At 65.9% G+C, this 115343-nt stretch carries 106 protein-coding genes (1 of these 106 only partly in view); 42 read left to right on the forward strand and 64 right to left on the reverse strand.

The window, feature by feature from the left end:
• Window positions 1-634 carry the 3' portion of an undecaprenyl-diphosphate phosphatase gene (locus Q9R31_RS06465; RefSeq protein WP_311261916.1) on the forward strand. Its footprint begins 200 nt before the window's first position, so the window shows 634 of its 834 coding nt (coding positions 201-834); its start codon lies off the left edge, out of view; the stop codon is at window positions 632-634.
• A 15-nt stretch (window positions 635-649) separates the two neighbouring features.
• Window positions 650-1927 carry a cysteine--1-D-myo-inosityl 2-amino-2-deoxy-alpha-D-glucopyranoside ligase gene (mshC, locus tag Q9R31_RS06470; RefSeq protein ID WP_311261917.1) on the forward strand — a complete coding sequence of 426 codons (1278 nt, stop codon included), beginning with the start codon at window positions 650-652 and terminating at the stop codon, window positions 1925-1927.
• Window positions 1928-1943: 16 nt separating this feature from the next.
• Here mshC and Q9R31_RS06475 read toward each other — a convergent pair whose 3' ends face one another.
• A complete protein-coding gene (locus Q9R31_RS06475; protein ID WP_311261918.1) occupies window positions 1944-2849 on the reverse strand; it encodes a PAC2 family protein in 906 nt (301 codons plus the stop codon).
• A gap of 150 nt (window positions 2850-2999) precedes the next feature.
• On the opposite strand from Q9R31_RS06475, the gene Q9R31_RS06480 reads away from it, so the two are divergent.
• From Q9R31_RS06480 to Q9R31_RS06565, 18 genes are all read left to right on the forward strand, one after another.
• Window positions 3000-3731 (forward strand): HAD family phosphatase, encoded by a 732-nt coding sequence (locus tag Q9R31_RS06480; RefSeq protein WP_311261919.1) that lies wholly within the window; start codon window positions 3000-3002, stop codon window positions 3729-3731.
• Complete coding sequence (locus Q9R31_RS06485) at window positions 3724-4926, forward strand: site-2 protease family protein (RefSeq protein WP_311261920.1); 1203 nt, start codon at window positions 3724-3726, stop codon at window positions 4924-4926. Before Q9R31_RS06480 ends, Q9R31_RS06485 begins: the two co-directional genes overlap by 8 nt.
• A 95-nt stretch (window positions 4927-5021) precedes the next feature.
• The gene (locus Q9R31_RS06490; protein WP_311261921.1) at window positions 5022-6086 is read left to right on the forward strand and encodes a tRNA (adenine-N1)-methyltransferase; all 1065 of its coding nucleotides are present in this window, start codon (window positions 5022-5024) and stop codon (window positions 6084-6086) included.
• Between the two features lie 83 nt (window positions 6087-6169).
• Window positions 6170-7921 carry a proteasome ATPase gene (gene arc / locus Q9R31_RS06495; RefSeq protein WP_311261922.1) on the forward strand — a complete coding sequence of 584 codons (1752 nt, stop codon included), beginning with the start codon at window positions 6170-6172 and terminating at the stop codon, window positions 7919-7921.
• Entirely contained in the window at window positions 7918-9591 is a 1674-nt protein-coding gene (gene dop, locus Q9R31_RS06500; RefSeq protein WP_311261923.1) for a depupylase/deamidase Dop, read from the forward strand. The genes arc and dop overlap by 4 nt, the downstream gene beginning before the upstream one ends.
• Window positions 9592-9675: 84 nt before the next feature.
• Window positions 9676-9879, forward strand: coding sequence for a ubiquitin-like protein Pup (locus Q9R31_RS06505; protein ID WP_306900750.1), 204 nt, complete (start codon window positions 9676-9678; stop codon window positions 9877-9879).
• An 80-nt stretch (window positions 9880-9959) separates the two neighbouring features.
• Window positions 9960-10781, forward strand: a complete 822-nt coding sequence (prcB, locus tag Q9R31_RS06510; RefSeq protein WP_311261924.1) for a proteasome subunit beta — start codon at window positions 9960-9962, stop codon at window positions 10779-10781.
• A 1-nt stretch (window position 10782) separates the two neighbouring features.
• Window positions 10783-11493 (forward strand): proteasome subunit alpha, encoded by a 711-nt coding sequence (gene prcA, locus Q9R31_RS06515; RefSeq protein ID WP_311261925.1) that lies wholly within the window; start codon window positions 10783-10785, stop codon window positions 11491-11493.
• 9 nt (window positions 11494-11502) lie between these two features.
• Window positions 11503-12867: a Pup--protein ligase gene (pafA, locus tag Q9R31_RS06520; RefSeq protein WP_311261926.1), complete on the forward strand. Its 1365-nt coding sequence runs from the start codon at window positions 11503-11505 to the stop codon at window positions 12865-12867.
• A gap of 115 nt (window positions 12868-12982) precedes the next feature.
• A complete protein-coding gene (locus tag Q9R31_RS06525; RefSeq protein WP_311261927.1) occupies window positions 12983-13951 on the forward strand; it encodes an FKBP-type peptidyl-prolyl cis-trans isomerase in 969 nt (322 codons plus the stop codon).
• 63 nt (window positions 13952-14014) lie between these two features.
• A complete protein-coding gene (locus Q9R31_RS06530) occupies window positions 14015-14410 on the forward strand; it encodes an FKBP-type peptidyl-prolyl cis-trans isomerase (RefSeq protein ID WP_311261928.1) in 396 nt (131 codons plus the stop codon).
• Window positions 14411-14503: 93 nt separating this feature from the next.
• A complete protein-coding gene (locus tag Q9R31_RS06535; RefSeq protein ID WP_311261929.1) occupies window positions 14504-16489 on the forward strand; it encodes a WYL domain-containing protein in 1986 nt (661 codons plus the stop codon).
• A gap of 10 nt (window positions 16490-16499) precedes the next feature.
• Window positions 16500-16847 carry a hypothetical protein gene (locus tag Q9R31_RS06540; RefSeq protein ID WP_311261930.1) on the forward strand — a complete coding sequence of 116 codons (348 nt, stop codon included), beginning with the start codon at window positions 16500-16502 and terminating at the stop codon, window positions 16845-16847.
• 32 nt (window positions 16848-16879) lie between these two features.
• Window positions 16880-17152 carry a Sec-independent protein translocase subunit TatA gene (gene tatA / locus Q9R31_RS06545; RefSeq protein WP_056333928.1) on the forward strand — a complete coding sequence of 91 codons (273 nt, stop codon included), beginning with the start codon at window positions 16880-16882 and terminating at the stop codon, window positions 17150-17152.
• A gap of 48 nt (window positions 17153-17200) precedes the next feature.
• Window positions 17201-17995, forward strand: a complete 795-nt coding sequence (gene tatC / locus Q9R31_RS06550) for a twin-arginine translocase subunit TatC (RefSeq protein ID WP_311261931.1) — start codon at window positions 17201-17203, stop codon at window positions 17993-17995.
• A 20-nt stretch (window positions 17996-18015) separates the two neighbouring features.
• A complete protein-coding gene (locus Q9R31_RS06555; RefSeq protein WP_311261932.1) occupies window positions 18016-20940 on the forward strand; it encodes a DEAD/DEAH box helicase in 2925 nt (974 codons plus the stop codon).
• A gap of 57 nt (window positions 20941-20997) precedes the next feature.
• Window positions 20998-22665: an amidohydrolase family protein gene (locus Q9R31_RS06560; protein ID WP_311261933.1), complete on the forward strand. Its 1668-nt coding sequence runs from the start codon at window positions 20998-21000 to the stop codon at window positions 22663-22665.
• A 95-nt stretch (window positions 22666-22760) separates the two neighbouring features.
• Window positions 22761-23504 (forward strand): polyprenol monophosphomannose synthase, encoded by a 744-nt coding sequence (locus Q9R31_RS06565; RefSeq protein ID WP_311261934.1) that lies wholly within the window; start codon window positions 22761-22763, stop codon window positions 23502-23504.
• A gap of 95 nt (window positions 23505-23599) precedes the next feature.
• Here the strand turns inward: Q9R31_RS06565 and Q9R31_RS06570 are convergent, their stop codons facing one another.
• The 5 genes from Q9R31_RS06570 to Q9R31_RS06590 all read right to left on the reverse strand — a co-directional run bounded on the left by Q9R31_RS06570 (window position 23600) and on the right by Q9R31_RS06590 (window position 27394).
• Window positions 23600-23947 (reverse strand): RNA polymerase-binding protein RbpA, encoded by a 348-nt coding sequence (locus Q9R31_RS06570; RefSeq protein ID WP_026266052.1) that lies wholly within the window; start codon window positions 23945-23947, stop codon window positions 23600-23602.
• 242 nt (window positions 23948-24189) lie between these two features.
• Entirely contained in the window at window positions 24190-25137 is a 948-nt protein-coding gene (locus tag Q9R31_RS06575; protein ID WP_311261935.1) for an SPFH domain-containing protein, read from the reverse strand.
• Window positions 25138-25159: 22 nt separating this feature from the next.
• Window positions 25160-25633 carry an NfeD family protein gene (locus Q9R31_RS06580; RefSeq protein ID WP_311261936.1) on the reverse strand — a complete coding sequence of 158 codons (474 nt, stop codon included), beginning with the start codon at window positions 25631-25633 and terminating at the stop codon, window positions 25160-25162.
• Between the two features lie 128 nt (window positions 25634-25761).
• The gene (locus Q9R31_RS06585; protein ID WP_311261937.1) at window positions 25762-26643 is read right to left on the reverse strand and encodes a putative RNA methyltransferase; all 882 of its coding nucleotides are present in this window, start codon (window positions 26641-26643) and stop codon (window positions 25762-25764) included.
• A 70-nt stretch (window positions 26644-26713) separates the two neighbouring features.
• Window positions 26714-27394 carry a peptide deformylase gene (locus Q9R31_RS06590; protein WP_311261938.1) on the reverse strand — a complete coding sequence of 227 codons (681 nt, stop codon included), beginning with the start codon at window positions 27392-27394 and terminating at the stop codon, window positions 26714-26716.
• A gap of 52 nt (window positions 27395-27446) precedes the next feature.
• Here Q9R31_RS06590 and Q9R31_RS06595 point away from each other — a divergent pair, with 52 nt between their 5' ends.
• Entirely contained in the window at window positions 27447-27860 is a 414-nt protein-coding gene (locus Q9R31_RS06595; protein WP_311261939.1) for a nuclear transport factor 2 family protein, read from the forward strand.
• 11 nt (window positions 27861-27871) lie between these two features.
• Here Q9R31_RS06595 and Q9R31_RS06600 read toward each other — a convergent pair whose 3' ends face one another.
• From Q9R31_RS06600 to Q9R31_RS06610, 3 genes are read right to left on the reverse strand one after another with little or no spacing between them, the layout of a single operon-like run.
• Window positions 27872-29035: an NAD(P)/FAD-dependent oxidoreductase gene (locus Q9R31_RS06600; protein WP_311261940.1), complete on the reverse strand. Its 1164-nt coding sequence runs from the start codon at window positions 29033-29035 to the stop codon at window positions 27872-27874.
• 1 nt (window position 29036) lies between these two features.
• On the reverse strand, window positions 29037-29729 hold the full coding sequence (locus Q9R31_RS06605; protein ID WP_311261941.1) for a class I SAM-dependent methyltransferase: 693 nt from the start codon (window positions 29727-29729) through the stop codon (window positions 29037-29039).
• A gap of 14 nt (window positions 29730-29743) precedes the next feature.
• Entirely contained in the window at window positions 29744-30982 is a 1239-nt protein-coding gene (locus Q9R31_RS06610; protein WP_311261942.1) for a type III polyketide synthase, read from the reverse strand.
• A 429-nt stretch (window positions 30983-31411) separates the two neighbouring features.
• On the opposite strand from Q9R31_RS06610, the gene Q9R31_RS06615 reads away from it, so the two are divergent.
• Together Q9R31_RS06615 and Q9R31_RS06620 are read left to right on the forward strand one after the other, a co-directional pair.
• Window positions 31412-31813 (forward strand): DUF3054 domain-containing protein, encoded by a 402-nt coding sequence (locus Q9R31_RS06615; RefSeq protein ID WP_311261943.1) that lies wholly within the window; start codon window positions 31412-31414, stop codon window positions 31811-31813.
• 118 nt (window positions 31814-31931) lie between these two features.
• Complete coding sequence (locus Q9R31_RS06620; RefSeq protein WP_043456257.1) at window positions 31932-32213, forward strand: Lrp/AsnC family transcriptional regulator; 282 nt, start codon at window positions 31932-31934, stop codon at window positions 32211-32213.
• A 15-nt stretch (window positions 32214-32228) separates the two neighbouring features.
• Here Q9R31_RS06620 and trpD read toward each other — a convergent pair whose 3' ends face one another.
• On the reverse strand, window positions 32229-33284 hold the full coding sequence (gene trpD / locus Q9R31_RS06625) for an anthranilate phosphoribosyltransferase (protein WP_311261944.1): 1056 nt from the start codon (window positions 33282-33284) through the stop codon (window positions 32229-32231).
• Between the two features lie 112 nt (window positions 33285-33396).
• Here trpD and Q9R31_RS06630 point away from each other — a divergent pair, with 112 nt between their 5' ends.
• The 4 genes from Q9R31_RS06630 (at window position 33397) to Q9R31_RS06645 (ending at window position 37763) form a co-directional block, all read left to right on the forward strand.
• Window positions 33397-34071, forward strand: a complete 675-nt coding sequence (locus Q9R31_RS06630; RefSeq protein ID WP_223991571.1) for a heme-copper oxidase subunit III — start codon at window positions 33397-33399, stop codon at window positions 34069-34071.
• Window positions 34072-34157: 86 nt separating this feature from the next.
• The gene (locus Q9R31_RS06635; RefSeq protein ID WP_311261945.1) at window positions 34158-34946 is read left to right on the forward strand and encodes a cytochrome c; all 789 of its coding nucleotides are present in this window, start codon (window positions 34158-34160) and stop codon (window positions 34944-34946) included.
• Window positions 34947-35044: 98 nt separating this feature from the next.
• A complete protein-coding gene (locus tag Q9R31_RS06640) occupies window positions 35045-36115 on the forward strand; it encodes a ubiquinol-cytochrome c reductase iron-sulfur subunit (RefSeq protein ID WP_026266047.1) in 1071 nt (356 codons plus the stop codon).
• Complete coding sequence (locus tag Q9R31_RS06645) at window positions 36093-37763, forward strand: ubiquinol-cytochrome c reductase cytochrome b subunit (RefSeq protein ID WP_311261946.1); 1671 nt, start codon at window positions 36093-36095, stop codon at window positions 37761-37763. The genes Q9R31_RS06640 and Q9R31_RS06645 overlap by 23 nt, the downstream gene beginning before the upstream one ends.
• A gap of 138 nt (window positions 37764-37901) precedes the next feature.
• Here Q9R31_RS06645 and Q9R31_RS06650 read toward each other — a convergent pair whose 3' ends face one another.
• A complete protein-coding gene (locus Q9R31_RS06650; protein WP_311261947.1) occupies window positions 37902-38672 on the reverse strand; it encodes a GntR family transcriptional regulator in 771 nt (256 codons plus the stop codon).
• Window positions 38673-38832: 160 nt separating this feature from the next.
• Here Q9R31_RS06650 and Q9R31_RS06655 point away from each other — a divergent pair, with 160 nt between their 5' ends.
• Window positions 38833-39126: an HPr family phosphocarrier protein gene (locus tag Q9R31_RS06655; protein WP_311262196.1), complete on the forward strand. Its 294-nt coding sequence runs from the start codon at window positions 38833-38835 to the stop codon at window positions 39124-39126.
• A 76-nt stretch (window positions 39127-39202) separates the two neighbouring features.
• Here the strand turns inward: Q9R31_RS06655 and Q9R31_RS06660 are convergent, their stop codons facing one another.
• From Q9R31_RS06660 to Q9R31_RS06680, 5 genes are all read right to left on the reverse strand, one after another.
• On the reverse strand, window positions 39203-39604 hold the full coding sequence (locus Q9R31_RS06660; RefSeq protein WP_311261948.1) for a cytochrome c oxidase subunit 4: 402 nt from the start codon (window positions 39602-39604) through the stop codon (window positions 39203-39205).
• Window positions 39601-41325, reverse strand: coding sequence for a cytochrome c oxidase subunit I (ctaD, locus tag Q9R31_RS06665; protein WP_311261949.1), 1725 nt, complete (start codon window positions 41323-41325; stop codon window positions 39601-39603). Before ctaD ends, Q9R31_RS06660 begins: the two co-directional genes overlap by 4 nt.
• 10 nt (window positions 41326-41335) lie before the next feature.
• Window positions 41336-42208 carry a cytochrome c oxidase subunit II gene (coxB, locus tag Q9R31_RS06670; protein ID WP_311261950.1) on the reverse strand — a complete coding sequence of 291 codons (873 nt, stop codon included), beginning with the start codon at window positions 42206-42208 and terminating at the stop codon, window positions 41336-41338.
• 185 nt (window positions 42209-42393) lie between these two features.
• Window positions 42394-42783: an iron-sulfur cluster assembly accessory protein gene (locus Q9R31_RS06675; RefSeq protein WP_056336786.1), complete on the reverse strand. Its 390-nt coding sequence runs from the start codon at window positions 42781-42783 to the stop codon at window positions 42394-42396.
• Window positions 42784-42969: 186 nt separating this feature from the next.
• Complete coding sequence (locus Q9R31_RS06680; RefSeq protein WP_311261951.1) at window positions 42970-44424, reverse strand: dipeptidase; 1455 nt, start codon at window positions 44422-44424, stop codon at window positions 42970-42972.
• A gap of 92 nt (window positions 44425-44516) precedes the next feature.
• Between Q9R31_RS06680 and Q9R31_RS06685 the strand changes: the two genes are divergently transcribed.
• Window positions 44517-45119, forward strand: a complete 603-nt coding sequence (locus Q9R31_RS06685; protein ID WP_311261952.1) for a DUF3043 domain-containing protein — start codon at window positions 44517-44519, stop codon at window positions 45117-45119.
• A 69-nt stretch (window positions 45120-45188) separates the two neighbouring features.
• Here the strand turns inward: Q9R31_RS06685 and Q9R31_RS06690 are convergent, their stop codons facing one another.
• Complete coding sequence (locus tag Q9R31_RS06690; RefSeq protein ID WP_311261953.1) at window positions 45189-46259, reverse strand: quinone-dependent dihydroorotate dehydrogenase; 1071 nt, start codon at window positions 46257-46259, stop codon at window positions 45189-45191.
• A gap of 94 nt (window positions 46260-46353) precedes the next feature.
• On the opposite strand from Q9R31_RS06690, the gene Q9R31_RS06695 reads away from it, so the two are divergent.
• On the forward strand, window positions 46354-47313 hold the full coding sequence (locus Q9R31_RS06695) for an alpha/beta hydrolase (protein ID WP_311261954.1): 960 nt from the start codon (window positions 46354-46356) through the stop codon (window positions 47311-47313).
• 2 nt (window positions 47314-47315) lie between these two features.
• On the opposite strand, the gene Q9R31_RS06700 is transcribed toward Q9R31_RS06695, so the two are convergent.
• The 3 genes from Q9R31_RS06700 to leuA all read right to left on the reverse strand — a co-directional run bounded on the left by Q9R31_RS06700 (window position 47316) and on the right by leuA (window position 50746).
• A complete protein-coding gene (locus Q9R31_RS06700) occupies window positions 47316-48167 on the reverse strand; it encodes an isoprenyl transferase (RefSeq protein WP_311261955.1) in 852 nt (283 codons plus the stop codon).
• Window positions 48168-48169: 2 nt separating this feature from the next.
• Window positions 48170-48922, reverse strand: coding sequence for a DNA repair protein RecO (recO, locus tag Q9R31_RS06705; protein WP_311261956.1), 753 nt, complete (start codon window positions 48920-48922; stop codon window positions 48170-48172).
• A gap of 84 nt (window positions 48923-49006) precedes the next feature.
• On the reverse strand, window positions 49007-50746 hold the full coding sequence (leuA, locus tag Q9R31_RS06710; protein WP_311261957.1) for a 2-isopropylmalate synthase: 1740 nt from the start codon (window positions 50744-50746) through the stop codon (window positions 49007-49009).
• A gap of 253 nt (window positions 50747-50999) precedes the next feature.
• On the opposite strand from leuA, the gene Q9R31_RS06715 reads away from it, so the two are divergent.
• Entirely contained in the window at window positions 51000-52952 is a 1953-nt protein-coding gene (locus Q9R31_RS06715; protein WP_311261958.1) for a M13-type metalloendopeptidase, read from the forward strand.
• Between the two features lie 73 nt (window positions 52953-53025).
• On the opposite strand, the gene Q9R31_RS06720 is transcribed toward Q9R31_RS06715, so the two are convergent.
• The 5 genes from Q9R31_RS06720 to Q9R31_RS06740 form a co-directional block, all read right to left on the reverse strand.
• Entirely contained in the window at window positions 53026-54615 is a 1590-nt protein-coding gene (locus tag Q9R31_RS06720) for an LCP family protein (RefSeq protein ID WP_311261959.1), read from the reverse strand.
• Between the two features lie 98 nt (window positions 54616-54713).
• Window positions 54714-55673, reverse strand: coding sequence for a GTPase Era (gene era, locus Q9R31_RS06725; RefSeq protein WP_311261960.1), 960 nt, complete (start codon window positions 55671-55673; stop codon window positions 54714-54716).
• Window positions 55657-56988, reverse strand: a complete 1332-nt coding sequence (locus Q9R31_RS06730; RefSeq protein ID WP_311261961.1) for a hemolysin family protein — start codon at window positions 56986-56988, stop codon at window positions 55657-55659. The genes era and Q9R31_RS06730 overlap by 17 nt, the downstream gene beginning before the upstream one ends.
• Window positions 56985-57458, reverse strand: coding sequence for an rRNA maturation RNase YbeY (gene ybeY, locus Q9R31_RS06735; RefSeq protein ID WP_311261962.1), 474 nt, complete (start codon window positions 57456-57458; stop codon window positions 56985-56987). The genes Q9R31_RS06730 and ybeY overlap by 4 nt, the downstream gene beginning before the upstream one ends.
• A complete protein-coding gene (locus Q9R31_RS06740) occupies window positions 57455-58543 on the reverse strand; it encodes a PhoH family protein (protein ID WP_311262197.1) in 1089 nt (362 codons plus the stop codon). The genes ybeY and Q9R31_RS06740 overlap by 4 nt, the downstream gene beginning before the upstream one ends.
• 407 nt (window positions 58544-58950) lie before the next feature.
• Here Q9R31_RS06740 and Q9R31_RS06745 point away from each other — a divergent pair, with 407 nt between their 5' ends.
• Window positions 58951-59868 carry a GerMN domain-containing protein gene (locus tag Q9R31_RS06745; RefSeq protein WP_311261963.1) on the forward strand — a complete coding sequence of 306 codons (918 nt, stop codon included), beginning with the start codon at window positions 58951-58953 and terminating at the stop codon, window positions 59866-59868.
• On the opposite strand, the gene Q9R31_RS06750 is transcribed toward Q9R31_RS06745, so the two are convergent.
• From Q9R31_RS06750 to hrcA, 3 genes are all read right to left on the reverse strand, one after another.
• Window positions 59861-60634, reverse strand: coding sequence for a 16S rRNA (uracil(1498)-N(3))-methyltransferase (locus Q9R31_RS06750; RefSeq protein ID WP_311261964.1), 774 nt, complete (start codon window positions 60632-60634; stop codon window positions 59861-59863). The genes Q9R31_RS06745 and Q9R31_RS06750 overlap by 8 nt on opposite strands.
• 2 nt (window positions 60635-60636) lie before the next feature.
• Complete coding sequence (gene dnaJ, locus Q9R31_RS06755; RefSeq protein WP_311261965.1) at window positions 60637-61764, reverse strand: molecular chaperone DnaJ; 1128 nt, start codon at window positions 61762-61764, stop codon at window positions 60637-60639.
• Between the two features lie 87 nt (window positions 61765-61851).
• A complete protein-coding gene (gene hrcA / locus Q9R31_RS06760) occupies window positions 61852-62865 on the reverse strand; it encodes a heat-inducible transcriptional repressor HrcA (protein WP_311261966.1) in 1014 nt (337 codons plus the stop codon).
• A 172-nt stretch (window positions 62866-63037) separates the two neighbouring features.
• On the opposite strand from hrcA, the gene Q9R31_RS06765 reads away from it, so the two are divergent.
• On the forward strand, window positions 63038-63889 hold the full coding sequence (locus tag Q9R31_RS06765) for a DUF3097 domain-containing protein (RefSeq protein ID WP_311261967.1): 852 nt from the start codon (window positions 63038-63040) through the stop codon (window positions 63887-63889).
• Window positions 63890-64025: 136 nt separating this feature from the next.
• Window positions 64026-64436 carry a DUF4870 domain-containing protein gene (locus Q9R31_RS06770; protein WP_056336732.1) on the forward strand — a complete coding sequence of 137 codons (411 nt, stop codon included), beginning with the start codon at window positions 64026-64028 and terminating at the stop codon, window positions 64434-64436.
• On the opposite strand, the gene hemW is transcribed toward Q9R31_RS06770, so the two are convergent.
• Complete coding sequence (gene hemW, locus Q9R31_RS06775; protein ID WP_311261968.1) at window positions 64437-65666, reverse strand: radical SAM family heme chaperone HemW; 1230 nt, start codon at window positions 65664-65666, stop codon at window positions 64437-64439.
• Window positions 65667-65691: 25 nt separating this feature from the next.
• Window positions 65692-67548: a translation elongation factor 4 gene (gene lepA / locus Q9R31_RS06780; protein ID WP_311261969.1), complete on the reverse strand. Its 1857-nt coding sequence runs from the start codon at window positions 67546-67548 to the stop codon at window positions 65692-65694.
• Between the two features lie 173 nt (window positions 67549-67721).
• On the opposite strand from lepA, the gene Q9R31_RS06785 reads away from it, so the two are divergent.
• Together Q9R31_RS06785 and rpsT are read left to right on the forward strand one after the other, a co-directional pair.
• Entirely contained in the window at window positions 67722-68273 is a 552-nt protein-coding gene (locus Q9R31_RS06785; RefSeq protein WP_311261970.1) for a type II toxin-antitoxin system PemK/MazF family toxin, read from the forward strand.
• A gap of 169 nt (window positions 68274-68442) precedes the next feature.
• The gene (gene rpsT / locus Q9R31_RS06790; RefSeq protein ID WP_043454339.1) at window positions 68443-68703 is read left to right on the forward strand and encodes a 30S ribosomal protein S20; all 261 of its coding nucleotides are present in this window, start codon (window positions 68443-68445) and stop codon (window positions 68701-68703) included.
• Window positions 68704-68811: 108 nt separating this feature from the next.
• Here the strand turns inward: rpsT and holA are convergent, their stop codons facing one another.
• The 5 genes from holA to leuS form a co-directional block, all read right to left on the reverse strand.
• A complete protein-coding gene (holA, locus tag Q9R31_RS06795) occupies window positions 68812-69828 on the reverse strand; it encodes a DNA polymerase III subunit delta (protein WP_311261971.1) in 1017 nt (338 codons plus the stop codon).
• Window positions 69762-71594, reverse strand: coding sequence for a ComEC/Rec2 family competence protein (locus tag Q9R31_RS06800; protein WP_311261972.1), 1833 nt, complete (start codon window positions 71592-71594; stop codon window positions 69762-69764). Before Q9R31_RS06800 ends, holA begins: the two co-directional genes overlap by 67 nt.
• Window positions 71595-71890: 296 nt before the next feature.
• Window positions 71891-72823, reverse strand: a complete 933-nt coding sequence (locus Q9R31_RS06805; protein ID WP_311261973.1) for a helix-hairpin-helix domain-containing protein — start codon at window positions 72821-72823, stop codon at window positions 71891-71893.
• A 48-nt stretch (window positions 72824-72871) separates the two neighbouring features.
• Window positions 72872-73873: a DegV family protein gene (locus Q9R31_RS06810; RefSeq protein WP_311261974.1), complete on the reverse strand. Its 1002-nt coding sequence runs from the start codon at window positions 73871-73873 to the stop codon at window positions 72872-72874.
• Window positions 73874-73959: 86 nt separating this feature from the next.
• Window positions 73960-76485: a leucine--tRNA ligase gene (leuS, locus tag Q9R31_RS06815; RefSeq protein WP_311261975.1), complete on the reverse strand. Its 2526-nt coding sequence runs from the start codon at window positions 76483-76485 to the stop codon at window positions 73960-73962.
• A 287-nt stretch (window positions 76486-76772) separates the two neighbouring features.
• Here leuS and Q9R31_RS06820 point away from each other — a divergent pair, with 287 nt between their 5' ends.
• Window positions 76773-78320, forward strand: coding sequence for an FAD-dependent oxidoreductase (locus tag Q9R31_RS06820; RefSeq protein WP_311261976.1), 1548 nt, complete (start codon window positions 76773-76775; stop codon window positions 78318-78320).
• 52 nt (window positions 78321-78372) lie between these two features.
• Here the strand turns inward: Q9R31_RS06820 and glpK are convergent, their stop codons facing one another.
• From glpK to Q9R31_RS06835, 3 genes are all read right to left on the reverse strand, one after another.
• Window positions 78373-79887: a glycerol kinase GlpK gene (gene glpK / locus Q9R31_RS06825; RefSeq protein ID WP_311261977.1), complete on the reverse strand. Its 1515-nt coding sequence runs from the start codon at window positions 79885-79887 to the stop codon at window positions 78373-78375.
• Window positions 79888-79928: 41 nt separating this feature from the next.
• Window positions 79929-80678: an MIP/aquaporin family protein gene (locus tag Q9R31_RS06830; protein WP_311261978.1), complete on the reverse strand. Its 750-nt coding sequence runs from the start codon at window positions 80676-80678 to the stop codon at window positions 79929-79931.
• Between the two features lie 93 nt (window positions 80679-80771).
• Window positions 80772-82610: a glycerol-3-phosphate dehydrogenase/oxidase gene (locus Q9R31_RS06835; protein WP_311261979.1), complete on the reverse strand. Its 1839-nt coding sequence runs from the start codon at window positions 82608-82610 to the stop codon at window positions 80772-80774.
• Between the two features lie 124 nt (window positions 82611-82734).
• Between Q9R31_RS06835 and Q9R31_RS06840 the strand changes: the two genes are divergently transcribed.
• The 4 genes from Q9R31_RS06840 to Q9R31_RS06855 are packed head-to-tail and all read left to right on the forward strand — an operon-like array spanning window position 82735 to window position 86600.
• Window positions 82735-83700, forward strand: coding sequence for a sugar-binding domain-containing protein (locus tag Q9R31_RS06840; protein ID WP_311261980.1), 966 nt, complete (start codon window positions 82735-82737; stop codon window positions 83698-83700).
• A gap of 19 nt (window positions 83701-83719) precedes the next feature.
• Window positions 83720-84589 (forward strand): aldo/keto reductase, encoded by an 870-nt coding sequence (locus tag Q9R31_RS06845; protein WP_311261981.1) that lies wholly within the window; start codon window positions 83720-83722, stop codon window positions 84587-84589.
• Window positions 84590-84597: 8 nt separating this feature from the next.
• A complete protein-coding gene (locus Q9R31_RS06850; protein WP_311261982.1) occupies window positions 84598-85527 on the forward strand; it encodes an alpha/beta hydrolase in 930 nt (309 codons plus the stop codon).
• Complete coding sequence (locus tag Q9R31_RS06855) at window positions 85524-86600, forward strand: glycosyltransferase family 1 protein (RefSeq protein WP_311261983.1); 1077 nt, start codon at window positions 85524-85526, stop codon at window positions 86598-86600. Before Q9R31_RS06850 ends, Q9R31_RS06855 begins: the two co-directional genes overlap by 4 nt.
• A 43-nt stretch (window positions 86601-86643) precedes the next feature.
• On the opposite strand, the gene Q9R31_RS06860 is transcribed toward Q9R31_RS06855, so the two are convergent.
• The 13 genes from Q9R31_RS06860 to pyrR all read right to left on the reverse strand — a co-directional run bounded on the left by Q9R31_RS06860 (window position 86644) and on the right by pyrR (window position 101704).
• Window positions 86644-88728, reverse strand: a complete 2085-nt coding sequence (locus Q9R31_RS06860; RefSeq protein WP_311261984.1) for a primosomal protein N' — start codon at window positions 88726-88728, stop codon at window positions 86644-86646.
• Window positions 88729-88836: 108 nt separating this feature from the next.
• Window positions 88837-90072 (reverse strand): methionine adenosyltransferase, encoded by a 1236-nt coding sequence (metK, locus tag Q9R31_RS06865; RefSeq protein WP_311261985.1) that lies wholly within the window; start codon window positions 90070-90072, stop codon window positions 88837-88839.
• A 77-nt stretch (window positions 90073-90149) separates the two neighbouring features.
• A complete protein-coding gene (coaBC, locus tag Q9R31_RS06870) occupies window positions 90150-91388 on the reverse strand; it encodes a bifunctional phosphopantothenoylcysteine decarboxylase/phosphopantothenate--cysteine ligase CoaBC (protein ID WP_311261986.1) in 1239 nt (412 codons plus the stop codon).
• Window positions 91389-91426: 38 nt separating this feature from the next.
• Window positions 91427-91687, reverse strand: coding sequence for a DNA-directed RNA polymerase subunit omega (gene rpoZ, locus Q9R31_RS06875; RefSeq protein WP_026264487.1), 261 nt, complete (start codon window positions 91685-91687; stop codon window positions 91427-91429).
• Between the two features lie 15 nt (window positions 91688-91702).
• The gene (gene gmk, locus Q9R31_RS06880) at window positions 91703-92296 is read right to left on the reverse strand and encodes a guanylate kinase (RefSeq protein ID WP_311261987.1); all 594 of its coding nucleotides are present in this window, start codon (window positions 92294-92296) and stop codon (window positions 91703-91705) included.
• 45 nt (window positions 92297-92341) lie between these two features.
• A complete protein-coding gene (mihF, locus tag Q9R31_RS06885; RefSeq protein ID WP_311261988.1) occupies window positions 92342-92659 on the reverse strand; it encodes an integration host factor, actinobacterial type in 318 nt (105 codons plus the stop codon).
• Window positions 92660-92769: 110 nt separating this feature from the next.
• Window positions 92770-93648, reverse strand: coding sequence for an orotidine-5'-phosphate decarboxylase (gene pyrF / locus Q9R31_RS06890; protein WP_311261989.1), 879 nt, complete (start codon window positions 93646-93648; stop codon window positions 92770-92772).
• Complete coding sequence (carB, locus tag Q9R31_RS06895; protein ID WP_311261990.1) at window positions 93641-96955, reverse strand: carbamoyl-phosphate synthase large subunit; 3315 nt, start codon at window positions 96953-96955, stop codon at window positions 93641-93643. Before carB ends, pyrF begins: the two co-directional genes overlap by 8 nt.
• A complete protein-coding gene (carA, locus tag Q9R31_RS06900; protein WP_397428211.1) occupies window positions 96955-98256 on the reverse strand; it encodes a glutamine-hydrolyzing carbamoyl-phosphate synthase small subunit in 1302 nt (433 codons plus the stop codon). The genes carB and carA overlap by 1 nt, the downstream gene beginning before the upstream one ends.
• Window positions 98237-98755 carry a hypothetical protein gene (locus Q9R31_RS06905; RefSeq protein WP_311261992.1) on the reverse strand — a complete coding sequence of 173 codons (519 nt, stop codon included), beginning with the start codon at window positions 98753-98755 and terminating at the stop codon, window positions 98237-98239. Before Q9R31_RS06905 ends, carA begins: the two co-directional genes overlap by 20 nt.
• Window positions 98755-100095 carry a dihydroorotase gene (locus Q9R31_RS06910; protein ID WP_311261993.1) on the reverse strand — a complete coding sequence of 447 codons (1341 nt, stop codon included), beginning with the start codon at window positions 100093-100095 and terminating at the stop codon, window positions 98755-98757. The genes Q9R31_RS06905 and Q9R31_RS06910 overlap by 1 nt, the downstream gene beginning before the upstream one ends.
• Window positions 100095-101120, reverse strand: a complete 1026-nt coding sequence (locus tag Q9R31_RS06915) for an aspartate carbamoyltransferase catalytic subunit (protein ID WP_311261994.1) — start codon at window positions 101118-101120, stop codon at window positions 100095-100097. The genes Q9R31_RS06910 and Q9R31_RS06915 overlap by 1 nt, the downstream gene beginning before the upstream one ends.
• Window positions 101117-101704: a bifunctional pyr operon transcriptional regulator/uracil phosphoribosyltransferase PyrR gene (gene pyrR / locus Q9R31_RS06920; protein WP_311261995.1), complete on the reverse strand. Its 588-nt coding sequence runs from the start codon at window positions 101702-101704 to the stop codon at window positions 101117-101119. The genes Q9R31_RS06915 and pyrR overlap by 4 nt, the downstream gene beginning before the upstream one ends.
• Before the next feature lie 177 nt (window positions 101705-101881).
• Here pyrR and Q9R31_RS06925 point away from each other — a divergent pair, with 177 nt between their 5' ends.
• A complete protein-coding gene (locus tag Q9R31_RS06925) occupies window positions 101882-103159 on the forward strand; it encodes a PrsW family intramembrane metalloprotease (protein WP_311261996.1) in 1278 nt (425 codons plus the stop codon).
• 93 nt (window positions 103160-103252) lie between these two features.
• Here the strand turns inward: Q9R31_RS06925 and nusB are convergent, their stop codons facing one another.
• From nusB to rpsD, 13 genes are all read right to left on the reverse strand, one after another.
• Complete coding sequence (gene nusB, locus Q9R31_RS06930) at window positions 103253-103663, reverse strand: transcription antitermination factor NusB (protein WP_018769312.1); 411 nt, start codon at window positions 103661-103663, stop codon at window positions 103253-103255.
• Window positions 103663-104226: an elongation factor P gene (gene efp / locus Q9R31_RS06935; RefSeq protein WP_018769313.1), complete on the reverse strand. Its 564-nt coding sequence runs from the start codon at window positions 104224-104226 to the stop codon at window positions 103663-103665. Before efp ends, nusB begins: the two co-directional genes overlap by 1 nt.
• A gap of 168 nt (window positions 104227-104394) precedes the next feature.
• On the reverse strand, window positions 104395-104913 hold the full coding sequence (locus tag Q9R31_RS06940; RefSeq protein WP_311261997.1) for a tetratricopeptide repeat protein: 519 nt from the start codon (window positions 104911-104913) through the stop codon (window positions 104395-104397).
• Window positions 104913-106004, reverse strand: a complete 1092-nt coding sequence (aroB, locus tag Q9R31_RS06945; RefSeq protein ID WP_311261998.1) for a 3-dehydroquinate synthase — start codon at window positions 106002-106004, stop codon at window positions 104913-104915. The genes Q9R31_RS06940 and aroB overlap by 1 nt, the downstream gene beginning before the upstream one ends.
• Window positions 106001-106570: a shikimate kinase gene (locus Q9R31_RS06950; protein WP_311261999.1), complete on the reverse strand. Its 570-nt coding sequence runs from the start codon at window positions 106568-106570 to the stop codon at window positions 106001-106003. The genes aroB and Q9R31_RS06950 overlap by 4 nt, the downstream gene beginning before the upstream one ends.
• Window positions 106570-107769, reverse strand: coding sequence for a chorismate synthase (aroC, locus tag Q9R31_RS06955; RefSeq protein ID WP_311262198.1), 1200 nt, complete (start codon window positions 107767-107769; stop codon window positions 106570-106572). The genes Q9R31_RS06950 and aroC overlap by 1 nt, the downstream gene beginning before the upstream one ends.
• A gap of 23 nt (window positions 107770-107792) precedes the next feature.
• Complete coding sequence (locus Q9R31_RS06960) at window positions 107793-108653, reverse strand: shikimate dehydrogenase (protein WP_311262000.1); 861 nt, start codon at window positions 108651-108653, stop codon at window positions 107793-107795.
• Window positions 108650-110413 (reverse strand): endolytic transglycosylase MltG, encoded by a 1764-nt coding sequence (gene mltG / locus Q9R31_RS06965; protein ID WP_311262001.1) that lies wholly within the window; start codon window positions 110411-110413, stop codon window positions 108650-108652. Before mltG ends, Q9R31_RS06960 begins: the two co-directional genes overlap by 4 nt.
• Window positions 110410-111009, reverse strand: a complete 600-nt coding sequence (gene ruvX, locus Q9R31_RS06970; RefSeq protein ID WP_311262002.1) for a Holliday junction resolvase RuvX — start codon at window positions 111007-111009, stop codon at window positions 110410-110412. Before ruvX ends, mltG begins: the two co-directional genes overlap by 4 nt.
• A 7-nt stretch (window positions 111010-111016) precedes the next feature.
• Window positions 111017-113695, reverse strand: a complete 2679-nt coding sequence (gene alaS, locus Q9R31_RS06975) for an alanine--tRNA ligase (protein ID WP_311262003.1) — start codon at window positions 113693-113695, stop codon at window positions 111017-111019.
• 126 nt (window positions 113696-113821) lie between these two features.
• The gene (locus tag Q9R31_RS06980; RefSeq protein WP_311262004.1) at window positions 113822-114052 is read right to left on the reverse strand and encodes a DUF6167 family protein; all 231 of its coding nucleotides are present in this window, start codon (window positions 114050-114052) and stop codon (window positions 113822-113824) included.
• Window positions 114053-114069: 17 nt separating this feature from the next.
• Entirely contained in the window at window positions 114070-114444 is a 375-nt protein-coding gene (locus tag Q9R31_RS06985; RefSeq protein WP_056336614.1) for a DUF948 domain-containing protein, read from the reverse strand.
• Between the two features lie 146 nt (window positions 114445-114590).
• Complete coding sequence (gene rpsD / locus Q9R31_RS06990; RefSeq protein ID WP_050054931.1) at window positions 114591-115217, reverse strand: 30S ribosomal protein S4; 627 nt, start codon at window positions 115215-115217, stop codon at window positions 114591-114593.
• Window positions 115218-115343: the final 126 nt, after the last annotated feature.

The raw sequence follows: 115343 nt of genomic DNA on the forward strand, positions 1-115343 counted from the left end.
CGTCAAAGCGTGGGCTGGGTCCCTCAGCGGCAAGGTGCCGCGGCAGGATCCTGACGCCCGCATGGGCTGGCTGGTCATCCTGGGCAGCCTGCCCATCATCGTGCTGGGCCTGCTCTTCCAGGACCAGATCGAATCCGTGCTCCGCAGCATGTGGATCGTGGCCACCATGCTGATCGTCTTCGGGCTCTTCCTTGCCGTGGCCGACGCCGTGGGGGCCCAAAAACGGGACCTGGCCCACCTGACCTACAAACACGGCGTCCTCTACGGATTGGCGCAGGCCCTGGCCCTGATTCCCGGCGTCTCCCGCTCCGGCGGAACCATTACGGCGGGCCTGCTGATGGGCTACACGCGTGAAGCGGCGGCACGGTATTCATTCCTGCTGGCCATCCCCGCGGTCTTCGGCAGCGGGCTCTACCAGCTCTACAAGGTGGTGACCAAGGAGGGCATCTCCGGCCCGTTCGGCCTGCCGGAAACCGCCCTCGCCACCGTGATCGCACTGGTGGTGGGCTATGTCATCATCGGCTGGTTCCTGAAGTTCGTGTCCACGCGCAGCTACCGGCTCTTTGTCTGGTACCGGATCTTCCTGGGACTGGCCCTGTACTTGCTGCTCGGTTTCGGCGTCATCAGCGCCTAGGACTAGGCTTGGCTTGTGAAATCCTGGACTTCCCGCCCCGTTCCTGCCCTGCCCGGAAACATGCCCGCCATCCGGCTGTTCGATACCACGGCAGGCCGAGAAGTGGCGCTGGAACGGGAAGACCGGCCGTCCATGTACGTCTGCGGCATAACGCCTTACGATGCAACCCATATGGGCCACGCCGCCAGTTATGTGGCCTTTGACCTGCTGAACCGCGCCTGGCGCGACGCCGGCAGCGAGGTCTCCTATGTCCAGAACGTGACGGACGTGGATGACCCCCTGCTGGAGCGCGCCACGGCCACCGGCGTCGACTGGCGCGACCTCGCCGCAGAGCAGGTGGAGCTCTTCCAGACAGACATGGAGGCGCTGAACGTCCTTGCGCCGGACCACTATGTTGGTGCGGTCGAATCCATCGGCCTGATCGTGCCCGAAGTGGAGAAACTGGTCAGCCTGGGCCTGGCCTACCAGGTTCCCGGCATCAACGGGGAACCGGACGGGGATGTCTATTACGACGTCGAAGCAGCGGGCAAGCAGTCAACGGCGCCGGACGCCTGGGCCCTGGGATGCATTTCCCACCTGGGGGAAAGCGCCATGCTGGAGCTTTTCGCCGAGCGCGGCGGGGATCCGGGCCGCGCCGGGAAGCGGCAGGCCCTTGATCCGCTGCTGTGGCGGGTGGAACGGCAGGGCGAGCCCAGCTGGCCCGGCGGAAGCCTGGGCGCGGGCAGGCCCGGCTGGCACATCGAATGCACCGTCATCGCCCAGAAGTACCTGCCGTCCCCCTTCACGGTGCAGGGTGGCGGTTCGGACCTGGTCTTCCCGCACCACGAGATGGGCGCCGGCCATGCCTACTCTTTGGCCGGAGTGCCGCTTGCCCGGCACTACGCGCACGCAGGCATGGTGGGGCTCGACGGGGAGAAGATGAGCAAGTCCAAGGGCAACCTGGTGCTGGTCTCCAAGCTTCGCGCCGCCGGTGAAGACCCGGCAGCCATCCGCCTGGCAATCCTTGCCCACCACTACCGGTCCGACTGGTCCTGGACGGACGAAGGCTTCGCCGCTGCTAAGGCAGACCTGGCAGCCTGGCGAAAGGCCCTCGATCATGCTCCCGAGGGTTCGGGCCGCGCGCTGCTGGCCGATATGCGGGAGGCGCTGGCAGCGGACCTCAACGCGCCGGCAGCAGTTGCCGCCGTGTCGCGCTGGGCACGGTCCGCGAACGACGGCGGTGCTGCCGCCAGCCCCGCCGACCGCGCCCTGGTTAAGGACGCGGTAGACGCCCTCCTGGGCATCCGGCTCTAAGGCAGGCTTCCGCTCGTCAGGGCCGGTCCTGGCCCCGCCGCTTCAGGTAGCGCTCAAATTCACGGGCAATGGACTCGCCGCTGGCCTCAGGCAGGTCGGCGGTGTCCTTGGCTTCCTCCAGCTGCCGCACGTAGGCGGCGATTTCGGGGTCCTCGGTGGCCAACTCGTCCACGCCGCGCTCCCAGGCGTCCGCCTCCTCCGCCAGCTCGTGGGTGTCCAGGGGCACCTGCAGCAGCTCCTCGATGCGGTGCAGGAGGGCAAGCTGGGCCTTGGGGGAGGGAGCCTGTGCCACGTAGTGCGGCACCGCGGCCCACAACGATACGGTTGGGATGCCGGCCAGCAGTGCCACCTCGGACAGGACCCCCACGATGCCCACGGGGCCTTCGTACTGCGACGCTTCAAGGTTCATGCGTTCCCGCAGCTGCGCATCATCGGACGACGTGCTCACCGGAATCGGGCGGCTGTGCGGAACATCGGCCAGCAATGCACCCACCAACACCACATAATCCACGTTGAGCGCCTCAGCATGAACCAGCAGCTCCGCGGTGTAGGCGCGCCATTTATAGGACGGTTCAGTCCCCTGAACAAAGATGACGTCCACGTTGGAGTTGGGCGCGCTGGCTTTGTAGATACGGGTCGAAGGCCACTTGATCTTGCGTTCACCTGCAGAGTTCCTGCGGACCGTGGGGCGCGTGAACTGGAAGTCGTAATACTCATCGGCATCAATGGAGGCCACTTTCTTGCCGCCCCACAACTTGTTCAGGTACCGCAGCGAATCGCTGGCCGCTTCTCCGGCGTCGTTCCACCCTTCAAAGGCGGCGAGCATTACGGTTACGCGCTGTCCATCAGCCACCGGCTGCAGGAACCGTTCCCGCTCGGGTCCGGCACCTTGTTCGGCGGTGTCTCCCTCGAAGCTATTCATTTCTTCACCCTACGTCCAAGGTGCACGCTCGCGCATGGAATGAAGCGCCGCAAATCACCGGTAACGGGTGCAAAAGGCACCCGGGTTGCGTCATATTCGCCAAGGGCGTAGCCCACAGCCTCTGTCCACCACGCCCCGTAGACTGGCGACATGCGATTTCCTGCCGCCGGTTCCCCGCTCAAAGCCGTCCTTTGGGACATGGACGGGACCATCGTGGACACCGAGCCATACTGGATTGCCGCTGAGCGGGCACTGGTAGAGGCCCATGGCGGCACCTGGAGCCACGACCAGGCGATGCAACTGGTGGGCCAGTCACTGACGTTTTCCGCGGGCCTGCTCCAGCAGGCCGGGGTCATGCTCGAAATCCGCGAGATCATCGATTACCTGACGGCCCGGGTCATCAGCAGCGTCCAGCAGCAGGTGCCGTGGCGCCCGGGCGCCCGTGAACTCCTCGAGGAACTCCACCTGGCGGGCGTGCGCTGCGCCCTGGTCACGATGTCCGAGGGACCGCTGGCCCGCGAAGTGGTGGCCAGCCTTCCCCGGCCCTACTTCGAAGTCGTGGTCACCGGCGACACCGTCACCCGGGGCAAGCCGCACCCCGAGGCCTACCTGACCGCCGTCGAGCTGCTGCAGGAAGGCGATCCTGACCTCGGGATCCATCACTGCGTTGCCCTCGAGGACTCCGTCCCGGGTGTTGCCGCGGCCGTAGCCTCCGGCGTCACCACCGTGGCCGTCCCCCACATCGTTCCACTGCCCGACGACGCCAGCTACGCACTCTGGGACTCCCTGGCCGGCCGCAGCCTGATTGAGCTTGAAGCCCTGCTCCTGGGGGTGGAGGCAACGGGGCCGGCCGCCGGCGCCGCCGGTGACTCCCGTGGCTGAACCGGACACCCAACCGGCCACCGGCCCGGGAACCCCTCCGGGCACAGCGGGACGCCGTGAAGGCATCCCGCTGGGACGCATTGCCGGCGTCCCCGTCGTACTCGCGTACTCGTGGTTCGTGATCGCGGCCTTCACCGTTATCGCCTACGGGCCCGTATTGGCGCAAAACAACCCCATGCTGGGCGTCAGTGCCTATCTCGTGGCCTTCGCCTACGCTGTCCTGCTCCTGATCTCTGTGCTGGTCCACGAACTCGCCCACGCCCTCACCGCCAAAATCTACGGGTGGCCCACGCAAAAGATCGTCCTCAACCTTTGGGGCGGGCACACGCAGTTCGAGAGCTTCACGGCTTCCCCCGGCCGGTCCGTCCTGGTGGCGCTGGCCGGACCGGCAGCCAATTTCGTGCTCGCCGGCGGAGCCTGGCTGCTCCTGGGCACCAACAGCCTGGGAAGTGTCGCCGAGATCCTGACGAACATCTTTATGTGGGCCAACTTCCTCATCGCTGTGTTCAACGTCCTTCCGGGCCTGCCGCTGGACGGGGGACGGCTTGTCGAGTCCATTGTGTGGAAGGCCACCGGCAGCCAGGCGAAAGGAACCGTGGCCGCCGGCTGGGGCGGGCGCGTCATTGTCGTGGCAATCGCTTACTGGTTCCTCCTTCGCCCATACCTCGCCGGCGACCAGCCGGACTTCAGCCTCCTCATGATCACCATCCTTGTGGGCGGCTTCCTGTGGATGGGCGCCTCGGCGTCCATCCAGCAAGGCACGCTGCGGGCACGGCTGCCGCTGGTCAGCGCAGCCGGATTGTCGACGCCGGCCGTGGGGATACCTGCCACCGGCACCGTCCGCGATGCCCTCCGCCTGGCAGCAGCCGGAACGAAGTCCCTGGTGGTCTGCGGACCCGACGGCCGGCCGCAGGCAGTGGTGGACCCCGGTGCACTCGCCTCGGTGCCCGGTGCGGCCGCGGATACAACCCCGGTCACCGCCATCTCGTTTCCCCTGGCTGCCGGCGCCTACATTCCCGAGTGGTCCAAAGGGCAGGAACTGATCCAGTTTCTTTCGCAGCTCGAAGGACGTCACTATGCCGTGGTGGACCACAACGGCGCAGTCACTGGGTTGCTGACCCAGGACGTGGTCCTCGCGGCCATCACCGGGAAGGGCCGGCGCAACGATAAGCGCCCGCAGGGCCAGAACCGGTAGAGTTACCTGCCGGTCGTGCATTGCCGCCGTAAAGCCAGAATTATCCGTAGGGACTTTGGCGGCGGTACAAGAGGTTTACAGGAGCGAGGAACATCATGAGCAGCGAAACTGCCGTCAACGACGCCAAGGGAGCAGCGCAAGCCGATGCTGCCGCCAGCGGCTCGCAGCCGGTGGGAGCTGCCCGTCGCCGCGGCCCCTTCCGCGAAGGCGAGCGTGTCCAGCTCACCGACGAACGCGGCCGCATGAATACCATCACGCTTGAACGCGGTGGTGCTTTCCATACCCACCGCGGCTTCCTGAACCACGACGAAATCATTGGCAAGGTGGACGGCTCCGTCGTGGTCAACAACGTTGGCCAGCAGTACCAGACCCTGCGCCCGCTGCTCTCCGACTTCGTGCTGTCCATGCCTCGCGGTGCCGCCGTCGTCTATCCCAAGGACGCGGGCCAGATCGTGACCATGGCCGATATCTTCCCTGGCGCACGCGTGGTGGAGGCCGGCGTCGGCTCCGGTGCCCTGTCCATCTCCCTGCTCCGGGCCGTCGGGGACAACGGCTACCTGCACTCCTTCGAGCGGCGGGAAGAGTTTGCGGACATCGCCCGTGGCAACGTGGAGACCATCTTCGGCGGCCCGCATCCTGCCTGGCAGATTTCCCTCGGCGACTTCCAGGAGGAAGTGGTCAAGGCCGAAGAGCCCGGCTCCGTGGACCGCGTGGTGCTGGACATGCTGGCGCCCTGGGAGTGCCTCGACGCCGTCGCAACCGTTCTTGCCCCGGGCGGCGTCTGGATCAACTACGTGGCCACTGTCACCCAGCTGTCCCGTACAGCGGAGGCCATCCGCGCCGACGGCCGCTTCACCGAACCTGACGCCTGGGAATCGCTGGTCCGCGGCTGGCACCTGGAGGGGCTGGCGGTCCGGCCGGACCACCGCATGGTGGCCCATACCGGATTCCTGCTTGTCACCCGTCGGCTTGCCGACGGGGTCACGGGCATCTCGGTCAAGCGCCGGCCGTCCAAGACCGAATTCAATGAAGAGGACGTCAATGCCTGGACTCCCGGTGCTGTGGGGGAGCGGGCAGTGTCTGATAAGAAGCTGCGGCGTGCAGCCCGCGACGCCATCGCAGGGACGAACGTGGTGGACACGCCCGAGGTTACGAACTAGTCCACATTTCGGGAGTCTCCATCCCTACCCGGCATCTTGGGACTAATGTCTTTAAGAGAAGCGCAGGAAGGGGCTGATACATCATGGAGACACCAAACCAGGACTCCGGACGTACACCGGCAGAGCAGTCTGCCGCCAACGACCTCTCGGTTGCTGACCGCCAGGTCAACATACTTCGGGACAAGCTCAGGCACATCGACCGCCAGTTGGCAGCGGCAACGCAGAACAACACCAAGCTGGTCAGCATGCTTGAGACGGCCAAGGCGGAGATTCTCCGGCTGAAAAACGCCCTGGACCAGGAAGGGCAGCCGCCGTACAGCTTCGGCACCATCCTCCAGATCAATCCAAAGCGGCAGCCTTCCCCCGGCAACAGCGGACAGGCCGCCACCGAGGAATCGGTGGATATCTTCAACGCCGGCCGGAAGATGCGCGTGGGCATCAGCCCCCTGGTGAACATCAACCAACTGGCGGTAGGCCAGGAGGTACTGCTCAACGAAGCCCTCCTGATCGTTGCTGGACTCGGCTATGAACGCGCCGGCGAGCTGGCCACCCTGAAGGAGATGCTGGGGCGCGACCGGGCCCTGGTGGTGGGCCGGGCCGACGAAGAACGCGTGGTCCGGCTGTCCGGTGCACTCCAGGCCGAGAAGCTCAGGGTTGGCGACGCCCTCTCCGTGGACTCCCGCACAGGCTACGCACTCGAGAAGGTGCCGCGCTCCGAGGTGGAGAACCTGGTCCTCGAGGAAGTTCCGGACATCACGTACGAGGACATTGGCGGCCTGGGACCCCAGATCGAGCAGATCCGGGACGCCGTGGAACTGCCCTTCCTGCACCCCGACCTCTACCGCGAGCACGGACTGAAGGCCCCCAAGGGCATCCTGCTCTACGGTCCTCCGGGCTGCGGCAAGACCCTTATTGCCAAGGCAGTTGCCAACTCCCTCGCTGCACGCGCCGCCGAACGGTCCGGGAACGTGGACCTGAAGAGCTACTTCCTGAACATCAAGGGGCCCGAACTCCTTGACAAGTACGTGGGTGAAACAGAGCGGCATATCCGCCTGATCTTCTCCCGCGCCCGGGAAAAGGCCTCGGACGGCAGCCCGGTAGTGGTGTTCTTCGACGAAATGGACTCCCTGTTCCGCACCCGCGGCACCGGCATCTCGTCCGACGTCGAAACCACCATCGTGCCCCAGCTCCTCAGTGAGATCGACGGCGTGGAGCGCCTCGACAATGTCATCGTCATCGGCGCATCCAACCGCGAGGACATGATCGACCCCGCCATCCTCCGGCCCGGCCGGCTGGACGTGAAGGTCAAGATCCAGCGCCCCGACGCTGAAGCCGCAGCAGACATCTTCAACAAATACATCACGACGGACCTGCCGTTCCACGAATCAGACCTCGCTGAACACAACGGCGACGTCCAGGCCACGGTTGACGCCATGGTCCAGCGCACAGTGGAAGCCATGTACTCCACGGACAAGTCCAATGAGTTCCTCGAAGTCACGTATGCCAACGGTGACACCGAGATGCTGTACTTCAAGGACTTCAACTCGGGCGCCGTAGTGCAGAACGTGGTGGACCGGGCCAAGAAGTACGCCATCAAGGACCTGTTGACCACGCACCAGAAGGGACTCCGGATCGAGCACCTGCTGCGTGCGGTGGTTGACGAATTCCGCGAACACGAGGACATGCCCAACACCACCAACCCGGACGACTGGGCACGCATCTCCGGGAAGAAGGGCGAACGGATCACCTATATCCGCACCATCGTCCAGGGCAAGGCCGGCCAGGAACCGGGCAAGTCGATCGAGACGATGCCAACCACGGGGCAGTATCTATGACGGATGCAAAGGCACCTGCCGCCGGGGAAGCGCTCCCCGTCGGCGGGGCCATGCGGGTCATGGGGGCGGAAACCGAGTACGGCATCCACGCTCCCTCCGCACCCTCGGCCAACGCCACCATGATGAGCGCCCGGGTGGTGCAGGCGTACGCACAGGTCACCAGGCAACGGGCGGCCGGCGGGGCCGAAACCCGCTGGGACTATACCGATGAAGAGCCGCTGCACGATGCCCGTGGCTGGACCGTGGACCGGGGTACCGCACACCCCAGCCAGCTCACGGACCAGCCACCGGTCCTCGATGCAGAGGCGGTGGCCCTGGCCTACGGCCGTGAGGAACTCGAGCTGGACGGCCAGGACGAGTCCGGGACATTGCTGATGAATATGGTCCTTGGCAACGGAGCCAGGTTGTACGTCGACCACGCCCACCCGGAGTACTCCAGCCCCGAGGTCACCAACCCGCGGGACGCGGTGGCCTGGGACGCTGCCGGGGACCTTGTGGGGTTGGCCGCCGTGCGCCGGCTCGCCGCGGACCCTGCCCTTCCGCCGGTCAACCTCTACAAAAACAACACGGACAACAAGTCCGTGTCCTACGGTTCACACGAAAACTACCTCATGCCCCGTTCGGTCCCTTTCGGCGACATCGTCCGCGGGCTCACGCCGTTCTTCATCAGCCGGCAGGTTGTGTGCGGCGCCGGCCGCCTGGGGATAGGACAGGACAGCTCAACGCCCGGCTTCCAGGTCAGCCAGCGGGCCGACTTCTTCGAAGCCGAGGTGGGCCTTGAGACCACCATCCGCCGGCCCATCATCAACACCCGGGACGAGCCCCACTCCACGGCCGACAAGTACCGGCGCCTCCACGTCATCATCGGCGACGCCAATCTCAGCCAGGTGTCCAACTACCTCAAGTTCGGTACCACGGCCATGGTCCTCAGCCTCATCGAGGCAGGGCTGGCCCCCAAAATCGAGGTCTACGAGCCCGTGGCAGCACTTAAGACGGTGAGCCACGATACGTCCCTGACCGCAAAGCTGCGCTTGTTGGACGGACGCCGGGTCACTGCCCTGGACCTTCAATGGATGTACCACGAGGCCGCGGCCAAACTTGCCCAGGACACCGGTGTAGGCGACGCCGTGGACGGTGACGGGCACACCCACGAGGTCCTGGAACGGTGGGCTGCGGTTCTCACCCAACTGGACAGTGACAGGGCCGCCGCGGCCACCTCTGTGGAATGGCTCGCCAAGCTCACCCTGCTTGACGGATACCGGCAGCGCGATGGACTGGAATGGAGTGATGCCCGGCTGGGCCTGGTGGATCTCCAGTGGTCCGATATCAGGCCGGAGAAAGGTCTCTACTACCGCCTGCTGTCCAGGAACCGGATGCAGCGCGTGGTGGATGATGCCGTGATCGCCGCTGCCGTGGCCGAGCCCCCCGCCGACACCCGGGCCTTCTTCCGGGGAAAGTGCATCAGCAGCTTTGGCAAGGATGTGGTGGGGGCAAGCTGGGATTCGGTTATCTTCGACGTGCCGGGGTACGGACGGCTTCAGCGGGTGCCCACCAGAGAACCCCTGAGGGGAACCAAAGCCCTTACCGGAGCGTTGTTCGAGCGCTACCGGGAAGCGGGACCGTTCCTCGGGGAACTGCTGGGACACAACAGCACTCCGCCTGCGGCGTAAACCGCGCCGGAAGGCCCGTCCCATGGCAGGATGGGCATATCGGAGGATCCACCGGATCCACCGGAGGAATAAGGAGGGAAACCAATGGCAGGCCAGGAGCAGCAGCAGCCGCAGTCACGTGACACCCAGGTCGAGGACGACATCCCCGAGGCACCCCCGGCACCGCCCGAGGCCCAGGCATCGGCATCGACCGAAGGCGTCGACGACCTGCTGGACGAAATCGACGGCGTCCTGGAATCCAACGCCGAGGAGTTCGTCCGGGCATTTGTGCAAAAGGGCGGCCAGTAACCCGGACCCGGAAGGTGGCGGAAGCCGCGGACGGCCGGAATCTGTACCGACGTTGAAGTACCACGTTCAAGGAGTGATGAGTGCAGGAATCAACCGCCAACCAGGTAGCCGCCAACGCCACCTCGTCCTTTACGGAGCACCTGCAACGGGACCGGCCCGAACTTTTGCCCTTCAGCCGGTCCCTCCAGGGTGGCGCGTCCACGGCTGTCCAGGTGCAGGTTCCACACGCCACCACCATTGTTGCCATGAGTTACGGCGGCGGTGTCCTGATGGCAGGCGACAGGCGCGCCACCATGGGAAACATCATTGCCAGCAGGCACATCGAGAAGGTCTTCCCGGCAGACCACTTCTCTGTCCTTGGCATAGCCGGAACAGCCGGCATAGCGATTGACCTGACGCGGCTGTTCCAGGTTGAACTTGAGCACTACGAAAAAATTGAAGGAACCCAGCTCAGCCTCGAAGGCAAGGCCAACCGGCTGGGTGCCATGATCAGGGGCAACCTCCCGATGGCCCTTCAGGGCCTGGCCGTGGTGCCCCTGTTTGCAGGCTTCGACACCAGCGCAGGTGTCGGCCGGCTGTTCTCCTATGACGTCACCGGCGGCAGGTACGAGGAACACGAACATCACACCGTCGGCTCCGGCTCCGTCTTCGCACGGGGCGCCCTGAAGAAGCTCTGGCGCCCCAACCTCACCGCCGCCGAGGCACTGTCCGTAGCCGTAGAGTCCCTGTATGACGCCGCCGACGACGATTCCGCCACCGGCGGCCCCGACACCGTCCGGCAGTTGTGGCCTGTGGTTTACACAGTGGACAGGACAGGAGCCCGCCGGGTGCCGGAAGCCGACCTCGCGGCGGCTTCGCGCAGCGTGATCGAAGCACGCACCATCGCCGGACGGGAGGCCTGAGATGACGCAGCAGTTCTACGTCTCGCCCGAACAGCTGATGAAGGACCGCGCGGACTTCGCGCGGAAAGGCATCGCCCGCGGCCGGTCGGTGGTTGTCATCAGCTGCGCCGACGGCATCGCGCTCGTGGCCGAGAATCCTTCCCCGTCACTGCACAAGATCGGCGAAATCTACGACAAGATCGCATTCGCCGCGGTGGGCAAGTACAACGAATTCGAAAGCCTGCGGCAGGCCGGTGTCCGTTATGCCGACGTCCGGGGGTACTCGTACGATCGCGAGGATGTAACCGCACGAGGCCTGGCAAGCGTCTACGCGCAAAGCCTGGGGGCCGTCTTCACCGCCGAGCAGAAGCCGTTTGAAGTGGAACTGGCGGTAGCCGAAGTGGGCACCGCCCAGGCCGAAGACCACCTGTACCGCTTGACCTTCGACGGCTCGATCGCCGACGAGCACAGTTTTGTAGTCATGGGCGGCCAGGCAGAAAAGGTGTCTTCAGCCATCGAGGCGGGATGGCAGGCGTCCCTCGGCTTCGCCGATGCTGTCCGGCTGGCTTTGAAGGGACTCACGCCTGCCCAGGACGGAGACCAGCCAGCAGCACCGCTGCCGCCGGGTGCGCTCGAAGTGGCAGTCCTGGACAGGCTTTCCGAAAGCTCACGCGGCTCCCGGCGTGCCTTCCGCAGGCTGAACGACGCGGACATCACAGCACTGCTGGCCTAGGAGGACGACATGGACAAGAGAATCTTCGGCATCGAAACCGAATTCGGGATCTCTTACTCGAGCCCCGATTCGAGGCCACTTGCCCCTGAAGAGGTGGCACGGTACCTCTTCCGCAAGGTGGTCAGCTGGGGGCGCTCATCCAATGTGTTCCTCACCAACGGTTCGCGGCTGTACCTCGATGTTGGGTCACACCCCGAATACGCCACCGCCGAATGCGATGACCTCGCCCAGCTGATCGCCCATGACCGCGCGGGTGAGCTTATCCTCGATGACCTGGTGGATGAGGCCCAGGCCCGGTTGGCGGCCGAAGGCTTCAACGGCACCGTGTACCTGTTCAAGAACAACACCGACTCCGCGGGTAACTCGTACGGCAGCCACGAGAACTACCTCATTCCCCGCCGTGGAGAGTTTTCGCGCCTGGCCGAAATCCTGATTCCGTTCCTGGTCACCCGCCAGCTCATCGCCGGCGCCGGAAAGATCCTGAAGACCCCGCATGGCGCCACTTACGCATTCTCCCAGCGCGCAGACCACATCTGGGAGGGGGTCTCCTCCGCCACTACACGGTCACGGCCCATCATCAACACCCGTGATGAGCCGCACGCGGACGCGGAGTTCTACCGGCGCCTGCACGTCATTGTGGGGGACTCGAACATGTCAGAGGCGACTGCCCTGATGAAAGTCGGCACCGTGGACCTGGTCCTTCGGATGATCGAAGCGGGCGTGATCATGCGCGACATGCGGATGGAAAATCCCATCCGGAGTATCAGGGAAATCTCCCATGACCTCAGTGGCAGGGCACTGGTCCGCCTGGCCAACGGACGCCAGCTCACCGCCCTTGAAATCCAGCAGGAGTACCTGACCAAGGTCACGGCCTTCGTCAGGGAGCACGGCGCCCACAACCCGCACGTACCGCTGATCCTCGATCTGTGGGAGCGGACACTGCATGCGATTGAATCCGGTGACACCAAGGCCATTGACACCGAAATCGACTGGGCCATCAAGAAGAAGCTGATGGACAACTACCGGGAACGCCACGGCCTGGGCCTGGACGCGCCCCGCATTGCCCAGCTCGATCTGACCTACCACGACATCTCCCGCAGCCGTGGACTGTTCTACCTGCTGCAGTCCCGTGGGGCGGTACGCCGGATCGTCGACGACACAGTCATCAAGGGTGCAGTGGACGCACCGCCGCAGACCACCCGCGCCAAGTTGCGCGGCGACTTTGTCCGCCGCGCGCAGGAACTGGGACGTGATTACACCGTGGACTGGGTGCACCTGAAACTGAACGACCGCGCCCACCAGACAATACTGTGCAAGGATCCCTTCCGCAGCGTCGATGATCGCGTTGATGCGCTTCTGGACTCTATGGGCTGACGTCCAGCTTCAGGGTCTATTCTGGATAAGGTCCTTTTAACGGGACTTCACCACGGCACGCTCCGCCGCCATGCGGATTGCCGTATCCACCCTGCCCCGACGAAAGTTTTCCTACGTGCGCCGACTACTAGCAATCCTCCTTCCCGGCCTGCTGCTCCTGACCGCCTGCGGAGGCACCGCCTCCCAGCCAGAGCCCAGCAGCCAGTCCGCCGGGGAGACTGCAAAGTTCGACTCCCTCAAGCTGACCGACAACGGGGACAAGAAAGCCCCTGGCGTGGACTTCGACAAGCCCCTCGCCGTGACCCAGCCAACCATCAAGGTGGTTGCCGAAGGCAGCGGCGACGCGGTGAAGGCCAACCAGGTTGCCAAGATTTCCATCCTCGCCCTGAACGGCACGGACGGGTCCCAGCTTGAGGATACGTTCCCCAACGAGCCTGAAAGCCTGGAGCTGAATGATGAGCTCAAGACCAGCAGCGCCGTCATCTACAACGCTTTCGTGGGCGCAAAGGTCGGATCCAGCCTGGCGCTGGCCGTCCCCGGCCAGCAGAGCGCAGCATCGGGGAGCCCCAGCCCGTCCGACGGCGCCAGCCCCAGCCCGAGTGCCGCAGCCGCGCCCTCGCAGTTGCTGATCATCAAGGTTCTTTCCGCGTCCGACCCCACCCCTGTGCTGGACAAGCCCCAGGGTGAAACCGTGACGCCGCCGGCGGGGCTGCCCACCGTGACGGAGAAGGACGGCATCCCGGAAATCAACGTGGCCGGTGCTGCGGCCCCCACATCCCTTGTTTCGCAGGACCTGATCAAGGGCACCGGCGCCACCGTCAAGGAGTCCGACACCCTCACTGTCAACTACGTCGGCGTCAATCTCGCCGACGGCACCAAGTTCGATTCCAGCTTCGACCGCGGCCAGCCGGCCACCTTCCCGCTCACCGGCGTCATCAAGGGCTGGACCCAGGGCCTCGCCGGTAAGACCGTAGGCTCGCGCGTCCTGCTGGTCATCCCGAAGGACCTGGCCTACGGCGACGCCGGCCAGGGCCAGGCAAAGGGCGACCTGGTCTTCGTAGTGGACATCCTCGGGGTCAAGTAGCAAGACTTACAAGGACGCCGCGTCCCTCGCGGCACCCATCAACACTCACGCATAGGAGCAAGCATGTCTTTTGGACAGCGGGAATTCGACCGCCAGAAGCCCGAGATCGACTTCCCCGAAGGCGATGTCCCCACGGAACTCGTCATCACAGACCTCATCGAGGGTGACGGCCCCGAAGCCAAGGCAGGGGACACCGTCTCCACCCACTACGTCGGCGTTGCCTGGTCCACGGGCGAGGAATTCGACGCCTCCTGGGGCCGCGGCGCACCGCTGGACTTCCGCGTCGGCGTCGGCCAGGTCATCCAGGGCTGGGACCAGGGCCTGCTGGGCATGAAGGTCGGTGGCCGCCGCCGCCTCGAGATCCCCTCCGAGCTCGCCTATGGCTCGCGCGGTGCCGGCGGCGCGATTGCCCCCAACGAGGCACTGATCTTCGTCGTGGACCTCGTGGCCGTCCGCTGACCCAACCCCGGGAGCGCGGCAGTACCGGAGGATATCCCTCCCGTACTGCCGCGCTTTCTGCTTTCGCCGGAGGAGTTTAGTAACGTAACGAACGTGTCCCTATCCCGCACCGAACGACTCCTCAACCTGCTGATTGCGCTGCTCAACACCCGCTACGGGCTGCACCGCAGCGAGCTGCGCGAAAAGGTCTACCACGACACCTCCGGCAACGACGTCGCATTCGGACGGATGTTCGAGCGGGACAAGAACGACCTGCGTGCGATGGGCTTCGACGTCGAGACACTGACGGACATGGGCTGGAGCGAGGACGACCCCGCCACCACCAGATACCGGATCGGCAAGGAGTCCAACCGGCTCCCGGACGTCCAGCTGGGGCCCGAGGAATGGACCGTCCTCCTGCTGGCCTCCCAGCTGTGGGAACGTGCGGCACTGGGGACTGCCGCCCAAAGCGCCCTCCGCAAACTCCAGGCTTCCGGCAGGATGGCGGAGGTGGAACTCCCGGCCGGGGTCCAGCCCCGGATCAAACCCGCCGGCCAGGCCTTCGATGACATCGTGGCCGCCATGCACGCCCGGCATCCCATCACGTTCACGTATCTCGCCGGCACCACCGGCAACGAGGAAGAACGCACCGTGGAGCCGTGGGGCTTGGGCAGCAGGTTCGGCCAGTGGTACCTCATGGGCTATGACCGGGCACGGAAGGCCCCCAGGCATTTCCGGCTGTCGCGCTTCACCAGTGCCGTAACCACCCGTGCAAGGGAGCAGTACACACCACCCGTGGACTTCAATATCCGGGCTGAGCTTGACCGGCTGCCTGAACTGCCGCTGCGCACCGCCGTCGTGGACGTTAAGGAGGGGCACCTGCTGGCCCTGCGCCGTCGTGCTGTCCAAGGCGCCCCGGACCAGGGACCAGGACAACCCGCTGAGGGCTTCGACCGGCTCTTCGTGGAGTACCGGGACCCGGAGGTACTTGCCGAAGAACTGGCTTCCTACGGACCCGATGCCCTGGCAGTGGAACCTTCCACGCTTGCCGCCGCCGTGCGCCGCAGGCTGCAGGCTGCAGCGGAGTTCAGCGGCGCACCCGTCCCGGCCTACACGTTCCCTGCGGCCCGTTCCCGGGGCGCCCGGAAGGGGACCTCTGAGGACCAGCTCAAGCGCATGCTGCAACTGGTGCCCTTCCTGGTCCATAACCAGGGCCTGCACATCCAGGACGTCGCAAAGCACTTCGGTGTCAGCCGGGAAGAGCTCGAAGCAGACCTGCGGATCCTCATCTGCTCCGGACTGCCGGAGGGGTATCCGGACGACCTGCTTGACATCCAGTGGGAAGACGACCACGTCTTCATTACCCAGGACCTTGACCTGAAGAAGCCTGTCCGGTTTACCGTGGCGGAGGCGTGTGCGCTGCTGACAGGCCTTGAAACCCTCAACGGCCTGCCGGACCTTCCCGGCGGCGGTGCCCTGGAGTCTGTCACCTTGAAGCTCCTGGCGGCCGCAGGCGAGGAAGGACTGCGTGCTGCGTCCATCGCCGGGCCGCAGGTTGCGCCTGCGGACGCCGCAACCCATGCCACCGTGCGCCAAGCCATCGAGTCCGGCTCCCAACTCCACCTCACCTACCTGTCACCCCAGCGCGACGCCGTAACGGAACGCGACGTTGACCCGCTGCGGCTGTATTCCCTGGACAACACCTGGTACCTGGAAGCCTGGTGCCACCTGGTGGACGGGCTGCGGAACTTCCGGCTGGACCGGGTACAGGACGTGCACCCCAACGGCGTTCCAGCCGCCCGGCACGGCACACCGGAGGGCGGGGTCCCCGCCAAGCTCTTCACCGCCAACGACGACGACACCACCGTCACTGTCCAGCTCACCCGGCAGGGGAGGGGGCTGGCGGAGGACTACTACGCGGAGCGCACCGCTGAGTTGCCCGACGGCGGCCTGGTGGCGGAGATCCGGTTCGGCAACACAGCATGGCTGCCGATGTTCGTGGCCCAGCATGGCGGTTCAGCCCGGATTTTGGCCCCCGCGGAACTGGCTTCCGCCGCGCGGGACTGGCTTGCGGCTTCGCTGGACAGATACGACCGATAGACTTCTCAGCATGCCTTGGTGGTCCTGGATTCTCATATGGGTGGCGCTTGTCGCAGTGGCCCTGCTGTTCTATGTCCTGCTGGGCATCCGTCTTTTCCGCCAGTTCATGGCCACGGTGAAGGACCTCAGCGCCGCCGGCGAAAAACTGGGGCACCTGAACCCCGTCGGGGCGCCGGAGGAACCCGCGGACCCGTCACGCGCCCTGCCAGGTTCTGCCGTTTTTGCCTCACCCGCCGTCATGCGACATGATTACGAGGCATCCAAATGGGCCCGGCGGGAAGAACGCCGCCGCCGGCGAGTGCAGCGTAAAAAGGACCGGGGCCAGCCGCAGGCGCTCGGAGATCTCGACTTCACATAGAAGTAGGATGTACTTAGAGGAAAGGATTTCCCGTGGGAAGACTCTTTGATGGCCCCTGGCCGATCGTAATTATCATCGTTGTTGCTTTGCTGCTCTTCGCCGCCCCCAAGCTTCCGGCCATGGCCCGCAGCCTGGGACAGTCCATGCGGATCATCAAGTCCGAGGTCAAGGAAATGAAGAACGACGGCAAAGCCGACTCCACCGAGGCAAACGGTCCGGTGGAAGGCACCATCGTGAACCACCCCAAGGCGAAGCCCGGTGAGCCGACAGACGGCACTGACGTTCCGCCGTCGACCCGCGCCTGACCTCCCGTGGCACTGTCGCGGGCCCGTAAAGCCAATCCCGAAGGGCGGATGTCGCTCTGGGAGCACCTCAAGGAGCTGAAGAACCGGCTGATCAAGTCGGCCATCGGCGTCGTCATTGGCGGCATTGGGGGCTGGATACTTTACGATCCGCTGCTGAAGGCCCTGGCCGCACCGGTCAACCGTATTTCCGATGAGACCGGCGGCCTGGCCGCCATCAACTTCGGCACCATCGCGTCACCCTTCGACTTCAAGCTTCAGATGTCCCTCCTGATCGGGGCGGTCATTTCCAGCCCTGTCTGGATCTACCAGCTCTGGGCCTTCATTACCCCCGGGCTGACGTCCAAGGAACGGCGCTACACCCTTGGCTATATGGCCGCTGCCATCCCCCTGTTCCTGGCCGGAATCTGGGTCGGCTGGCTTGTGGTGCCGCAGGTGGTCCACGCGCTGACCCAGTTCACCCCGGAAGGCTCCTCCAGCGTCATCGATGCCCGGACCTACATTGAGTTCGTCACCCGGATGGTGCTCATGCTGGGCCTGGCCTTCCTGGTCCCCGTCGTGCTGGTGGGCGTCAATATGGCCGGGATCGTCTCCGGCCACACCATCCTCAAGGCCTGGCGCATCACAGTCTTCCTGGTCTTCGTCCTGGCCGCGATTGCCGCGCCTGGTGCGGATGCCATTTCGATGTTCATGCTGGCCGGCCCGCTGCTGGCGCTGTTCTTCGCGGCCATCGGCATCTGCATCATGAACGACAAACGCCGCGACCGCCGCCAGGCCCGGCAAGTCGAGGAAACCGAGGCCACCGCAGACGTCGCAACCCCGGGCAGTGAACTGAAGAAGCTCTAGCCTGCCGTTAGGCTTGAGGTATGTCCTCCACCACCGGACCCTTCTCCGCCGGCCCCATCGATCCTGAAGAAATGTCGCCGGCCGAGAGGTACCGTGCCAGCGCTGAACGCAGAGCCGAGGCCGCCACCTACCTTGGGGCCTTCATCCGGACCCTGGACTTCGAGCTTGACGACTTTCAACGGCAGGCATGCCGTTCCCTGCAGGAAGGCAGGGGAGTCCTGGTGGCGGCCCCCACCGGTGCCGGGAAGACCATCGTGGGGGAGTTCGCCATCTACCTCGCGCTGCAGCGCGGCCTGAAGGCCTTCTACACCACGCCCATCAAGGCACTCAGCAACCAGAAGTTCAGTGAACTCACCGAAAAGTACGGTGCGGACAATGTGGGGCTCCTCACCGGGGACACCAGCATCAACGGTGACGCGCAGGTGGTGGTCATGACCACCGAAGTCCTGAGGAACATGCTCTACGCGGACTCCGCCACCCTGGGCGACCTTGGCTACGTGGTCATGGACGAAGTCCACTACCTGGCCGACCGGTTCCGCGGGGCGGTCTGGGAAGAAGTCATCATCCACCTGCCCAGCGAGGTCCAGGTCGCTTCACTGAGTGCAACGGTTTCCAACGCCGAGGAATTCGGTGCCTGGCTGGACACGGTTCGTGGGGACACCGACATCATCGTCTCCGAACACCGCCCGGTGCCGTTGTGGCAGCACGTCATGGTGGGCCGGCGGATCATGGACCTTTTCGCCGGGGAAACGACTTTCGACGAGATCGCCCCGCCCGTTGAGGACGACGACCAGCAACCAGCAACATCCGGCAAGTCCCGCGATGCCGCCAAGGGCCGCGGTTTCGATGTCAACCCGGACCTGCTGGCGGTGGCCCAAAGTGAGAGCCGGCAGAGCTTCCGCAGCAGGCCCGGACCCGGAGGAAGGGGCCAGCGCGGCCGCCGCGGTAACGACCGCCCGGCCCGTGGCGGCGAGCATACAGGAGTGCGCCCCGCCAGCCGCCCCATGGTGATCGCCAGCCTGGACCGGATGGACCTGCTGCCCGCCATCACCTTCATCTTCTCCCGGGCCGGCTGTGAGGCAGCCGTCGCCCAGTGCGTCTCATCCGGCCTCTGGCTCACCACCGAGAAAGAGCAGCGGATCATTGCCCAGCGCGTTGACGAGGCGGGGCAGGACATCCCGCCGGATGACCTTGACGTCCTGGGCTTTTGGACCTGGCGGGACGGACTGCTCCGGGGCTTCGCCGCCCACCACGCCGGAATGCTGCCCACCTTCAAGGAAGTCGTCGAGAAACTGTTCGCCGACGGCCTGGTCAAGGCCGTCTTCGCCACGGAAACCCTCGCCCTGGGCGTCAACATGCCTGCCCGTTCAGTGGTGCTGGAAAAGCTGGACAAATTCAACGGCGAAGCCCATGTGGACATCACGGCAGGTGAGTACACCCAGCTGACCGGCCGCGCCGGCCGGCGCGGCATCGACATCGAAGGCCACGCCGTAGTGCTTTGGCAGCCGGGTACTGACCCGACTGCAGTTGCCGGGCTGGCCTCGCGGCGGACTTACCCGCTGAACTCCAGTTTCCGGCCCACCTACAACATGAGCATCAACCTGCTGGCGCAGTTTGGCCGGCCCAGGGCCCGTGAGATCCTCGAGTCCTCCTTTGCCCAGTTCCAGGCGGACCGCTCCGTGGTGGGGCTGGCCCGCCAGGTGCGGAGCCGCGAGGAATCCCTTGCCGGGTACGCCAAATCCATGACCTGCCACCTGGGTGACTTCACTGAGTATGCGCGGCTGCGCAGGGAACTCTCCGACGCCGAGAACGCCACCTCCCGCACCAAGTCCCGCGTCCGGAAATCACTTTGCGACGACTCACTGGCGCGCCTCCTGCCCGGCGATGTAGTCGACGTACCCGGTGGCCGTGCCCCCGGGCCCGCCGTCGTGCTCAGTTCGGACCACACCAGCCGCGAGCCACGGCCGGCCGTGCTGACGCTGGACAACCAGTTGCGCAGGATCGGCGCTGACGACCTCGAAGGTCCCATCGCACCCGTTACCAGAATCCGCATCCCCAAGTCCTTCAACGCAAAGGTGCCCAAGTCCCGCAGGGACCTGGCGTCCTCGGTACGGAACGCCCTGCGTGAAAACCGTCCGCCCGCCCCGGGCCAGAACCGCAACCACGACTTCGGCCGCGGCGCAGCACTGCCCAACCAGGAAAAGCGCATCGCAGAGCTGCGCCGCGCCCTGAAGGCCCACCCCTGCCATGGGTGCAGTGAACGGGAAGACCATGCCCGCTGGTCGGAGCGCTGGTGGAAACTGCGCCGCGAAACGGACGGACTGGTCCGCCAGATCCAGGGCCGGACCAACACCATCGCCAAGACTTTCGACCGGGTCTGTGACGTGCTGTCCGCCTACGGCTACCTGGAAGACGCGGGAGACGGCAGGCTCAACATCAGCGCTGACGGCCAGCGGCTGCGCAGGATCTATGGCGAGAAGGACCTATTGATCTCCCAGTCGCTGCGCCTGGGCGCGTTCGATGACCTCGACGCCGCCGAAGTTGCCGCGCTGGCGAGCGTGCTGGTCTACCAGGCCAAACGCGAAGACCGGGGCCTGCGGCCGCGCATGCCCAGCGTCTCGCTGGAGACCTCCGTGGACATCGTGGTCAGGGAGTGGTCCGTCCTTGAGGATGTGGAAGAGGAGAACAAGCTTCCCCTGACCGGCGAGCCGGAACTGGGCCTTGTCTGGCCGCTGTACAAATGGGCCCGCGGGCGCCACCTGCAGGATGTCCTCAGCGGCACTGATCTTGCCGCCGGTGATTTTGTCCGATGGGTGAAGCAGGTGGTGGACCTGCTGGACCAGCTTGCCAAGATCCCCGGCCTCGACCCGCGGCTGGCACGCCTGTGCGCCGAAGCGATCAACCTCATCCGCCGCGGCGTCGTGGCGTATTCTTCCGTTCTTTAGCCCCGCCGATACCCGGCCGGCTTCCGCCGGCCTGCCCACCCCCAGGAGTTCCCTGCCATGCCGCGCCCCGATGCCACCTCCCGTCCTGATGCCACCGCCCGTCCAGCCCCGGTGCTGTACCGCAACGGATCCGTTTACACGGCGGCCGATCCATTCGCAACCGCCATGCTGGTGGACGGCGACACCGTTGCGTGGGTTGGGTCCGAGCAGGCTGCCTCGTCCATTGCGGACAGTTCGATGGAGATCATTGACCTCCGCGGCGCCCTGGTTGCACCGGGGTTCGTCGACTCGCACCTCCACCTGACCGAAACCGGGATCGCCCTGGAATCGCTGCAGCTCGGGACGGTCACGTCAGCCCGGGCGCTGCTGGACGCCGTCGCGGCGGCTGGTGGGGAAGGGCCGGTGCTCGGCCATGGCTGGGACGAGGCCACGTGGGCGGACCCCGCCCTGCCGAGCGCCGAAGAACTGGAGCGGGCGTCCGGGGGCCGCCCGGTCTACCTTTCCAGGGTGGACGTGCACTCGGCTCTCGTGTCGACCTCGCTGTTACAGTCCGCGGACCTTCGCGGCAAGGACGGGTACGACGGCGGCGCCCGGGTCACGCGGGCGGCCCACGAAGCAGCCAGGCTGGCAACGCGACAGATGCCGCAGGACACGCTGAAGCGGCACCAGGCCCGTGCCCTGGCAGAAGCTGCGGCCAACGGCTACGTAGCCGTTGCCGAGATGGGGGCGCCGCACATCGGCGGCGCCGATGATCTCAGGCTGGCCGCAGGATGGAATGATTCCGCCCCGGGCATGCAGCGCGTTCCCGAGGTGCTGCCGTACTGGGGGGAGCTGGTGTCCTCCGAGGCGCAGGCCCGTGCCCTTGTTGGGCAGCTCGGTGCCGGCATCCGCGGACTGGCAGGGGACTTGAACATCGATGGATCGCTTGGCTCCAGGACAGCGGCCCTGCGCGCCGGCTACAGCGATGCCGGCCAGGAGCACGGCAGCCTGTACCTCAACGTCGACCAGGCAGCAGCCCATCTTGCTGCCTGCTCCCTTGCCGGGCTCCAGGGCGGGTTCCACGTGATTGGCGACGCCGGACTGGACATTGCGCTGGAGGCGCTGGACCTGGCGGCCAAGGAAGTGGGGGAGCAGCGGGTGCGGGCCGCCGGCCACCGTTTCGAGCACGTGGAGATGGCTGATGCCGCGGCCGTGGCCAGGCTGGCACAGTACTCCGTGACCGTCAGCGCCCAACCATCCTTCGACGCGGCGTGGGGCGGAGCCGGCGGCCTTTACGAGCGGAGGCTGGGGGAGCGGAGCCGGTCAATGAACCCCTTCGCCGCCTTCTACTCCGCCGGAGTTCCGGTTTGCTTCGGCAGCGACAGCCCGGTGACGCCCCTCCGTCCCTGGTCCAGCGTGCGCGCGTGCGTGGAACACCACAACCCGGAGCAACGCATTTCCGCACGGGCTGCCTTCCTGGGCCACACCCGTGCCGGCTGGAGGGCGGCACGCCACGCCAACCCGATGGCCGGACAGCTGGTGCCCGGGGCCCCGGCCAGTTTCGCGGTCTGGGAGGTGGAGGAACTGATGGTCCAGGTGGCTGACGGCAGGGTGCAGTCCTGGAGCACGGATCCACGGGCCAGGACCCCGCTGCTGCCGGCACTGGACACGGGCTCGGACCCGGTATGCCTGCAGACCGTCAAAGACGGTGCCGAACTCTTCGCCAGCCCGGCCCTGCGTTCCTGACCCGGCAAGCCTCCGCCCTATAATGGGGAGTTGCGCCCGCCGCCGGCAAGCCCGGCATCAGGTGCTCCGACCACTTCCACCAGGAAAGGCCCTTCGTGCGCGTCCTTACGATCATTCCCACCTACAACGAACTGGAATCGCTGCCCAAGACGCTCCAGCGCCTTCGGAAGGCTGTTCCGGCGTCGGACGTACTGGTGGTTGATGACAACAGCCCTGACGGCACCGGCCAACTTGCCGACGGCTTCGCCGCCGAGGATTCCCAGGTCCACGTCCTGCACCGCAAGGGCAAGGAAGGCCTGGGCGCCGCCTACATCGCCGGCTTCCGGTGGGGCCTGGAGGCCGGGTACGACGTCCTGGTGGAAATGGACGCCGACGGCTCGCACCAGCCCGAACAGCTTCCCCAGCTGCTCGAAGCAGTGGACCAGGGCGCAGACCTGGCGATGGGCTCGCGTTGGGTTCCCGGCGGCAGCGTGGTCAACTGGCCGCTGTACCGCCAGGCGATCTCCCGCGTGGGCAGCACTTACGCGCGGCTGATGCTGGGCCTGCGGATCAAGGACGTCACCGGCGGCTACCGCGCGTTCCGCAGGACCACCCTTGAAAAGCTCAACCTGGACCAGGTGGATTCGGTGGGCTACGGCTTCCAGGTGGACCTGGCGTGGCGCGTGTCCAAACTGGGGCTCCGCATCGAGGAACGTCCCATCACTTTCGTCGAGCGCGAGCTGGGTGCCTCAAAGATGAGCGGCAACATCGTGATCGAAGCAATGGTCAACGTCACCCGGTGGGGCCTGACGGCCCGCTGGAACACGTTGGCCGGCAAGCTGAAAAACAAGCAGGCGTAGTTCTTCCCGGGCCGTGACCGGCGGCCTTCGGGGATACACGGAAAAAGGGGGCGGCCCCGCACCAATGTGCGGGGCCGCCCCCTTTCTGGCCGGCCTTATGCCGAGCGGCGCTCTCCGCGGCGTTCGCGCAGGATGGTCAGGCGGTCCTCGAGGATCTGTTCGAGTTCAGGAAGCGAGCGGCGTTCCAGCAGCATGTCCCAGTGGGTGCGGACTGCCTTGTCATTGCTGGTGTCCGGCTTTTCGCCGTCAACCAGGAGCGCTTCCTTGCCGGTCTTGGAGACCCATACCGGAGGAATTTCCGCCTCGGAGGAGAACGTCACGAAGACCTGCTCACCATCCGCGCAACGGTACTCAACCCGCTGGCGCGGAGCCGGCTCGACTCCGGACTCGGTCTCCATGCTCTGCGCGCCAAGGCGCATACCCCGCAGGCTGCGATCGCTCATGTTTTCTCCCTCTGGTCGGTTCGCGGATGAGATCTCCGCGTTAGCCGGTGGCAACGCTGCACCGCCGGACTACTGTGTGCACTGTGCTGCATCATAGGATTCAACGCATTGCGAAGCTTGGTTGTTCCAGCCGGTATTCTCCTGCCGGACAAATACCCAATTATACGGGCGTTATCCCGTCTGCGCCAAAACAGGGAGGGTTCCCCGGCTGGCCGCGGAACCCTCCGTGCTTTCCGGATTGCCTAGGGCTGGGTACGCTCACTCTGCACATCGTCGAAAAGCCCACCGGCAGCGGGGGATTCCACGCCGTTGCCGCCGAGGGCGTTGCCGATTCCCTTCAGGGCCTCTCCGACCTCACTTGGGATGATCCACAGCTTGTTGGCCGAGCCCTCGGCCAGCTTGGGCAGGGTCTGGAGGTACTGGTAGGCCAGCAGTTTCTGGTCCGGGTTGCCCTTGTGGATGGCATCGAAGACCTTCTGGATGGCCTGCGACTCACCGTCCGCTCGGAGAATGGCTGCCTTGGCTTCGCCTTCCGCGGCGAGGATGGACGCCTGCCGCTGGCCCTCCGCGGTGAGGATGGCTGATTGCTTGGTCCCCTCGGCGGTGAGGATGGCTGCGCGGCGGTCGCGTTCGGCCCGCATCTGCTTTTCCATGGAGTCCTGAATGGAGTGCGGCGGATCGATGGCCTTCAGTTCCACCCGCGAGACGCGGATGCCCCAACGGCCCGTGGCCTCATCGAGGACACCGCGAAGCTGTCCGTTGATCTGGTCTCGGGACGTAAGGGCTTCCTCCAGGTTCAGTCCACCCACCACATTGCGGAGGGTAGTGGTGGTGAGTTGCTCCACGGCCTGGATGTAGTTGGCGATTTCGTAGGTGGCTGCCCGCGGATCCGTCACCTGGAAGTAGACCACGGTGTCGATGGAGACCACCAGGTTGTCCTCGGTGATGACGGGCTGCGGCGGAAAGGACACCACCTGTTCACGCAGGTCCAGGAGCGGCAGCAGCCGGTCCACGAACGGGATGAGGATCGTCAGTCCGGGGTTGAGCGTCCGCTGGTACTTGCCAAGCCGTTCAACGACGCCGGCACGGGCCTGCGGAATGATCCGGACAGACCGGACCAGAACTATGATGACAAAGACGATCAGAACCACCAGCACTATGGCCAGTGCGGTTCCGCCTGCGTTTTCCATACAACTCCTCGTTCCCCAAATATCAGGCTGTATCTGGACCGGTGGCCGCCGACGGCGGTACCGACACCACTGCTGTTGCGCCATCGATGGCCGCCACCACCACCTTCTGGCCTGCGGGAAGGTCTCCCGCTGCGGAGCGTGCGCTCCAGATATCGCCGCCGATCTTCACCAGGCCGCCGTCGGCGGTCACGGCTTCCATCACGACGGCCGGTTCGCCGATCAGCCGGTCCACGTTGGTCCGTTGCTCGGCCGGGCCCTTCTTGAGGTGTGAAAGGGCCACGGGCCGGACAAAGGCGACCATCAGCAGGGACACCACGCAGAAGACCACTACCTGGAGCCAGGGTTCTGCACCGGCGAAGTCGGCGACCAGTGCGGCGAGCGATCCGCCGCCAAGCATGATGAAAAACAGGTCAAGCGTGATCATCTCGATCACTGCAAACGCCAGGAAAGCCGTGAGCCACCATGCCCACCAGTTTTCGCCAAGCCACTCAAACATCCCTGTTCCCCCTTCGCCACGGGCGGGCCGCATCCGCGGAGCCGCCAGTAACTGTCTTTTCATCGTAGTCCGCGGACTTGCCGTGTGGGCCGGTTCATACCGGCTGCAGGGGGATAGTGGCCAAGTCGTTACGGGGCTCCGTGGATCCTGGACCTGAACACGAAAAGCCTGAACTTGGCGGTGGCCGTCACCGGCTCCGGGGAGTTTTCGAGCCGGGCGGCGATCTGCCCCAGGTCCAGGTGGTGCCCGGCCGGCCCCATGAAGGCCAGGTCCGCGGCGGCGGCGCGGGTCAGCTCCAGCGGGATGTCGACGTCGAAGGTACCGTCGGGCTCGAAAAGCCCCGCCATCGCTTCGGCCAGCCGCTCATCCTTGCCCTCTTCGATCCCAAGCATCCCGGCGACGGCGGCGATCTCCCCAAGGTGTCCGCTTCGCGGTGTCACCACAACCAGCACGCCCGTGGGACGGAGGACCCGGGCAAATTCAGCGGGGTTCCGCGGGGCGAAGACCACGGTGACCGCGTCCACCGAGTTCGGTGCCACCGGCAGCGGCTGCCAGATGTCCCAGACCAGGTTCAGGGCCTCAGGATTGAGCCGGGCGGCACGGCGCAGGGCAAATTTGGAGATGTCCAGGCCAATCGCGGACGCCTGCCGTCCACTGGCAGCTGCAGCGTCGAGGATCCGGCGCAGATAATGCCCGGTCCCTGTTCCCGAGTCCAGGACCGCTGCACCCTCCTGCGGCAGGTTGGGCACGACGGCGGAGGCCACCGCCTGCGCCAGCGGCAGGTAGTGGCCGTCCCCCAGGAAGTTGAAGCGGGACGCCACCATCGCGGCACTGTCCGGTTCGAAGGCGGTGCCCTTGCCCACCAGGAGGTTGAAGTAGCCCTGCCGGGCAGCGTCGAAGCTGTGGCCGTTTGGGCACAGCAGGCGGGGCTGGCGCGCGGCCGCTGCCTTCATGTATTCCAGCGGATGCGAGCAGACGGGGCACAGGAGGGGGAGATCCGCGGAAGGCATGGGAACCATTTTAGGGCGGCCCGGGTTCCCGCCCCTGCCCGTTGTCACTGCCTCCGGGGACAGCGCAAGGTCAGCCGAGCGAAATACCGGCTGGACCGTCGTCGAAACCCAACCCTTCCCGCGCATTCTCGATGCCCGGTTCGGCCCAGTGCGCTGCATATTCTGCGTTGCTGCTCAGGGACCGGAGTTGGGCCCGGTCCAGGTAAAGAATGCCGTTGAGGTGGTCCGTCTCGTGCTGGACGATGCGGGCCTGCCACCCGGAAAACGTGCGCTGCTCCGCCGCGCCGTCGGGCGTCTGGTACTCCAGGAGCACGGTGTCGGGACGCGCCACCACCGCCTGGAGCCCGCTGAGGGAAAGGCAGCCCTCATAAAACGACGCCAGTCCGGACCCCACCTGCGTGTACTGGGGGTTGAGGATGGCCAGGAACTCCAGCGGAACCCGGCTCCGCAGCGATGCAGAGTCGGGGTCGACGTCGAACTGGTCCTCCAGGACGGCGAGCTGCAGGGGGATGCCCAGCTGCGGGGCGGCAAGGCCCACCCCCGGGGCCTCATGCATAACCTGCCGCATGACCGCGATCAGGCGGGTTAGCTCGTCGGTAGAGAGCTGGCCGTCGAACCTTGCGGCCCGCTGGCGGAGGGCCGGGTGGCCTGCCTGGACGATGGGCGGGAGGGACCCGGCGGACAGGATCCGCTCAACAATCTGACGGATGTCGTGGGCGCCGGCCGTTGTTGGGGGAACAGTCTGGATCATGGGGACAGCCTACTGGCGGACAGGCACAGGACCTTGGGTTAGGGTCTACTGCATGGCTGATGACTCTTTCCCGCCGGCATCCCCGCTGGAGCACGTCCTGGAGTTCATCCGGGTCCTTGAGGCGGGCGGCGGAGCGGAGGACATCCGGCCGTTCCTGTCGGAATCGTTCGTGCTGACGGAGGCTCCGCACCTGTTGGCTCCAGAAGGTTCCAAACGGACGCTGGCGGGAGTGCTTGCCGGCGCGGACCAAAGCCGCGAGGTGGTGAAGGACCAGCAGTTCATCATCCGGCGGACCACCTGCGAGGGAGGCCGGGTGGTGGTGGAAGCCGACTGGTCGGCGACGGCGATTATGGATCTTCGGTACTGGGACCAGGGCGAACCGATTCGGGCCAGGACATCGTCGGTCTTCGAGGTGCGCAACGGCGTCATCGTGAGCCAGGACAGTTACGACTGCTATTTCCGGTAACCCTGCAACCGCTAGTGCATGGTGAAGCGCCTGGCGGCCCACTGGTTCACCATGGGGACGGCAGCGGCGGCGCCGATGGCGGCAGTGCGCACCCGAAGGAGCGGCCGGGGCAGGGGCCTGCCCAGCAGCATGTTGATCTCGGCCTGCCGGCGGGACACTGCTGCGGCCCGCCGCCGGCCCTTCTCGAAGTCCCGGAGCCGCCTCCCCGTGGGTTCACCCGCCAGTGCAGCACAGATCACTGGGACCAGCTCGCTTGCATCCAGCCAACCGAGGTTCATGCCCTGACCGCCGATGGGGCTGATCTCGTGGGCGGCATCTCCCAGCAGCACGGTCCGTCCGGTCACCATCCGCCTGGCCGTCGTCGCCCGTACACTGAACGCGCTCAGCATGGAGTTCGTGGCCGCATCAGGCAGGAACCCGGTCCGGCGCTGCACCAGTTCCGCCAGCTCCAGCGGTCCTGCCTCCGGCGCGGCGGGACGTTCCAGCCGCACCACCCAGCGCCGCACCCGCCCGGGCAGCGGAAAGGACTCGACGATTCCTTCCGGTTCGAGGAACAGGACCGCCTTGTCCCCGTAGCCGCTGCCGTCGTCGAAATCCCCCATGAGGTAGTGGTCCGGATACGACTTCCGGTCCACCGGGACGCCCAGCGCGCCACGGAGCCGGGACCGGGCGCCGTCTGCCGCAACCAGCAAGGCGGCAGTGGCGCTGCGGTTGTGGCTGCCGCTTCGGACCGCGGCACCCGCGCTGGACTGGACCGCGATGGTGACCTTGCCGCCGTCGTCCCTTACTCCGGTGACGTTGGCACCCCTGACCAGCGCTCCGGCGTCCAAGGCGCGGACTCGGTCCTCAAGGAGTTCCTCCGTCCTGAACTGTGGCAGCGCCAGGACAAAGGGATAGTCCTCCGAAACGGCGTCGAACGTCATGGTTCCCACCGTTTTCCCGCCGCTGACCGCCATCCCGCTCCTGATGCGGATGCCCTCCCGGACCATGCTGGCCGCAACCTGGATCCCGGCGAGTGCCTCCAGAGCCGGAGGATGGATCCCGATGGCGCGGGTATGCCGGTTCCGTGACTGCCGCCGCTCCAGGACCTTTACCGCTACGCCTTCCTGCAGCAGCGCGGCAGCCAGGTACAGGCCCACGGGACCGCCGCCGGCGATCAGGACATCGGCGTCCATGTCAGCCCCGCCGGTAGGTAAGGACCTGGTGGAAGGCCGACGAACGCGCCACGGACCAGCCCGGGGGAGCGGCGGCCGCCAACTCGGCCGGCCTGTAGCTGCGCCGGATGGAGGTGAGGCCGTCTTCCCGGATGAAGGACTGCCGGAACGGCAGGGCGGCCACGCTGAAGAGGGCAAACGCGGCAGGGCTGCGGACCAGGTCGTTGTGCAGTGCCTTCCCGGCCGCCAGGATTTCCGAGTCCGCCAGCAGTTGCCGGAGTTCTTCCGGCGCCAGATGGTGCAGCACGTGGTTGGAGATGACGACGTCGAACCGGGCACCTTCGCTGACCAGGTCTGCACTGTGCGCCGCACGGAATTCGACGCCGGCCATGGCGGGCCGCTGACCGGCGAAACGGGCCGCGCGGGGATCAGGATCGATGCCCGTAATGCGCAGTGCTTTACCGTCCCGTGCCGCCCAGCGGGCCAGCATCACGGCCAGGTCCCCGCCGCCCGATCCGACGTCCAGCACCGTCAGCGGGTGCCCGGCGGGCGTGATCATGGGTCGAAGCTCCTTGGCATACAGCTTCCGCCAGCCGGACAGCACCCGGTTGATGACAGCAAACTGCCGGTAGGTGTTGTCCAGGAGCCGGGCATCACAGTCCGGCCGGTCCATCTGCTCGACGTCCATGGCGCGTTGGCGCAGCAGGATCCCCATTCCGTGGAGCCCCGTTAGGCCACGGGCGCTTCGGCGGCCGTCCGGCTTGGGAACACCATCAGGTCACCCTCTGCCGCATTGTCCTCCTGGCCGCCACGCCCGGCGCCGCCGGTTGCCTGCCGGAGCTTGGTGAACAGACCTGTTTCCACGGTCAGGCCGGGGCCAAAGGCCATGGAACAGATGCGCTCGTCCCCGGCGGATCCTTCCTCGAGGTCTTGTTCAAGGATGTGCTTGAGGACGAAAAGCACAGTGGCGCTGCTCATGTTGCCGTAATTACGCAGGACGTCCCGTGCCGGGACCAGTTGGGCGTCGCTGAGGCCGAGCCGGGACTGCACCTTGTCAAGGATGCTCCGGCCGCCCGGGTGGATGGCCCAGTGCGGGATTGCCGTGTAGGGGAGTGCGGCCAGTTCCGGTTCCGTGGCGAGAAGGGGCTCCAGCGCGCCGACAATGTGGTCATCGATGATGTGGGGAACATAGTTGCCCAGAACCATCTCGAAGCCGTTGTCGCCGATGTTCCACGCCATCGAATCCTCGCCGACAGGCGTCAGGACGGTTTCGAAGTGGTCCAGCTTCAACAGTGCGGTTTCTTCGGTGCCTTGGCGGGCAGTCACGACGGCGGCAGCGGCACCATCGGCGAACAGCGCCGATCCCATAATGGTGTCCGGGTCGTTGGACGTGCGTACATGGAGGGAGCACAGTTCGGCGCAGACCACCAGGACGACGGCGTTCGGATCCGCTTCACAAAACAGTTTCGCTGCGCGGAGCGCAGGAAAGGCGGCGTAACAGCCCATGAAACCCAGGTGGTAGCGCTGGACGGCGGGCCTCAGGCCAAGTTCACGGACCACCTTGTAGTCGGGTCCCGGATTGAAGAAACCCGTGCAGGAAACGGTCACGAGATGAGTTATGTCAAGTAAATCCAGTTCCGGGGCTGCCTCCAGGGCAGCGCGGGCCGCCTCAACGAACAGTTTGGTGGCCTCGCGGGCGAAGATGTCGTTGCGGACTTTGGTGCTGGGGTTCAGCAGCAGGCCGGTTTCCGGGTCGTAGAACTGCGGGTTTTCCGAGCGGGACGTGTTGGTGAGTTCCTGGACGGCGGTGAACCGCGTCTCGATGGCTGCACCATCAAAACAGGTATTGACCAGCCGTGAACCCAAACGGGACAGGCCCGGCTGCGCCGCAAATACATCGCGGGCTTCGGACTGGATCAGCTTTGTCCCCGGAACTGCAGTTTCAAGTGAACGCACGTAGACCGTCATTGATTCATTCTTGACGCGCGCCGGACTAAAGACAATGGGCCTGCGGGCCTGACCAGCACTTTTGCGCGGCAGCGTCATGGCCGTCAGGTCGCCTGTTGGAACCCCCATCCGGGGCCCTGCCCAAAGCGCCGATAATCTACATTATGTCAAGTTGCAGTGATCAGACTGCCCCTGGTTCTTCGGCTTCCCGCTCCCCGGCCCGCTCCTCTAGTGACGCCGCTGGATGGACGCCCCGACCAAGGCACCGATACCGAGTCCGAACGCAAAGCCCCAGAACGGCGTATGGAACAGTGCCAGCCCCAGACTGATCCGAAGGGCAGCACCAACGAGGCTGCAAATCCACAGGGCTTTATTCACTGTGCCTCCCATACGGCCGGACCGGCCCCTGCTCCTGCTGAGACCTTACAGTGTGCGGCTAAGCTCGAAACCATGGGTTCCTTGAAAACGAAGGCGGCAGCAACGGCTTCCGGAAGAACGGTACTTGCAGCGGCAGTGGCCGATATCGTACTAATCCTTGCCTTTGCCGCCATAGGCCGCGATGCGCACCACCGCGAAGAGCCCGTCCTGGGTGTGCTCCTGACTGCCTGGCCCTTCCTTGCAGGGGCAGCTGCCGGATGGGTCGCTTCCCGGGCCTGGCGCAGCCCCCTATCTATCCTCCGGGCGGGAGTTCCAGTCTGGCTTGGCAGCCTGGTTGTCGGCATGCTCCTGCGGGCACTGACCGGCCAGACGGTTGTCCTTCCCTTCGTCATCGTAGCGACACTGGCCCTCGCCGTCTTCCTCGTGGGTTACCGCCTCCTGCTCGCCGGCGCACTGCGGCTGCGCAGCCGCTGAGCGCCGGCCTGCCGGCACCAGGGTGGCTGCCGGGAAAAGGTTCCCCGTGTAATAGGCTGGCAGGAGAGGAAACCCTGCCGTGCCTTGCAGCGGCGGAACTGATTGAAGGGGTACAAACGTGGTTACCGCATTTGTTCTGATCAAGACTGACGCCGCCCGCATTCCCGAGACCGCGGAGGAAATCTCAGCCATCGAAGGCATCAGTGAGGTCTACTCCGTCACCGGAGAATGGGACCTGATTGCGGTAGCGCGGGTACACCGGCACGAGGACCTGGCGGATGTCATCGCCGACCGGCTCTCCAAAGTCCCCGCGGTGGTACATACAACCACCCACATCGCATTCCGCGCGTATTCACAGCACGACCTGGATGCTGCCTTCTCCCTGGGGTTCGAACAGTAAAAGCAGCGCCTGCTGTCAGGCGCGGGACAGTGAGACCCAACGGTCCAGGACGGCTGCGGCTGCGCCTGAGTCGATCGATTCGGCCGCCCGCGCGTAAGCCGTCTGCATCCTTGCCAGGAACGGCCCCTCCGCCTGCTGGTCGAACGCGACGAGGCCTGCCGCGGCATTGACCAGGACCGCATCCCTCGCCGGGCCTTCTTTACCGGCCAGCACGTCACGGACAACTCCCGCGTTTGCTGCTGCGTCACCGCCGCGAAGCTGTTCGACCGTGGCCAGGCTGATGCCAAGGTCCTGCGGGGAGAAAAGCAGCTCAGTGACCACGCCGTTGCGGATCTCCCACACTGTGGAAGGTCCGGTGGTGGTCAGTTCGTCCAGGCCGTCATTGCCCCGGAACACCAGCCCCCTGCTCCCCCGCCGGGCAAGCACGCCTGCAACGAGGGGCGCCATCCGCTCGTTGGCGACGCCCACGGCCGACGCCTGCACATTGGCGGGGTTGGTGAGGGGTCCCAGGAAATTGAATGCCGTGGGTATTGCCAGTTCGCGGCGGGGAACGGCGGTATGGCGGAATGACGGGTGGAACACCTGCGCAAAACAGAAGGTGATCCCTGCCTGTTCAGCGTTCCGGGCCACCTGCGCTATCGACAGGTCAAGACGGACGCCGAGCGCTTCAAGCACGTCCGCGGATCCGGACGACGACGACGCGGCCCGGTTGCCGTGCTTAACCACCTTTGCGCCGGCGCCGGCAGCGACAAGCGCGGCCATGGTGGAGATGTTGACGGTGTTAAGTTGGTCACCCCCGGTGCCGACAATGTCCAGCTTTTCCCCGGAAATTTCCACCGGGTTGGCATGGGCAAGCATCGCCTCAACCAGGCCGGAGAGCTCATCCACGGTTTCGCCCTTGGCGCTGAGGGCCACCAGGAATCCGGCGATCTGGGCCGGCGTGGCTTCGCCGGACATGATGGTGTCCATGGCCCAGGACGTATTCTCCGCCGAAAGGTCATTGCCCTTAATCAGTGCCGAAATCAGCCGGGGCCAGGTGTTGCCGGACGCTGCAGATGCCTGTGAAGTCACGTGCTGATGCTATCGAGCGATGGCAGGCACTGACCAATGTGAACGGCGGTGGGAACTTTTCCCGGCGATTTCGCGTCTTTGTAGAAAAAGTCCTCCGAAAAGGCGGTTTGCGTTGGGCAGCACGGACTTTTACAGACATAATGTCTATGTGACATCTGCGACCCATGCCCCCAGTACCCCGGCGCACCCCACGCTGAACCGCCCCAACATGGTTTCCGTCGGAACCGTTGTGTGGCTGTCCAGCGAGTTGATGTTCTTCGCCGGTCTTTTCGCCATGTACTTCACGCTCCGCTCCACGAGTGGTGAGATGTGGGCGGAAGAGACAGCCAAGCTCAACTTCCCCTTTGCGCTCGTCAACACGATCGTCCTTGTGGCCAGTTCCTTTACTTGCCAGATGGGCGTCTTTGCTGCAGAGCGGCTGCAGCCCCGGCGTACTGGAGGTGCCCTTCAGTTCGCCCGTTGGGGCATGAACGAATGGTTCACCCTGACCTTCCTCATGGGTGCGTTCTTCGTTGCCGGCCAGACCACCGAATACGCGATGCTGGTCTCCGAGCACGTCTCGCTCTCCTCCAACGCTTACGGCTCTGCCTTCTACATGACCACCGGCTTCCACGGCCTCCACGTCATCGGCGGCCTGATCGCCTTCCTGCTCATCATGGGCCGGTCCTTTGCGGCGAAGAAGTTCGGACACTTTGAAGCAACGTCCGCGATCGTCACCTCTTACTACTGGCACTTCGTCGACGTCGTGTGGATCGGCCTCTTCCTGGTCATCTACGTACTCAAGTAGCCAGCTTTGATTCTTTTTCTACAAGAGGCAGAATTTCAGGTAGCGGCTCCCGGAGCCGGCGCAGGATCGAATAAAGGAACCACCACGTGAAGGCACTCTCACAAAAGCGGCGTCACCCACTTGCAGCAATAGCGCTGCTTCTGATGGGGCTCCTCATCACTGGTGGGCTGTACGCCGTGGCAACCACCGTCAACGAGGCCAAAGCTTCCACCACCACCTTCAGTGCGAATGACGCGGAAGAGGGCGGCAAGCTCTTCGCCGCCAACTGCGCCACCTGCCACGGCATGGGTGCCAGTGGTTCCAAGGATGGCCCCTCGCTGGTTGGTGTCGGTGCCGCTGCGGTCGACTTCCAGGTGGGCACCGGCCGCATGCCGATGCAGATGAACGGCCCCCAGGCCCTCAAGAAGCCGGTCCAGTTTAACGAGGAACAGACCCACCAGCTTGCAGCCTACGTCGCTTCCCTGGGAGCCGGCCCGGCGATCCCTGCGGAGGACCTGACAAGCGGTGGCGGCGACGCCGCGGCCGGTGGCGAGCTGTTCCGTACCAACTGCGCCATGTGCCACAACGCTGCCGCTGCTGGTGGTGCGCTGACCCGTGGCAAGTTCGCACCTGCCCTGGCCGACGTCTCCGGCAAGCACATCTACGAAGCCATGGTCACGGGCCCGCAGAACATGCCGGTGTTCAATGACGCCAACATCTCCCCCGAGGGCAAGAAGGACGTCATCACCTTCCTGAAGCAGATCGAGACCACCGGTTCCCCGGGTGGCGCCGACCTGGGATCGCTCGGCCCCGTTGCTGAAGGCCTGTTCGTGTGGGTTGCCGGTCTTGGCGTCATCATCGCCTTCACCATCTGGCTGACCTCCAGAACGTCCTGACTTCCTGCGGGACGACACAACTTCTGCTGCCCAGTCAGCAGCTTGAAATTAGAAACTAACCCGGCAAACGCCGGGACGAGAGAAGGATGAGGCGAATTATGGGCAACCATAGTGACGGCAGTCCGAACCACTCGGGCACCGTAGCTACGGCTGGTCAGAATGAGGTGGAGAAGTTCCAGGATCCTGGAATTCCCCCGCATCGTTTGCGCCTGGCTGACACGGACCCGAAGGCCGCAAAGCGGGCAGAACGGCAGGTCGCCTTACTATTTGGCATCTCTGTTGTTGGAACCCTGATCTTCCTGGTGGCGTACTTCGCCATTGATCTGGGTGACGACTCCAGCATCGCCACCATCCGGCTCCAGAACGCCCTGCTCGGCGTGGGCACTGCCTTCGCCATGCTGGGTATCGGTACCGGCATCGTGCACTGGGCCAAGGCCCTCATGCCCGATCACGAAGTCTCCGAGGAGCGCCACGCAATCCGCTACGAAGAGGACCGCCAGGCGGCTGTCCGCATCGTCGATGACATCGTGGAAGAGACCGGCATCAAGCGCCGCCCCCTGATCCGCAACACCCTGCTCGGTGCTGTGGCGCTTGCCCCGCTTCCCGCCGTCGCCATTTTTGGTGACCTTGGACCCCGTCCGGACGACAAGCTCGCACACACGATGTGGGCGCCCCAGGACGGAAAGCGCAAGCGCCTGACCCGCGACCCTGACGGAACCCCCATCAAGGCCTCGGACGTCACCATTGGTTCAGCATTCCACGTCATCCCGGAAGGCCTGAACGAACTCGAGGAAGGCAAGCTCAACGAGAAGGCAAAGTCCGTTGTGCTGCTCATGCGCCTGGATCCCGCATCGCTGAACCCGTCCAAGGGCCGCGAAGAGTGGGGCTACAACGGCATCGTTGCCTACTCGAAGATCTGCACCCACGTTGGCTGCCCCGTTGCCCTGTATGAGCAGCAGACGCACCACCTGCTGTGCCCGTGCCACCAGTCCACCTTCGACCTCACCCAAGAGTGCAAGGTGATCTTCGGCCCCGCCAGCCGTCCTCTCCCCCAGCTGCCCATTGCAGTTGATGACGAGGGCTACCTCGTCGCTACCAGCGACTTCCATGAACCCGTAGGACCAAGTTACTGGGAGCGTGATTCGCATGAGCGCAGCATCAACAGCTGAGCCGGCTTTCGTCGCCAAAACCAAGACAGGCCGGATCACCGACTTCGTCGACTCACGTGTCGGCGGGTCAGGGATCCTCCGCGAGTTCGGCCGCAAGGTCTTCCCGGACCACTGGTCGTTTATGTTCGGTGAAGTGGCGCTGTACTCGTTCGTCATCCTGCTGCTGTCAGGCACCTTCCTGACGTTCTTCTTCGATCCTTCGATGGCGGAGACCCACTACGACGGCGGTTACGTCCCCCTGAAGGGCGTGGAGATGTCCGTGGCGTACAGCTCCTCGCTGAACATCTCCTTTGACATCCGCGGCGGACTCTTCATGCGCCAGGTGCACCACTGGGCAGCGCTGCTGTTCGTGGCATCAATCGCGGTCCACATGCTGAGGGTCTTCTTCACCGGTGCGTTCCGGCGTCCCCGTGAAATGAACTGGGTCGTGGGCAGCGTCCTGCTGATCCTGGCGATGGCTGCAGGCTTCACCGGCTACTCACTCCCCGACGATCTTCTGTCCGGCAACGGCCTGCGCATCATCGACGGTGTCATCAAGTCGATCCCGGTCGTCGGAACCTACATCTCGTTCTTCCTGTTCGGTGGGGAATTCCCCGGCACCGCCATCATCAGCCGCCTGTACATGCTGCACATCCTGCTGGTGCCGGCATTGATCCTGCTGATGATCGTCCTGCACCTGTTCATGGTCGTCGTCCACAAGCACACGCAGTACCCCGGCCCGGGACGCAACGACAACAACGTCGTCGGTTATCCCCTGGGACCCGTCTACGCAGCAAAGGCCGGTGGATTCTTCTTCATCGTCTTCGGCGTGATCGCATTGATGGCAGCGTTCTTCACCATCAACCCGATCTGGAACTACGGTCCGTACGACCCCTCCCCCGTGTCTGCCGGTACCCAGCCTGACTGGTACATCGGCTTTGTTGACGGCGCGCTTCGCCTTATGCCCGGCACGCTCGGCAACTGGCACGTGGAGCAGATCTTCTTCGGACACGTCTTTACGTTCAACGTCCTGCTGCCGGCCCTGGTACCGGCCGGAATCCTGTTCACCATCATGTTCATGTACCCGTGGATTGAGCGCTGGGTGACCAAGGACGACCGTGAACACCACGTCCTGGACCGTCCAAGGAACGCCCCCACCCGTACCGCCATCGGCATGGCAGGGTTCGTCTGGTACTGCGTCATGTGGGCCGCTGCCGGTTCCGACCTCATCGCGACACACTTCGGTGTTTCGCTGAATGACGTCACGTACTGGCTGCGCGCACTGTTCTTCATCGGACCGGTTATCGCCTTCGTGGTGACCAAGCGCGTCGCCCTTGCGCTGCAGCGCAAGGACCGTGAGATTGCACTCCACGGCCGCGAGACGGGCCGCATTGTCCGGCTCCCCCACGGTGAATTCATTGAGGTCCACGCACCGCTGGATGAGTACAAGCGCTACAAGCTGGTTGGTTTTGAGTCACCTCAGGTCCTTCCGGCCGTACCCAACGAGCACGGCGTCGTCACCCGTAAGGAAAAGCGCCGCGCACTCCTCTCCCGCTGGTTCTTCGAGGACCGCGTCGCGCCGGCCACGCCTGCTGAACTTGAGGCAGCACACGGCCACGGCCACGAAGCTGTTGAAGCGGCAGAAGGAAGCAAGAGCCTGACGCACTAGGCATCTCGTCCAAACGGGAAAGGCCCGATCCATATGGATCGGGCCTTTCCCGTTTTCTGGGCTGTTGCCTGCCCCGGCCCACCAAAGGGGCCTGCGGGGCTGCCGGCCGGCGCAGGGGTTTGGCCAAGGGCGGATCGGCTAGTGGTTGCGGGCCCGCCTGGCTCCGGGCCGCTGCAGTGGCACCCACAGCTTGTACCGGTCCGCGCGGTAGTAGGACACCGAGTAGTCAACCATTGCCCTGGCGACAAAGGCATGCCGCTGGATCTTCAGTAATGGGGCCCCGACCTCCACGTTGAGCAGGCGCGCCGTGGAGGGGGATGCGGCCGTCGCCTCGATCATGTCCTCACCCCATTCCATGACCAGCCCGTACTGCTCGCTGAGGACGTTGTACAGCGACGTGGGCGGCTCGCCGTCGAGCAGGCCGGGGACCCGATGCGCGGGGATGAAGTTCTCGTCCACGCTCATGGGCTCCCCGTCTGCAAGGAGCAGCCGGCGGAAGCGGACCAGCGGGGTGCCTTCATCAAGCTGCAGCTCGCGGGCCAGGAAGGCGCTGGCGCCAATCTGTTCGAAACTGAGGACCTTGGCGGCGGGCACCATGCCACGCCGCTGCATTTCTTCGCTGTAGGACGTGAGCTTGACCTGCAGGTCGAGTTTCGGCCGGCGGACGAATGTCCCCAGGCCAACTACCCGCTCGATGACCTCCTCCCCCACCAAGGCATCGATGGCCTGCCGCACTGTCATCCGGGCCAACCCAAACCGCTCGGCCAGGTCCCGTTCCGATGGCAGCGCCGAACCTGGGGGGCACGACTGCGCGATGTACGCACGAAGGATCTCGCGAAGCTGCACGTAAATGGCCGTTCCGCTGGTGCGGTCGATTTCCCCCGTGATTGAGGCGGCGCCGGCTGCCATGTTCGTTCTCCTGCCGTTGGGTGTCCCCTCAATTTTAGGACGGTCTAGACCAGTTCCCGGACCGCCACCGTCTTTCGCGCGGCAGCCGGACAGGAAGCTATATTTGGTCTGGAAATTTGCCAATCGACGGAGGGGGCCGTCGTTCGAAGAAGGAGTCGCTTTGCCAACGATGAAGGCCGTGGTGGCAGCGCCCGTGGGCCTGCATGCACGTTCTGCCGCGGTGTTCGTTCGGGCTGTTACGGATACGGGGCTGCCGGTCAGCATCAGCAAGGCCGGTGCCGGCCTGGTGGATGCGCGTTCCCTGCTTCAGGTGATGACCGCTGACTTCCCGCACGGTTGTGAAGTGGAACTGTCAATCAGAGAAAACGAGCTGGAAGACGCCCTGGGGCGCGAAAAAGCCGAGAACGCCCTCCGGCAGCTTCGGGAGCTTTTAGAGTCGCAGGGGGCCGCGTAGAGGTCCCTGCAAAGCAAATAACGACGTCGGGCCCCACCAGTTTGGTGGGGCCCGACGTCGTTATTCGTTTTCTTGCTTAGTGTGCGTGGTCGCCGCGGCTGTACTCGTACACCCAGCCAACGAGGGCCACAACGGCGATGCCGCCTGCGATGAACGTAATCCAGATGCCTACTGCCAGGCCCAGGAAGCCGGTGGCGCAGGCGATGCCCAGGACCAGGGGCCACCAGCTCCAGGGGCTGAAGTGTCCCTGCTCGCCGGCGCCTTCGTGGATTTCAGCGTCGCTGCGGTCCTCGGGGCGAAGGCCGACACGCTTGCCGGTGAAGCCGAGGTAGGCCCCGATCATGCCGGCGAGGCCACCCACGAGCAGGATGCCCAGGATGCCGACCCACTCACCCCAGTTGGTCAGGAAACCGTAGACCAGAGCGACGGGGACGAAGAAGAAGACTCCAGAGCCAAAGATCCAGGATTCAATTTTCACTGTGCGGTGTCCTTCTGGTCGGCGTTGCCGAGAATCCCTGCGGGAGCCGGCGACTCAACGGTGTGGACCTGGCGAAGTTCAGGGTGGTGCAGGTCCAGGGCGGGACGCTCCGAACGGATCCGGGGCAGGGACGTGAAGTTGTGGCGCGGCGGCGGGCACGACGTGGCCCACTCCAGCGAAGCACCAAAGCCCCACGGATCATCGACCTGGACCTTTTCAGCATTGCGCCAGGTGATGTAGACGTTCCAGAAGAACGGGATCAGGGACGCACCGAGCACGAACGACGCCACGGTGGAGAACTGGTTCATCCAGGTGAAGTTATCCTCCACCAGGTAGTCGGCGTAACGGCGGGGCATGCCCTCGACGCCGAGCCAGTGCTGGATCAGGAAGGTGCCGTGGAAGCCCAGGAAGAGCATCCAGAAGTGGATCTTGCCCAGGCGTTCGTTGAGCATCTTGCCGGTCCACTTGGGCCACCAGAAGTAGAAGCCGGCGAACATGGCGAACACCACGGTGCCGAACACCACGTAGTGGAAGTGCGCCACCACGAAGTAGGAGTCCGAAACGTGGAAGTCCAGCGGCGGGGAGGCCAGGATGATGCCGGTCAGGCCACCGAAGAGGAAGGTGATCAGGAAGCCGATACTCCAGAGCATGGGCGTCTCGAAGGTCAGCGATCCGCGCCACATGGTGCCGATCCAGTTGAAGAACTTCACACCGGTGGGCACTGCGATGAGCATGGTCATGAACGAGAAGAACGGCAGCAGGACGGCGCCCGTGACGTACATGTGGTGGGCCCACACCGTCACCGACAGGGCCGCGATGGCGATGGTGGCGTACACCAGGCCCTTGTAGCCGAAGATCGGCTTCCGGCTGAAGACCGGGAAGATCTCCGACACGATGCCGAAGAACGGCAGCGCAATGATGTACACCTCCGGGTGGCCGAAGAACCAGAACAGGTGCTGCCAGAGGACGGCGCCGCCATTCTCCGGATCGAAGATGTGGGCACCGAACTTCCGGTCCGCGCCCAGCGCGAACAGCGCTGCGGCCAGCGGCGGGAACGCCATGAGCACCAGGATCGCGGTGATCAGGGTGTTCCAGGTGAAGATGGGCATCCGCCACATGGTCATGCCCGGGGCGCGCATGCAGATGATGGTGGTGATGAAGTTGACCGCACCGAGGATGGTGCCGAAACCGGACAGCGCCAGGCCGAAGACCCACAGGTCACCGCCGATGCCGGGGGTGAAGGTGGTGTTGGACAGCGGCGCGTAGGCGAACCAGCCGAACGACGCAGCACCCTGCGGGGTGATGAAGCCGGACACCGCGATGGTGGAGCCGAACAGGAAGAACCAGAAGGCCAGCGCGTTCAGGCGCGGGAACGCCACGTCAGGTGCGCCGATCTGCAGCGGCATGATGACGTTGGCGAACCCGGCGAACAGAGGGGTGGCAAACATCAGCAGCATAACGGTGCCGTGCATGGTGAACAGCTGGTTGTACTGTTCCTTGGTCTGCAGGATCTGCATGCCGGGCTCGAACAGCTCGGCGCGGATCAGCAGCGCCATGACACCGCCCAGGCAGAAGAACACGAAGGACGCGATCAGGTACATGTACCCGATGGTCTTGTGGTCAGTGGAGGTGATCCAGTTGACGACGATGCGCCCCTTGGATTTTGGTACCACGGGAGCCGTCAGGACTCCCGCGGGTGCGGATTGGGTGTACGTAGCCACGTCGCTCCCCTTACTTATTTTCGTTCAGGTTCGGGTTGCGGTCGTACTCCACGCCGAGTAGGCCGGTGTTGCCTTCGGCCTTGAGCTGGTCCATGTGGGCCTGGAATTCGGATTCCGACACCACCTTGACGCGGAACAGCATTTCGGAGTGGTACTCGCCGCAGAGTTCGGCGCACTTGCCGTCGTAGGTGCCCTCTTTGGTGGGGGTGAACCGGATGTAGTTGGTCTTGCCGGGAATCATGTCGCGCTTCTGCAGGAAGGCGGGAACCCAGAAGGAGTGGATTACATCGCGGGCGTTGAGTTCGAGGTCGACAGACTTGTTCACCGGCAGGTACAGGGTGGGGAGCTGTTCCTTGTCGATGGTGTTGCCGGTGAGGTGGGCCTGGACGCCGGCCTCGTGCAGGTCTTCCTGGATCACGTCACCGGACTTGTAGTTAAAGTCCCAGGCCCACTGCTTGCCGCGGACGTCCACGACGACGTCGGCCGGCTGCGAACGGTCATCGATCGCCTGCTGGTCGCGGTCAGTGAAGTAGAAGAACACCAGGACCATGAAGATCGGGATGGTGAGGTAGAAGACTTCCAGCGGGAGGTTGAAGCTGGTCTGGCGGGGGAAGCCAACCGTTCCCTTGCGGCGCCGGTAAGCGACCAGGCACCAGATGATCAGGCCCCACGTAATGGTGCCCACCACAAGCGCAGCAATCCATGAGTTGACCCAGAGGTCCATGATGCGGTCGGTGTTGCTGGTGGTGCCACGTTCAGTGGGCATCCACCCTTTCTCTACCTCTGGCGAACATCCGGTCAAAACCAACGCGCCGGCAATAGCCAAGCTTGAGATCGTGGTGATCGTTTTGCGTCGGCTGCCGGTTCGGTTCTGCGAACTCACAGACGGCCCTTCCTACTTGTTGCTGTTGTCCGGGCAGCCATCGGCGCTCCGGGCACAAAAAAGTTTTACTACTCGGTGTAGAGCTTACCGCTCCGCCGGGCGTTTCGCCCACATGTCGGCGCCGAGCCCCCGTGCCGTTTTGGACGGCAGGAAGCCCGGCGCGGACATCAGGCGAAATAACCGGCTTAGTGGAATGAATCGCCGCAGGCGCAGGAGCCGCCGGCGTTCGGATTGTCGATGGTGAAGCCCTGCTTCGAGATGGTGTCCTCGAAGTCGATGCTGGCGCCGCTGAGGTACGGCACGCTCATCTTGTCCACCACTACCTCAACGCCGTCGTAATCGCGGACGGCGTCACCATCAAGGAGCCGTTCGTCGAAGTAGAGCTGGTAAATCAGCCCCGAGCAGCCGCCGGGCTGCACGGCAACGCGCAGGCGAAGGTCGGTGCGGCCTTCCTGTTCCAGGAGGCTGCGGACCTTGCCTGCAGCGACATCGGTCAGGTTGACCTCGTGAACGGGCAGTTCGTCGCTGGCCACGCTGGTGGCGGCGGTGCTGTTTTCGTTGGTTGCGGTGCTCATTGGCCTACCTTCTTAGGACGGTCTGGCGGCGTCGCCGTAACGGCGCCTGCCCCTACAAATACGGTATGGGCTATAGCTACATGCTACGCGCGGCAGTCCTGTAGCTCTAACTCCTGGCGTAACCGCCAAAGCACGCCGGTTGTTCCCTGACGGACGGCTGGGACGGGCTTTAAGAAGCAGGGCCCCCTACCCGGCGGCCGAAAGGCCCTCGCTGTTCAGCCGGGTGAGCATGAGGGCTTCGGCCAGGATGGCGTTGCGGAAGTCCCCGATGTGCAGGGACTCGTTGGCGCTGTGCGCCCGCGAATCGGGGTCCTCCACGCCCGTCACCAGGATCTGCGCCCCGGGATACAGGTCCGTCAGGTCGGCAATGAACGGGATGGAGCCGCCGATTCCGGTTTCCACGGCAGGAACTCCCCAGGCTTCGCCCAGGGCCCACATCGCCACCCTTGCCGCGGCGGAGGAAGTGTCCGTCCGGAACGGGTTGCCTGCCTCCCCGGGGGTGAAGATGACCTTCGCGCCGAAGGGGGCATTGGCCTCCACATGCCGCCGAACCGCCTCCATGGCCTCCGCGGGAACCTGCCCCGGCGCCAACCGCAGACTGAACTTCGCCCGCGCGCGGGGAAGGAGGGTATTGGAGGCCACGTCCACGGCGGGTGCGTCGAAGCCGATGATCGACAATGCCGGCTTGGTCCACAGCCGCGAGGCGATGCTTCCCGTTCCGGCCAGCCGGACGCCGTCGAGCACGGAGGCATCGGCGCGGTAGTCCGCCTCCGGCATGTCGACCGCAGTCGTGTCGCTGGCCACCAGGCCCTTGATGGCCACGTTTCCGTCGGCGTCGTGAAGGGTGGCAATCAGGCGGGACAGCAGGGTGGGCGCGTCCAGAACCGGGCCCCCGTACATCCCGGAGTGCACTGCATGGTCAAGGACCTGCACCTCAATCGTGCCGTCCACCAGCCCGCGCAGGCTGGTGGTCAGGGCAGGTATTCCGACCTTCCAGTTGCTGGAGTCGGCCACCACAATGACGTCTGCCCGCAGCAACTCCCGGTTCGCCTCGAGGAATGTCCGGAACGTGGGCGACCCCGCTTCTTCCTCCCCTTCGATGAAGAAGGTGACTCCCAGCCCCAGGGAGCCGGCGAGGACTTCTGAAACAGCTGCGTAGGCAGCAACGTGGGTCATGATGCCGGCTTTGTCGTCCGCGGCGCCGCGCCCATAGAGGCGGCCGTCCTTCTCGACGGCGGTGAATGGCTTTGTTTCCCACAGCGACTCGTCGCCGACCGGCTGGACGTCATGGTGCGCGTACAGGAGGACGGTTGGTTGTCCTTCAGCGGCTGGACGGCGGGCGACGACGGTCGGGCCGCCGGGCGTGCCGTCAGCCTTGTTGACGGACAGCACCTGAACTTCGTCGATGCCCGTCCCGCGGAGGAGTTCCGCGACGGCCTCCGCGCTGCGCTCCAGAGGCGTGCGGTCGAAACTGGGCCAGGCGATGCCCGGGATGGCAACGAGCTCCTTGAGCCGTGCCAGGGTCCGGTCGAAGGAACGGTCTACGGCCGAACGAAGATCTTCCGTACTGCCGGTTCCCTCAGGCCCTGGACCTGATGTACTGGTGGTGCTGTGCGGGGTGGCCGCCGGTGATGAAGTCATGGCCAAAACATTACCCCCGTCACATTCCGCTGCCGGCCGGCGCGGAGGCGGGCGCAGGCATCGTGCGGGCCGCTGCAAGGTATTCTGTTCAGGTGTTCGGACGTAGAAAAGAAGCGCCCTCGGCGCAGGAAACAATAGACCAGCAGGCAGCGGAAGCGGCGGCGCGGCAGAACAGCGCAGCGGGCAAGGGCGCGCCTACCCCCACCCGGAAGGCCCAGGAAGCTGCCCGCAAGCGCCCGCTGGTGCCTGAGGACCGCAAGGCGTCCAAGGCTGCCGAACGCCAGGCCGTCCAGGACCAGCGCCTGAAGATGCGGCGGGCCCTGGACACGGGTGACGAGAGGTTCCTGCCGCTGCGCGACAAGGGTCCGCAGAAACGGTTTGCCCGGGATTTTGTGGATGCGCGTTTCAACCTTGGCGAGTACCTGATGTTCGGCGCCCTGGTCTTCGTGCTGGTGTCCCTGGTGGTTCCGGCCTCCAGCGACATGATGATCTACGTGCTGGGAGCTTTCTGGGTCATGTTCCTGGCAGTCTTCGTGGACGTCTTTATTCTCTCCCGCAAGCTCCGCAAGCGCCTGGCGGAAAAGTTCGGGGAGGTGGAACGCGGAACTGTCTGGTATGGCTCCATGCGCTCCCTGCAGTTCCGGAAACTCCGGCTGCCCAAGCCCCAGGTCCAGCGCGGACAGTACCCTGCCTGACCCGGCCTCGAGATTAAGTACAGAAGCCCCGGCGGTGTACCGCCGGGGCTTCCGTGCTTAACAGGGTTTTCAGGAACGGCGGTTCTTTGCCAACTGCCTGTTGATCTGCGCCGCCCAGAAGGGTCCCTCATACAGGAACCCGGTATAGCCCTGCACCAGGGTTGCACCGGCGTCGAGCCTTTCCTGGACGTCCTGGGCCGAGTCCACACCACCAACCGCCACCAGGGCCAAGGCGTCGCCGGTGGCGCTCTTGAGCCGTTTCAGCACCTCGAGTGAGCGCTGCTTCAGCGGAGCGCCGGAGAGGCCACCGGCTCCGCATTTCGCCACCTCTTCCGCCGGCGAGGACAATCCTGAACGGGCAATGGTGGTGTTGGTGGCGATGATGCCGTCAAGTTTCAGGTCCAGGGCAAGGCGTGCCACGTCGTCGATATCCTCATCGCTGAGGTCCGGGGCAATCTTGACCAGCAGGGGCACGTGCCGGCCCGCGGCCCGGTCGGCTTCCTGTGCCACGGCGGTCAGGAGCGGGCGGAGCGTCTCAACGTCCTGCAGCAGCCGGAGGCCTGGCGTGTTGGGTGAACTGACGTTCACCACCAAATAGTCGGCGGCAGGTGCCAGGCTGCGGGCGCTCACCAGGTAGTCGTCAACGGCGTCGGCCAGCTCCACCACCTTGGTTTTGCCGATATTGACGCCGATGACCGGCCTGACTGCCGGGTACCGGCGCTGAAGTGCGGCGCGGGCTGCCTTCAGCCGGGGCGCAACGGCGGATGCGCCGTCGTTATTGAATCCCATCCGGTTGATCACGGCCCGGTCCTGGACCAGGCGGAACAGACGCGGCTTTTCGTTGCCGGGCTGGGCCTGGCCGGTGATGGTGCCAACTTCGATGTGCCCGAAGCCAAGCTCGGTGAGGGCCTCGATGCCGTGCCCTTCCTTGTCGAAGCCCGCGGCCAGCCCGAACGGCGACGGGAAGGTGATGCCAAAGGCGGTGGTCTGAAGCGACGGCGCCGGAGCCGTCAGTTTCCGCAGGACTCTGCCGGCGCCGGAAGCATGCGCGAGCCTGATCCCTTTGAATCCGATCTTGTGGGCGCGCTCGGCGTCCATCCATGAAAAGGCCAGCCTGAAGAAAGTGGGATAAACGCGCATGCCTCCAGTTTCCCGTCTTCCTGGGCGCCATACCAAAACGGAGAAGCCGCTGATCCGACAGGCGCGGCCCGCCGTGCCGGTTTAGCATGAGGGCATGCAGTGGCAGCAGGACATCCTGGGCGGCGACTTCGAGTCGCACCCCTTCGCGGCCGCAGGACCTGACGGGGTTGAACGGACGGCAACCCTGGTACGGCTCCGGCCATCTCCGGACAGGCATGCTGCCGGCGGCACCCGCCGGGCCGTCCTCTTCCTGCACGGCTGGAGCGACTACTTTTTCAACGTTGACCTGGCCCGGTTCTGGGCTTCGGCCGGCTACGATTTCTACGCCTTGGACATGCACAACCATGGACGAAGCCTGCGCCCGGAATCACCCGGCGGATATGTGGCCGACCTCGCCGCCTACGATGCCGAAATCGAAGAGGCATTCCGAATCATCCAGGCTGCAGGCGCACAGGGACCGCCGGCCCTGATGGGTCATTCCACGGGCGGGTTGGTGGCGGCCCTGTGGACCACCCGCCATCCGGAGGCTGTTTCACTGCTGATCCTCAACAGTCCTTGGCTGGAAATGCACGGCAGTCCGCTGGTGCGGCGGGCAGCGTCCGGCATGGTTCGCCCCGTGGCCCGTTTCCGGCCCCAGGCAGTCCTCCGGCTGCCGGAACGCGGCCACTACTGGCGGACCATCAGCAGTGCGGCCGACGGCGAGTGGCCCCTTGATGAGCGCTACCGCCCTCGCATGGCCTTTCCCGTGCGCGCCGGCTGGCTGAGGGCAGTGTTCGCCGGGCAGGCGAAGGTGGCCCGCGGCCTCGGGATTGAGTCGCCAGTTCTGGTCCTGCTCTCCAAGGGCAGCGCCAACGGGCTTCTCTGGTCCGAGGAAATGCGCCGCACCGATGCCGTCCTGGACGTCGATACCATCAGCGCCCGGGCACTCACCCTGGGCCGCACCGTGACCGTGGAGCGAATCGACGGCGCCCTTCACGACGTCTTCCTCTCACCCGAACCAATCCGGGCCGACGCCTACCGGCGGTTGGGCCGCTGGCTGCGCGCGTATGGATGAGGCTACTCGGCCTGGGCGGCTGCGGTAGTAGCGGCCGGAGCAGCGGCGGCATCCACGGCGCCACCGTACCGGCGGTCCCGCCTGGCATATTCCTCCACGGCGGCCCAGAGGGTCCGCCGGTCCACGTCCGGCCACAGCGTGTCCATGAAGACGAACTCGGCGTAGGCCGACTGCCACAGCAGGAAGTTGGACAGGCGCTGCTCCCCGGAGCTGCGGAGGAAAAGGTCCACGTCAGGCAGGTCGGGCTCGTCGAGGTACTTCTGGATGGTCCGCTCGGTAATGGCGCCGGGCTTCAGTTTGCCGGCGGCCACCTCGGCGGCAATTGCGGAGACCGCGTCCGTGATCTCGGCCCGGCCGCCGTAATTAACACACATGGTCAAATTACAGGTGGTGTTGGCCGCCGTGAACTCCTCGGCCTCCTCCAGTTCCCGGATAACCGAGCCCCAGAGCCGCGGCCGCCGCCCGGCCCAGCGCACCCGCACTCCCCAATCGTCCAGCTGGTTCCGCTGCCTTCGCAGCACATCCTTGTTAAATCCCATCAGGAAGCGGACTTCCTCAGGCGACCTGCGCCAGTTCTCTGTGGAGAAGGCATACACGCTCACGTATTCGATCCCCAGCTCAATGGCCCCTGCCATTACATCGAGCAGCGCCGGCTCCCCCGCTTTGTGCCCCTCGATCCGCGGCAGGCCGCGCTGGTTGGCCCACCGGCCGTTGCCGTCCATCACGATGGCCACGTGCCGGGGAATGAATTCAGCCGGGATGGACGGTGCCACCGCGCCGGACGGATGCGGGTACGGCGCCAGCACGGGATGCGTGCGCCTGCGCGGTGCAATGTTCTTTTTTCCCAGGGCCACTGTCAGCTACGCTCCACATGTTTGAGGGATTTCAGTACTCGTTCCAGATGCCATTGCAGGTACGCGGCCACCAAGCCGGCTGCTTCCTTGCGGTGCTGCGGCATGGAAGCGTCCGCCGTCGTCCAGTCCCCGGTCAGCAGCGCTGCCAGCAGCGTAACGGTCTCGGGGGCGGGGGCGGGGGACCCGGGCGGGCGGCACTGTGCACAGACCATGCCGCCAAGGGGCGCGGAGAACGCTGTATGCGGGCCCGGCATCCCACAGCGGGAGCAGTCAGTGAAGCTGGGCGCCCACCCGCCGGTGGCAAGTGCACGCAGAAGGTACGAGTCCAGGATGAGGCCCGCGGCATGTTCGTCGCGGCTCAGTGCAGCGAGGGCGCCCACCAGCAGGTTGTACTGCGCGGTGCCGGCCTCGCCGTCGACGTCCGTGAGTTTCTCCGCCGTCTCGGTCATGGCGGCGGCAACGGTGTACCTGCCGTAGTCCGCGGCGATGCTGCCCCCGTAGGCACCCTTCGCGACGGCCTGCGTGACGATGTCCAGCGTCCGGCCGGAGACCAACTGGAGGTCTGCCACCATGAAGGGCTCAAGCCGGGCACCGAAGCGGCTGCTGGTGCGGCGCACGCCCTTGGCGACGGCGCGGACCTGCCCGTGGTGTTTCGTCAGGAGGGTAATAATCCTGTCCGCTTCGCCCAGTTTGTGGGTACGGAGCACCACGGCGTCGTCCCGGTACGCCCGGGAAGCAAAAGACTGTTGGACCACGCTCTATCTTCCCATCCCGCGCGGCACCATGCTGCCGGGCCATGGTGGTGCCGCCGGTTGGAAAGGCGGCACCACCGGCAGGTATCAGGCCTGGGCGTCGCGGATGGCGCGGTTGACCGCTGAAATCACGGCCTTGAGGGACGACATGCTGGTGTTGGCGTCGATGCCCACGCCCCACAGCACCCGCTCCCCCACGGCACATTCAACGTAGGCCGCAGCCAGGGCGTTGCCGCCTTCGGACAGCGCATGCTCGCTGTAGTCCAGCACGCGGACATCCACGCCGTCTTCATGCAGGATGTTCAGCAGGGCCGCGATGGGACCGTTGCCGGTGCCCGTCCGGCTGACCTGGGCGCCGTCGACGGTGAGCGACGCGTGAAGGGTCATGCCGCCGTCGGCATCTGTTTCCGTCTTCACGGCCCCCAGAGAGTAGCGTCCCCACTGCCCGTCGGACTGGCCGGACGGCAGGTACTCGTCCTGGAAGATCTGCCAGAGCTGCGCGCCGCTGACTTCCCCGCCCACGGTGTCGGTGCGGCGCTGGATGACGCCCGAGAATTCGATCTGTGCCCGGCGCGGCAGGTCCAGGCTGTGCTCGTTCTTCAACAGGTAGGCCACTCCGCCCTTGCCGGACTGCGAGTTCACCCGGATCACGGCCTCGTAGCTGCGGCCCAGGTCCTTGGGGTCCACGGGGAGGTAGGGCACCTGCCAGGTGAAGTCGTCCACCGACTTGCCGGCCGCGGCGGCATCCCGCTCCAGCGCTTCGAAGCCCTTCTTGATGGCGTCCTGGTGGGAACCGGAGAAGGCGGTAAACACCAGGTCGCCGCCGTACGGCGAACGCTCCGGGACCGGCAGCTGGTTGCAGTACTCCACGGTGCGTCGGACGTCGTCGATGTTGGAGAAGTCGATCATGGGGTCGATGCCCTGGACGAACAGGTTCAGGCCCAGGGTCACCAGGTCCACGTTTCCGGTGCGTTCGCCGTTGCCAAAGAGGCAGCCCTCGATGCGGTCTGCGCCGGCCATGTAGCCCAGCTCGGCGGCGGCGACACCCGTTCCACGGTCATTGTGCGGGTGCAGGGACAGGATGATGCCCTCGCGCGGGTGCAGGTGCCGGCTCATCCACTCAATGGAATCGGCGTAGACGTTCGGCGTGGCCATTTCCACCGTAGCGGGGAGGTTGATGATCACCTGGCGGTCGGCGGAAGCCTCGAAGACATCGGCGACGGCGTTGCAGACCCGGACGGCATACTCGAGCTCGGTGCCCGTGAAGGACTCCGGCGAGTACTCGTAGGTCACATGCGTGTCGGCGAGTGTTTCCTCGTACTTCCTGCACAGCCGGGCGCCCTGCAGTGCAATGTCCAGGATGCCGTCTTCGTCCTGGTTGAAGACCACGCGCCGCTGCAGCACGGACGTGGAATTGTACAGGTGGACGATGGCCTGCTTGGCACCCACCAGGGACTCGTAGGTCCGTTCGATCAAGTGTTCCCGTGCCTGCGTCAGGACCTGGATGGTGACATCGTCCGGGATATGGTTGCCCTCGATCAGCTGGCGGACAAAGTCAAAGTCCGTCTGGGAAGCGGACGGGAAACCGACCTCAATTTCCTTGTATCCCATGCGCACCAGCAGGTCGAACATCTTCATCTTGCGGGCCGGGCTCATGGGGTCGATCAGGGCCTGGTTGCCGTCGCGCAGATCAACTGCGCACCACCGCGGGGCCTTGGTGATGACCTTGTCCGGCCACGTGCGGTCCGGCAGTTCGACTTTGATCTGGTCCTGGAACGGCGTGTAACGGTGGGCAGGCATTCCTGAGGGCTTTTGTGCGTTTCGCATGATGTTCGTGGCCTTTTCTATCGATCTTCAGTGAAAGGGTGGCCGGGCAACACAAACTCCGCAGCGAGGGTGGGCCGTGCGCTAGATAGCGTCTGTGGCCTCGCCGCGGCAGCTAAGGAGAAGGAGCTCTGCACGCACTCTTTGAGCGTAACACGGGTGCGTAAGATGAAAGGGCACTACCGTCCGTAAAGTCCAGCATGCAGACGCCTCCGGTAATCCACCGGCTCCAGGCGTCCCGGCAAAAGGAGTTGCAGTGCCCATTTCGGGGATCGATCTGTCCACCATTGATCACACAGTCCGGCCGCAGGATGACCTTTACCAGCACGTAAACGGCGCCTGGTTGAAAGCCACGGAGATTCCCGACGACCGGCCCCTGGAGGGAACCTTCACCTCTCTTCGCGACGGGTCCGAGATCGCTGTCCGGGACATCATCGAGGAAGCGGCGGCCAAAGGTGCAGGCGCGAGCGGGATCGAACGGAAGATCGGCGGCCTCTACAACAGCTTCATGGACGAAGCGGCCGTTGAAGGCAAGGGCATGGAGCCAATCCGCGGGCGGCTCGCCGAAGTGTTTGCCACCGGCTCGGCAGCGGAACTCATTGCCCTGGCGGGCCGGCTGTTCCGCGCGGACGTAGGCGGGCTCTTCTACATCTACCCGGCCCCGGATGCGGGCAACCCCGACCGGGTCCTGTTGTACACCGGCCAGGGTGGCCTGGGCCTTCCCGACGAGTCCTACTACCGGGAAGAGAAGTTCGCCCCCATCGTGTCGGCCTATGCGGCGCACGTGGAAAAGATGTTCGAGCTGGCCGGGGTAGCCGATCCCCGTGGTGCGGCCGGGCGGGTCGTGGAACTGGAGACTAAGCTCGCGTCCCACCACTGGGACAATGTGACCCTGCGCGATCCGCAGAAGACCTACAACCTGAAGACGGCGGATGAAGCCGGCGCGCTGTTCCCCCACCTGGCCACGTGGTTCGAAGCTGCGGGAATCGACGCGGACAAGCGTGCGGAGATCGTGGTGAGCACCCCTGACTTCTTTACGGGTGCTGCCGGGCTCCTCGACGAAGTTCCGGTGGCAACCTGGCAGGAGTGGCTGGCCCTGCGCGTCATCAGCGCCGCCGCACCTTACCTGTCTTCAGCGTTCGTGGACGCCAATTTCGCTTTCTACGGCACCACCATCAGCGGCACGCCCCGCAACAAGGACCGATGGAAGCGCGGTGTGGGCGTCGTCGAAGCCGCCCTCGGTGAAGCCGTCGGCCAGATCTACGTGGCACGCCATTTCCCCGAATCCCATAAGGCACGGATGCAGAGCCTGGTGGACAACCTTATTGAGGCCTACCGCCGCAGCATCAACGACGTGGGCTGGATGGGCGGGGACACCAAGGCGGAGGCCCTTCGGAAGCTGGAGGCTTTCCGGGCCAAGATCGGCTACCCGGACGAGTGGATCGACTACTCAGCCGTGGAGATCGACCCCGAGGACCTCCTGGGGAACGTTGAACGGGCACACAATGCCGACGTCGACAGGCACCTGGACGAGGTGGGCAAGCCCGTGGACCGGAACAAGTGGCTCATGACGCCGCAGACCGTCAACGCGTACTACCACCCGATGATGAACGAAATCGTGTTCCCGGCAGCCATCCTGCAGCCGCCGTTCTTTACCGCCGAAGCCGACGACGCCGTCAACTACGGCGGCATCGGTGCGGTGATCGGCCACGAGATTGGGCACGGCTTTGATGACCAGGGCTCACAGTTCGACGGCGGCGGAGCCCTCCGCAACTGGTGGACGGACCAGGACCGCCAAGCCTTCGAGGCCCTGACGGCGCGGCTCGTGGCCCAGTTCGACTCGCTCTCCCCCACGGCCGCGCCCGGACACCACGTCAACGGCCGCCTGACGCTGGGCGAAAACATTGGGGACCTGGCGGGCCTGACCATCGCCTACAAGGCCTACCAGATCAGCCTGGACGGCAGGGAACCGGAGGTCCTGGACGGGCTGACCGGTGAGCAGCGCTTCTTCGCTTCCTGGGCAGCAGGCTGGCGGCAGGTCATCCGGCAGGAAGAGGCCATCCGGCGCCTTGCCACCGATCCCCACTCGCCCAACGAATTCCGGACCAACGCCATCGCCAGGAACCTGGACCCGTTCCACGAAGCGTTCGACGTTACGGAAGAAGACGGCATGTGGATGCCTCCCGCAGAGAGGGTCAGCATCTGGTAGCCGGGTAACAAAAAATGGGCCCCCGTTGGGGCCCATTTTTTGTTGCCTGCGGTTACGGCGGCACGAAAAGCCGCTAGCGCCGCACGATCAGTTCGGGATTGGCCTGCTGGCAGACCTTGTCCCCGGCGGTCTGGTTGACGATGTCCTGTGGCAAAGCGGCGGCGGGAGCGCCTCCCGCCTCGTAGGCCGTGCCGGTGGTGAAGTCGCTGCCGACATAGACCTGCACTCCCGACACCCCGGGAGCCGGGATCATCAGGGTGGCAGGAATTCCCAGCAGCGCTGCGACATCGGCCGCCACATCCTCGAAGCCATTGCCGTAATACACCGCTGTCTTGGCCACGGGCTGCGCCACGAACTGGCCTGTCTGGGTGAAGCCGCCGGACACCAGCGCCTGGACGATTTCCTGGGCACGGCCGTTCACCCCGCTTCCGTTGGCGACGGTCACCGGCTGGATGGCCTTGTTGTAGGGCGGCACCGGCGGGGCAGTTTCAGTGGGGGCGGCAGATGGCGTTGCCGTCTCGGAGGGTGACGGCGTAGTGGGCGCGGTGGGGTCGGTCAGGTCCACGTTCTTCCGCATCGCCGAGAAAAGCTGTGCGCCCGCAGGCTCGGCGATGACCAGCCGGTTGGGATCTATGGGCGCAGGCGTGGTGGGCACCGCCACAAACGCGACCTTGCCGATGTCGATGTCCTTGAGCCGGTTGCCGATGGTCAGCAGGGCGGGAACGGAGGCCAAACCGTCATCCACGGTCAGGTTCTGCGTCACGACGTCGGCGATCTTCAACATCTTCGCCGGGTCGGACAGCGTTCCCTCGCCCTTGATCTTGCGGGTCAGCGACGAGAGGAAGCCCTGTTGGGCCTTAATGCGGCCCAAATCGCCGCCGTCGGCAAATGCATGGCGGGTGCGAAGGAAGGCAAGCGCCATCTCACCCTGCACCGCCGACGTTCCGGCGGGCAGCCGCAACTGGGAATCAGGATCGTAAACAGCATCGCTGATGCAGACTTCCACTCCGCCCACAGCATTGGAAAGTTCTTTGACGGCGTTGAAGTCAGCCATCATGAAGTGGTCCACCTGCATGCCGGTGAGCTTGTTGACGGTGTCCACGGCGCACCCGATGCCGGCCTCGCTCATGGCCTCGTTGATCATGACACCGGTGCGGGCGGGGTAGTCCTTGCCCGTCTTTCTGTCCTTGCAATCAGGAATGTCCACCAGCAGGTCGCGCGGAAAGCTGATGACGTTGACGCGCTTGTTGTCATCGGAGATATCCATCAGCATCATCACATCCGACTTGCCGTAGCCGGTGGAATCGTCGGCAGTGCCGTATCCCGAGTTTTTCCCGTCGCGTGTGTCCGAGCCCAGAATCAGGATCTGCAGGCGGCCCGTGGCATCATTTCCGGCGGACTCGGTGCTTTCGCCGCCGGCATTCAGTGGTGCCTTGGAGATGTTGGCCTGGAGCCGGAAGAACCAGAACCCGGCGAAGGCGATCCCGGCCACGAGGACCAGCGCCACCACACCTGTGACAGCTTTGAGCCACAGCGGCATCCCGCGCAGCGGGCCGAGGTGCCGGGCGGCGCCCACGGCGCCTCCGTTCGCGTGGCGGGATACCGGTCCCGGTCCGGCTGACAGGTCAGCCTCATTGTCGCGTTTGTCGCGGCCTGGACCCACGTGGTGAACCTTCCTCTAAATACGAAATCCGGTCCATTTTAGTGGTCCAGTCGGGAATTCTTGCCTGCCGGGCTCCTGCGAACGTTTCTTTTCGTGGATCAGAAGCCCAGTTTGACCAGCTGTTTCGGGTCGCGCTGCCAGTCCTTGGCCACCTTGACGTGGAGGTCCAGGTAGATGCGCGTGCCCAGGAGGGCTTCGATGCCTTTGCGGGCGTTGGTGCCGACTTCACGCAGGCGGCTGCCGCCCTTGCCGATGATGATGGCCTTCTGGGACGGCCGCTCCACATAGAGGTTGACGCGCACGTCCAGCAGGGGGCTGCCGTCCGGCCGGTCCTCGCGGGGAACGATCTCCTCCACCACCACGGCCAGGGAGTGGGGAAGCTCGTCCCGCACACCCTCAAGGGCTGCTTCACGGATGAGTTCCGCCACCATGACCGCCTCGGGCTCGTCCGTGAGTTCGCCGTCCGGGTACAGGGGAGGCGACGGCGGCATATGGCTGATCAGTACGTCGGCGACTGTTCCCACCTGGAAGCCGTCAGTGGCGGACACGGGAACGATGTCCTTCCAGCCGTCCTCGCCGAGCACTTCACGGCCAAGTGCCGCCACTGCAAGCAGCTGCTCGGTCAAAGCCTGGCGGTCCACCAGGTCAGCCTTGGTGACGATGGCGATCACCGGCTTGCGGCCGACGGCGGCAAGCTGGGCGGCGATGAACTTGTCGCCTGGACCGATCTTCTCGTTCGCCGGCAGGCAGAATCCGATGGCGTCCACCTCGGCGAGGGTGTCCGCGACGAGGTCGTTCAGGCGCTTGCCGAGCAGGGTGCGGGGACGGTGCAGGCCCGGAGTGTCCACCAGGATCAGCTGGGCGTCCTCGCGGTGCACGATGCCCCGGATGGTGTGCCGCGTCGTCTGCGGCTTGGCGGACGTGATGGCCACCTTCTTGCCCACCAGCGCGTTGGTCAGGGTGGACTTGCCCGCGTTGGGCCTGCCGACGAGGACCGAAAACCCGGCGCGGAAGCCGCCGAAGTCGTCCATGGCCGCAGCCTTACTTTTCTTGCTCACGTGGAACTCCCTGCTGGGTTGCTTCGGCCTCTTCCAGGAGGCCTTCAAAGTCAGTCTCTACTCTTGGTACCGGCGCCGCAATGATGTGGCTGACCCGGTTCCGCCGGCCTTCAAGCCGGTCCGCCCGCAGCGATACGCCCTGCACTTCCACGCTGCTGCCGACGATGGGGACGCGGCCAAGTGCCTTGGCCAGGAGGCCGCCCACGGTGTCCACCTCGTCGTCGTGGATTTCCAGGTCGAAGAGCTCGCCGAGGTCGTCAATGCCCATGCGGGCACTGACCCGGTAGGACCCGTCCCCGAGGGCGACGGCTTCCGCGCTCTCAGTGTCGTATTCGTCGACGATCTCCCCGACGATCTCCTCGATCAGGTCCTCAAGGGTTACCAGCCCGGCGGTACCGCCGTATTCGTCGATCACGATGGCAACGTGCGTGGATTCCTTCTGCAGTTCGCGCAGGAGGTCGCTGACGGGTTTGGACTCCGGCACGTAGCGCACCTCGCGGGCCAGTGACTCCACCAGCGGCGGCTCCTGGTCCGCGCCCAGCTGGTGGATCACCGCGGCAACGTCCTTGAGGTAGACGATGCCAAGGATGTGGTCCGTGTCTTCGTTAATGACAGGGATCCGGGAGTACCCCGACCGCAGGAAAAGGGACATCGCCTCGTGCAGGCTGGAGCCGGCGTCAATGCTGACGATATCTGTCCTGGGAACCATGACGGCCCGCACCAGGGTGTCACCGAAATCGAAGACCGACTGGATCATCTCCGCCTCGGTGTCCTCGATCATGTCCGACTCGCTGGCCCGGTCCACGAGTTCGCGGAACTCCTGTTCACTGAAGAACGCATCGTCACCGCCCGGCGCTCCGGGGGCCGCCGAAGTCCCCAACGCCACAAGCCAGCCCGGAATCGGTCCGAGCACGCTCGTGAGGAACCGGACCATCGGGGCGGTGAAGCGGACCACGGCAGTGGAATGCAGCCTGCCAAGCTGGCGGGGTGATACGCCCACGATCACGAACCCCAGGAGGGCCATGATGCCGGTGGCCACCAGTCCGGCGAGCCACACGTTGTCCAGCAGGCTGGCGATCAGGACGGCGACGGCCACCGCGGAGGCCATCTCGAACCATACCCGCCAGAACCGCAGCGCCCGGGTGTGGGCCACGGGCTCGGCAAGGATGCGCCGCATGGCCGTGCCGCGGCTCTTGTGCAGCGCTTCTTCGGCGTCGTGCCTGGGAAGGAAACTGAAGGCGGCTTCGGCCGCTGTCAGCAGGGCCGCGACGGCCAGGAAAACCAATGCCACCGCGACCAGGAGCAGTTGCGTCACTGGGTCGTCTCGGCAGGTGCTTCTTTGCCGGTGAAGCCGGACAGGAGTTCCCGCTGGAGCCCGAACATCTCCGCCTTCTCCTCCGGCTCGGCATGGTCGTAGCCCAGCAGGTGCAGGATGCCGTGCGTCGTCAGCAACAGCATCTCGTCCTGGAGCGAGTGGCCGGCGTTCCGGGCCTGGACCTTTGCCACCTGGGGGCAGATGGCGATGTCGCCCAGCATGCCCTGGGGCGTGGGCCGGTCAGGCGTCCCGGGAGTCAATTCGTCCATGGGAACCGAGAGCACGTCCGTGGCACCCGGTTCGTCCATCAGTTCGATGTGCAGCTTCTCCATGGCCGGCTCATCCACCAGGAGGATGGACAGTTCTGCCTGCGGGTGGATATAGAGCTGCTCAAAGATGTACCGCGACAGGGCGACGAGCCCGGACTCGTCAACCTCGATGCCGGACTCGTTGTTCACCTCGATGCTCACGTGTGTTCCCCCCGTTTTTCGCGGCTTGCTGAATGCTTGACCCGGTTCCGCTGAACTTCATCCCAGATGCTGTAGGCGTTGACGATGTCCCCCACCAGCCGGTGCCGCACGACGTCGGCGGCGTCCAGGACGGAGAAGTTCACGTCGTCGATACCCTGCAGGATTTCCTCCACGATCCGCAGTCCGGAACGCGTCCCGAAGGGCAGGTCCACCTGGGTGATGTCACCGGTGACCACCATCTTGGACCCGAAACCGAGCCGGGTGAGGAACATCTTCATCTGTTCCGGCGTGGTGTTCTGCGCCTCGTCCAGGATGATGAACGCGTCGTTAAGGGTCCGGCCGCGCATGTAGGCAAGGGGCGCCACTTCGATGGTGCCGGCCGCCATGAGACGCGGAATGGATTCGGGGTCCATCATGTCGTGCAGCGCGTCATAGAGCGGCCGGAGATAGGGATCGATCTTGTCGCTGAGCGTACCGGGGAGGAAACCAAGCCGCTCCCCCGCCTCAACCGCGGGGCGGGTGAGGATGATCCGGCTGACCTCTTTTTGCTGCAGCGCCTGGACCGCCTTCGCCATGGCGAGGTAGGTCTTGCCGGTGCCGGCGGGACCGATGCCGAAGATCACCGTGTTGGCGTCAATGGCGTCAACGTAGTTCTTCTGGTTCAGAGTTTTGGGCCGGATGGTCCGGCCGCGGCTGGAGAGGATGTCGTGGGTGAGCACATCCACGGGATTCTGCAGTGACTGGGTGCGCAGGAGGGACACCAGCTGCTGCAGCACCGCAGGCGTGATGACGGTGCCGCGGGCCACGAGGCCGCGGACCTCCTGGAGGAGCCGCATGATCCGGGGAACGTCACCGGAGGGGCCGCTGATGGACAGTTCATTGCCGCGGGCATGGAAGTTGACGTCCGGGAACTGGTCTTCGATGAACCGCAGCGCCTCATCATGGCTGCCGAGTGATTGAACCATCTGGTCGGAGTTCTCGAAGAGGACTACTTCGGTCCGGGTGCCGGGCAGGGTGTGCGGGAATTCCCCCGGACTTCCTTCGCCTGTGTTGAGCCGGCGCTTACCATTCGCTGATTCAGTCATGGTGCTGGCCCGCAGGCCCGTGGTCCCCTCGAAGATCGACATCACTTGTTTGCATTGGCTGATGCCGGCGCCCCTTGGACGGTGCTCCTTGCCCCAGCGATCCCTTTATCTTACGCCAGCGCGGGGCCGGGCCGGATACCGGGCCGCCACGGAACAGTGGCAAGGAGCCTTCCGGAGGGTGCCCGGGGCGGCCTTAGGTATCAACTTCATATCGGCCTCATATCGTTCCCGTTGCAGTTGCGCCGGAGGAGGCAAAGAGCGGCTGGGAGGCCGCGCCGCTGTGCAATGCTGGAAATCCAGCATCTGCTGGAGCATCAGGCCGCCAGGGGGATCGGCCCGCCACGCCAGGAAAGGACAAGGGCAGGACAGTGCCGGAAACCTCTGTGCCCGAAAGGGCAGGACGACCTATGGGCCGCCTGGGCCCCGCCGTCCTGGCAGGACTCCTGGTTCTGGTTCCGGGCCTGGCCGGTTGCACGGCCGAGGGCGGTCCCTCGCCCACCGGCACGATTGCCTCGGTTCCGGCCACGGGCGGCACCATGCCGGACACGCTCTCCACCAGCGCCCCGCTGGAAACCACGCAGTCCTCGAGCAAGGCGCCGGTTTACTGGATCGGCCGCAGCGGCGGGAATGTGTTCCTTTACCGGGAATTCCGCGACGTCCCGGAGCAGGAGAACCCGGTCACCCGCGCCCTGCGCGCCATGATGTCGGAGAAACCGCTGGACCCTGACTTCTTTACGCCCTGGCAGAACCCGGACAAACTTGCCACCTCGATCTCCGGCAAGGACGTCATCACGGTGGACGTCTCGGCCGATGCCTTCAACAGCAATCTGGACGCAGACATGGCTGCCCGCGCCATCCAGCAGCTGATCTATACGGCAACGGCTGCCGCCGCAAGTTCGGGTTTGATCGACACCGGCCAGCAGGTCCGGGTCCGGATCCTCGTGGACGGGCACACTGACTACGTCGCCTTTGGCTCAGTCCAGTTGGGCGCGCTGATGACCCGTGCTGCCGGACTGGTGGCGCCGGTCTGGATCATCGATCCCCAGGAGGGCGTCGAGATGCCCGGCGGCAGCGTGAAGATCACGGGCCGCAGCACATCCCCGGGGGCGAAGATCCGCTGGCAGATCCTGCAGGCCCCGGACAACGGCAGCAAAGCACCTTTCCTGGCAGGTGAAACCACAGCGGCCGCCGAACAGGGGCAGGCCGGCGTCTTTACGCTGGCTCTCAACCTTCCGCCGGGCGACTACGTGCTGCGGATGGCCCAGGCCGGTTCCGGCGGAGAACCTGACCGGAACGAGGACACAAGGTCCTTTAAGGTCAGGTAGCGGCCCAGCGGCCAAGGACGTCGCTGGCAAGCACGACGGCGGCCGGCCCGGCCGTGGAGGACCGCAGGACGTGGTGCCCCAGGAGGGCGGTCACGGCGCCCTGGCCGCAGAGTTTCGTAACTTCGCGAGGACTGATGCCGCCCTCCGGTCCGACGATCAGCAGGATTTCACGGGGCCCGGCGCCCGCAGCAGCCTGCCACCGCTCAAGGACCGTGCGCAGCGGGCGCACCGCGTCCTCGTGGAGGATGACGGCCAGGTCGGCAGCCTCCACGGCAGCGGAAAGCCCCGCCGTTTCGACGGCGGCCCGCACCTCGGGAATCCAGGCGCGGCGCGCCTGTTTGGCGGCTGCCGCAACGGACGACTCCCATTTGGCGTGCGCCCGGGCCGCCCGGTCACCCTTCCAGCGCACAATGGACCGTTCGGACTGCCAGGGTATGACGGCGTCGACACCCAGCTCGGTGGCCGTCTCAATGGCCAGCTCGTCGCGGTCCCCCTTGGCCAGGGCCTGTACCAGCACCAGCCGGACGGCCGGCCTGTCTTCGAAACTCAGGCTCCCGCACTCCACCTCGAGTTCCGAGGCGGCAGCGGCTACCACCTTTCCGGTCATCCGGGTGCCGGCGCCGTCGACAATGTCCACCGCCTCGCCGGGAGACAGCCGCTTGACAGTAACGGCGTGCCGCGCCTCCGCGCCTCCGAGGACAATGACTTCACCGGCAGCCATGCCATCCAGCGAACCGGCGGGAGTGAAGAAGACGGGGTTGCTCACCGCTACAGGTTACCGAGCCGGTCCCGGAGCTTGGCGAACATGCCGCCGCTGGCAGCGAGCTTGCCTTCGGTGATCTGTTCACCACGGAGCTTGGCGAGTTGGCGCAGCAGGTCCTCCTGCGCGGGGTCGAGCTTGGCGGGAGTGTCCACCTGAAGATGGACCTTCAGGTCGCCGCGGCCGTATCCCCGAAGGTGCGTGACGCCCAGGCCGCGCAGGGTGATGATTTCCCCCGACTGGGTTCCGGGCTTGACGTCGATCTCCTGGGTGCCGTCGAAGGTTTCCAGGCTGACGTCCGTACCCAGGGCAGCGGCCGTCATGGGAATGTGCAGGGTGGCGTGCAGGTCATCGCCTTCGCGCACGTAGGTGGCGTCATTGTTGACGCGGATTTCCACGTACAGGTCACCGGCCGGACCGCCCGCGGGACCCGCTTCGCCCTGTCCGGAGAGCTGGATCCGGGTTCCGGTGGCGACGCCGGCGGGAACCTTGATGGTCAGTGACCGGCGGCTGCGGATACGGCCCTGGCCGCTGCACTCGTTGCAGGGGTCCTTGATGACCGTGCCGAAACCTTCGCAGGTGCCGCAGGGGGCCGCCGTCATGACCTGGCCGAGGATGGAGCGGACGGCCCGCTGGACCTGGCCGCTGCCGCCGCAGATGTCGCAGCGTTCGGGATGGGTGCCGGGCCGGCAGCAGGATCCGTCACAGGTGGGGCAGACCACGGCGGTGTCCACTTCGAGTTTCTTGTTCACGCCGAATACCGCGTCCCGGAGGTCGATCCGCACGCTGATGAGTGCATCCTGTCCCCGCCGGACACGCGAGGCCGGGCCGGATGTGCCGCCTGCGCCGAAGAAGGTGTCGAAGATGTCCTGGAATGCGAACCCCTGCCCGGCGTAGCCCGCTCCGCCGAAGCCGTTGTCCGTGCCGTTCTCATTGCCCGTGGTGTCGTAGATCCGGCGCTTCTGGGGGTCGGAAAGCACCTCGTAGGCGTGGGTTACTGCCTTGAACCGTTCTGACGCCTCCGGACCGGGGTTTACGTCAGGGTGAAGGGTGCGGGCCAGCTTCCGGTAGGCCTTTTTGATTTCTTCGCCCGTAGCTTCGGGTGAGACTCCAAGGACGTCATAGTGGCTGCTCAAAGTTCGTATCTCTTCCTTGTTGTACTGCGTTCAGTGGGGCGGCCCGGCTCTTGCTTCCCTGCCGGAACAGGCTCCGGCGGTGAAGAGTCAGGGCCCCAAAATCCTGGAAAGGTAGCGCGCCACTGCCCTGACGGCGGCCATGGTGGTGGGATAGTCCATCCGGGTGGGCCCGAGGATCCCTACTTTCGCGGCGCTGTCCGGACCGTAACCGGTGGCCACTACGGAGGCCTCGGCAAGGCCGTCGTAGGGGTTCTCCCGTCCGATGCTGACAGCGACGCCACGGTGGTCCTGGGCCATTTCGCTCAACAGCCTCAGCATCACCACCTGCTCCTCGAGCGCCTCGAGCACCGGGCCGATGCTGAGCGGGAAGTCCACGTTGGATCTGGCCAGGTTGGCAGTCCCTGCCATCACCATCCGGTCTTCACGGCTGTTTTGCGCAAGGCCCTCCAGCCCGAGCGCCAGCGCGTGTGCGGCCTGCCGCTGCGGGTGGGGGGTTGAAGCGACGACGGCGGGCAGCGCCCTGGCCAGTTGGCTCAGCGGTGTTCCGCCCAGTGCGCCAAGGAACCGGGTGCGAAGTTCAGCCAGCGCGTCGTCGCCAAGGTCCTGCCCGACATCGATCACCCGCTGCTCCACCTTGCCGCTGTTGGCGATCAGGACCACGAGGACCTTGCGGGGGGCAAGCAGGACGAATTCGATGTGGCGGACAAGTGCCCTGCTCAAATGCGGATATTGGACCACGGCAACCTGGTTGGTCAGTTGCGACAGCAGCCGGACGGTGCGTTCCAGCACGTCGTCGAGGTCGTCCGCGCCTTCGAGCAGGGACTGGATGGCGCGGCGCTCGGCGGCCGAGAGCGGCTTGACAGCCGAGATCTGGTCGACAAAGAGCCGGTAGCCCTTGTCGGTGGGAATCCGGCCGGCGCTGGTATGCGGCGCGGTGATCAGACCCTCGTCCTCCAGGGCGGCCATGTCGTTGCGGATGGTGGCGCTGGAGACGCCAAGATGATGCCGCTCCACCAACGCCTTGGACCCAACCGGCTCGCGGGAGTGGACGTAGTCCTCCACGATGGCCCGCAATACTTCCAGCTTGCGTGGCTCGCTCACTCTCCACCTCCATCCATGGTTCGGGGCGCATGCCCCTCCCGATGCAACCCAGGGTTAGCACTCGACATGCCTAAGTGCTAACAGTCTATTATGCCTCGGCCCGTTGTTAGCATTGGTACCGCCCCGGGCGGAATTCCGGGGCTGAGGAGCTAGCGCTAGGCGGATCGAATCCATGGACTACCAGAACTGGGGCCCACGCGGCATATCGGCTCCCGCGCGGACGGAACTGCCTGAAATCCCTGTCGAGCGCGGCATGGTGCTTGAGGAAGTGCAGTCCGGCTGGGTGGGGGCCGTCACACGCGTGGAGAAATCCGGCGGAATGCATGTGGTGGCGCTGGAGGACCGCAGGGGGAAGTCCCGTTCCTTCCGTCTTGGATTCGGCTTCCTCCTCGAGGGCCAGCCCATCCGGCTGATGCCCCCGGCGCCACGGCAAGCCACTGCCGGTCCGGCAGCGGGCAGGACGGCCTCTGGCTCGGTACGGGTGGCCGGACAGCGCGCCCAGGTGGCCAAAGCCAGCCGGATCTGGGTGGAAGGAAAGCACGACGCCGAACTGGTGGAAAAAGTCTGGGGAGACGACCTCCGGGTGGAAGGCATCGTCGTCGAGCCCCTGCACGGCATTGACGACCTCGCAGCGGCCGTCACGGACTTCAGGCCCGGGCCCGGCCGGCGGCTCGGCGTCCTGGTGGACCATCTGGTTCCGGATTCCAAGGAGTCCCGCATCGCAGACGCCGTCATGGCCTCCCCGGGTGCCGCCGGCAACGTCCTGATCGTTGGACACCCCTACGTGGACGTCTGGCAGGCGATCCGGCCCGCTGTCCTTGGCATCGACAAATGGCCTGCCGTACCCCGGGGGCAGGACTGGAAGACCGGGATCCTGAAGGCTTTCGGCTGGCCCCACGCAACCAAGGAAGACATCGGCCTGGGGTGGCAGAAACTGCTGGGCGCGGTCCGAACGTACGCGGACCTCGAGCCGTCGCTGCTGGGCAGGGTTGAGGAGGTCATCGATTTCCTGACCGTGCCCTGAAGGGCGGGGATGCGGCCCGGACCCAGTATTCTTGGTAGTGCGGTTCCTTATCTTTGAGGCACTGCACCATTTTTCCAGGCACTGCATGCGCCGGAATTCGTACTCAGCACCACTTGCACCTTCGAAGGAACAGACTGTGGCAGAAAACGCACGTGATCACAGGGACGGCCAGGGCCGTTCCGAGTACCATGGCGTCCCCGCCAACGCCCTGCCGCTGACGGCCAGCGAAGACCGGCAGTGGGCAACGCTCGCGCACTTTGGCGGGATCCTGGGCTGCATCCCCTCGCTGCTGATCTATTTGATCTTCCGTGACCGCGGGCCGTTCACGGCACAGGAATCCAAGGAAGCGCTGAATTTCAGCCTGCCGCCCACCATTGCCGCGGTGCTGGCCAACATCCTGGTGTTCATCCCCTACGTGGGCAACATTTTCGCGGTTATTGCCACACTGATCTGGGTGGCGCTCACGTGCTTCTCCGTGGCAGCGGGGATCCACGTCAACCGCGGCCAGCCGCACCGCTACCAGTACAACCTGCGCTGGATTAAGTAATCAGTCCGGCAGGATGCGGCGGACCACTGCATCCGCCAGGAGCCTGCCCTTGAGGGTAAGGACCAGGCGTCCGCCGAACGCGGCAGCAGGATCCACCAGGCCGGCGGCGATCAGACCGGCCACCTCGTGCCGTCCCCCGGCGCTGAGCGTTGAGACATCCAGGCCCGTCTGCAGCCGCGCTTCCAGCATGACCCGCTCCAGGTTCCTGGTTTCCGCGTCAAGGGTTTCCCTGCCGGCGGCGGGCGAAAGCCCCTGGGACAGCCGGTTCGCGTAGGCGGACGGGTGCTTGACGTTCCACCAGCGGACGCCGCCCATGTGGGAGTGCGCGCCGGGGCCGATGCCCCACCAGTCGTCACCCCGCCAGTAGGCGAGGTTGTGGCGGCAGGCCTGTTCCGGGGTCCGGGCCCAGTTGCTGACCTCGTACCAGCCGAGTCCGGCTTCGGTGATCAGCTGGTCGGCGAGCTCGTACTTGTCCGCGTGGTCGTCGTCGTCGATCCCCGGAACTTCGCCTCGGCGCATCTGCGCGGCCAGCTTGGTGCCGTCCTCGACGATCAGGGCGTAGGCACTGATGTGGTCCGGCTCGTAGGAGAGCGCGGTCTCCAGGGAGTGGCGCCAGTCGGCCAGCGACTCCCCCGGCGTCCCGTAGATCAGGTCCAGGCTGACAGCGAGTCCTGCCTCGCGCGCCCACTGCACCACCTGCGGCACCCGGCTCGGGGTATGGGTGCGGTCCAGGACCTTGAGGACGTGCGGAACCGCTGACTGCATACCGAAGGAGACCCTGGTGAAGCCGGCCTCCTTGAGGACGGCAAGGGATTCGGGCGTGACGGAATCCGGGTTGGCCTCGGTGGTGACCTCAGCACCATCCTCAATGCCCCACTGGTCGACGGCAGCCCGAAGGATCATGGCGAGATCATCCGCGGGCAGCAGCGTGGGCGTGCCGCCGCCGAAAAATACGGTGCCGAGCTTCCGGTCCGGCAGCCCGGAACGAGCCAGCACGGTAGCCGCCAGCGCCACTTCGGACACCGCGGTCTGCGCGTACGCGTCCTGGGACGCTCCACCGCCCAGTTCCGTGGCAGTGTAGGTGTTGAAGTCGCAGTAGCCGCAGCGCACCGCACAGAACGGAATGTGGACGTACAGGCCGAATGCCCGGGCCGCCGCACCGTCCGCTGCCTGGGGAGGCAGCAGACCGTCCGACGGCGCCGGGTCGCCGAGGGGAAGTACGCTGGGCATCAGCGGGTCCCCCGCTGGGCGGTGGTCACTTCTTCTTGGCCTTGTCCTTCGATTCGTCGGTGGTGAGGGCGGCGATGAACGCTTCCTGCGGCACCTCCACCGTACCCACCATCTTCATGCGCTTCTTGCCTTCTTTTTGCTTCTCCAGCAGCTTGCGCTTACGCGAGATGTCACCGCCGTAGCATTTCGCCAACACATCCTTGCGGATGGCCCGGATGCTTTCGCGGGCGATGATCCTGGAACCGATGGCTGCCTGGATGGGCACCTCGAACTGCTGCCGCGGGATGAGTTCGCGGAGCTTGCCCGTCATCATCACGCCGTAGGCGTACGCCTTGTCCCTGTGCGTGATGGCGCTGAAGGCATCCACCTGTTCACCCTGGAGCATGATGTCGACCTTCACCAGGTCAGCGACCTGCTCACCGTCAGCCTTCCAGTCCAGGGAGCCGTAGCCCCGGGTCTTCGACTTCAGGATGTCGAAGAAGTCGAACACGATCTCCGCAAGCGGCAGGCGGTAGCGGATTTCCACCCGGTCCTCCGAGAGGTAGTCCATGCCGCCCAGCACGCCGCGGCGTGCCTGGCACAGTTCCATGATGGCGCCGACGAATTCGTTGGGAGCCAGGATGGTGGCGGACACCATGGGTTCGCGGACCTCGGCGATCTTGCCGGTGGGGTACTCGCTGGGGTTGGTCACCCGGACAACCTTCTTGTCCTCCAGGGTTACCTCGTACTCCACGTTCGGTGCGGTGGAAATGAGGTCAAGGTTGTATTCGCGCTCCAGGCGTTCGCGGGTGATCTCAAGGTGCAGGAGTCCCAGGAAGCCCACCCGGAAGCCGAAGCCCAGGGCAGCCGAAGTCTCGGGTTCGTAGACGAGCGCGGCGTCATTGAGCATGAGCTTTTCGAGGGCGTCGCGGAGAACAGGGTAGTCGGCCCCATCGAGCGGATAAAGGCCGGAGAACACCATGGGTTTGGCGTCGGCGTAGCCCGGAAGCGACTGGGCGGCAGGTTTGGCCAGGTTGGTGACAGTGTCGCCCACCTTGGACTGGCGCACGTCCTTCACACCGGTAATGAGGTAACCCACTTCGCCGACCCCAAGCCCCTTGGAGAGCGTGGGTTCCGGGGAGCTGACACCGATTTCCAGAAGCTCATGCGAGGCCCTGGTGGACATCATCTGGATGCGTTCGCGCGGGTGCAGCATGCCGTCCATCACGCGAACGTAGGTCACCACGCCGCGGTAGGTGTCGTAGACCGAGTCGAAGATCATGGCACGGGCCGGCGCATCGGGATCACCCACCGGCGCGGGCAGGTCGCGGACAATCTTGTCCAGGAGGGCTTCCACGCCGACGCCGGTCTTACCGGAGACGCGCAGGACATCCTCCGGATCGCCGCCGATGAGGCTGGCAAGTTCGGCCGCGTACTTTTCGGGCTGTGCGGCAGGCAGGTCGATCTTGTTCAGCACCGGGATGATGGTGAGGTTGTTTTCCATTGCCAGATACAGGTTCGCCAGCGTCTGGGCCTCAATGCCCTGGGCCGCGTCCACGAGCAGGATTGCGCCCTCGCAGGCTGCCAGTGACCTGGACACCTCGTACGTGAAGTCCACGTGGCCGGGGGTGTCGATCATGTTCAGCGCATAGCTGACGCCGTCCACCTCCCACGGCATGCGGACGGCCTGGGACTTGATGGTGATGCCGCGTTCGCGCTCGATGTCCATCCGGTCCAGGTACTGGGCCTTCATGTCGCGCGCCTGCACCACCCCGGTGGACTGCAGCATCCGGTCAGCCAGGGTGGACTTGCCGTGGTCAATATGCGCGATGATGCAAAAGTTCCGAATGATGGCCGGATCTGTCGCGGCGGGCACCGGTGCGGTGCGGGCCATGGGAGACACGCAGGGTCCTTACTGTTGGCATTTCTGCAGCTCCCGGCAGGCACACGAAAGGCGCCAGCGGTCCAGCCGCACATCTTGAACATCCAGTGTCCCACGTCCGGGACCTCCGCACCGCATCCTGACCGGGCCCTATACGGCACTCCGGCGGGGCGCCCCGCCGATAGGCTTACGCGATGGCCATCGATCTCCGTTCCCTGGGAAACGCCGTCCGCCGCGGCCTGCGCCTGCTGCAGAAACGGCACACGACCCCGCCGGTACCTGGCCGGGGGCAAGGTCCGCGCGGCAAGCGGACCGCATCCGGCGGCGGTGCTCCCGGAAATGCGCCCTCGTATCCCGGTGATTACCACGGCCGCGCCGCCGTTCGCTATGCTCCCCAGCCGGACGGCGACCCGGATCCGGGCGAAGTGGTGTGGACCTGGGTTCCCTATGAAGAGGACTACGGCAAGGGAAAGGACCGGCCGGTATTGCTGGTGGGGCACAACGGACCCTTCCTCCTGGGGCTGATGCTGACCAGCAGGGACAGGGTTCCTGCCGGTTCCACGTCCACGGAGTACGTTGACCTTGGTGCCGGGGACTGGGACAAACAGGGCAGGGCCAGCGAAGTGCGCCTGGACCGTATCCTGCAGATCCGCCCGGACAGCATCCGGAGGGAGGGCGCGGTGCTGGACAAGGCGCGGTTTGAGAAAGTGGCATCCGGGCTGCGCCACCGACACGGCTGGACCTGACCCCACGGAATGGCCAGTGCCGCCGCTGACCTGCTATTCTTTATTGCTGTGTGTCCGTGCAGGTCGGCGGTCACTGATGGCTGGCCGCCATAGGTATCCCCACGCCGCTCAGTCAAGGCCAGCCTGAAAGCCCTCTAGACCATTTCCGCATTACAAAGAGAGTTCACACGTGGCGAATATCAAGTCCCAGAAGAAGCGCATCCTGACCAACGAGAAGGCACGCCTGCGCAACAACGCAGTCAAGTCTGAGCTGAAGACGGCCATCCGCGCCGTCAACACCGCCGTTGAGTCCGCTGACAAGGAAGCTGCTACTACTGCGCTCGTTACTGCCAGCCGTAAGCTGGACAAGGCTGTCAGCAAGGGTGTTCTGCACAAGAACAACGCAGCGAACCGCAAGTCGGCGATCTCCAAGAAGGTCAACGCACTCTAAGGTTTCCAGTTCCCACGAACTGATGGTGTGGCCGGTACCGGAAGGTACCGGCCACACGCTTTTTAACCTGGCCCCCCAACAACGGGCATGAACGGGGGCGTTGAGCAGCTACCTGCCTTGCACTGACATGGCAATCACGGTCACGGCGTGCTCGACGGCGTAGACCGGGTCCCGGGACAGGCCCTTGACCTGCGCGTCAGCCTCCGCGGTGGCCTGGATGGAGCGCACCAGGCCTTCGGGGGTCCAGCGCCGGACGTCCCGCTGCGCCTGCTCCACGAGCCATGGCTGCATCCCGAGTTCCGCCGCGATCTGCGCAGACGATCCCGACGCGCCGGCAACCCGCGCGACGGTCCTCAGCTTGGCTGCAAGGGCTGCCACCAGGGGCACCGGGTCGGCGCCGGTGGCGAGGGCGTGGCGCAGCGTCGACAGCGCCACCGGCGCGTTTCCTGCCATTGCGGCATCGGCAACCTTGAATGCGGTGGCCTCGATCCGTCCGCCATAGTACTTGTCCACTGTCTCAGTGGTGACCGTGCTCCCCGCGTCCGCGACCAGTTGTGAGCAGGCCGCGGCGAGTTCCGAGAGGTCTGCGCCTACGGCGTTCACCAGCGCCTGGACGGCGTCCTGGTTGATCCTGCGTCCGGCCGCTTTGAACTCCGCCACGACGAACGAGATCTTGTCCGCATCCTTCTTCAACGGCTGGCAGTCCACTACTGGCCAGGCGGCTTTCTTGACGGCGTCGAGGAGCTTCTTGCCGCGCGCCCCGCCGGCATGCCGGAGCACGACGACGGCGTCCTGTTCCGGGTGCTGCAGGTACGCGAGGGCGTCGGCAAGGAAGACGTCGTTCATCCCTTCCACGGCTTCCACTTCAATGAGCTTGCTCTCGCCGAACAGTGAGGGGCTCACCTGCATGGTCAGGGTACCGGCTTCATACCCTGCGGCGTTGATGCGGCTCAGTTCGACGTCAGGCGCGGCCGCCCTGACCTGGGACCGGATCCTGTCCATGGCCCTGATAGCCAGGTACTCTTCCGGCCCGCCCACCAGCACGATCGCAGCCGGGGTTACGTCCCGCCAGGAGGCTGTGTTCGACGCCGGGGAGCGGGTTGCTCGGTTCTGGGCAGCGGCCATCGACGGTCCCTTCCGGAGGTTTTATTGCAGTATCCCAGCCTGCCACGTCTGCGCCCGGGGTCCAAGCTGCGGGTACAACGGAAATGTTGCACCCGCAGCTCCATGAGCCCGATCAACACCGCCGTGACGGCGTGCGCTTGCCGGACTCTGCGGATGAACCGACGCGGCCGGGCCGCTGCCCAGACGGCGGCAAGGGTCACGGCTGACAACAGCACCATCGACAGCAGCCCGGGCACTCCCTCCGGCCAGGGAAGGGCGGAGCCAGGCAGCTGGGCCGCGAACCTGGCCGTGGCGGCGACGGCGGCGCAAAACGTTCCCGCCACGGCTATCAGTGCCGTGGCAGCCCACGGCAGCAGGACCACCAGCGGCACCGCGGCTGTTCCCAGCAGTGTCACGGGAGCCACCAGGGGCGATGCAAGGACGTTGGCCAGCAGTGAATAGGTTGCAAACTGGGGTTGCAGGAGGACGATGACGGGCCCGCACAACAACTGTGCGGACAGCGGAACCGCGGCCGCGGCGGCGATCCATCGGGGCACCGCCACGGGAATCCAGCCGATGATCGGCCGTCCCAGGAGAACGATTCCCAGCGTGGCAAGGACGGACAGCAGGAAGCCGAAGCTCGTGCCAAGGGCCGGGTCGGCCAGAAGGAGCCCGATGACAGCCAGGCAAAGGAAGCTCAGGCCGCGCCCTGAGCGCCCGCCCGCCAGGGAGGCTACCCCTATGGCGCCCATGAGGGCTGCGCGCAGGACGCTGGCATCCGGCCCCACCAGGACCACAAAGAGGGCCAGGCCGGAAAGGGCGGCGGCGGCAGCAGGAACCCTGGGAAGCCGGAACCGCCGGCACAGCAGCAGCAAAGCGCCCAGCACGAGACTGCAGTTTGCCCCGCTGACCGCTGTCAGATGGGTCATTCCCACGGCCTTCATTGCATTGTCCAGCCCCTCGTCCAAGGCACTGGTGTCACCGGTGACCATCCCCGGAAGGAGCCCCCGGGCATCGGGTGCCAGGAAAGCCGAGGCAGCAACGAAACGTCCCCGAAGTTCCCTGGCTGATCCCTCCAGCAACGACCCGCCCGTGGCCTTGAGGGGAGCCGTGGAGGCGGCCAGGGTTCCAGCGTCCTGCTCCCCGGGTTCGGCAGGCCGCAGCTTCCCCGATGCACGCAGGCTCTGCCCCGGCACCACCCCGCCCCAGCCCTGCCCGCCCATGACGGTGAGCCGGGCCCGCGTCCGCACCAGGACACCGCCGGTGGTCGCTTCCTGCGTCCACACCGGCACCGACCAGCGGCCCGACCCGCCCGGACCTGCCATGGCCCGCGGGTTTCCTGCCACCTCGACGACGGCAACCGCTGATTTGCCGGCGGCGATCGCCTCGGCGAGCGGTCCATCGAACCGTTGGCTGGAGGATGTTGCGGAGTGGGCTGCGGCGGCAGCGGCCAGCATCAGGGCGACGCCCAGTGCGGCGGGGAAGCTCCGCCCCCTTGCCTTCCGGGGCCCCTGCCGGTCTTGACGGCCGACGGCGGGATGCGGCTTTTGTGCCCGGCCGCGCGTGGCCGCCCGGGCCAGAAGGAGGCCACCGAGTGCCGCCAGCGTGAAGCACAGGGCGGCCAGCCCCGCAGGCGGCAGCCAGAGCCCGGCCACGGATGCGGCCCAGACCAACGCCGCCGGAAGGGCAAGGCGGAGGTCCATGCGGCGCCGCGGTCCCGCCGGACTGGAATCAGCATCTTCCCGGGCCTTGCCGCCATGGGCCATCCGCTTGCGGACCTGGTCCACGCCGCGCGCCCAGTACCCGTTGAGGGCGGGGCGCCCCTGCAGCGGCCGGCGGTGCCTGGCCGGCAGACGCGGCGTCCGTGGGCGTGCGGGCGATGGTGACGGGGAAGGTGTTTCGGAAAGCTCCCTTGCACCCGGGGGCCGAACGGCCTGTGGATCCGCTACTGCACTCCGCACAGCGGACTCGACGAACCGGTTCCAGGGACTGGGCCGCAGATTTCCGCTGCTGGAATCCGTGACGCCCCTCCCCTGCCCTGACTTCCTGCCTCTCCTCCCGGGGTTCGCTGCCACGGCCCGCCCTAAACCGTCACCAGCGGCAGCAGGGCCTCAAGCATTTTCGGCCCGACACCGTCCACCGCATCCAGCTCTTCGACGCTTTTGAAGGGGCCGTGTTCCTTTCGCCAGTCCACGATCCGCTGCGCCAGCACCGGCCCCACCTTTGGCAGGGTGTCCAGCGCGGCAGCGTCCGCCGTATTCAGGTTGACCTTTCCCCCAGGGGAGCCTGGCAGTGCCCCCGGCTGGCCGCCGCCAAGAGATCCACTGCCAGAGGCGTCTGTACCGTCCGATCCTGTGGCGTCCGGCGCGGAGGACAGGGGCTCACCCTGTAGGGGTACATGGATCTTCTGCCCGTCCTCCACGACGAGTGCAAGGTTCAGCCGGTTCACGTCGGCGTCGGGTGTGGCACCGCCCGCAGCAGCGATGGCGTCGTCAACCCGGCTGCCCTGCTGGAGCCGGATAACGCCGGGTTTGGCGACGGCCCCGGCAACATGCACCACCACTGGCCCCGCCGAGGCGGCCCCGCCCTGCCAACTGCCGGGTTCCAACGAAGTCGGCGTACTGCCAGGAGCCGCGGCACCGTCCACGCCAGCCCCGGGTGGGCCGCCTGAACTGACCCCTGCCAACGGGAGGACCTGGGGCGCTGCCGCCCCGGCCTGCCACCAGAACCAGGCCCCGGCGGCCACGGCCAGGGCAGCCAGCAGCACGGCGACGCGGAGTCCCACCCGCCACCGAAGCGAAGGCGCCCCACCGGAACCGACGCCGGAGCCACTGCCGCCTTCAGCACCGCCCGGGCCGCCCGTTTCACCCGCGCCGCCGGAACCCCCGTACTCAAAACCATCAATGCCCGGGCCTTCCGCCAGGAGCCCGGCCGGGGCCTCCCCCAGTGTCGCCTTGAGCCTGGCCCTCACATGGCGCGCCTGCTGACCTGCTGCTCCAGCATCCCGGCGTGACATAGCTCCACCCTAGGAACACGGACCGTTACCCGGGAGCAGCCAACGGCGCTATGTGGAAAGGTACGCCCCGGCTACCGGTCCATCAGCCGTCCTGCCCACGATGACCGCAAGCACCCCCAGCCCCGCATGGGCAGCCAGGACCGCCGGAAGGGAACTGATCTGGGCCGGAGGACAGTCGGGAAGCGCCGCCTCCAGCCTGGCAGCCAGGCTCTCGGCCTCTTCCGGGTTCCCAAAGTGATGGACAGCCAGGCGCACGGACCCGCCCGGACGCGCTGCCGCTTGGGCCACCACGATTTCCTCGAGGCGCGCCACCGCCCTGGCACCTGACCGCACCTTCTCCAGCGGGACGATCCTGCCGCCGTCGACCGCCAGGATGGGTTTGATGGCAAGCATGGTGCCCAGGAGCGACGCGGCGGCACCGATCCGTCCCCCGCGCCGCAGCTGTTCCAGGCTGGGGACGTAGAAGAACACCCTGGTCCGCGCTGCCTGGGCCGCTGCCGCAGCTGCCACCCCGGCGCAGTCGGCACCCGCTGCGGCTGCCTCCACTGCGGCCTGCACTGCCATTCCCTGCGCCATGCCGACGGTTCGGGTGTCCACCACTTCCACCGGGATCCCTACCCTGGCCGCAGCAAGCCGGGCGGCGTCCGCGGTGCCGGAAAGTTCCCCCGAAATATGGACGGAAACGACCGCCTCGAATCCCCGGAGTTCGGCGGCGCGGTAGGCCTGCTCAAACTGCCCTGGTGATGGCCGGGATGTTTTAACCTGCGTTCCGGCGGCCAGCGCCACGGCGATGGTCTCCAGGATGTCGTCTTCACCCTCGCCATAGATTTCCGGGCCCACCATGACGGGCATGGGTGTCACGGTCAGGATTCCGTCCCGCGGAAGCTTGGTTGCGTAGTCCGCCGGCAAGGCAGCGGCGGAATCGGTGACGACGGCGGTGCGCACCCCAGCGCTCCCGCCGGCATGCCTGGTCCCCGGCCGGGCCGCGGGACGAAGGCCGGACAGCCGGGCACGGACCCATGGCCAGGCGGCGGCATTACTGTCGGGCAAGGGGCCTCCTGGAGACGGTGTCCGGCTCAGCCGGCACCGGCCGCCGGAAAATCTCCGGCGGCCGGTAGGTGCTGCGGGTGCAGCGGTTATGCCGGAACGATGTTGACCAGCTTAGGGGCACGGACAATGACTGTCCTGATGCCGCGGCCGTCGAGGGCACGCTGGACGTTGTCCGAGGCCAGGGCCAGCTCGCGGAGCTGATCCTCGGAGACGTCCGGGGATACCTCCAGCCGGTCGCGGACCTTGCCCTGCACCTGGACCACGGCGGTGACCGTGTCCTGGACGAGGAGCGCGGGATCGTGCGCGGGCCAGCCTGCGTTGGCTACCGACGCCGGGTGGCCCAGCAGGTTCCACATGTCCTCGGCGGTGTACGGCGCGAACAGGCTGAGGATCACGGCGACGGCCTCGGCAGCCTCACGGACCGCCGGGTCCGCCGCGCCTGCGCCGGAGTCAATCGCTTTGCGGGTGGCGTTGACCAGTTCCATCAGCTTGGCCACCACCACGTTGAACTTGTTGGCGTCCAGCAGCTCGGCGGCGTCGGCGATGGTGCGGTGCGTTACCGAACGCAGCGCACGGTCGCCGGCGGTTGCGTCCGCACCGGGCCCGCTGGTTACGTCCTGGGCCAGGCGCCAGGCGCGCGCCAGGAACTTCGCGGAGCCGGAGGGCGAAACGTCTGCCCAGTCGACGTCATCCTCGGGCGGGGAGGCGAAGATCATGGTCAGGCGGACGGCATCCACGCCGTACTTGTCCAGCTGCTCACCGAGGTCAACGCCGTTGCCCAGGGACTTGCTCATGGCCTTGCCGCCGTTGAGGACCTGGCCCTGATTCAGCAGGGCGCTGAACGGCTCGTCAGCGTCGATCATGCCGAGATCGTGGATCACCTTTGTGAAGAACCGGGCGTAGAGCAGGTGCAGGATGGCGTGCTCCACGCCGCCCACGTACTGGCCCACGGGCATCCAGTCGTTGATCTTTTCGGGATCGAAAGGCCCTCCGGTGTACTGCGGCGAGACGAACCGCAGGAAGTACCACGATGAGTCCACGAAGGTGTCCATGGTGTCGGTGTCACGCTTGGCGGGGCCGTGGCAGGACGGGCATTCCACGTTCACCCACGCTTCAGCAGCAGCAAGGGGCGAGGTGCCCTTGGGCGCCAGGTCCTCGCCGCGGAGGTCCGAGGGCAGGGTTACCGGCAGCTGCTCATCCGGGACCGGGACTTCCCCGCAGGACGGGCAGTGGATGATGGGGATGGGGGTGCCCCAGAACCGCTGCCGGCTCAGCAGCCAGTCGCGGAGCCGGAAGTTCACGAACTTCTCGCCGGTGCCCTGCCGCTCCAGCATGGCGATGGCCGTCGGGATGGCCTCGGCCTTGGGCAGGCCGTTGAGCTCTCCGGAATTGATCAGCGTGCCCTCCCCTGCGGTGGCCGTGCCGGAGACGGCCGGATCCTCTTCGCCGGTGTCCAGGACAGCGCGGACCGGCAGGTCGAAGGCGCGGGCGAAGTCGAGGTCCCGCTGGTCGTGCGCGGGCACGGCCATGATGGCGCCCGTTCCGTAGTCGGCCAGGACGTAGTCGGCAGCCCAAACGGGCAGCTTCTCCCCATTGAGCGGGTTGATGGCGTAGCGGCCGGTGAACACCCCGGTCTTCTCGCGCTCGGTGGACTGGCGCTCGATTTCCGAGAGCGCCTTGACCCGTTCGCGGTATTCGTCCAGCGCGGCTGCGTGCTCGTCCGTGACAAGTTCGACGGCGAGCGGTGCGTCCGCGGCCACCACGAAGAAGGTTGCGCCGTACAGGGTGTCGGGGCGGGTGGTGAAGACCGTGACATCCTTGGCGGGCTTGCCGCCGTCGGCTTCGATCACGAAGTTCACGTGCGCACCCTCGGACCGGCCGATCCAGTTCTTCTGCATGGCCAGGACGCGCTCAGGCCAGTGCCCGCGCAGTTCATCCATGTCGTCCAGGAGGCGGTCGGCGTAGTCGGTGATCTTGAAGTACCACTGGTTGAGCGACTTTTTGGTCACGGTGGTGCCGCAGCGCTCGCAGGCACCGTTGACAACCTGCTCGTTGGCCAGCACGGTCTGGTCCTTGGGGCACCAGTTGACCGGGGAGTTCTTCCGGTAAGCCAGGCCGCGCTCATAGAAGCGCTTGAACAGCCACTGGGTCCAGCGGTAGTACCCGGGGTCGGAGGTGTGCAGGCGGCGCGACCAGTCGGCGGAAATGGCGTACCGCTTGAAGGACGCTGCCTGGGTGTCGATGTTGGCGTAGGTCCACTCGCTGGGATGGGCGTTGCGCTTGATGGCGGCGTTTTCCGCGGGCAGGCCGAAGGAGTCCCAGCCGATGGGATGCAGGACGTCGTACCCCTTCTGGCGCAGATAGCGGGCCACCACGTCACCCATGGCGAACGCTTCGGCGTGGCCCATGTGCAGGTCGCCGGACGGGTACGGGAACATGTCAAGCACGTAACGGCGCTCCCGGGACCCGTCATCCACCGGGGTGAAGACATTGAGGTCTTCCCATACCTGGGGCCATTTGGCCTCCATGGCGGTGAAACTGTAGGTGCCCTCTTCAGGCTCCGCCGATACTGTTGTTGCTGTTCCGGTCTCTGTCTCCGGCTGAACGCCCACTGCTGCCCTCTTCTGTTCTGTTACGGCATCTGTGCTGCCATAACGGCCTGATCCTCCTGCTGCCGGCCCGGCGCCATGCCCCGGACACACAAAAGCCCCTCGCGAAGGGAGGGGCTGCCGCTCAGCTGTCCGATATCCGGAGCCGGCGGCTAACTAAGCAGAAGGATCGCACGCATGGTTCTACTTTAGCGCACCGGCACGCTGCCCGCCGCAGCCGGGAGCCGGCTCGTTGCATTACCCGGGGTAAGCGCGCATGATCATCCCACAACGGAGGGAGGCGGCACACGATGCCGGATGCAAGCACCGCCGACTTCGCGGAAGGGGTACCCCTTTCACTGTGGCTGGCGACCGCCGGCGCCACCGACTTTCCCGGGCTGCGCGGCACGGTCGAAGTGGACGTGGCAGTGATCGGCGGCGGCATCGCCGGGCTGACGGCAGCGCTGGCCCTGAAGCGTTCGGGCCGCTCGGTGGCCGTCCTTGAGGCGGGCCGGATCGGAACCGGCGTCACTGGACATACCACCGGCAAGGTAACGTCCCTGCACCGCCTGGTGTACACGGATCTCAACCGGACCCATGGAAGCAGCGCTGCCGGGATCTATGGGCTCGCCAACCAGGCCGCCGTGGAACACATTGCCCACGTGGTGGCGGCGGAAAACATCCCTTGCGGTTACCGCAGGGTTGCCAATTACACCTTCGCCGGCACTGAGGCCCTCCTGCCGCAGGTGCGCGCGGAAGCCGAACTGGCCGCAAGGCTCGGTCTTCCGGCTGCGTTCACAACCGAGGTGCCCCTTCCGTTCCCTGTGGCGGGCGCCGTCCGGTTTGACGGGCAGGCCCAGATGCACTCCGTGCAGTACCTCCAGGGGCTGGCCGCCCGCGTGCACGGAGACGGCAGCTTCGTCTTCGAAGGGACCCGTGCGGAGGAACTGCAGGAAGGAACCGGGGTGAAAGTGGTTGCCGGGAATGGCACAGTGCTGGCTGCTGACGCGATCGCGGCCACGAATGTTCCCTTCGGAGACCATGGCAGGTTCGAAGCATTGTGCCCTCCGCACCGCTCCTACATCGTTGCCGCAACGGTGGAAACCCCTCCCCTGGACGCCACCTTTATCAGTGCCGACGAGCCCATGCGGTCGTTGCTCACGGTGCAGCTCAACGGGATGACGTACCTTTTGGCCGGGGGCGAGGGCCATCCCGCGGCCGAACGGGTGGACCCGGCGTCGCGCCATGCCAGGCTGGCCGGGTACGCCCGGAGCCGTTTCGGGGCGGGACCTGTTGCGTACCGCTGGTCCACGCAGGACGCCATGCCCCGGGACGGGCTGCCCTATGTCGGGCCGCTGAATCCGGACAGCCATCATGCCTTCGTCATCACGGGCCTGCGCAAATGGGGACTGACGAACGGCACCGCCGCCGCCCTGATGCTCACAGACCTGCTCAATGGAATACCCAACCGCTGGGCGCCGCTGTTTGACAGCAACCGCTCCCCGTCACAGACCGGGGGCAGGACAGAGAGGGCCGCGGAGACGACGGAAGCGGGTTCTGCCGGCGGCGGGGAGAGCCGCCCCAGAGAGGTTGCACGGCAGCTGGCAGGCCTGGCTCCCGGTGACGGCACGGTGATTGAAACCGCCGGGACCAACACGGCGTACTACCGCGATCAAGCGGGAGGCGTCCATGCCGTGTCCGCCATCTGCACCCATCTGGGCTGCACTGTCGGCTTCAACCGGGGCGACCGAACGTGGGACTGCCCCTGCCATGGTTCCCGGTTCGAGGTGGACGGCAAGGTCATCCAGGGCCCGGCCGCCGAGGATCTGCCGCCACGGCCCACACCCGGGGTGGCTTGAGACGGCAGGGGCCGCCCTGCCGATCGGCAAAGCGGCCCCGGACGGGCGGAGGCTAACGAACGTCCTCGTCGACCCAGTCCATGGATTTGGTCACGGCCTTCTTCCAGAGCCGCATCTGGCGGTCCTGTTCGGCCTTGTCCATCTGCGGTTCCCAGCGCTTGTCCTCGGACCAGTTGGCCGAGCACTCGCCCAGATCCTTCCAGAAGCCGACAGCCAGGCCCGCCGCGTAGGCGGCGCCCAGCGCGGTCGTCTCGATGACCTTCGGACGGATGACCGGCACGCCGAGGATGTCCGCCTGGAACTGCATCAACGCGTCATTGGCGACCATGCCGCCGTCGACCTTCAGTTCGGTGAGCGGCACGCCGGAGTCCGCGTTGACCGCATCCAGTACCTCGCGGGTCTGGAAGGCGGTGGCTTCCAGCGCGGCCCGGGCGATGTGGTTCCTGTTGACGAACCGCGTAAGGCCCACGATGGCCCCGCGGGCGTCGGAGCGCCAGTACGGGGCGAACAGGCCGGAGAACGCCGGGACGATGTAGACCCCGCCGTTGTCCTTGACGGACGCGGCCAGGGTTTCCACCTCCGGAGCGCTGCTGATCATGCCCAGGTTGTCCCGCAGCCACTGGATCAGGGAGCCGGTGACGGCGATGGATCCTTCCAGGGCGTAGTGCGGCTTGGCGTCGCCCAGCTTGTAGCCCACGGTGGTGAGGAGCCCGTTCTTCGAGTGGACGATTTCCTCGCCCGTGTTGAAGATGAGGAAGCAGCCCGTGCCGTAGGTGTTCTTGGCTTCGCCGGCCTCAAAGGCGGCTTGGCCGAAGGTCGCGGCCTGCTGGTCGCCCAGGATGCCCGCAACGGGGGTTTCCCGGAGCAGCTGCGAGCCGTGGACTTCGCCGTAGACCTCGGAGGAGGACTTAATCTCCGGCATCATGCTGCGCGGTACGCCGAAAATCCCGAGGATTTCGTCGTCCCACTGCAGCGTGTCGAGGTCCATGAACAGGGTCCTGGAGGCATTGGTGACATCGGTGACGTGGACGCCGCCGTCCACGCCGCCCGTCAGGTTCCACAGGACCCAGGCGTCGGTGTTGCCAAAGACCAGGTCCCCGGCCTCCGCCTTTTCGCGGGCGCCGTCAACGTTGTCCAGGATCCACTTGATCTTGGTACCGGAGAAGTAGGTGGCCAACGGCAGGCCCACCTTCTGCTTGAAGCGTTCCGCGCCGCCGTCCCTCGCCAGGTCGTCCACGATGTCCTGGGTGCGGGTGTCCTGCCACACGATGGCGTTGTACACCGGCTTGCCCGTGGTCTTGTCCCACACCACAGCGGTTTCACGCTGGTTGGTGATGCCGACGGCGGCAATATCGTGCCGCGTCAGGTTCGCCTTCGAAAGGGCCGAGCCGATGACCTCACGGGTGTTGTTCCAGATCTCCGTGGCGTCGTGTTCCACCCACCCTGCCTGCGGGAAAATCTGCTCGTGTTCCATCTGTCCGGAGGAGACAATGGCGCCGCTGTGGTCGAAGATGATGGCGCGGGTGCTGGTGGTGCCCTGGTCGATGGCGATTACGTACTGATTCATGGTGACGTCCTTGTCTTGTTACTGGCTGTGGTGAGTACGGGTCAGGAAGCGGCGGTGACGATGATGGGAACTATGCGGGCCGCCAGGCCGCCGAGCGCGCCGCCTACGAGCGGGCCGACCACCGGGATCCAGGAGTAGGCCCAATCGCTGGAACCCTTGCCCTTGATGGGAAGCACCGCGTGGGCGATGCGTGGTCCCAGGTCGCGGGCGGGATTGATGGCGTAGCCGGTGGGGCCGCCGAGGGAAACACCGATGCCCACCACGAGCAGGGCGACGGCGAGCGGACCGAGGCCGGAGGGTGTGCCGCCGAGAGTGAGGATGACGAAGACCAGGACAAAAGTACCGATGATCTCGGTGATCAGGTTCCACGGAGTGGACCGGATGGCAGGGCCGGTGGAAAAGGTCCCGAGCTTGCCTGCAGGCTCCGGCTCGTCATCGAAGTGCTGCTTGTAGGCCAGCCAGCAGACCACCGCGCCAAGGAATGCACCCACCATCTCGCCTCCGAAGTAGGTGAGGGTGGAGGCGAAGTCTATGGTGACGCCCGGCGCGTACTCGGCCTTGCCATTGAGCAGCAGGCCGAGCGTGACGGCAGGGTTCAGGTGCGCGGCCGACTTGGCGGCGACGAAGACACCACAGAAGACGGCAATACCCCAACCCCAGGTGACCATCAGGAAACCGCCGCTGTTGCCTTTTGTCCCCCGCAAAGCCACATTGGCAACGACGCCGCAACCCAGCAGGGTCAGCATGCCCGTGCCAAAGACTTCGGAGAGGAAGACTATTCCTAGAGACATCTTTGACTCCATTTCTTTGTTTAGTTGTCGGTCCTCCGCATGTGAAGGACCGTGTGGCCGGGACGCTGTAACGCCCCGGCCGGCGACCTGGTCTTAGGCGACCAGGCTGTGCGTTTCCACGCGGTGGAAACGCTGCAGCACATCCTGCGCGTGCTTGATCTCGGCGCCACGCGCCGCCGCGTCCCACTTGAGCGGGACCGACAGAACTTCCGCCACTTCATTGAGAAGTTCACCGGTGACCAGCCCCCGGAAAGCAAGGGAGGTACGCCGGATGAGGACATCCACCAAGTGCCCCACCTGCTCATTGGCCGCCATGAACTCCAGTTCGCGGACACTGAGCTCGCGGGTGGACCGCAGCGCGTGGTCGGGTTCCGCGTCGAGGTAGGCGATCACCTCTTCGGCCCGGGTGCCGTATCGGGTCAGCAGCCCGGCGGTGCGGTCTGCGTCCCGCCCGGCAGCCATGTGCGCCTTGATCCACTTCTGCACGCCTGCTTCGTCGGCTGGGAAGCCGGCGCCTCCGCCGATGGGGAGCTGCGCCGTCGATACCTTGCGCTGCACGCCGAGTTCACCGAGTACCTCGTTGGTCAGGTGCTCCGCGAGGGCCCGGAAGGTGGTCCATTTGCCGCCCACCAGGCTCAGCACGACGGCGCCGCTTCCGTCGCGTCCGGACGTGCGGCGTTCGATGCGGTAATCGCGGGAGACGAAGCCGGGCTGGGTGGCGTCATGCCTGGGCAGGGGGCGGACACCGGAGAACGTATACACGATGTCTTCACGCGTGGCGTCGATTGAGGGGAAGACATGGCCAATCAGATCGAAGAAGTACTGGATCTCTTCGTCCGTGCAGACGGCGTCCTCGGACATGTCCGCGTCAACGTCCGTGGTGCCCACCAGAACGCGGTCGCCCATGGGGTAGATGAGGACGATGCGCCCGTCGGTGTGCTCGAAGAAGATTTCCCGGCCCCGGCAGGCGGCGAGGAGACCCGGGTGGTCCAGCACGATGTGGGACCCCTTGGTGCCTCCCATGAAGGACGACGCCGCACCCATTGCCCCGTTGGTGAGGTCCACCCACGCCCCGGTGGTGTTGACGATGATGTCCGCAGTGAAGTCGAATTCCTCGCCGGTGAGTTCGTCGCGAAGGCGGACAGTGCTTCCCCGGCCGGTCCCCGGATTGGGGTCAGGAGACATGGACTGCAGCGAAAGGTAGTTGCTGGCTCGGGCCGTATCACCCTGCGCGCTGCCGGTTTGGAGAGTGATGCCCTGCGGGCCGCGCGGCCGGCCGGCCTTTTCGCCATCCTGCAGGACGTCCAGGGTCAGCCGCTCCGGGTTGTGGACGGAGGCGTCGAAGTAGGTGGCAGTGTATTTGACATCGGGCCGCAGGTCCGGCAGTTCCCCGAGGGCTGCCTTGTGGGTCCGGAACTGGTGCCGCGGCACCGTCCCGCCGTCCCTGGAGAACGAATCGTACAGGCTGAGGCCCGCCTTGATGAGGAATGCGCCGCGCTCCTTGGGCTTTCCCTGCTGCTTGTGGGTCAGGAAGCGAAGCGGTGCTGAGAGCATGCCGGAAAACGTGCTGAAGATCGGGATGGTCGTCTGCAGCGGCTTGACGTAGTGCGGGGCAATCCGGAGCAGGCGGTTGCGTTCCACCACGGATTCGCGGACCAGGCGGAATTCGCCGTTTTCGAGGTACCTGATGCCGCCATGAATCATGTGCGAGGACGCTCCGCTTGCTCCCTGGCAGTAGTCGCCGCGCTCCACCAGGGCCACATCGACGCCCTGCAGTGCCAGGTCACGGAATGTTCCCACTCCGTTGATGCCACCGCCTACCACGAGCACCTTCGCATGCGGACGCCGCCGCAGGCTGTGCACTGCCCCGCGTTCAACCCCGGGCCGGGGCGCTGGAACAGTGGGTTGAACAGTTGAATCCTTGGGTCCCAAAACGACTCCCTTGGGGCTTTGTATGGTGCGGTCGCGCTGGATGGCGCCGCCGTTCTGCTCTATTCTTTGGAGAAATGGAAAATGGAGTCAAGGACTATGCACAAACGTGCAGAACGGAACTGAGATGGCACTTTCACGCGACACAGATGCCCTCCGAGCTGCACAAATGTATTACCTGCAGGACCTCACGATGGACGCGATCGCACGTGAACTGCGCACGTCCCGGTCCACGGTTTCCCGTCTTTTGTCCTCGGCCAGGGAATCGGGCGTAGTGCAGATCCAGATCCGCAACCCCTTGGACACCGGTCCCGAACTGGAGGGAATGATCCGGCGCCGGTACAACCTGGACGTCCACGTGGTTCCCATCCTTGGCACGCTCAACGAAGCCGAGACCCTCGACCGCGTGGCCATGCAGGCGGCGCGCACCATCGGACCCCTGGTGGACTCCAACGCGATCATCGGCGTCGCCTGGGGATCAACACTCAGCGCAGTCAGCCGGCACCTCACGCGGAAAATTACCCACGACAGCGTCATCGTCCAGCTCAACGGTGCAGGAAACATGCACACCACCGGCATCACTTATGCAAGCGACATCATGCGCAGGTTCGGCAGCGCGTACGGGGCCCGGGTGGAGCAGTTCCCCGTCCCGGCTTTCTTCGACCATGCCGCCACCAAGACGGCCATGTGGAATGAACGCAGCGTGCAGCGGGTCCTGGAGCTGCAGGCCAAGATGAGCATCGCCATCTTCGGTGTCGGTTCCGTTCACGCCGACTATCCCAGCCATGTCTACGCGGGCGGGTACCTCGATGAGTCCGACCTGAACGCCCTGGCCAACTCGGACGTGGTGGGCGACGTTGCCACCGTGTTCTTCAGGGCCGACGGGTCCTCCGACGGAATCGTCCTGAACGAGAGGTCCACCGGTCCCGCACTGGCCCAGCTGCGCCAGGTGCGCCGCAGGATCTGCGTGGTGTCCGGGGTATCCAAGATCAACGGCCTGCGCGGAGCCCTGGCTGCCAGGCTCGCCACCGACCTGATCCTGGACGAAGCCACCGCACGCCGCCTGGTCGATTACGAGGGACTGACCAGCTGAAGTCGGTAGAGTCGTTGCCATGAGAACCTCACCCCGGCTCAGCCTGAACAACGGCGTGCTGATAGACCAGCTCGGCTTTGGGCTGTACAAGGTGCCGGCAGCAGACGCGGAAGGACTCGTGGCCACCGCGCTCGCCGCCGGATACCGCCACTTCGATACCGCCGCCATGTACGGGAACGAAACCGGCGTGGCCCGCGGCATCAGTTCCCAGCTTGGCGACGGAACGGGCAGCGGCGGCTCCGGGGAGTCGTCCCCGTCCCTCGCCCGGGAAGACATCTTCGTCACCACGAAGGTCTGGAACGACCACCACGGCTACGACGCGACGTTGCGGGCCTTCGATGATTCCATGGTCAACCTGGGCCTGGACTATGTGGACATGTACCTCATCCATTGGCCCTGCCCCCGCCGGGGACTGTTCCAGGAAACCTACCGGGCCTTGGAAACGCTGTACCGCGAAGGACGGGTCCGTGCCATTGGCGTCAGCAATTTCCAGCCGTCGCACCTAGACCGCCTGCTCCAAACCGCCGAAGTGGTCCCCGCGGTCAACCAGGTCGAACTGCACCCCTGGCTCCAGCAGGAGGAACTGCGCCGCAGGCACGCGGAACTGGGAATCCGCACGGAAGCGTGGAGCCCGCTGGGCCGGGGCCAGGTGCTGGCCGATCCCGTCATCCAGGCCTGCGCCGCCGAGCACCGCCGAACCCCTGCACAGGTGATCCTTCGCTGGCACATGCAACTGGGGAACATTGCCATTCCCAAAGCCAGCTCCGAAGCCCGGATCCGGGAGAACCTCAACGTGTTCACCTTCGAACTCTCCGAACGCGACCTGGCGGCCATCAACGCGCTGGAGCGCGGGCACCGGACCGGGTCCCATCCGGACAACGTCAACTAGGCCCGCGCATGGACACCGTAAACCCGGGGACTTCCCCTGCGCCCGCCTACCTGAGCGCCGGGCTTTCCGCCCGCACCTCCACATCCACCGTGACCATCGACGGCGGCAGGGTGGCCTTCTGGACCTACGCGCCGCTGCAGGAAACGCCGGAGACCCGCACCATCCTGGTGGTCCACGGGTTCCGCGGCGACCACCACGGGCTCCTGCGCGTAGCGGACCAACTGCCGGACATGCGCATCATCATGCCGGACCTGCCTGGCTTCGGCGGATCGGACGCCTTTGCCCGGGGCCCGCATTCCGTGGCGCGCTACGGGCAGTTCATCACTGACTTCATGGTTTCCCAGGGACTGGGGCCGGATACCGTGCTGCTGGGCCACTCATTCGGATCCATCGTGGCCGCACACTTCGCGGCAAACAACCCGGAGGCCGTCCGGCCCCTGATCCTCATCAACCCCATCGCCGCTCCAGCGCTGGAAGGACCCAAAGGGGTGATGACGCGGCTGGCGGTGCTGTACTACCGGCTGGCGGCACGCCTCCCGCGGCGGCCGGGACTGGCACTGCTGCGCAACCCGGTGATTGTCCGGGTCATGAGCGAGGCCATGGCCAAGACCAGGGACCGGGAGCTGAGGGCCTTCATCCACGGCCAGCACTACGCCTACTTCAGTTCCTTCGCAGACCGGGACAGCCTGCTGGAGTCATTCACCGCCTCCGTCAGCAACCACGTCGCAGAGGTGGCCGGACAACTGGAGCTTCCCGTGCTGCTGATCGCGGGCGAAAAGGATGAAATCGCCACCCTCCCCAGCCAGCACCGCCTCCTGTCACTGCTTCCGGACGGGGAACTGAAGGTGATTCCCGGCGTCGGACACCTCATTCATTACGAAACGCCCGAACCGGCCGCCCGCTACATCCGCAGCTTCCTGAAGGACCATCCCGCGTGAAGATCGTCATTGATGCACGTTTCACCCGTACCGACCATCACGACGGCATCAGCCGCTACGGAGCCAGCCTGATCGCTGCCACGGCAAAGATCGCCGATGTCTCCATGCTGGTCTCCGACGTCCGGCAGCTTGCCCTCCTGCCGGACGTGCCGTACACGCTTATCAGCAGCCCGCTCTCACCGCTGGAGCTCTTCGTTGCCCGGAAGGTCAACGCCATCGGGGCGGACGTGGTGGTGTGCCCCATGCAAACCATGGGCACCTGGGGCCGGAAGTACGGGCTGATCCTCACCCTGCACGACCTCATCTACTATGAGCACCCCGCTCCCCCCGGGTTCCTGCCGGCCCCCGTCCGGCTGCTCTGGCGCCTGTACCACAAGGCGTTCTGGCCGCAGCGGCTCCTTCTCAACCGGGCCGATACCGTGGCCACGATCAGCCGGACCACTGAGGCACTGATGGCCAAGTACCGGCTGACGCGCAGGCCCGTGCGCATCGTCGCCAACGCCCCCCAACCGGCCCAGGAACCCCGCCACCCGGAAGACGGCGCGGACAAGACAATCATCTACATGGGGTCGTTCATGCCCTACAAGAACGTGGAAACCATGGTGGCCGGCATGTCAGGCCTGCCCGGGTACACGCTGCATCTGCTGAGCCGGATCACACCGCAGCGCCGCGCGGAACTGGAAAGCATCGTCCCCCCAGGCGCCGCGGTGGTGTTCCACAACGGCGTGACGGACGCGGAGTATGACGGCCTGCTTCGGCGGGCAACGGCACTCGTAAGCCTGTCCCGGGCCGAGGGGTACGGCCTTCCCCTGGTGGAGGCCATGGCCGTTGGTACCCCGGTGATCGCGAGCGACATTCCCATCTTCCGCGAAGTGGGCGCGGACGCCGCCATCTACGTGGATCCGGAGTCACCCGGGCAGTTCGCCGGCGCGGTCTCACAGCTGCAGGACGCCGTGCACTGGCAGGACATGTCGCGCCGCTCCCTGGCCCGGGCATCGGAGTTCAGCTGGGATGAATCGGCACGCCAACTGGTGGACGCGGCGCACGAGGTAGCGGCCAAAAGGCGCCGCTAAAAAGACGTCCCGGACAGAGGTCCGCCTGAAGGACGCCAACACGCTAGAGGACGTCTACGCCGTCCAGGCGCAATTGCACCGGTTCCGTGGCCCGCTTGGCGGCCACGGCTGCACGGGTTACCCGCAGGATCCGGACGACGGCGGTGGCCTGGCCGTACGGGAAGAACAGGAGCGTCCGCACGTCCTCGGCAGCGCGCCTGCCGGACGGCGGTGCGGTGAGCAGGAGTGGCGCCGGGCCCGCGGTGCGGACTGCTATTCCCACGCGGGCAAGGTCCGCTTCCACGGCACCGGTATAGTGTTCGACGGCGGCGCGCGGCCCGGTTACAGAGGCGATGCGTACAGCCGGGGGAAGCTGCAGTTCCATCCGCAGTGACAGCTCACGCTGCGCATAGCCGGCCGGATCCCATCGCAGCAGAGCACCGGTGGCAGCGGTGTCCGTGGCAGTGACCACCACCAGCCCACCGTCCGGGCCGGGGCGGACGAGGGCAGCGGCGTTGAACCAGCGGCGCACGGTGTCTTCTCCCGCGCGGAGGGTCTCCCGGCGCAGCATCGAATCGCCGTCCAGCAGCAGGGCGGCGGCATACCCGGCCTCCGCTACCGGCTCGGCCCCCACCGTGGCCACCACAAGCGCCTTGGACGTGCCCACCGCGGCTTTCACCTGGTCCCCCGACGACGTGATGACCGTGGTGCCGGGAAATGCCCGGCCAAGCTCCTCGGCAGTGCGCAGGACTCCGGTGGCCCCCTTCCGGAGCCGCCGGCCGCAGCAGTGGGAGCACTTCCAGTCGGGGGCCGGGGTGGAACACCAGCGGCACTGGGGCAGCGCGGATACGCCGGCCAGTGCCAGGGGCCCCTGGCAGTTTCCGCAGCGGGCCGGTTCCCGGCATGTTTCACAGACCAGTGACGGCGCGTACCCTGCCCTGGCCACCTGGACCAGGACGGGACCGCGCTCGAGGCCTTCCTTGGCGGCCTGCCACGCGGCATGCGGCAGGCGCGCGATGGCGGCCAGGGGGTCCCGCTCCTGCTCGAAGCTGTCGGCGGTGCTGACGACGCGGGGAACAGTCCTGCGGACGGTGGCGCGCCCGGTTTCAACCTGGACGGCCCAACCGGCTTCGACCAGGCGCTGGACCTCGGTGCTGCGCGCGTGCCCGGCAAGGAGGCAGGCTGTACCCTCCTGTTCTGCCCGAAGGAGCAGGACCTCCCGGGCATGGGCGTATGGTGCGCGCTGCTCAATGTGGAGGTCGTCGCCGTCGTCCCAGCACGCGACAAGCCCCAGGTCCTGCACCGGGGCGAAGGCGGCCGAGCGCGTACCGATGGCGATTGAGGCAGTGCCCGCGAGCAGGCGCAGGAAGTTCCGGTACCGGGGTGTGGGGCCGTCGTCGGCGGTGAGCCTGGCCACGGCAGTCTCCGGCACCTGCTCCTTGAGTGCCTGCTCCAGCCGGTCCAGGTCCCGGTAGTCGGGCACCACCAGCAGCGCGCCCCTGCCGGAGGCATAAGCGGCCGCGGCGGCCTGGGCCAGCAGTTCCGGCCAGCCGGCCGGGCCGTACCCCTGCAGCGGGTTGACGGCAGCGCGCGGAGATCCTCCGGCGGCCAGGTGCCGGAGGAACGCTCCCCCGGTTCCGTAGGCGGCCCAGGCTGAAGAGCCGGGTGTGCCGGGCGGATTCTGCCCGCCTTCCGCGTCCGGGGTGTCCACCGGACCGGGATACTCCTTTTCCAGCCTGGCGACGCGGGGTGGAACGGCGAGGCGCAGGACATCGCTGACTGTACCGGCGTAGCGGGCAGCGACGGCGGTGGCAAGGTCCTTGACGGCGGGCGTGAGGACCGGGACGGGGGACACGACCTTTGCCAGGGGCACCAAGGCATGTCCGGCGTCGGACTGCGCCACGCGGTCAAGGACGAATCCGCTGAGGTCCTGGCCGTTGAATTTGACCTTGACCCGGACTCCCGGCTGCGCTGCCTGATCAAGCGCAACCGGGACGGCATAGTCAAAAGGGCGGTCCAGATGGGGCAGCCCGGACTCAATGAGCACCCTTGCCACCGGAAGCTCTTCCGCCACAGCGACGCCGCTTTGCACCGGGCGCGGGGGAAAACCCTGCAGGAGGGACGGCTGGACGGAACTGTCAGCAACCATGGTGGTTACCTCCGTTCAGCTACCGGGTTGGACAGGAACAGCCAAGCACCGGGCACTGACATTGGACTTCCCGCCTGGTCATTTGGCTTCGGGCTGGGCGGGAGGTGACTAGGCGTTGAAGAATGCCTTAAGTTCGTCCACCCGGTCCAGGCGTTCCCAGGTGAAGTCGGGCTCATCCCGGCCGAAGTGCCCGTGGGCTGCGGTCTTGGCGTAGATGGGACGCTTCAGGTCCAGGGCATCGATGATGGCGCGCGGGCGGAGGTCGAAGATTTCCGCGATCGCTGCGCTGATCCGCGCAGGATCCACCGTCTCGGTGCCGAACGTCTCAACGTAGGTTCCCACCGGCCGGGCCTGTCCGATGGCGTAGGCGATCTGGATCTCGGCGCGCTTGGCCAGTCCTGCCGCCACCACGTTCTTGGCAACCCAGCGCATGGCGTATGCGGCCGAGCGGTCCACCTTGGACGGGTCCTTTCCGGAGAAGGCACCACCGCCGTGGCGGGCCATGCCGCCGTAGGTGTCCACGATGATCTTGCGGCCGGTGAGGCCGGCGTCGCCCACCGGGCCGCCGATGACGAACTCACCGGCAGGATTGAGGATATTGGCCGCCCGTGAAATGTCCAGGTTGGCGCCGGCGAGGACGGGTTCAATGACGATGGCGGCGAGGTCGGCGCGCAGTTGCTCCAGGCTTGCCCCTTCGGCGTGCTGGCTGGAAATCACCACCGTTTCCACGGACACGGGCACGTCCTTGTCGTAGCCCACTGTCACCTGGGTCTTGCCGTCGGGGCGGAGGTAAGCCAGTTGACCCGTCTTCCGGACCTCGGTGAGCCGTTCGGAGAGCCGGTGGGCCAGCCAGATGGGCGTCGGCATGTAGGAAGGGGTTTCATCGCTGGCGTAGCCGAACATCAGGCCCTGGTCGCCGGCACCCTGGAGGTCATAGTCGTCCTCCTGGCGGCCTTCGCGTGCCTCAAGGGAGTTGAACACGCCGCCGGCGATGTCGTTGGACTGCTGGCCGATGGAAACAGATACGCCACAGCGGGCGCCGTCGAAACCGTTGGCTGAGGAGTCGTAGCCGATGCCCAGGATGGTCTCGCGGACAATCTGCGGGATTTCGACGTAGGCGTCGGTGGTGACTTCGCCTGCCACGTGCACCAGGCCCGTGGTGGCCATGGTCTCCACGGCCACGCGGGACTCGGGGTCTGCGGCCAGCAGCGCGTCCAGGATGGCGTCACTGATCTGGTCGCAGATCTTGTCCGGGTGGCCTTCAGTGACCGACTCGGACGTGAAAAGCCGGAGCGCGGAGGACGGGGCCCCGTGGGTCTGGGGAAGGTGCAGCGGTAAAGTCACTCAACTACCTTACTGGTTGGGAATCTTACGCCCCGCAGGAGATGTCCTCGTGCTAAGCGGACGTGGGCAGGAACACGTCAGGCGCGGGGTGAAACGTGGTTCAGTTCAAAGCTGATGCGGCGGATGATGGCTTCCGAAACCTCTGTCTTGGTTCCCGATGCTTCCTGTGGTTCGGAGCCGGAGCGCGAGAGGATGACCACCGAGTTGGAGTCCTGCCCGAAGACCTTGTCCGTCCCTACATGGTTCACCACCAGCAGGTCGCAGCCTTTCCGCTGCAGTTTTGCTTCCGCGTATGCCAGGACGTCGCCCTGGCTGTCCCCGGTTTCGGCGGCGAAGCCGACGATGAGCTGCCCCGCTCCGGCAGCATCTGCGTTGCGCTGCTCCACGAGTTCCTGCAGGATGTCCGGGTTGCGGACCAGGGTGATGACGGGGTCAGCAGTGTCGTCCCGCTTCTTGATCTTGGTGTCCGAGACTTCTGCCGGGCGGAAATCGGCCACCGCTGCGGACATGATGACGACGTCGGACACGGCAGCGGCGTCCAGTGCGGCTTCCCGGAGTTGCAGGGCAGTCTCCACGCGCACCACCTCCACCCCGGCCGGCGGCGGAACGTCCATGTGGGCCGCCAGCAACCGCACGGACGCTCCCGCGTTCCGTGCTGCCACCGCAAGTGCCACGCCCTGTTTGCCGGAGGACCGGTTGCCAAGGAAGCGCACGGGGTCCAGGGGTTCGCGGGTGCCGCCGGCGCTGATGGTCACGGTGCGGCCGGCAAGGGGCAGCTGGTAGTCGCCCTGTCCCTCGACCAGGGCTATGGCTGCGTCGAAGATCACCTGGGGTTCCGGAAGCCTGCCAGGGCCCGAGTCCGCACCCGTCAACCTGCCCGAGGCGGGTTCAAGGACGGCGGCACCCCGGCTGCGGAGTGTTTCAACGTTGGCCCGGGTAGCGGCGTGCTGCCACATTTCCGTGTGCATTGCGGGGGCGAACAACACCGGGCCGTGGGCCATCAGCAGTGTGTTGGTAAGCAGGTCCCCGGCCTGGCCCGTGGCAGCCTTCGCCAGGAGGTCCGCCGTGGCCGGTGCCACCACGACGAGGTCGGCCTCATGGCCGAGGCGCACGTGGTTGACCAGGTGCACGTCATCAAAAACACTGTTGCTCACCGGGTTTCCGGACAGCGCCTCCCAAGTGGCGGTGCCGATGAAGCGGGTGGACGCCTCCGTGGGAATCACGGTGACGTCATGACCGGCTTCAGTAAAAAGCCGGAGGAGCGATGCCACCTTGTAGGCGGCGATCCCTCCCCCGACTCCGAGGACTATGCGCACGTGACCTCCGTCAACAGCAAGTCAGTTCAGCGGCAGGATTACTCTGCAGCTTCGATCGGCGTGGAAACCAGCTTGCCTTCGTTAATCTCGCGCAGTGCGATCGACAGCGACTTTTCGTTCAGCTTGGTGTCAACCAGTGGGCCGACGTATTCGAACAGGCCCTCGTGCAGCTGGGCGTAGTAAGCGTTGATCTGACGAGCGCGCTTGGCACCGAAGATCACCAGGCCGTACTTGGAATCAGCTACCTTCAGCAGATCGTCGATCGGCGGGTTGATGATGCCTTCAAGGTTCGTGGACACGAATTCTCCAAATTCCTAGCGGGCTGACGGTTCCGGCAGGTGTGGATGCGGTGTCAGCCCCATGAGTGAAACAAGCTCGTCCGCTGCCCGGCGGACGTCATCGTTGATGACGGTGTGGTCGAACTCCGGTTCAGCAGCAAGTTCCAGTTTAGCGGTTTCCAGGCGTCGCTGCTGTTCTTCGGCTGTTTCGGTGCCACGGCCGACCAGCCGGCGGACCATCTCGTCCCAGGTGGGCGGGGCCAGGAAGACGAACTGGGCATCCGGAACGGCTGCCTTGACCTGGCGTGCACCCTGCAGGTCGATCTCCAGCAGCACGGAGCGGCCCTCCGCGATGGCCCGGTTCACGGTGCTCTTCAGGGTGCCGTAGGTGTTCTGTCCATGGACGACGGCCCACTCCAGCAGCTCACCGTCAGCGATGAGCTGTTCGAACTCCTCCTTGGACTTGAAGAAGTAGTGGACGCCATCCACCTCTCCGGGCCGGGGCGCCCGGGTGGTGGCCGAAACGGAAAGCCAGACTTCGGGGTAGTTGTCACGGATGTAGGTGGACACGGTGCCTTTGCCAACAGCCGTCGGACCTGCGAGGACTGTCAGTCCAGGTTTCTTGCTCACGTATTCCTTTTGCCGCAGTTGGGGGAAGGACAGGCGCGGCCTGCCTCAGTGCTCGTCTATAAAATCTACCAGCGCCCGGCGCTGGTGGACGCCCAGGCCGCGGACCCTCCGGGACGCCGCGATGCCCAGCTGCTGCATGATGGCGGCGGCCCGCACCTTCCCGATGCCGGGAAGGGCTTCGAGCAGTTCCGAGACCTTCATGCGGGCCAACGCATCGTCCTCCAGCGCGGAGCTGATGATGTCCGCCGCCGACCTGTCGCCGTTCCGGAGGCTTTCCTTGGCGGCGGCGCGGGTGGCCCTGGCCGCTGCTGCCTTGCCCAGGGCGTCGGCCCGTTCAGTTGCGGATAAAGGTCGCAGGACCATCACGGACACCCCCGGATTCGGCGGATTTCATCCAAGGGCGGCCGCCCTTGGACCTGTCCTGAAACTACCCTTTGGTGCAGCCCGAATCAATGCATCAGGGCAATTGCAGGCTACTGTCCCCGCAGCCCGTCCAACGTGCGCAGGGCGGCCTCCCGCAGTCCACGGATCTGCGGTCCTGCCGAAAGGATGTCACGGCTGGAAGTTCCCAGGACCAGCGGGTATGCGTCGCCGAATGTGGCCCGAAGGTCAGCCGGTGTTGCCCCCTGCGCCCCCAGGCCCGGTGCCAGGATGGGGCCGCGGACGGCAGCGAGATCCAGGTCCAGGTCCATCAGCGCGGACCCGACGGTGGCGCCCACCACCAGGCCGACGGACCCCAGGCTGCCCCCGTACCGGGAGTTTTCGGCTGCTGCCGCTGCCGTGATCCTGCGGGCCACGGAATCCTTTCCGCCAACATGCTGGACAGAAGCGCCCTCAGGGTTGGAGGTCAACGCCAGCACGAAGACACCGCGCCCGGTTTCGGCCGCAAGGTCCAGCGCGGGGCGCAGCGACTCGAAGCCGAGGTAAGGGCTCAGCGTGACGCTGTCCGCCGCCAGCGGGGACCCGTCCCGGAGCCAGGCGTCGGCGTAGGCAGCCATGGTGGAACCGATATCGCCGCGCTTCGCGTCAGCGATGCTGAGCGCTGACTCGTCACGGGCCGTGGCCAGGACTTCCTCCAGCACCGCCATGCCGGCCGAGCCGTGGCGTTCGTAGAGCGCCACCTGCGGCTTGACCGCGGCAGCGAGCGAAGCCACCGCCTCCAGGACCGTCAGGGAAAAACGCCTCAGCCCTGCGGCGTCGTCGTCCAGTCCCCAACTCCGCAGCAGTGCGGGGTGCGGGTCGATGCCCACGCAGAGCGGGCCGCGGGCGGCCATGGCCGCGCCGAGTCGGGAGCCGAAGGACTCCCGGCCGGCGGCGGATGCCGGGCTGTTGCCGGACACCTGCTCAGGCATGCTGCAGGGCAGCCTTCTGTGATTCCGCCAGCGCGGCGGCGTGCTCCTGCAGGCTGGTGACGGACCATTCGTAGGTGCGGAGGGCCTCGATGGCCTGGACTGCGGCGTTGAACTCGGCCACCGTGGTGATGCACGGAATGCCGATGGACGTCGCCGCGGCGCGCAGTTCGTAGCCGTCGCTGCGCGCTTCGCCGCCGGAGGGGGTGTTGAAGACCATGTCGATCTCGCCGGCAACGATGAGGTCAGCGATGGTGCCTTCGCCCTCGGCGCTGCTGCCCTCGGCGACCTTGCGGACCGGGGTGGCCTGGATGCCGTTGCGGCGCAGGACATCGGCGGTGCCGCCGGTGGAGACGATCTCGAAACCGAGGTCGGAGAGCCGCTTGACGCCCATGATCACCGAGCGCTTGTCGCGGTTGGCCACCGAGACGAACACCTTGCCTTCGGTGGGCAGGGCATTGTTGGCGGCCGCCTGGCTCTTGGCGAAGGCGGTATCGAAGTGCTTGTCGATGCCCATGACCTCACCGGTGGACCGCATCTCGGGCCCGAGCAGGGAGTCCACCACCTTGCCCTCCAGGGTCCGGAACCGGCTGAACGGCAGGACAGCTTCCTTGACGGCGACGGGGGCGTCCAGCGGCAGCGTGGAGCCGTCCCCGGTTTCCGGCAGCATCTTGTAGGCGCTGCGGAGCTGTCCGATGGTCACGCCGGTGCCGATCAGGGCGGCGGCCTTGGCCATCTGGACGCCGGTGGCCTTTGACACGAACGGCACGGTCCGGGAGGCGCGGGGGTTGGCTTCCAGGACGTACAGGACGTCGGAGGCCAGCGCGAACTGGATGTTGATCAGGCCCCGGACGCCCACGCCTTCAGCGATGGCGCGGGTGGCGGTGCGGACGCGTTCGACGACGTTGCTCCCCAGGGTGATCGGCGGCAGGACGCACGCGGAGTCGCCGGAGTGGATGCCGGCTTCCTCGATGTGTTCCATGATGCCGCCCAGGTACATGTCGGTGCCGTCAAAGAGGGCGTCCACGTCGATTTCGACGGCGTCCTCCAGGAACCGGTCGATCAGTACCGGGTGGTCCGGGGTGATTTCGGTGGCGTTGGCGATGTAGCGGGAGAGGTTGGGCTCGTCGTAGACGATTTCCATGCCGCGGCCGCCCAGCACGTAGGACGGGCGGACCAGGACGGGGTAGCCGATCTCGTCCGCGATCTTCTTGGCGTCCTCGAAGGAGACGGCGGTGCCGTTCTTGGGCGCCACCAGGCCGGCCTTGTCCAGCACCCGGGAGAAGGCGCCGCGGTGTTCGGCGAGGTCGATGGCCTCCGGTGAGGTGCCCAGGATCGGCACGCCGGCGTCGGCCAGCTGCTGGGCCAGCTTCAGCGGAGTCTGGCCGCCGAGCTGGACGAACACGCCCATGACGCCGCCGGTGCGTTCCTCGGCCGCGATGACCTCCAGGACGTCCTCGAGCGTGAGCGGCTCGAAGTACAGGCGGGTGGAGACGTCGTAGTCAGTGGAGACGGTTTCCGGGTTGCAGTTGACCATGACTGTCTCGTAGCCCGCCTTGCGCAGCGCCATCGAGGCGTGGACGCAGGAGTAGTCGAACTCGATGCCCTGGCCGATCCGGTTGGGGCCGGAGCCGAGGATCAGGATGGACGGCTTGGAGTGCAGCGCAACCTCGTCCTCCTCGTCGTAGGCCGAGTAGTGGTACGGGGTGTACGCGGCGAACTCGGCGGCGCAGGTGTCGACGGTCTTGTAGACGGGGCGGATGCCCAGGGCCTGGCGCACACCCCGGACCACGGCCTCGGGGTTGTGCGTCAGGGCGCCGATCTGCTCGTCCGAGAAGCCGTGCCGCTTGGCCCGCTTCAGCATATCGGCCGTGAGCGCGCCGGCCTGGCGGATTTCGCGGGAGATCTCGTTGAGGAGCTGGAGCTGGTCCAGGAACCACGGATCGATCTTGGTGGCCTCGAAGAGGTCCTCCACGCTGGCACCGCCCAGGAGGGCGCGCTGGACCTGGTGCAGGCGCTCGGTGGTGGGGCGCTTGGCCTTTTCGATGAGCTCGGCGACTTCCCACTCGGGGACGGAGCTGAAGTCCAGCTGCGAGCCCTTCTGCTCGAGGGAGCGCAGCGCCTTCTGCAGGGCCTCGGTGAAGTTGCGGCCCATGGCCATGGCCTCGCCCACCGACTTCATGGTGGTGGTGAGGGTGTTGTCCGCTGCCGGGAACTTCTCGAAGGCGAACCGCGGGACCTTGACCACCACGTAGTCGAGGGTGGGTTCGAAGGACGCGGGGGTCTTCTGGGTGATGTCGTTGGGGATCTCATCCAGGGTGTAGCCCAGGGAAAGCTTGGTGGCGATCTTGGCGATGGCGAAGCCGGTGGCCTTGGATGCCAGCGCCGAGGAGCGGGAGACGCGCGGATTCATCTCGATGACCACGACGCGGCCGGTCTTGGGATCGATGGCGAACTGGATGTTGCAGCCGCCGGTGTCCACGCCCACCTCGCGGATGACGGCGATGGCGACGTCGCGCAGCTTCTGGTATTCGCGGTCGGTGAGGGTCAGCGCCGGGGCCACGGTGATGGAGTCGCCGGTGTGCACGCCCACGGGATCGAAGTTCTCGATGGAGCAGACGACAACCACGTTGTCGTTCTTGTCCCGCATCATTTCGAGCTCGTATTCCTTCCAGCCCAGGATGCTCTCTTCGAGCAGGACCTCGCTGGTGGGGCTGTACTGCAGGCCCTGTCCGACAATGCGGCGCAGGTCCTGCTCGTTGTAGGCCAGGCCGGAGCCGAGGCCGCCCATGGTGAAGGACGGGCGGACCACCATGGGGTAGCCCAAGTCCACGGCTGCCGTGAGGGCCTCATCCATGGTGTGGATGATGTGGCTGCGCGCGGACTCGGCGCCGCAGCGTTCCACGACACCCTTGAACTTTTCACGGTCCTCGCCAAGCTCGATCGCGGCGATGTTGGCACCGATCAGCTCGACGTTGTACTTCTCCAGTACGCCGTTCTTGTCCAGGGCGATGGCGGTGTTCAGCGCGGTCTGGCCGCCCAGGGTGGGCAGGACGGCGTCCGGGCGTTCCTTGGCGATGATCTTCTCCACCACCTCGGGGGTGATGGGCTCGACGTAGGTGGCGTCGGCGAACTCGGGGTCGGTCATGATGGTGGCCGGGTTGGAGTTCACGAGGATGACGCGCAGGCCTTCCTCCTTGAGGACGCGCAGTGCCTGCGTACCGGAGTAGTCGAACTCGGCGGCCTGGCCGATGACGATCGGGCCGGAACCAATGACGAGGACGCTCTTGAGATCTGTACGTTTCGGCATTACTTCTTGTCCTCAGTCTTGTTGTCGTTTTTGTGGTCAGCGCCGGCGGGGTGGGCGGCGTCGACGGGGTCCTTGGACAGGTTGGCGTTCCTGCCGTCCCGCGTGCCCTCCATGAGCTCGATGAAGCGGTCGAACAGGTAGGCCGCGTCGTGCGGGCCTGCCGCGGCTTCCGGGTGGTACTGCACGGAGAACGCCGGGATGTCCAGGCAGGCGAGGCCTTCCACGACGTCGTCGTTCAGGCTGATGTGGCTCACTTCCACCCGGCCGTAGCGTGCCTCCGGAGCCTGGGTGGCGCCGTCGAGCGGTGCGTCCACGGCAAAACCGTGGTTCTGGGAGGTGATCTCCACCTTGCCGGTGCGGCGGTCCATGACGGGCTGGTTGATGCCGCGGTGTCCGTAGCGGAGCTTGTACGTGCCAAAGCCCAATGCGCGGCCCAGGATCTGGTTGCCGAAGCAGATGCCGAAGTACGGCAGCTTTTCGTCCAGGACCGAGCGCAGCAGCTTGACCTGGGCGTCGGCCGTGGCGGGATCGCCCGGGCCGTTGGACATGAAGAACCCGTCCGGGTTGACGGCCTTGACGTCCTCGAGGGTGGCGGTGGCGGGAAGCACGTGGACGCGGACGCCGCGCTCGGCGAACCGGACCGGGGTCATGGCTTTGATGCCAAGGTCGATCGCCGCGATGGAGAAGCGGGGTTCGCCGTCCCAGCCGTGGTCCTTCGGCTCCACGACGTAGGCTTCGTCCACGCTGACTTCCTCGGCCAGGCGCGAACCCTCCATGGGGGCGCTGGCCAGGACGGCGTCGAGCAGTTCCTTGTCCGTGGCCTGTGCTGCGTCGCCGGAGAAGATGCCGGCGCGCATGGTCTTGTGCTCGCGCAGGTGCCGGGTGATGGCGCGGGTGTCAACGCCCTGGATGCCCACGATGCCCTGGGCGATGAGCTCTTCGTCCAGTGACCGCTCGGAGCGCCAGTTGGAGGGCCGGCGGGCGGCGTCGCGGACGATGTAGCCGGCAACCCAGATGCGCCGGGACTCGGCGTCGTCATTGTTCACGCCGGTGTTGCCGATGTGCGGGGCCGTCTGGACCACCAGCTGCCGGGCGTAGGAGGGGTCGGTGATGGTTTCCTGGTAGCCGGTCATCCCGGTGGCGAAAACGGCCTCGCCCAGGGCGGTGCCGGTGGCGCCGTAGCTGGTGCCGCGGAAAATGCGCCCGTCTTCGAGGACCAGCGCAGCTGGGGCCGAAACAGGAGCGGAGGTGGTTGCTGTCAATGTATTCGCTTTCACTGTCTTACTTTCCACTGGTGGCACCAGCCGCTGGGGCTGACGAAATCAAATCCTGAAGGGCCTGGTAAAGCGTGTCCTTGTCCGCGGCGCGGCGGGTCCTGAAGCCGGTGTCCAGCTCGTGCGCGCCGAGGTTCCATGCGAGCACCAGCAGGCCGTCCTTTTCCACGAACTTCCCCGCCATGCCGCTGTCCTGCCGGACACCGGTGAGGGAGGCTGCGGGGATGTACACGGCGGGCGCGCCTGACCGCTCGTAGAGTACGCCGTGCGGGTACACCGCGAGGGTGGCGTTGGTGCGGATGCCCAGCCCGTGCACGGCGATCCGGTCCAGCCAGTCGCCGGCCGTGGTGGTTGCAACGTACTGCCCTTCGGCAGCGGCGGTGGGCTCACCGGGCGCGGCGGGCACCTGGGGCAGGTGTCCGACGTCGGACTGGCGCTTCAGGCGGTTGCGCCAGCCCACGGCGAGGAGGACGAACACGACGGCGACCACCGCCAGCATGGCAAGTCCGGGAAGGATCTTGTCCATCAGGCAGCGCCTGCCGGGGTTGCGGCGGCGTCCGGGTGCGGGGTGTTCAAAGCGCCGTCAAGGACGGTGGGGTGGCCCTTGAAGAAGGTGGCCACCACCTTGCCGGGGAGTTCCCTGCCCTTGAACGGTGAGTTACGGCCCATGGTGGCCATCTTGAACGGGTCCACCGTCCAGCGCGCCGCCGGATCCACCAGGATGATGTTGGCCGGTTCTCCGGCTTCGAGGGGCCGGCCCTGGTCGGCCAGCCGGCCAATCTTCGCGGCCGCCGTTGACGTTACCCTGGCGAAGTCGGCCCAAGTCATCAGGCCGGTTTCGATCATGGCGTGCTGGACCACGGACAGGGCGGTTTCAAGCCCGGTCATGCCCATCGCGGCCTGCGCCCATTCGCATTCCTTGTGTTCGCTGGGGTGCGGTGCGTGGTCGGTACCCACAACGTCGATCGTCCCGTCTGCCAGCCCGGCGCGCAATGCCTGGACGTCGGCATCGGTGCGCAGCGGCGGGTTGACCTTGAACACGGGGTCGTAGCTGCGCACGAGGTCGTCGGTCAGCAGCAGGTGGTGCGGGGTGACCTCGGCCGTGACGTCGATGCCCCGTTCCTTGGCCCAGCGGATGATTTCCACCGAACCGGCGGTGGACACGTGGCACACGTGGAGGCGGGAGCCAACATGCTGGGCCAGCAGGACGTCGCGGGCAATGATGCTTTCCTCGGCGACCGCGGGCCAGCCGGTGAGGCCCAGGACCGCGGAGACGTCGCCTTCGTTCATCTGGGCACCGGCGGTGAGGCGCGGTTCCTGCGCGTGCTGGGCCACCACGCCGTCGAACGCCTTGACGTATTCCAGCGCACGGCGCATCAGCACCGGGTCGTGGACGCAAATGCCGTCGTCGGAGAACATCCGGACCCGGGCGCGGGAATCGGCCATGGCGCCCAGCTCGGCCAGCTGCTCCCCTGCCAGGCCGACAGTGACGGCACCGACGGGGCGGACGTCCACCCAGCCGGCCGCCCGGCCCAGCGTGTAGACCTGCTCCACCACGCCTGCGGTGTCCGCAACGGGGGTGCTGTTGGCCATGGCGTGCACGGCTGTGTAGCCGCCCAGCGCCGCTGCCCGCGTTCCGGTCTCCACGGTCTCGGCGTCTTCGCGGCCGGGTTCGCGGAGGTGCGTGTGCACGTCCACCATGCCGGGCAGGGCCACCAGGCCGGCGGCGCCGATGACGGTGGCCCCGTCAGCGTCAAGGCCGGTGCCGATCTCAGCGATGATACCGTCGCGGACCAGGAGGTCCGCGGGGTCACCGCCCAGGATGGCGGCGCCTTGGATGAGGTAGGTTCCGGTGTTGCCTGCCATCAGTTGCTCTCCTTGGTGGACGGGGCGGCGGCATAGGCCGGTGCGCGGTGGGCGGCTGGTTCGCGGGTATCCCCGGAGAGCAGCAGGTACAGGGCGGCCATCCGCACGGATACACCGTTGCGGACCTGCGCCAGGACGGTGGAACGGGGCGAGTCCGCGGCGGCAGCGCTGATTTCCAGGCCCCTGTTCATGGGCCCCGGGTGCATGATGATGGTGTCCGTCATCCCCAGGTCGTCCAGGGCACGGAGGCGGTTGTCGTCAAAGCCCCACCGGCGAGAGTATTCCCGGGTGCTGGGGAAGAACGAGGCGTTCATGCGTTCGCCCTGGACGCGGAGCATCATCATGGCGTCGACTCCGTTTGCCAGGGTTTGGTCCAGGTCGTAGCTGACGCTGCAGGGCCATTTGTCGACGCCGACCGGCAGTAGGGTGGGCGGCGCCACCAACGTGACTTCCGCTCCGAGGGTCCGGAGCAGCCACACGTTGGACCGCGCCACCCGGGAGTGCAGGACGTCGCCGGCGATGGCTACCCGCATGCCTTTGAGGTCCGTCCCCTCGGAACCAGTGCCGGAGAGGCGGGCCCAGTGGCGGCGCATGGTGAAGGCGTCGAGCAGGGCCTGGGTGGGGTGTTCGTGGGTGCCGTCGCCGGCGTTGATGACGGCGGCGTCGATCCAGTCGGTTGCGGCCAGACGGTGTGGAGCGCCGGAGGCCCAGTGCCGGATGACGACGGCGTCGGCCCCCATGGCGGACAGGGTCTGGGCGGTGTCCTTGAGGGACTCGCCCTTGGAGACGGAGGAGCCCTTGGCGGCGAAGTTGATGACGTCCGCCGAGAGCCGCTTGGCGGCGGCTTCGAAGGAGATGCGGGTGCGGGTGGAGTCCTCGAAGAAGAGGTTGACGACGGTGCGTCCGCGCAGTGCCGGGAGCTTCTTGACTTCCCGCTCCCCCACGGCTGCCATCTCCTCGGCGGTGTCCAGGATGCGGATGGCGTTCGAAAGGCTGAGGTCCTCGGTGGACAGGAGGTGTTTCATGCGCCGCCCTCGATCACGACTTCGTTGACCGGCGTTCCGGCGTCGGACGTGTCTGTTTCCTCAAGCCGGACCCGGACCTTTTCGGCGGAAGAAGTGGGAAGGTTCTTGCCCACGTGGTCCGCCCGGATGGGAAGTTCCCGGTGGCCCCTGTCGATCAGGACTGCGAGCCGGACGATGCGGGGGCGGCCGAGATCGACCAGCGCGTCCAGGGCGGCCCGGATGGTGCGGCCGGAGTACAGGACGTCATCGATCAGCACCACTACTTTGTTGTCGATGCCCGTCCTTGGGAGCCTGGTGGGGTAGGGCGGCCTTGTCCCCTGGTGGGAGAGGTCGTCGCGGAACATGGTGACGTCGAGCTGGCCGACGATTGCGGCGGCATCAACGGTGGCGTCCGCGGCGGCGATTTTTTCCGCCAGCCGGACGGCCAGCGGGTAGCCGCGGCGCGGAATTCCCAACAGGACCAGGTCGCGGGATCCCTTGTTGGCTTCAAGGATCTCGTGGGCGATACGAGTGAGGGCCCGGTCAATGTCCGCCTGGCTGAGGACAACCCTGGCTGGAACCGGTGCGCTGGTGACAGAAGTCAACGCTCGTCTCCCCTTTCCCCGCCTCACAGGACGGAATTAAAAAAGGAATATTTGCTGTTCAAAATTACCACACGGTCCATGCCCGGACCGTCCCCGGACAACGCGGTGCTGGTCACACCGAACCGCCCGGACGGGGGATCCTTTGTGGTGCGGTGGCCCCCGCTTAGGCTTTCGGGTATGCCGATGTATCCGCAGCAGCCTTCCTCCGGGCTCCCCGACGACCCCTACCGCCGTGCCACCGGTCCCCTGCCGCAGCAGGCCAATCCAAGCTGGATGGGACAGGTGCAGCCCGAACACTACCGGGCGGCACCGGGACACCAGGGGCAGCCACTTGCGGTGTTGGTGCCGCCGAACGCGCAGGGCGCGGTGCTGCAGGCGTCGCGGACCCGCAGCGGGCTGGCGGGGCTGACGGTTGCCGGCGGCGTGCTGGCTTTCATGAGCCTTTTCCTGGTGGTGCCGTTCCTGCTGTCCAACACCGGGGCCGGCGGTTTCCTGGTCGGTTTCCTGGCGTCGCTGATCCCGTTGTCGGTGGTCCTGGCCGCGGTCCACATCATCGACAGGTGGGAACCGGAACCTAAGCGGCTGCTGTTTTTCGCCTTTACGTGGGGTGCTGCGGTGTCCGTTGCCGTGACCCTGCTCATCCAGCCGTTCTTCGTGATCGCCTTCCAGTTCACCGACCAACCCGACCTGCAGACCTACATGGCCACCGTGCAGGCGCCCATCGTTGAGGAATTCGCCAAGTCGCTTGGCCTGCTCATCCTCCTCCTCGCGGCGCGCCGGCAATTCGACGGGCCGGTGGACGGCGTGGTGTTCGCCTTTACCATCGCCGGCGGGTTCGCCTTCACCGAAAACATCCTCTATTTCGGCAGGGCCATCGCGGAATCGGCATCCCCGGCGAGCGACTTCGCGCAGGTCTTCTTCCTGCGCGGCGTCATGTCCCCGTTCGCCCACGCGATTTTCACCGGGACCACGGGCCTCATCATGGGCTTCGCTGCCAGGCGCTGGCACACGGGCGCTTCGGTTGCGGCCTTCTTCGTGGGGCTGCTGCCGGCCATGTTCCTGCACAACAGGTGGAACAGCATGGGCCAGGGCTTCCTGCTGGACTACATCATGGTCCAGGTGCCGATCTTCGTGCTCGCAGTGGGCGGCATCATCTTCCTGCGGGTGGCCGAGAACCGCCTGACCCGCCAGCGGCTGATGGAGTACTCCGCCGCAGGATGGTTCACGCCGGCCGAAGTCCAGTTGCTGGCCACCCGCGGCGGCAGGCGCATGGTCCTGGCATGGGCTGCGGGTTCGGGCAGGAAGCGACAGATGAAGCAGTTCGTGAAGGCGGCCACCCAGCTGGCCAACACCCGCCAGCGGATCCTCAGCGGACGGGACGTTGCGCTGCACCAGGCAGAGGAAAGGCAGCAGCTCCAAAGGATCGTGTCCCTGCGGGCGGCCGTTGCCCGGTGAGCTGTGCCGAATGCGGCGTGCCGGTTGAACTGCACCCGTGACCACGCAAAAGGGCCCCGCCGAATGGCGGGGCCCTTTTGCGTGGTGGAAAGGCTACGCGAGCAGCGAAGGCTTCAGCTGCTGCAGCCGACCCAGCAGGCCGTTAATGAACTGCGGAGACTCATCCGTTGACAGCGTCTTGGCCAGCGCGACGGCCTCGCTGACCGCCACGCCGTCGGGGACGTCGTCGTTGTAAAGAAGCTCCCAGGTGCCGATGCGCAGGATGATGCGGTCTACTGACGGCATCCGCTCCAGGCTCCAGCCCTGCGAGTACGTCTCCAGGAACTCGTCGATGGCTGCCTGCTGGGACAGCACGCCTTCGACGATTTCCAAGGTGTAGGGGTTGACCACCTGGTCGGTCTTTTCCCGGCGTGCGCGAAGCACGTCGAACGCCGAAACAGAGCGCTGCTCCGCCTCGAAAAGAACATCCAGTGCCCTGTTGCGGGCTTTACCGCGGGCGCTCACTACTCAGTGACCCGGCCCAGGTAGCTGCCGTCGCGGGTGTCCACCTTGACCTTGGTGTTGTTCTCGATGAACAGCGGAACCTGGATCTCGTAGCCGGTTTCCAGGGTGGCGGGCTTGGTGCCTGCGGAGGAGCGGTCGCCCTGCAGGCCCGGCTCGGTGTAGGTGATTTCGAGGACGACGCTCGGCGGCAGTTCGATGTAGAGGGGGTTGCCGTCGTGGATGGCGATGTTGACCATCTGGTTCTCAAGCATGAAGTTGGTGGCGTCGCCAACCGTCGCACCCGAGACGGTGATCTGGTCGTAGTCGGAGGTGTCCATGAAGACGAAGTCCGCGCCGTCCTGGTACAGGTACTGGTAGTCGCGGCGGTCCACGGTGGCCGTCTCGATCTTGAGCCCGGCGTTGAAGGTCTTGTCAACAACCTTGCCGGACATCACGTTGCGCATCTTGGTCCGCACAAAGGCGCCGCCCTTGCCGGGCTTGACGTGCTGGAATTCGATGACGTTCCAGAGCTGGCCCTCAAGTTTCAGGACCGTTCCGTTCTTAATGTCGTTAGTGGTTGCCACTGGTTTCCTCTGGTTTCTTTGTCTGGCCGCGTGGTCAGATGCTGTATGCCGGGCGGGCACGCCGCAACGGCCCGCCTGCACGTGTTTGTCAAAAATCGCGTGGGTGCAAAAATTCCACAACCATTCTACCGGTAAATCGAGGCAGGCCTTTCCGCGGCCGCTGCCGGCTCAGCAGGCCAGGTCCAGGACATCCCTGGCCCGCTGCAGCGCCACCGTGGAAGAGTAAATCTGCGCGGCATCCGCCGACTGCGCCACCCGCAGGTCAAGTGCCTTGGAGAAGGATTCGACGGCGGCGGAGATCTCGCCGGCTGCGTATTGCGTCCGCCCCAGGTATTGCAGGGCCAGCGCCTCCCGCGGCGTGCCCTGCGATTCGGCCAGCAGCTGGCGGAACAGTCCAATGGCACGGCCCATGCGGTGGCTGACGCTCAGCACTTCGGCCTCGAGCACGCGCAGCAGGAAGGACTCCGGGTCTTTGAAGCGTGCCTCAGCCAGCAGTTCGGCAGCCTCGGACGCGTGGCCCTCAACGATGAGCACGAAGATATGGTCAGCCGGGTCAGTGGAGGCGGCCAGTGCTTCGCGTACTGCGTCCTCATTGACGATCTGCGGCAGCAGCGAATCAGGGTTGATCCGGATTCCCGGGAATCCGGCCTCCGGCCAATCGGAGGTGCCGCTTATGTCGCCCTGCATCAGGACGCAATCTCCTGGTAGGCCGCGAACAGCAGCGAAGTGTCAGGGACATCGAGGATCCCGGGTTTGGCAATGCCGTCAAGCACCACGAAGCGCAGCAGGTCGCCGCGGGATTTCTTGTCGCGGCGCATGCCGTCCAGCAGCCCCTGCCAGCGGTCCCGCCGATAGCTGACCGGAAGCCCAAGCCCTTCCAGGATGCTCCGGTGCCGGTCGGCGTCGGCATCGCTGAGCCGCCCGACGCTGCGGGCAAGTTCCGCTGCGAACATCATGCCCACGGACACCGCGGCGCCGTGCCGCCAGGAGTACCGCTCCACCAGCTCGATGGCGTGCCCCAGGGTGTGCCCGTAGTTCAGGATTTCCCGCAGCCCGGACTCTTTGAGGTCCTCGGACACCACTTTTGCCTTAACGGCAATGGCCCGCTCAATGAGTTCCCTCAGCTCGTCGGAGCGCGGATCCACCACGGCGGCGGGGTCCTTCTCCACCAGGTCCAGGATGGCGGGATCGGCAATGAAGCCACACTTGATCACCTCCGCCAGGCCGGAAATGATCTCATTCTTCGGCAGCGTGTCCAGGGTATCCAGGTCTGCCAGGACGGCGGCGGGCGGATGGAAGGAGCCCACAAGGTTCTTTCCCTCGGCCGTGTTGATGCCGGTCTTGCCGCCCACGGACGCGTCCACCATTGCCAGCAGGCTGGTGGGCATGTGGATGACATTGACCCCCCGCAGCCACGTGGCGGCGACGAAGCCTGCCAGATCGGTCACTGCCCCGCCGCCGACGGCGACGATGGCGTCCGAGCGGGTGAAGTCGTTCTGTCCCAGGACCTGCCAGCAAAATGCCGCCACCTGGATGTGCTTGCCTTCTTCGGCGTCCGGGATTTCCGCGGTGAGGGAGGTGAAGCCGGCGGCTGCGAGTTCGTCGCGGACGGTGTCACCGGTCAGGCGCAGTGCGCGGGGGTGGATCACCAGGACCCTGCGGACGCGCTCCCCGAGCAGCGCGGGAAGGTCACCAAGCAGGCCGCGCCCGACGACGACGCCGTAGTTGTTGCCCGCACCTTCGCCGGTGACGTTGATGACGGTAGATTGCGTGTTCACTTTTCAACTTCCTGTTTGGCAGCTGCGTGGTCCCGCAGTGCTGCTTCCAGACGGCCGCCGAGCTCGGAGATCGAGCCGTGGCGGACGTCCAGGGTAATGTCGGCCAGCCTCTCGTAGACCGGCCTGCGGGTGGCGAACATTGCTGTCCAGCGGCCCATGGCATCGCCGGCAAGGAGCGGCCGGCCGGAGTTCCAGGCAATCCTGTCCGCAACGGTATCGGCGTCGCACTCCAGGTACACCACGGTGCAGCGGCTGATCAGCTGCTGAGTCCCCGAGTCCAGCACCGCTCCCCCGCCCAGTGAGATAACGGTGGCGGTTCCTTCGGCTTCCTCGACGGCGTGGGCAACGGTCCGCGCCTCAATTTCCCGGAAGGCGCGTTCGCCGCGGCCGGCGAAGATATCGGCGATGGACCCATGCCCGGCAACGATGACGGCATCGGTGTCAACGAACCGGGCACCCAACTGCTGCGCCAGTTGCTGCCCGATGGCCGATTTGCCCACCGCCATGGGGCCGATGAGCACAATCGGCCGGTCGCCGACAGGTCCGGTATTGCTGCGGTGGAGCACTACTGGCCGATCGAGTCCAGGGATGCCGGGATGTTGTCCAGGTAACCCTTGATGTTGCGCGTGGTCTCCGCCACTGAGTCACCGCCGAACTTTTCGATGACGGCCTCAGCGAGGACCAGGGCCACCATGGCCTCGGCCACCACGCCGGCCGCCGGGACGGCACAAACGTCCGAACGCTGGTGGTGGGCCTTGGCCGGTTCGCCGGTGCTGACATCGATGGTCCGCAGGGCACGCGGTACGGTGGCGATGGGCTTCATGGCTGCACGGACACGGAGGACATCCCCGATGCTCATGCCGCCTTCGATGCCGCCGGCACGGTTGCTGGCGCGGACAATCCGGCCCTCATCGTCGCGCACGATTTCGTCGTGGGCGGCAGAACCGCGGCGGGCGGCGGTGAGGAAGCCGTCGCCGACCTCCACCCCCTTGATGGCCTGGATACCCATGAGGGCAGCCGCGAGCCTGGCGTCCAGCCGGCGGTCCCAGTGCACGTAGCTGCCAAGTCCGGGCGGGAGGCCGTAAGCAAGGACTTCCACCACGCCTCCCAGCGTTTCGCCTTCCTTGTGCGCGGCGTCCACCTCGGCCACCATGGCGTCTGAGGTTTCCCGGTCGAAGCAGCGCAGGGGGTCGGCATCCAGGGCAATGACGTCGCCCGGTACGGGCAGCGGACGGCCTTCCGGGACCCTCACACTGGCGATGGACACGGTGTGGCTCACGAGTTCAACACCGAGCTGCTTGAGGAACTGCGCGGCTACGGTGCCCAGCGCCACGCGGGTGGCAGTTTCCCGGGCGCTGGCGCGCTCCAGCACGGGGCGTGCTTCGTCGAAGCCGTACTTTTGCATGCCCGTGAAGTCTGCGTGTCCCGGGCGCGGGCGCGTGAGGGGCGCGTTGCGGGCCTGGTCGGCGAGGAGCTCGGGGGCCACCGGATCGGCGGACATGATCTGCTCCCATTTGGGCCATTCGGTGTTTCCTACCTGAATGGCAACGGGGCCGCCCTGGCTGATGCCGTGCCGGACGCCGCCGAGGATCGTGACCACGTCCTGCTCGAATTTCATCCGCGCACCGCGGCCGTAGCCGAGGCGGCGGCGGGCCAGGGAGTCTGCGATGTGCCCGCTGGTGATTTCCACACCGGCGGGGACGCCCTCAATAATTCCCATCAGAGCCGGACCATGGGATTCACCGGCAGTCAACCAACGCATAATTTCCATCCTGCCACGTAGGGCGGTCAGAACGCCCGCCGGGCAAGGCCGACTGCGTCACACATCACATCTATGACAGCTGCATTAACGTCTTCCCCGCGCCGGGTGAAGAGCCGCACCTGTTCCACTGCCTGGTACAGCAACATCTCCAGGCCCGGCACTACACGGCCGCCGCCGGCCCGCCATACCGAGGCAATAAGGCTGGGCCAGGGATCGTAGGCAACATCCAGCAGCACGCCCGCCGTCGTTGTCTTCAGGGCGGCAACTTCCGCTGCGAGTCCGTCTGCCGCGCGGGGCGGCAGGGTGGAAATCACGACGTCGGCTTCCGACGTGGGGCGCGCGGCCCCACCCAGGGGATGGACCTCCAGCGCCACCCCCAGGCTGTCCGCGGCCGCGCGGACGTCTGCTGTCCGCGACGCATCACGGACGAACAGCTGCACCGTACCGGTCCCCAGTTCCTTCAGGGCAGCGATTGCCGACGCAGCGGTCCCGCCGCCGCCCAGGATGACGGCCGAAGGTGCCGCCGGGGTGCCGGCATGGCAAAGCGCGTTGACGATCCCGGTGACGTCCGTATTAGACCCGACCACCTTGGTTTCGCCGGCTGATTCCTCGAAGGTTACGGTGTTGACCACTCCGAGGGTCTGCGCCACGCCCCGTACCTCGTCCACCTGATCAAGCATCGCGGTCTTCAAGGGCATCGTGACGGACAGCCCGCGCCAGCCCGGCTGGTGCCGGATCTGGCGCATGAAGGACGGCAGCAACTCCTCGGTGACGTCGATGGCCGTATAGCTGATCCCTGCGCCCAACTGCCCGTATGCCGACAGGTGCAGTGCCGGGGATTTCGAGTGGCTGATCGGGTGGCCCAGGACGGCAGCCCGCAGACTCATGTGCAGCGGCCCGCGTTGGCCTGGCACCAGGCGTTGTACTGCTCCACGTAGGCATTGTGTTCAGCCAGGGTCTTGGCGAACTTGGTTTCCTTGGTGTCCAGGTTGATGGTCACCCAGTACAGGTAATCATTGGCCTTGGGCCGTGCGGCGGCATCGATGGCGGTCTTGCCGGGGGAACCAATGGGTCCCGGCGGCAGTCCCGGATTGGCGTAGGTGTTGTAGGGGTTGGATTTGTCCTGGCGCTGCTCGTCGGTGAAGTTGAAGCTGCGGGTGCCAAGGCCATATGTGACGGCGGAGTCCACCTGCAGGAAGCCACCGGTCTGGTCATTGGGCTTGAGCCGGTTGTAGATGGCGCCCGCCACGTCCCCGTAGTCGGCCTGGCCGCCCTCGGCCTGGACGATACTGGCCACGATGACGGCCTGGTACTGCTTGGCCGGGTCCGTGATGCCCTGCGAAACGAGTTCATCCGTGGTGGACTTCACCAGCGCCTGCAGGATGTCCTTGGCGGGGGTTCCCAGGGGGAACCGGTACTCACCCGGTGCAAGGTAGCCTTCGAGGTTCTTGGCGTTGGCGGGCAGGCCGAACTGCGCCGGCTGGTTGCTGAGGGCCTGCAGCTGCTGCACGGACACTCCCGAGCCCTCCGAGATCGCCTGCAGGGATTCACTGATCCTCAGGCCTGCGCTGAGCGCGAAGTAGATGACTTTCGTCTTGTCCTTGCCCGCCAGGATGTTGACCGCGTCCGCGTTCTTCATCTCGGTTTTGAAGGTGTAGTCGCCCGGCGACAGTGTCCCGCCGGACGCATGGAACGCCTGCATGAAGGTGTCGGCGTTGGCAACAACGCGCTGGTTTTCCAGTTCCATGGCTACCGAGCGGGTTCCCTCGCCGCTTTCCACCGTTATTTGCACCTCACCCGATCCCGGGCCCGGGAAGTCCGAAGGCTTGCCGTTGCCCAGGAGGGGCTTGAGGAACTGGGCTCCCACCGCCACGGCCGTCACGAAGACGGCGAGCGTCAGGAACAGGGCCAGAAGCCTGCGGCGGCGCCGGACCTTCTTCGAGGGGCGCGGCACTACCTGGGCTGCCGATGAGCCTGGAAGCAGTCCGTGGTCCGCCTCCTGGTGGTGCTCATCGGGGTGCGGGGCGTCCAGGTGGGAGTCGTCATGGAATCCGGCGGCGTGGTGGACATGGTCGTGGTGCACTTCCTGGTAGTCGTGCGCGCCGGCCCCGTGGTGCAGGTCCGCGTCATGGTGCACGCCGGCGTACTGGACCTCGGGCGCGTGGTGGCCAACGCCGTCGTGATGGACGACATTGTCATGGTGCAGGACGGCGTTATGGTGCTCGACGGCGTCGTGGTGGAGGACGGCGTCGTGGTGTTCAAGAGGTGCTGGGGTCTCCACGGCGGCACCGTTGCCGTGGGAAGGGTCCGCATTCCGGTCATCCCCGATGGGCTGTCCATCCTGGATGGGCTGTTCGTCCTGGATGGGCTGTTCATCCTGTATGGACGGTGGCTCAACGGGCGCCGCCGGAACATCAACGGCACCGGGCAACGGAGCAAACGTCGGCCCGGCTTCGGGAGACGGGGCGGCCGGCGGAGCAGCGGGAGGCGGCGGGACGTCGCCGGTTTCATAGGCCTGCTCGGGCACGGCGTCCTGGCCGCCGGTATTGAGGCTCTTCTCCCGTGCCCGCAGTTCCTTGCGGGTCAACGGCCTCGCGGCCCCGCTGTCCAGCGGGCCGGAGGTGTCGTCAATGTTGGCAGGGCTCACTGTTGCCTTCCATTATCTGAAGATCGGGCCGTGTCTGCGGGGATGGCGCGGACGGATTCGTCCACCCCACCGGCCCCCAGCTCCACGGACGGGGATGGCGCTGTCACGCGTGAGCCGACATCCGCTCCCCTGGCTTTCTGCATGTCGATGGCGTGCTGAAGAATACCCGCCGCCGCGACCTGATCAACTACTTTACGGTGGTCCCTGCTGCTCATGCCAGCTTCATGCAGGTTCCGGTGGGCCGTGACACTGCTGAGGCGCTCGTCCACGAGGTTAACCGGGACCTCAAGCCCGCGCCGGGAAAACTCGGCCGCGAGGAGCAAGGCGTAGTCCGTGGCCATCCTGGCCGAGGCATGTTCCTCGCCCTTCATGGTCCTGGGCAGACCGACGATGACCTGTACCGCTCCGAGTTCCTGCGCCAGTTTGGCGATGACGCCCACGTCCGAGTTCTTCTTGGCGTTCCGGTCAAGGGTTTTATAGGGCGTGGCCAGGATGGAGTCGCGGTCGCAGATGGCCACCCCTACCCGGACGGTGCCGACGTCCACCCCCAGTTTGACGCCATGGGGGTAGCCGCCGGCAGCAACAGGATTGGTCATGGCGGAATTAGCGCCTTGAAATGGCGTCGAGGACGGCTGCCAGGGCAGCGCCGACCTTTCCGGAGTCGGTTCCGCCGCCCTGGGCGACGTCGTCCTTGCCGCCACCGCCGCCGCCGAGCACGCCCGCAGCGACCCGGACCAGGGCACCGGCCTTGACGCCGGCTTCCCTGGCTGCCTCATTGGTGGCCACCAGGATCAACGGACGGTCGTTGGCGACGCCTGCCACGGCCACGGCGGCAGCAGCCGAACCGAGCCGGCTGCGCAGGTCCAGGGCCAGGCCGCGGAGGTCGTCGGCTCCGCTGACGGTGCCGGCGTCGTGGGCCAGCACCTTAACGCCCCCAGCGTCCTGAGCCTTGTTGACCAGCTGCGCGGCGGAAGCGGCCAGTTGTTCCTTGCGCAGCCGGTCCAGTTCCTTCTCGGTGGCTTTCAATTTGGCCAGGGTGGCGGAAATCCTGTCCGCGAGCTGGCCGGACGGGACCTTCAAAAGGTCCGTCAACTCGGTGACCAGGGCACGCTCTGCCGCAAGGTGGCGGAAGGCCTCCATGCCAACAAACGCCTCCACGCGGCGGTTGCCCGAGCCGACGGACTGTTCGCCCAGGAGGGAGAGGCTGCCGATCAGCGAGGTGTTGGCAACGTGGGTGCCGCCGCACAGCTCGCGTGACCACGCGCCGTCGATCTCCACCACGCGCACCTCGCTGCCATAGTTCTCGCCGAAGAGGGCCATGGCACCCAAGGCCTTGGCTTCTGCCAGCCCCATGATCTTGGTTTCCACCGCATAGTTGTTGCGGATGGCCAGGTTGGAGACTTCCTCGATTTCGGACCGGGTGGCGGTGCTCAGGCCTTCGCCCCAGGCGAAGTCGAAGCGCAGGTAGCCGGCCTTGTTGAAGGAGCCGCGCTGGGTGGCCTCCGGCCCGAGGATCTGGTGCAGGGCTGCGTGCACGATGTGCGTGCCCGTGTGGGCTTGCTCCGCGGCGTGCCGGCGTTCACGGTCGACGGCGGCGCGCACCAGCGAGTCAGCACCGATTTCGCCTTCGCGGACAATCGCCTTGTGGACGCTCAGGCCCTTCACGGGGCGCTGGACGTCGAGGACCTCGACGACGAATCCGTCGCCCGTGATCAGGCCGGTATCGGCGGCCTGGCCGCCGGCTTCGGCGTAGAACGGGGTTTCGGCCAGCACGAGTTCGATCTCGTCGCCGGTGGCTGCCTGCTGCACCTGGCGGCCGGCGCTGAGCAGGCCGCGCACGCGCGACTCGCCTTCGAGCTCGGTGTAGCCGGTGAAGACCGTCTCGCCCTGGGCCAGGATGTCCTGGAAGACGGTGACGTCTGCGTGGCCGCCCTTCTTGCCCTTGGCGTCGGCCTGGGCGCGCTGGCGCTGTTCCTGCATGAGGCTGCGGAAGGCCGCCTCATCCACTTTGAGCCCGGCTTCCTCGGCCATCTCAAGGGTGAGGTCGATGGGGAAGCCGTACGTGTCGTGCAGGGTGAAGGCGTCTTCACCGGACAGCGGTTTGTTGGCGGCCTTGGATTCCCTCACGGCGTCCTCGAGGCGTGCGGTGCCCGAGGCGATGGTGCGCAGGAAGGCCTTTTCCTCGGCATAGGCGATCCGGCTGATCCGGGCGAAGTCGGTCTCCACCACCGGGTAGACGCCCTTCATGGCATCCCGCGAGGCGGGCAGCAGCTCCGGCAGGCAGGCCTGTTCCACACCGAGCAGGCGCATGGACCGGACGGCACGGCGGATGAGGCGGCGCAGGACGTAGCCGCGGCCCTCGTTGGAGGGGGTTACGCCATCGGAGATGAGCATCAGTGCAGAGCGGATGTGGTCGGCCACCACGCGCATGCGGACGTCGTCCGTGTGGTGGGGGTCGTCCGGGCTTTCGGCGGAGGTGTATTCCCTGCCGGACAGTTCCGCGGCCTTGTCGATGACGGGCCGGACCTGGTCGGTCTCGTACATGTTCTCCACGCCCTGCAGGATCATGGCGAGGCGTTCCATGCCGAGGCCCGTGTCGATGTTCTTCTTCGGCAGTTCACCCACTACGTCGAAGTCCACCTTGGAGCGCACATTTTCGATCTGGTACTGCATGAACACCAGGTTCCAGATCTCGATGTAGCGGGTCTCGTCGGCGAGGGGACCACCCTCAACCCCGTACGCGGGGCCGCGGTCGTAGTAGATCTCGGAGCAGGGGCCGGCCGGGCCGGGCTGGCCGGTGTGCCAGTAGTTGTCCGATTTGCCCATCCGCTGGATGCGTTCAGCCGGGACGCCGGTGTTCTTCAGCCACAGTTCCTCGGCCTCGTCGTCCTCTTCGTAGACCGTCACCCACAGACGCTCGGGCGCAAGGCCGTAGCCGCCGTCGTCAACGCTCCTGGTGAGGAGCTCCCAGGCGTACTTGATGGCGTCTTCCTTGAAGTAGTCGCCGAACGAGAAGTTGCCGCACATCTGGAAGAAGGTGCCGTGGCGGGCAGTCTTGCCCACTTCCTCGATGTCCCCGGTGCGGATGCACTTCTGCACGCTGGTGGCGCGGGAGTAGGGCGCTTCCTCGCGGGCAGTGAGGTACGGAATGAACGGGACCATGCCGGCCACCGTGAACAGCAGGGAGGGGTCGCTGGAGACCAGCGATGCGGAGGGAACCGCGGTGTGGCCCTTGCTGACAAAAAAGTCCACCCAGCGCTTTGTGATCTCCTGCGACTTCATGAGCTGTTTTCTTACCCTTCTTGGTCCGTGCCGCCGGGCGGCACGGAAATTTCGTTCAGGTGGCACGGATCCCGAAGCGGGTTCCTGCCGGTTGTTGGCTGATGCAGGTGTGATGCCCTGCGGGGCTCAGCGGCGAACCAATTCCGCGGACTCGACACCCAGGGCCGTCCGCAGGTCGGTCTCGCGTTCCCGCATCCCTGCGCGGACGGCGTCGGCGAAGTCGTACACCCCGTCGGCAAGCCGTCCCACCGTACGGTTGAGGCCCTCCGGCCCAAGCGCGGACTGGGCCTGGCTCACTTTGCGGAAGGCAATGACCCCAATGGCTACGCCGATTCCCATCCAGACAATTCTTTTCATATTGGTTCTCTTCGGATCTAGCGGCTGCGGCGGCCGGCAGCGGGCTTCCGGCGATTGGCGAAGGCGCTGCGCACGCCGTAGCTGAACGCCGCGACCTTGATCAGCGGCGAACCCACGGTGGCGGCCACCAGCGACGACAGGGCGGATATGTTGGCGGACGCGTCAGAGACGTTGGAGGAAATTCCGTCCACCTTCTTCAGCTGCTGGTTGGTGGTGGAAACGGTGGCCGTAACCTCGTCCATCAGGGGCGTGGCGCCGTCGCTGATGGACCTGATGGCGGTGCGCACCTCGTCGAAGACTTTACCCAGCTTCAGGATGGGGACCGCGAGCAGCAGCACCAGGAGCGCGAACACCCCGGCAGCGATCAGGCCGGCAATATCGCCACCAGACATAGACGTTCATCTCCTCGAAATTCTGTGGTTGAGCCACATCCGCCGCATGCACGGAAGGCCCGTTGCGCAGATGTTCCCCCAAGTACCTTACATACAAAGAAGCCCGCGGCGCTTGCCACGGGCTTCTTTGGATACGCTGCTGGGATTTAGCGTGCGTAGAATTCGACGACGAGCTGCTCTTCGCAGGTCACCGGGATTTCCGAGCGCTTGGGGCGGCGCACCAGGCGTGCCTGCAGGGCTTCCAGCTTGACGTCCAGGTAGCCCGGGACGGCAGGCAGGACGTCGCGGTGTGCACCGGCTGCGGCAACCTGAAGCGGAACCATGGTCTCGCTGCGGCTGTGGACGTGGACCAGCTGGCCCTCGCCGACGCGGAACGACGGGCGGTCAACGCGGACGCCGTCAACCATGATGTGGCGGTGCACAACCAGCTGGCGGGCCTGGGCGATGGTGCGGGCGAAGCCGGCACGCAGGACCAGGGCGTCGAGACGCATTTCGAGCAGCTCGATGAGGTTTTCACCGGTCAGGCCCTTGGTGCGGCGGGCTTCTTCGAAGGCACGGGTCATCTGTGCTTCGCGGATGCCGTACTGGGCGCGCAGGCGCTGCTTTTCGCGCAGACGTACGGCGTAGTCGGAGTCCTGCTTCTTGCGGGCACGGCCATGCTCACCGGGGCCGTACGGGCGGCGCTCCATGTACTTGGCGGCCTTGGGGGTCAGAGCGATGCCGAGGGACCGCGAGAGGCGGGCCTGACGGCGAGCACGAGTGTTGTTAGCCACTAGTGTCCTTCCAATATCTGCGGTGTGTCAGTGTTACTGGCCTCCACGATGGAGAGCATCGGCCAACCGCTGCCTTTTGCTACTGGGCGCAGGGCAGAACCTTCTCAACGTAAATTGGGGAGATTT

The organism is Pseudarthrobacter sp. BRE9 (assembly GCF_031844305.1).
GTDB lineage: Bacteria > Actinomycetota > Actinomycetes > Actinomycetales > Micrococcaceae > Arthrobacter.

Excerpts from the sequence above, each read along its gene's own strand:
- prcA (WP_311261925.1), top strand. The coding sequence starts at position 10,783 with ATGACGCAGCAGTTCTACGTCTCGCCCGAACAGCTGATGAAGGACCGC.
- dop (WP_311261923.1), top strand. The coding sequence starts at position 7,918 with ATGACGGATGCAAAGGCACCTGCCGCCGGGGAAGCGCTCCCCGTCGGC.
- Q9R31_RS06925 (WP_311261996.1), top strand. The coding sequence starts at position 101,882 with ATGCCGATGTATCCGCAGCAGCCTTCCTCCGGGCTCCCCGACGACCCC.
- Q9R31_RS06940 (WP_311261997.1), bottom strand. The coding sequence starts at position 104,913 with ATGCAGGGCGACATAAGCGGCACCTCCGATTGGCCGGAGGCCGGATTC.
- hemW (WP_311261968.1), bottom strand. The coding sequence starts at position 65,666 with ATGCCCAGCGTACTTCCCCTCGGCGACCCGGCGCCGTCGGACGGTCTG.
- mihF (WP_311261988.1), bottom strand. The coding sequence starts at position 92,659 with ATGGTCCTGCGACCTTTATCCGCAACTGAACGGGCCGACGCCCTGGGC.
- carB (WP_311261990.1), bottom strand. The coding sequence starts at position 96,955 with ATGCCGAAACGTACAGATCTCAAGAGCGTCCTCGTCATTGGTTCCGGC.
- Q9R31_RS06615 (WP_311261943.1), top strand. The coding sequence starts at position 31,412 with ATGGGTTCCTTGAAAACGAAGGCGGCAGCAACGGCTTCCGGAAGAACG.
- Q9R31_RS06860 (WP_311261984.1), bottom strand. The coding sequence starts at position 88,728 with ATGGTTGCTGACAGTTCCGTCCAGCCGTCCCTCCTGCAGGGTTTTCCC.
- alaS (WP_311262003.1), bottom strand. The coding sequence starts at position 113,695 with ATGAAGTCGCAGGAGATCACAAAGCGCTGGGTGGACTTTTTTGTCAGC.
- Q9R31_RS06645 (WP_311261946.1), top strand. The coding sequence starts at position 36,093 with ATGAGCGCAGCATCAACAGCTGAGCCGGCTTTCGTCGCCAAAACCAAG.
- Q9R31_RS06490 (WP_311261921.1), top strand. The coding sequence starts at position 5,022 with ATGAGCAGCGAAACTGCCGTCAACGACGCCAAGGGAGCAGCGCAAGCC.
- Q9R31_RS06690 (WP_311261953.1), bottom strand. The coding sequence starts at position 46,259 with ATGCGCGTTTATCCCACTTTCTTCAGGCTGGCCTTTTCATGGATGGAC.
- Q9R31_RS06785 (WP_311261970.1), top strand. The coding sequence starts at position 67,722 with ATGGCCATCGATCTCCGTTCCCTGGGAAACGCCGTCCGCCGCGGCCTG.
- Q9R31_RS06605 (WP_311261941.1), bottom strand. The coding sequence starts at position 29,729 with ATGGGGATCCTGCTGCGCCAACGCGCCATGGACGTCGAGCAGATGGAC.
- Q9R31_RS06805 (WP_311261973.1), bottom strand. The coding sequence starts at position 72,823 with ATGTCACGCCGGGATGCTGGAGCAGCAGGTCAGCAGGCGCGCCATGTG.
- holA (WP_311261971.1), bottom strand. The coding sequence starts at position 69,828 with ATGGCCGCTGCCCAGAACCGAGCAACCCGCTCCCCGGCGTCGAACACA.
- Q9R31_RS06910 (WP_311261993.1), bottom strand. The coding sequence starts at position 100,095 with ATGGCAGGCAACACCGGAACCTACCTCATCCAAGGCGCCGCCATCCTG.
- leuA (WP_311261957.1), bottom strand. The coding sequence starts at position 50,746 with ATGCGAAACGCACAAAAGCCCTCAGGAATGCCTGCCCACCGTTACACG.
- glpK (WP_311261977.1), bottom strand. The coding sequence starts at position 79,887 with ATGAATCAGTACGTAATCGCCATCGACCAGGGCACCACCAGCACCCGC.
- Q9R31_RS06590 (WP_311261938.1), bottom strand. The coding sequence starts at position 27,394 with ATGATCCAGACTGTTCCCCCAACAACGGCCGGCGCCCACGACATCCGT.
- Q9R31_RS06840 (WP_311261980.1), top strand. The coding sequence starts at position 82,735 with ATGGCACTTTCACGCGACACAGATGCCCTCCGAGCTGCACAAATGTAT.
- Q9R31_RS06505 (WP_306900750.1), top strand. The coding sequence starts at position 9,676 with ATGGCAGGCCAGGAGCAGCAGCAGCCGCAGTCACGTGACACCCAGGTC.
- Q9R31_RS06905 (WP_311261992.1), bottom strand. The coding sequence starts at position 98,755 with ATGGACAAGATCCTTCCCGGACTTGCCATGCTGGCGGTGGTCGCCGTC.
- pafA (WP_311261926.1), top strand. The coding sequence starts at position 11,503 with ATGGACAAGAGAATCTTCGGCATCGAAACCGAATTCGGGATCTCTTAC.
- Q9R31_RS06675 (WP_056336786.1), bottom strand. The coding sequence starts at position 42,783 with ATGAGCACCGCAACCAACGAAAACAGCACCGCCGCCACCAGCGTGGCC.
- Q9R31_RS06560 (WP_311261933.1), top strand. The coding sequence starts at position 20,998 with ATGCCGCGCCCCGATGCCACCTCCCGTCCTGATGCCACCGCCCGTCCA.
- Q9R31_RS06600 (WP_311261940.1), bottom strand. The coding sequence starts at position 29,035 with ATGGACGCCGATGTCCTGATCGCCGGCGGCGGTCCCGTGGGCCTGTAC.
- Q9R31_RS06960 (WP_311262000.1), bottom strand. The coding sequence starts at position 108,653 with ATGAGTCTGCGGGCTGCCGTCCTGGGCCACCCGATCAGCCACTCGAAA.
- Q9R31_RS06530 (WP_311261928.1), top strand. The coding sequence starts at position 14,015 with ATGTCTTTTGGACAGCGGGAATTCGACCGCCAGAAGCCCGAGATCGAC.
- Q9R31_RS06480 (WP_311261919.1), top strand. The coding sequence starts at position 3,000 with ATGCGATTTCCTGCCGCCGGTTCCCCGCTCAAAGCCGTCCTTTGGGAC.
- Q9R31_RS06575 (WP_311261935.1), bottom strand. The coding sequence starts at position 25,137 with ATGGAAAACGCAGGCGGAACCGCACTGGCCATAGTGCTGGTGGTTCTG.
- Q9R31_RS06610 (WP_311261942.1), bottom strand. The coding sequence starts at position 30,982 with ATGACGGTCTACGTGCGTTCACTTGAAACTGCAGTTCCGGGGACAAAG.
- Q9R31_RS06820 (WP_311261976.1), top strand. The coding sequence starts at position 76,773 with ATGCCGGATGCAAGCACCGCCGACTTCGCGGAAGGGGTACCCCTTTCA.
- Q9R31_RS06830 (WP_311261978.1), bottom strand. The coding sequence starts at position 80,678 with ATGTCTCTAGGAATAGTCTTCCTCTCCGAAGTCTTTGGCACGGGCATG.
- Q9R31_RS06765 (WP_311261967.1), top strand. The coding sequence starts at position 63,038 with ATGGACTACCAGAACTGGGGCCCACGCGGCATATCGGCTCCCGCGCGG.
- Q9R31_RS06570 (WP_026266052.1), bottom strand. The coding sequence starts at position 23,947 with ATGAGCGATCGCAGCCTGCGGGGTATGCGCCTTGGCGCGCAGAGCATG.
- Q9R31_RS06595 (WP_311261939.1), top strand. The coding sequence starts at position 27,447 with ATGGCTGATGACTCTTTCCCGCCGGCATCCCCGCTGGAGCACGTCCTG.
- Q9R31_RS06640 (WP_026266047.1), top strand. The coding sequence starts at position 35,045 with ATGGGCAACCATAGTGACGGCAGTCCGAACCACTCGGGCACCGTAGCT.
- Q9R31_RS06585 (WP_311261937.1), bottom strand. The coding sequence starts at position 26,643 with ATGCCTTCCGCGGATCTCCCCCTCCTGTGCCCCGTCTGCTCGCATCCG.
- Q9R31_RS06540 (WP_311261930.1), top strand. The coding sequence starts at position 16,500 with ATGCCTTGGTGGTCCTGGATTCTCATATGGGTGGCGCTTGTCGCAGTG.
- Q9R31_RS06745 (WP_311261963.1), top strand. The coding sequence starts at position 58,951 with ATGGGCCGCCTGGGCCCCGCCGTCCTGGCAGGACTCCTGGTTCTGGTT.
- Q9R31_RS06740 (WP_311262197.1), bottom strand. The coding sequence starts at position 58,543 with ATGACTGAATCAGCGAATGGTAAGCGCCGGCTCAACACAGGCGAAGGA.
- Q9R31_RS06580 (WP_311261936.1), bottom strand. The coding sequence starts at position 25,633 with ATGTTTGAGTGGCTTGGCGAAAACTGGTGGGCATGGTGGCTCACGGCT.
- Q9R31_RS06980 (WP_311262004.1), bottom strand. The coding sequence starts at position 114,052 with ATGAAAAGAATTGTCTGGATGGGAATCGGCGTAGCCATTGGGGTCATT.
- Q9R31_RS06475 (WP_311261918.1), bottom strand. The coding sequence starts at position 2,849 with ATGAATAGCTTCGAGGGAGACACCGCCGAACAAGGTGCCGGACCCGAG.
- Q9R31_RS06650 (WP_311261947.1), bottom strand. The coding sequence starts at position 38,672 with ATGGCAGCCGGCGCCGCCTCAATCACGGGGGAAATCGACCGCACCAGC.
- arc (WP_311261922.1), top strand. The coding sequence starts at position 6,170 with ATGGAGACACCAAACCAGGACTCCGGACGTACACCGGCAGAGCAGTCT.
- ruvX (WP_311262002.1), bottom strand. The coding sequence starts at position 111,009 with ATGACCAATCCTGTTGCTGCCGGCGGCTACCCCCATGGCGTCAAACTG.
- Q9R31_RS06680 (WP_311261951.1), bottom strand. The coding sequence starts at position 44,424 with ATGACTTCATCACCGGCGGCCACCCCGCACAGCACCACCAGTACATCA.
- Q9R31_RS06845 (WP_311261981.1), top strand. The coding sequence starts at position 83,720 with ATGAGAACCTCACCCCGGCTCAGCCTGAACAACGGCGTGCTGATAGAC.
- Q9R31_RS06695 (WP_311261954.1), top strand. The coding sequence starts at position 46,354 with ATGCAGTGGCAGCAGGACATCCTGGGCGGCGACTTCGAGTCGCACCCC.
- Q9R31_RS06915 (WP_311261994.1), bottom strand. The coding sequence starts at position 101,120 with ATGAAACACCTCCTGTCCACCGAGGACCTCAGCCTTTCGAACGCCATC.
- Q9R31_RS06555 (WP_311261932.1), top strand. The coding sequence starts at position 18,016 with ATGTCCTCCACCACCGGACCCTTCTCCGCCGGCCCCATCGATCCTGAA.
- Q9R31_RS06985 (WP_056336614.1), bottom strand. The coding sequence starts at position 114,444 with ATGTCTGGTGGCGATATTGCCGGCCTGATCGCTGCCGGGGTGTTCGCG.
- pyrF (WP_311261989.1), bottom strand. The coding sequence starts at position 93,648 with ATGCCTGAGCAGGTGTCCGGCAACAGCCCGGCATCCGCCGCCGGCCGG.
- Q9R31_RS06850 (WP_311261982.1), top strand. The coding sequence starts at position 84,598 with ATGGACACCGTAAACCCGGGGACTTCCCCTGCGCCCGCCTACCTGAGC.
- tatC (WP_311261931.1), top strand. The coding sequence starts at position 17,201 with ATGTCGCTCTGGGAGCACCTCAAGGAGCTGAAGAACCGGCTGATCAAG.